A 96,597-nucleotide genomic window follows, 5' to 3' on the forward strand; every position below is an offset into this window, starting at 1 on the left:
TTCTTGCGCGGCTTTCGCCAACAATCGACCTTCATCTCACGTCAGGGGGCGGTGCATGAAGCACTCTTGGGTTGTCGGCGCATTTCTTTTCGCCCTGGGGCCCAATGCCTTCGCAGCGGAGCAGGTGTCGGCCCACGCTCGCAAGGTGCACGAGGATGCCCTCGTCCTGGACACGCACCTGGATACGCCCGCCAACCTCGTGCGGCCCGGCTGGAACATCGCTGACGACCATGCGCATGAAGGCGATATGTCGCAAGTCGACTTGCCGCGCATGAAGTCAGGCGGGCTGGATGGCGGCTTCTGGGTGATCTACACCGCGCAGGGTGCGAGAGACGAAGCCGGCAAGCGCACCGCGCGTAACCACGGTCTTGCGCGGCTGGTGGCCATTCGCGAGATGCTCGCGTCCCACCCTGATGCCATGGAGCTCGCATTGACGTCGGACGATGCGTTGCGCATCGCGAAGGCCGGCAAGCGCGTGTCATTCATCAGCATGGAGAATGCCGCACCGCTTGCCGCTGACCCGAGTTTGTTGGAGGTCTATCACCGCCTTGGCTTGCGCATGCTGGGCATCACGCATGTGTTGAACAACGATTTCGGCGACTCGTCCACGGATGCGAAGGGGCCTGAGTGGGGTGGTTTGAGTCCTGCCGGCAGAGCGCTGGTGGCCGAGGCCAATCGCCTGGGTATCGTCCTGGACGCATCCCACGCCAGCGACGCGGTGTTCGACCAGCTGCTCGAGGTGTCCCGTGCACCGATCGTGTTGTCGCATACCAGCGCGGACGCGGTATTCGATCATCCTCGCAACATCGACGACGACCGGATCCGACGCCTCGCCAAAAAGGGCGGTGTCATCCACGTGAACGCCTTCGGTGGCTATCTGGTCAGCATTCCCAAGGTACCCGAGCGCGAGGCTGCGCTCGATGCGCTGTCGGACAAATATGGACCGGAGAGCAGGCTGTCCGTCGAAGCCGCGCCTGCGTATCTGGCCGAGCGCCGGAAGATCGAAGCACGCTATCCGGTGAAGCGCGCGACGCTGGACGACTACATGGCGCACTTGCTGCACATCATCAAGGTGGCGGGCGTGGATCACGTCGGCGTTGGGGCTGACTGGGATGGTGGCGGTGGCGTGGAGGGAATGGAGGATGTCAGCGCGCTGCCGCTCGTCACGGCGCGTTTGCTTGCCGCGGGCTACGGTGAAGATGACGTCCGGAAGATATGGGGCGGTAACCTGCTCAGGGTGCTTCGCGAAACGCAGTCGGTGGCGGAGCCCAGCGCGACGCCCTGACCGCTGTTGGCGCCCTGAACGCCCGCCGATATCCAGCAGGACGCGCGTGCGTTCACTCGCGTAGAGGTGGCGCGCCTGTCGCTGGAACAGGAGGTTTTCCCATGGACGAATCGATCACGCCGCGCCGTTTCGTTGAGGCGTTTACGTACGACATCCCTAAGCACTGGTTGCCGGGAAACGAAGTGGTGTCCTCGCTGCTGAATGCCTACACCGTGCTGGTGCCTGCCAATGAGGCGTTCTACATCCGCACGTTGAATGCGTGCCTGCCGCGCATCACGGATGCATCGCTGCGCAAGCGGTGCCAAGCCTTCATCCGCCAGGAGGCCCAGCATGGCGTCGCGCACAAGCGCTACTGGGAGAATCTGGATGCACAAGGCTATGCCTACAGAGGCTTCGAGCGGATCGTGGACCGCGCCATCTTCAAGACGATGGATCGCTGGGCGCCCTTGTGGCTACGCGCGTCGCTGGTCAGCTGTGTCGAACACATCAATGCGTACCTGGGTTACGAGTTCCTGTCGCAGGCCATGCTCGAAGGAGCAGATCCGCGAGTGAAGGACCTGATGGAGTGGCATTTCGCGGAAGAGATCGAGCATCGCGCGGTCGCCTTCGACCTGCTGCAGGCGATTTCCCCGAGCTATCCGGTACGGCTCGCGGGTGCGGCGACGACGGCCGCGTTGTTCTACCTACTGATGACGGGCCTGGCGGTGGCGTTGCTGGTCCAGGATGGCGCGTTCTGGCGCAGGGCCACGCTCCGCCAGGCTGCCGCCCATCTCGGATCGAACCACCACATGGGCCGTCGCACGATCAGGCACTTGTGGAACTACCTCCGCCCCGGGTTCCATCCATCGCAGTTGGGCGGCGACGACCTCGCCGCTGCCGTCCTCGCGAGGCAGGTGGCCGCGCGCCCCCCTGTTGTTGTCGCGATGGCGGCAAAAGCTGAATGAACGCCTTCCGTCTTCAGGCTACTTCCAGGGCATCAAGAATCCGATCTGCAACCCATTGAAAGGCAATGGGAATTTTTGCGCCCCGCGGCCCCAGAGATTGTTGCACCGGTGGGACAAAGGGAACTTCCCATGTGGTTAGCAGTCGAACCCCCCGACTGCTAACATCCTTGCCCATGAACCAGATCACCTCCACCACCGCCCTGGTCCCCAACAATCTGCCGATCCCCAGCGCCCTGGGTTCGCTCGACGCCTACATCAGCGCCGTGCACCAGATCCCGGTGCTGTCGGTGGAAAACGAGCGTGAGCTCGCCAACCGCTACCGCGAGGACGAAGACCTCGACGCCGCGCGCGAACTGGTGCACTCGCACCTGCGCTTTGTCGTGCATGTGGCCCGTGGCTACAACGGCTACGGCCTGCCGCTCGGCGACCTGATCCAGGAAGGCAACATCGGCCTGATGAAGGCCGTGAAGCGCTTCGACCCCGATATGGGCGTCCGCCTGGTGAGCTTCGCCGTGCACTGGATCCGTGCCGAGATGCACGAGTTCATCCTGAAGAACTGGCGCATCGTGAAGGTCGCCACGACCAAGGCGCAGCGCAAGCTGTTCTTCAACCTGCGCAAGTCCAAGACCCGCCTGGGCTGGATGAATGCGGAAGAGGTCAGCGCGATCGCCAAGGACCTCAATGTGTCCGAGCGCGAAGTGCTTGAGATGGAGGCGCGTTTGTCGGGCCGCGACATCGGCTTCGATGCGCCGTCCGACGAAGACGACGATCATGCGCCGCCGTCGCCGGCCAGCTACCTGGTCGCGCGCGATGAGGATCCGTCGCAGGCCTACGAGCGCGCCGACAGCGAAGACAACCAGCTCGAGCTGCTGCGCGAGGGTCTGGCGAATCTCGACGACCGTTCGCGCGACATCATCAAGCGCCGCTGGCTGGATGGCGAAAGCAAGGTGACGCTGCAGGAACTTGCCGACGAGTACGGCATTTCCGCCGAGCGCGTGCGCCAGGTCGAAGCCAATGCGCTGAAGAAGATGAAGGCCTTGTTCGCCGCCTGACACAACCACCGCAGTGCAAAGATGAGAGGCTCCGCAAGGAGCCTCTTTGCGTTTTGGCGGATTCATCCGCTGCCGAAAGTGTGATCCACTACGCCGCAGTCCGTACCGGACGACGACATCACAGGAGCAGGGCATGCGGTGGGGGAAACAGGGGCGTTGGATCGTGGGGCTGGCTTGGCTCGTCGTGGGCACCTGCGCCATGGCGACGAACGATGTGTGGGCGCGAGGCGCTGATGGAGCGAAGGCGGCGGATGCGCAAGGCCGCATCACCTTCGGGATCGATCGCGAGGAATACGACGCGCAGGCCCGCGCCGCGATGCAGGTGGACCCGGTCGTGGCCAAGCACCTGGGTGCGATCCGCACGGTGTCGCTGGACGAACCTGCGAGCATGGACGAACCCGGCCCCGACGTCCTGGTGTTCGACGTGGTGGGCAGCCGAGGAAAAGGGCGCGTCACTGCACGCTTCATCACCGTCAGCCCGACCGAGGAAGTCCTGGGCCCCGGCACGCTGGTGATGGCGGATGGCACCACGCACGCCATCGACGGAAACGCTGATGCGCTCGCCGCAGAGGCCGAACACGACCACGCGCACGACGATGAAGCGGCGCTCGCGGAGGGCAAGGACATCTTCACCCGGCAGGCGCGCGAGGCCGCGCAGCGGTATCCGCTCGTGCAGGAACACATCGGCCGCATCGACACGTTCACGATGAATGAAGTGGGTACGGGCGCGGCGGCCGGCATGAACACGTTCGTGTTCGACCTCGTCGGCAGCAAGGGGCGCGGCACGCTGGAGGCCGATTTCATCACCGTCAGCGCCGACACCGAGCGCCTGGGCAAAGGCGTCCTGACCTTGCAAGACGGTCGCCGCCTGGCGTTCGAAGGCGAGCCGCGTGGCGCGGATGAGCCCGAGGACGATGAGGCGGACACGTCGCTGTTCGGCGACATGCAGGACAACATCTTCACCCGCCAGGCGCGCGCCGCGGCGCAGCGCTATCCGCTGGTGCAACAGCACATCGGCACGCTGTCGTCGTTCGAACTGGACCTGACGGCCAGCAGCGAAGCGGAAGGCGCGGATGAGTTCGTGTTCGCGCTCGCCGGCGACAAGGGACGCGGCCGCTTGCTGGCCGAGTTCATTACCGTGGATGCGGACACCGAACGTCTCGGCAAGGGCGTGCTGACCTTGGCGGACGGGCGCGAATTCGCGTTCGAAGGCGAGCCGCCGACAGCGGGCGAGCAGGCGTCGTCCCGCGCGGACACGGGGCGTGGCGACATTCCCGACACCTTCGCGCAACAGGACGGCATCTTCGTCCTGCAGGCCAACGCCGCCATGCAGGCGCATCCCGTGGTGAAGCGCCACATCGGCGACATCCGTGAAGCGGCCTTCGACCGTGAAGCGTCGTGGGCGGCGGAAGGCGAGCGCTACATCTTCGATCTGACAGGCAGCAAGGGTGCCGGCCGCCTGGAAGCCGAATTCATCACCGTGGACGCGGACAGCGAGCGGATCGGTGAGGGCGAACTGGTGATGGCGAACGGCAAGCGCTACCCCCTGGGCGGCGAGTAATTCGCGCAAGATCCGGATAGCCGGATCGCCGGTGCGACACGAACATGGCGTCACTTCCACAGGAGTGACGCCATGTCGTTCGTGATCCGGGGCTTGTCCCCCGCCCCTTTCCTGCCGCTGTTCGCGCTCGACGATGCCGCGCTGGCGGCGCGCAACATCCGTCGCGTCGTCGCGGATGCCGACCATGGGTTCCCGTGCCGCGTCACGCTGCAGGACGCGCGTCGGGGAGATGCCCTGTTGTTGCTTCCCTATCTCCACCATGACGTCGCCGGGCCGTATCGCGCCAGCGGTCCGATCTTCGTCAGCGAAGCGGCCCTGGAGGCGTCACCGGTGGAGTTCCGCGACGCGTTGCCGCCCACGTTTCCGCGGCGCCTGCTATCGCTGCGTGCTTACGACGAAGAGGGCGTGATGCGCGATGCCGAGGTGGTCGAAGGCATCGATGCACTTCGCCACCTTCAACGGCTGCTCGATCTGCCGGGCGTCGCCTACCTGCACGTCCACAACGCGCGTCGCGGCTGCTATGCCTGCCGCGTCGATCCGGTCTGATCTTCGTCCTTGCCGAGGATGATCCGCGCGCCGCGCTGGTAGCTCCAGTACGCCCAGAACCAGTTCAGCAGCACGACGAGCCGGTTGCGGAAGCCGATCAGGAAGAACACGTGCGCGGTAAGCCAGAACCACCAGGCAAGCAAGCCGGAGAACTTCAGCCGCCCGAAGTCGACGACCGCGGCCATGCGCCCGATGGTGGCGAGGTTGCCGAAGTCGCGGTAGCGGAAGGCGCCCGGTGACGGGCGTCCCGCCAGTCGTGCGCGCAGCACCTTCGCCACGTGCCCGCCCATCTGTTTCGCGGCGGGCGCGACCCCCGGCACCGGACGACCGTCAGTGCTGAGGGAGGCCAGGTCGCCGGCGACGAAGATGTCCGGGTGGCCGGGTACGCTCAGGTCGGGCTGCACCGCCACGCGTCCGGCACGGTCCAGCGGCACGCCGAGCGAGCGCGCCAACGGCGAAGCAGCGACACCGGCGGCCCATACGACCGTCTTTGCCGGCACGAAGGTGTCGCCGAGCCGGTAGCCGTTGTCGTCGATATGGCTGACCGGCGTTCCGGTCGCCACTTCAACGCCCAGCTTCACGAGTTGCCGGCGTGCCTGCTCCGACAAGGCCTCGGGAAACGATGCCAACACGCGCGGCCCGGCTTCCACCAGGCGCACGCGTGCCTGCGAGGGGTCGATGTGGCGGAACTCGTTCTTCAGCGTGTGCCGCGCGATCTCGGCCAGCGTGCCCGCCAGCTCGACGCCGGTCGGGCCACCGCCGACGATGGCGAAGCTGAGCCAGGCCGCGCGCTTCTCCGGGTCGCTTTCCGCTTCCGCGCGCTCGAAGGCGAGCAGCAGGTGGCGGCGCAGTTGGAGCGCGTCGTCGAGCGTCTTCAAGCCGGGTGCGTGCGCGGCCCATTCGTCGTGGCCGAAGTAGGCATGCGTGGCGCCGGTGGCCACGAGCAGGTAATCGAAGGCGAGGGCGCTGCCATCGGCGAACACCACCTGCTTGTCCTGCGGCGCGATCGACGCGACATCGGCCAACCGCACTTCGACGTTCTGCTGCTTGCGCAGGATGTGCCGCAGCGGCGCGGCGATGTCGGGTGCGGACAGGCCCGCAGTCGCCACCTGGTACAGCAGCGGCTGGAAAAGATGGTGGTTGTGCCGATCGATCAGGGTGATGCGGACGGGCGCCCCGGCCAGCGCGCGGGTGGCCCAGAGGCCACCAAAGCCGCCGCCGACGATGACGACGTGGGGAAGTGCTGCCTGCATGCGCTGTGCTCCTGTCACCGCAGGCGATTGTCGCATGCCGTCAGTGCGCGTCGCGGTCGATCAGCGAGGTGCGCCGGGTGTCGGGCATCCACAGGTACACCAGCAGCGAACAGGCGATGCAGGCAGTGACGTACCAGTAGAAGCCGGTTTCCATGCCGGCCTTCTTGAACCACAGCGCGACCATGTCGGCGGTGCCACCGAAGACCGCCACGGCGAGCGCATACGGCAGGCCCACGCCCAGTGCGCGGATCTCGACCGGGAACATTTCCGCCTTCACCACCGCGTTGATCGCGGTGTAGCCGCTCAGGATCACCAGCGCCGCCATCACCAGCCAGAACGCGTGGTTCGCGCTCTGCACGTTCTGCAACTGGCTGAGGATCGGCACGGTGAACAGCGTGCCGAGCACGCCAAAGGCGATCAGGATGCGGCGCCGGCCGATGCGGTCCGACAGCGCGCCGACGACCGGTTGCAGCAGCATGTAGAAGAACAGCGTGGACGCGTTGATCAGGCTGGCCGTCTCCGCCGCCATGCCGGCGCTGTTGACGAGGAATTTGTGCACGTAGGTCGTGTACGTATAGAACGCCAGCGTGCCGCCCATCGTCAGGCCGACCACGGCCAGCACCGCGCGCGGATGCTGCATCAACGCGCGCAGCGTGCCCTGTGACTGCTGGTGCGTGGCGCTCGCGTCGGATTCGCTGCGGGCGAACGATTCGGTTTCCACCATGTTCCGGCGCAACCACAACGCGACCAGCGCCGCCACCGCGCCGATCGCGAACGGAATGCGCCAGCCCCAGTCGCGTAGTTGCTCGTCGGTGAGGAAGACGCGCTGCAGCGCGATCAGCACGCCGAGTGCGACCAGGTGGCCCATCACCAGGGTGACGTACTGGAAGCTCGACCAGAAGCCGCGGTGCTCGCGGGTGGCCATTTCGCTCAGGTAGGTGGCCGACGCGCCGTATTCGCCGCCGACACTGAGCCCTTGCAGCAGGCGCGCCAGTACCAGCAGCACCGGCGCAGCGACGCCGATGCTCGCATAGCCCGGCGTGCAGGCGATGATGAGCGAGCCCGCGCACATCATCACCACCGACAGCATCAACGCGCGCTTGCGGCCATGGCGGTCGGCGTAGCGGCCAAGCAGCCAACCACCCAGTGGCCGCATCAGGAAACCGACCGCGAAGATCACGGCGGTCTTCAGTAACTGGCTGGTGCGGTCGCCGCCCGGAAAGAACACGTCGGCGAAGTACAGCGAGAACGCGGCGTAGACATACCAGTCGTACCACTCCACCAGATTGCCGACAGAGCCGCTGAAGATGCTGCGCAGGCGGCGGGCGGGCGTCATCGTGTCGGGCGGCGTGGGCGTCATCAGTAGAGGTCCATGGGGTCCACGTCGAGCGACCAACGCGTGCGGCGCGCTTCGGGCAGCGCGTGGATCTGCGGAAGGGCGAGGTCGAGCGTGCGATGCAGTGTGCGGCGTTCGGGCGAGGAGAGCAGCAACTGCACGCGATGCAGGCCCGCGCGCCGCGGCATCGGCGCAGGCAGCGGGCCGTGCAGTTCAAGCGTGGCGTCCTGCGCGCGCAGTGCCTGCTTGGCCGCCTGCAGGAACTGCTGGGCCGCATCCACATGCTGGGCTTCGGCGCGCAGCAGCGCGAGGTGTGCGAACGGCGGGAAGCCCGCCATGCGGCGTTGCTCCAGTTCGGCATCGGCGAAGGCGTGGTAACCACCGTTGATGAGCGTATCCAGCAACGGATGGTCCGGATGGTGTGTCTGCAGCCAGACATCGCCGCGCTTGCCGGCGCGTCCCGCGCGACCGGCGACCTGGATGAGCTGTTGCGCGAGTTTTTCGGTCGCGCGGAAATCGGTGGAGAACAGCCCTTCGTCCACGCCCACCACGGCCACGCGGGTGAGGTGCGGAAGATCGTGGCCCTTGGCGAGGATCTGCGTGCCGACCAGGATGCCCGGGGCCTCGCCCAGCTTCGCCAACTGTTGCGCCAGGCCGTCGCGTTTCTGCGTGGTGCTGCGGTCCACCCGCAGCACCGGCACGTCCTGGAAGGTCTCGGTGAGCAGTTCCTCGAGCCGCTCGGTGCCAATGCCCTGCGGCTGCAATGCAAGGCCACCGCAATCCGGGCAGGCCAGCGGCGCAGGCTGGCGCGCGCCGCAGTGATGGCACTGCAGCCGCTTGCCGGCGCCATGCACGGTCATGGACGCATCGCAGCGCTTGCAGTGCGCGCTCCAGCCGCAGTCGTGGCAGAGCAGCACGGGCGCGTAGCCGCGCCGGTTCTTGAACACCAATGCCTGGCCGCCGGCATCGACGGCCTGGCGCAGCGCCTGCAGCGTCTCCGTCAGCAACCCTGCCTGCTGCGGTCGCTTGCGCATGTCCAGCACGCGCACGCTGGGGGGCTGGGCTTCGCCCGCGCGCCGCGACAGACGCAGATGGATATAGCGGCCGCTGCGCGCGTTGTGCAGCGTCTCCAGCGAGGGCGTCGCACTGCCCAGCACCACCGGCACATCCAGCGCCTTGCCGCGCACGAGGGCGAAATCGCGGGCGTGATAGCGGATGCCGTCCTGCTGCTTGTAGCTGCCGTCGTGTTCCTCATCGACGACGATCACACCGGCGTCGGGCAGCGGCGTGAACACCGCCGAGCGCGTGCCGACCACCACCCGTGCCTCGCCGCGCAGGCACGCGGCCCAGGTGCGGGCGCGCTCGCCATCGTTGAGACCCGAATGCAGCGCATGCACCGGCACGCCCAGGCGGTCGCGGAAGCGCGACAGTGTCTGCGGCGTCAGGCCGATCTCGGGCACCAGGACCAGCGCCTGGCGCCCGCGTGCCAGGCAGTCGGCGATGGCCTGCAGGTAAACCTCGGTCTTGCCGCTGCCGGTCACGCCGTCCAGCAACAGTGCGCCGAAGCCGCGGGTGGCGACGATGGCATCGACGGCGGTGCGTTGCTGTTCGTTGAGCGGTGGACCTGCGCGGGGCACGGGCGTGGGTGCGGACACCGGTACGGCCACGCGTTCGGCCAGTCCCCGCTTGGCCAGGGTGCGCGCGGTCGCGCGGCCCTCGTCCAGGTGCAGGTCCAGTACGTCCTCGTCCAGCGGGGACATTGCCAACAGGTCCGCCAGCCGGCGCGGACGGCTGCCGGCGCGCAGGCGGTCGAACTGGGTTCGCCCGGCCTCGGTCAGTCGCCAGTGCCAGGCGTGGGTGTCGGGAAGGGGTTCGCCCTGGCGGAGGGCGGTCGGCAGCGCCGTGGCGAAGACCTCGCCCAGCGGGGCGTGGGTGTAGCGGGCCAGCCAGTGCAGGGAGTCCAGCAGTTCTCCGTGCACGAGCGGCGCGTCGTCCAGCACCGCCAAGGCCTCGCGCAACTCGGGCACGTCCTCGGCACGGGGCTCGACCGACGCCACGAGGCCCACCAGCTCGCGGCTTCCAAACGGCACGCGGACCCGCTTGCCGACGTCGGCGGGGGTCGGCGCATGGCCGGGGGGCGGCAGGTAGTCGAACGCCTGCGGCAGGGGCACGGGCAGGGCGATCCGCAGGACAGGGGAGGGTGGCATCGGCTGCAGTTTATCGGTCCGCCCGGACGAGGTCAGGTCTTGTGCAGTTGCACTGTTCTCCTGCCAATTTCTTGACGAAATTCACGCAAGTGCCCATCCCGTAAAGGGAAATGGGTTTATCCACATCTGCTGTGGATAAATCTGTGCATGGCGCTGATGCTTCACGGCGCGATGACGTTCCTGCAAGCATTCCAGTCAGGTTGGCGAAAAAAGCGCCACCCACATTATTCCTTTCAATATCAATGATTTGTGCGTGAAACCCAGCTGAAACATGGCGCCCTGCAAGGGGCCCGCAAGCACTCGTGACGGTTTGGTGACCGCTGTGCACAACGCATTTTCGTGGAAACCCTTGTGCCGCCTTGGAGAGCAGGTTCCGACGCGCTGTCAAGCGTCCATACGGCCCCGCAGGCTGTCTATGATCAGACCGTCGAACCCCGGTTTTCGCATGATCCCGAACCACCCGCCAGAACCCCCTCCCGCCGCCCTGGCCGCCTTCCTCCGTGGCTGTGAACGCCGGGGTGCGGTCTTCGCTGCACTCCAGTGTGGCGACGCCGAGCGCGGCGACGTGGCGCTGGCCGCGGCGCTCCGGGCGTTCCGGGCCCACGCGGCGGAGTTGCCGATGGCCGCGTGGCCGGCGCGATTCTGGAGCCTGCTGGTCGCGGCCCCGCCGTTGCGCGCCGAGTCGCCCGCGGCTGTGCGTGCGCCGGCGATGCAGGCGCTCGCCGATATCGCTGCGCCCGATCGCGCCGCCCTGCTGTTGCGGCTGGCGGGCGGGCTGCAGGAAGAAGAGGCGGCCGGCGTGCTGGGCCTCTCCCCCGACGACTACCGGGCCGCGTTGGCACGGGCTTGCCCGCGCGATGCCGCAGGGCGCCCTGACGCCGACGCCTGGCGTCGCTTGGCCGAGGCGGTCCAGACGCACCTGCGTGATCTGCCCCCCGAACGCCTGGCGCGCCTGGCCCGCTTGCGCGAGGAGGCGCTGGCGGGCACGCGGATGCCGCCTGCCGCCGCCGCTGCACCGACCCGTCCGGCAGCGCCCCTCAGGACGCCGCGCCGCTGGCCCTGGGTCGTGCTGGTCCTCGTGCTGATGGTCGCCGCCTTGGCCGCTACTTGGTGGCCCGGTGCGCCGTGGGCGACGCTGCTGCAGCCGGCGCCGGTGCCCGCATCCGATGCGGTCACCCTCACCGATCCGGACATCCGGCAGGAAGCGTTGCCGCCGGCCGAACCGCCCGCTGCGCGCTTCGATGCCGAGGAAGCCGCGCGCACCGATCGTGACGCACCGATGCGCGCGGATCCCGAAGCGGCCACGCTGGTACCAGAGGCCGATTTCCTCGCGTGGTACATCGTCCAGCGCGCGGCCACGGCGGTGGCGGATGTCGCGCCGGAATCCGCGTCGACACCCGCGCCGGCCGAACAAATCGCAGAAGCGCCGCCTGCGCCTGCGGCCGTGGCGCCAGAAGCGTTGCATCCCTGGGAAGCGCTTACCCGACAGCGCGCCGACTATGCGGCGTGGCAGGCGTTGGGCGACGTGGATCGCGCGCGCCTGCGCGTGGCGGCGGGGGATTTCGCGGCGCAGCCACTCGAAGCGCAGCAGGCATTGCGCATGCGCTTCGCCGCGCTCGACGCGATGGAGCATCGCGGTTGGCAGCTGGGCCCCACGCTGGGCGCGGTGTGGCCGCGCCTGCAACCAATGTTCGCCTACGTGCCGGCCGCCGAGCGCGAACCGCTGTTGGCGTTGCTGCGCCAGTTGGATGCCACCGCATTGGACGACCTGGCTGCGTTGTCGCAACGCATTCCGCCACCGGAGCGCGACCGCTTCCGCCACGAGTTGGTCCGGGTACCCGCGGGCGAACGCGCAGCATGGCTGCACGCGCGCCGCGAGCGCTGAGGTCTCAGGCGTTGACCCAGGTGGTCAGCGTCAGGAAGATGAGCGCCGTCACCAGCATCATGAAATACAGCGCGCCGAGCACCGAGAACTTGAGCAGCGTGACGATCCGGTGCTGTCGGTACACGCGCTGCTGCATTTTCAGCAGGTAGATCGGCATCCACACCAGGATCGCGGTCAGCACCGTCCAGTAGGGGATCTTCCACCAGTAACTGTCGGCCGTGACCAGGCTGCCGAACGCCTGGGTCAGGCAGAGCGCCAGGACGCACAGGCACAGGTAGGCGTGGCTGTACAACGCCACCACCAGGTGCTCCAGATACACGCGCCGCGTCTCGATGTAGGCCAGTTTCAGCAACAAGGCGAATACCGGCACCAGCACGAACAGGGCCGACGGCACCGAGCCGATCAGCCGGGTGACGAAGTACTCCGGATCCTGCGCCACGCGCGGGACATTCTCTTCCGCACGCGCCAGTTTCTTGTTGAACCAGCGATTGGCGAAGTCGGGCAGCCAGCCCACGCGCACGGGATTGGTCTCGGCATCGAACGGCTTGCCGTCGATGCTGATCAGGGCGCGCATGGGGATCTCGGGCAACGGTGCACCCGCCGGATAGCGGTCGGGCTGTGCAAGCAATGGATGATCCGGCTGGAGCTGGACGATCCGCTCGCGCGCCAGTCGCTGGGTGGCATAGATGTTCTCTTCGATGCGCTCGCGTACGAAGCCCAGTCCGCGAGGGACGCCCGCGCGCGCCGAAATCAGGCCTTCCAGCGTCTGGTCACGCTGTTTGATGACGCCCTCGACCGTCGTCTGCTTGGAGAAGTCGATGCCGGACTCATTCGGCTTGGCGACCAGGTTGGTGGTGCCGTCGGCCGTCGGCGGCGGTTCCGGAAGCGTCACCTCGCCGATATGCAGGGTCAGCTTCGCCACGAAGAACGTCAGCACGCTGACGATGACGAACAACCGCAACGGCGCCACGAACGGCGCGCGATGGCCGGCCAGGTAGGCGTTGGCCAGCTTGCCCGGCGAGAGCAGCGTACGCAGCGTGCGGAAGATGCGGCCGTCCAGGTGCCAGAACGATTCGAACACCTCTTCCACCGCATGCCCGAAGCTGCGCAGCGGGTTGTGCGCGTTCTGCCCGCACTGGTGGCAGAACCCGCCCTGCAGCGGCGTCTTGCAGTTGTCGCACGCGTTGGCGTGCACGGCGTCGGCTTCGTGCGATGAAGTCATGGGGCGTTCGGACGGTGCGGGTGGCGAGCGGGTAAGATACCGGCCTCCCGTGACCCGGTGCCAGCGCGCGACCGCGCGACCGTAGTCCGGCGGTTGCCCCTCATGTCCCTGCCTCTCTCCCCGACCCCGCGCTTCGGCCAGGAAGTGCGTGCGACGGCCTCCCTCGCCCTGCCGCTGGTGCTAGGCCATGTCTCCACCGGCCTGATCGGCTTCGTCGACAACGTCATCGCCGGCCACCACGCCACCCAGACGCTGGCGGCGGTCACCGTCGGCACGGCCCTGCTGTGGCTGCCGATGATGGTGCCGATCGGCACGCTGATCTCGCTGACGGCGTCGGTCTCGCAGCTGGACGGCGCGAACCGGCGCAGCGAGATCGCCCCGCTGTTCCGCCAGGCGCTGTGGCTCTCGCTGGGCCTGGGCCTGCTGATGTTCGCCTTCCTCAGCGTGGCGCCGTACGCGCTGGCGGCGTTCGGCATCGCGCCCGACATCATTCCCGGCGCGACCGCCTTCCTGCACGGGATCCGCTGGGGCGTGCCGGCGCTGACGTTCTATTTCTGCATGCGCTACCTCAGCGAGGGCACGCACTGGACGCTGCCGACGATGATCCTCGGCTTCGGCGGCCTGCTCGTGCTGGCGCCGGTAGGCTACGTACTGACCTTCGGCAAACTGGGTTTCCCCGAGATGGGCGCTGGCGGGCTGGGCATCGCCTCGGCGCTGACGATGTGGCTGCAGGCGATCGCGTTCGCGGTGTACCTGTCGCGCGCGCAGCGCTTCGCCGACCTGCACCTGTTCGCGCACTTCGATCCGCCGCGTCGCGAACCGATCCTGCAGCTGCTGCGCACCGGCCTGCCGATCGGCATCACCGTGCTGATGGAAGGCAGCCTCTTCATCGTCACCGCGCTGCTGATCGCGCGGCTCGGCGCGACGCCGGCCGCGGCGCACCAGATCGCCATCAACGTCTCGGCATTGTGTTTCATGGTGCCGATGGGCGTGGCCGAGGCCACCACGGTGCGCGTGGGCCATGCGGTGGGCTCGGGCGATGCGCTGGGCATCCGCCGCGCCGCGCATGCGGGTTACGTCATCGTGCTGGCCACGCAGGCGATGTCGGCGCTGTTCCTGCTGCTGGGCCACGACCTCGTGGTGGCGCTGTATACCGACGACCTGGCCGTGGCCGCGCTGGCGGGCACGCTGCTGCTGTTCGCGGCGGCGTTCCAGTTCCCGGATGGCATCCAGGTGCTGTCGGCCGGCGCACTGCGCGGGCTGAAGGACACCCGCGTGCCCATGTGGCTGGCCGTCGTCTCGTACTGGGGCCTGGGCATGCCGCTGGGCGCCGGGTTGGGGCTGGGCCTCGGCTGGGGCCCGCAGGGCATGTGGGCGGGCCTGATCGTGGGCCTGACCGCTGCCGCGGTGCTGCTGGGCTGGCGTTTCGAGCGCAGCAGCCGGCGCCATGAGGCCGCCGCGCAGGCCCCCTTGCCAGCGTCACGGTGACCAACGGGGCATGAAAGCCCCCCGGCCACACGCTACAGTGGCCCCAGTTTCCCGGAGTCTTCCATGAACCAAGTCGCACCTGCACCTCGCCGCAGCCCGGTCGCCACGTTCTTCGTGGGGCTGTGGGACGTGATGAACTTCACCCGCAAGCTGGTCCTCAACCTGATCTTCTTCGGGTTGCTGTTCCTGATCTTCATCTTCTTCATCATTGCCGCCGGCAGTGGCGGGGTGAAGCCGCTGATGGAACGCACGACCTTCGTGCTGGCGCCGGAAGGCCGCCTGGTGGAGCAGTTCACCGCCGACCCCGCCACGCGCGCGCTGGCCAAGGCGCTGGGCGACAAGAGCGGCGAGGAAGTGCAGCTGCGCGACCTGGTGCGCGCCATCGAGGCCGCGCAGAAGGACGAGAAGATCGAGCGCATGCTGCTGCGCGTGGACCAGCTGCAGCCGACCGGCTACGCCTCGCTGCGTGAAGTCGCCGCGGCGCTGGCCAAGTTCCGCGCCTCGGGCAAGCAGATCGTCGCCTTCGGCGAGAACCTCAGCCAGACCCAGTACCTGCTGGCCGCGCAGGCCAACGAGGTCTACATCGATCCGATGGGCAGCCTGGTGCTCGAGGGCCTGGGCCGCTATCGCCAGTACTACCGCCAGGGCCTGCAGGAGAAGCTCGGCGTGGACGTGCACCTGTTCAAGGTGGGCGAATACAAGTCGGCTGCCGAACCCTACGTGCTCGACGCCGCGTCGAAGGAAGCCAAGGAAGCCGACCTGTACTGGATGAACGACGTGTGGCAGCGCCTGCTCGCCGACATCGCCAAGGTGCGCAAGACCACGCCCGAAGCGCTGGCCGCGGGCATCGACACCCTGCCGGAAGGCGTCGCCGCCGCCGGTGGCGACCTGGCCAAGTACGCGCTGCAGCAGAAGCTCGTCGATGGCCTGAAGACGCAGGAAGAAGTCGAGAACCTGCTGATCGAACGCGGCGTGGCCGACGAGGATTCGGAGACCGGTTTCCGCGCCGTGGGCCTGGCCGGTTACCTGACCCAGATCGACGCGAAGAAGAACCCGCTCGACAGCCGCCCGCAGATCGCCGTGGTCGTGGCCGAAGGCGAAATCACCGACGGCGACCAGCCGGCCGGCCGCGTCGGTGGCCTGTCCACCTCGGCGTTGCTGCGCGAGGCGCGCGACGATGAAGACGTGAAGGCCGTGGTGCTGCGCGTGGATTCGCCCGGTGGCGGCGTGTTCGCGTCCGAACAGATCCGCCGCGAAGTGGCCGAGCTGAAGAAGGCTGGCAAGCCGGTGGTCGTCTCGATGGGCGACCTGGCCGCGTCGGGCGGTTACTGGATCAGCATGAATGCCGACCGCATCTACGCCGATCCGTCCACGATCACCGGTTCGATCGGCATCTTCGGCATGATCCCCACCGTGCCGCGCGCGCTGGAGAAGATCGGCGTGCATACCGATGGCGTGGGCACCACGCGCTTCGCCGGCGCGTTCGACATCACCCGTACGCTGGACCCGGCCGTCGGCCAGGTGATCCAGTCCGTGATCGACAAGGGTTATGCGGACTTCACCGGCAAGGTCGCCGATGCGCGCAAGAAATCCGTCGAGGACATCGACGCCGTCGCGCGCGGCCGCGTGTGGAGCGGTGCGCAGGCGAAGGAACGCGCGCTGGTCGACGAACTGGGCGGCATGGACGCGGCGCTGGCCGATGCGGCCAAGCGCGCCAAGCTCGGCGATGCCGATGCCTACCGCGTGCGCTACATCGAGAAGGCCGCCTCGCCGTTCTCGCAGTTCATGTCCGGCCTGGCCGGCACGCGCCTGGGGGCGGCATGGCTGAAGGATTCCGACTTCGCCCGTGCGCTGCTGGCCCGCAGCCTGCCGGAGATAGAAGCGCAGCTGCGCTTCGTCGACGAGGCCGTGAACGACCGCAATGGCGCGCCGGTGAAGACGCTGGCGTACTGCTTCTGCGGGTTCTGATCTCCCGCGACATCGCCTGATCCCACGGGCCGCCCGGGCAACCGGGCGGCCCGTTTCGTGTGTGCCGTGCGATGGCCGGCACGCGCGCAATCCCCGTTGTATGCGGCATCGATGCACGCGTGGGATGCAGATGAACCGTTGGATGAGCGCTGCCATGGCCATGAGCGCGCTGGCATGCGCGGGTGATGCCTGGGCGGTGGAGCCGTTGCTGCCTGACCTGCCGTCCTGCGTGCGTGGGGCGGCGCCGGATGACGCCGGCGTGGTGGCGACACCAGGTGGCTTCATGCTGGTGCATCCCCGCAATGCGGACCTGCCGGACGACTACACCGGCTGCAAGACGTTGTGGGTGATGGATGTCGATCCTGCGCCGTGGCGCTGGGCGACGCTGTGGTTTCGGGACGGGCGCCTCCAGCGCGTGGTGAGCACCATGAAGGACGCCCCTGCACCGCGCATTTGCGACATGCCCGGCGTTGCGCTGCCGGCCGGTTATGCGCCAGCCCCTGCGTGCGAAGGCCTGGACGACCATCCCTGGGTGTCGCTCCGCCTGCCGAGCTGGCCGCGCGCGTGCGCCGGCGATGCGCCGCCTGCGGTGTGCGAGAAGGAGCCGGAATGAAACGAACGATGCAGGCCTGCATCGTGTTGTTGCTGGTGTTCGCGTGCGGCATCGCTGCCGCGCAGCCCATGGATGCCGAGGCGGATTTCGGCGCTTTCCTGGCGCGCTGGCGAGCAGCCATCGTCGCGAATGACGCCGAGGCCATCGCGGGAATGACGCAGGTGCCGTTCCTGTTCGAAAGCGAACCTCATGACCGCGCCGACGTCGCGCGCATGGTGGTGCCGGCCTTGTTGACGGCCGACGTCCGTCGTTGCCTGCGCACGGCGCCGCCGTTGCGAGAAGACGACCGCTACGTGCTGTCGTGCGCGCCCTACCTGTTCTACTTCGGTCGCGTCGACGGGCAGTGGCGCTGGATGGAGTTCGCCGCCGACGGCGAGGGCTGACCCTCAGGGTGCGCTGGCGTCGCCGGTCGCGTCGGCTTCAGCGGCGTTCGTGCGATCGGCCGCGGCCTGCACCTGGGCTTCCACCGCCTCGGCCTTCTGGATCGGCGCCTGCACCGCATCGCGCAGTTCGGTTCCGCTGGGCGTCGTCGATGCGGTGGCCTGCGGTTCCGGCGGCTCGTCGGTGGGCGGCGGCTCGGGTGCGCGGCATGCCGCGGCCAGCAGGACAAGCGAGGCGAGCAGGGCGAAGCGGATCCCGGGCATGACGACGATCCTCGTGTGACGTGGCGCTATGCTACGCCCAACGAAGGAGGAGGCGCACGTGGCGGCGAACCGGTGGCGACTGGAAGGACAACTGGCGCTCGTGACCGGAGCCAGTGCAGGTATCGGGCTGGCGATCACGCGCGAGCTGCTGGGATTCGGCGCCGACGTGCTGATGGTCGCGCGGGATGCGGATGCGCTGCAGGATGCGCGCCAGGATCTTGCCGAAGAATTCCCCGAGCGTGAGATCAGCGTGCTGGCCGCCGACGTCGCCGATGACGAGGATCGCCGCGCCATCCTCGACTGGGCTGAAGACCATGCCGATGGCCTGAACATCCTGGTCAACAACGCCGGCGGCAACGTCACGCGCGCCGCGGTGGACTACACCGAAGACGAGTGGCGCGGCATCTTCGAGACCAACCTCTTCTCCGCCTTCGAGCTGTCGCGTTACGCGCATCCGCTGCTGACGCGGCACGCGGCATCCAGCATCGTCAACGTGGGCAGCGTGTCGGGCATCACCGCCGTGCGCAGTGGCGCACCCTACGGCATGACCAAGGCCGCGCTGCACCAGCTGACCCGCAGCCTGGCCGCCGAATGGGCCGAGGATGGCGTGCGCGTGAACGCGGTGGCGCCCTGGTACATCCGCACGCGCCGCACCTCCGGTCCGCTCTCGGACCCGGACTACTACGACGAAGTGATCGCACGCACGCCGATGCGCCGCATCGGCGAGCCGGAGGAAGTCGCGGCCGCCGTCGGCTTCCTGTGCCTGCCCGCCTCCAGCTACATCACCGGCGAATGCATCGCGGTGGATGGCGGTTTCCTGCGCTACGGGTTCTGAATTGACGTTCGTTTGATCCCGTTCCGTCATCGTCCGCTTCTCGTGGAGAAGAAGGTGCGGACATGCGGCGATGGCTATGGCGGATCGCGAAGTTGGGCGGCTTGTTGGCCTTGGTGGCGGGTATCGGCGCTTTCGCCTACGTGCATGCGCTGGACCTGGGCAGCCAGCCGCGCGCGGATGCGCGCAGCACGGTGGCCGACCTGGATTTCATGCGTGGCGCGACATCTCCCCCGCGAGGGCGGATCCTGGCCGTGGTCACCAGCACCTCCCACTTTCCCGGTGGCGAAAAGAAGGCCGGTTTCGAACTCACCGAACTGGCGCGCGCGTATTACGTGTTCCGGGCCAGTGGCTACGACGTGGACATCGCCAGTCCGCAGGGTGGCTCGCCGCCGATGCGACGCGATGACGAGGACATGGTGGCCACCGACTTCGCCTTCCTCAACGATGCCGACGCACAGAAGCGACTGGAGCGCAGCTTGCCACTGCGCGAAGTGGACCCTGCGCGGTACGTGGCGGTGTATTTCGTCGGCGGCAAGGGCACGATGTTCGATTTCCCGGGCAACACCGACATCCAGCGATTGGTGCGCGAGGTGTACCGGACCGGTGGCGTGATCGGTGCCGTCTGCCACGGGCCGGCCGCCCTGCTGGACGTGACACTGGAGGACGGCAGCCCGCTGCTGCGCGGGCGCCGCGTGGCGGGCTTCAGCAACGACGAGGAGCTGTTCCTGATGAAGGACGCCCGCGTGCGATTTCCCTACCTGCTGCAGGACCGGCTGGTGCAGAGGGGCGCGCGTTATGTGGAAGGTCCGATGTACCTGGACAACACGGTGATCGATGGTCGCATCATCACCGGGCAGAACCCATGGTCGACCTGGTCGACTGCGGAGGCGATGGTACGTGCGCTGGGTCACGAGCCTGCGATGCGAACGCCGGGCCGCGATGAGCAAGCGGTGAAGGTGCTGGCGGCCTACCGCCGGGACGGCATCGATGCCGCACGCCGGGTGCGCCATGCCCACCCGGATGCGGACAAGCATCTGCTGTTGATGCACGCGCTGGTCGCAGGCATGGGGGGACGCCTGGATGAAGCCGGGCACCTGCTGGCGTTGGCGCTGGGCTGACGGCGGGCGCTATTTCCCGCAGTCGCTTTCCGACAGGATGCGCGCGACGCGCTCGTACTCCGCGCGATTCTTCTCGGCGTTCTCGCGCCGTGCGAAGCGGTAGGCGACTTCGGTCTCGTCGCGGCGTTTCTTCCACGCATCGCACAGGCCGCCATCGGGCACGCGTGCGCAGGTATCGCGCACCACCTCGCAGGCCTGCCCCGCACCGGACCGCGGGTTGCCGTCGAGGCCGGTGGTACGTAGCGAAACGCACCGCGAGGCCGGTTCGCTCTCCTCGGTGACGTACGTGTCCTTGTCGTAGGTGGTGCACTGGAACAGCACCGGCGGCGGCAGGCGCGGCGCATCCGCCGCGCGCGCCGGCAACGCAGAGGCAGCGGGCGCAGCCTCCGGCTTCTTCCCGGGCGAGGATGCGGCAGGCGCCTGCGACGCCGCGCCCCCCGGCGCCATCGGCACCGTGTTGACGCCCTGCATCGTGCGCTGCTCCTGCTTCGTGCCCTTCGGGCAGGGTGCGTTCTGCAGCGTCAGCGCGCCGCTGGCGTCGGTGCAGCGGTAGATGACGACCTCGGCGGCCTGCGTGGCCGGCAGTGCGAGGGCGCAACAGGCCGCGAGCAGCAGGCGGTAGGCGACGGAACGTGCGGTAAGGCTCATGGATTCCTGCAATCGTTGGCGATGCGCGCGTCGATGTCGCGCTGTTCCAAGTCTAGCGTGCGGCGTTCGCTCGCCATCGCGCTGCCGTAACGACGCAGGATCTCGTAGCGCCGGTCCGACAGGCGCGCGCAGACCTCGGCCTGCGGCAATGCGTGGCAGGTGTCGCGGATCCAGACGCCGCCCGGCGCGTATCCCGCGCCACCGTGGCCCGGCCGCGGAGGACGAGGCGGCCTTGGATCGCCGCTCTGGAACGAAAGCGTGCCATTGCCGATCGATACGTTGCCCGAGACGCTGGCCGAACTCGTGTAGTCGTTGCGCGGCAGCACCGGATTGCCGGTCGACCAGTACGGCACCCAGCGCAGGTTCCCTTCGCCGTTGTCGCTGGTGTAGGTCTCGCCGTCGGGCGTCACGCATTCGTACATCGGGCGCGGCGGAGACAGATACACCACCTGCACGATGGTGTTGGATGCCGGCGCGGCGGATACGGCAGGCGTGGAGGCCGGGCGCGCGACAGGCGCAGGATCGCGCGGACGCTGCAGGGTGCGGACGTCCTGCTTCTCGCCCTTCAGGCACGGCGAATCCCGCAGTGTCAGGGCCCCACTGGCGTTGGTGCAGCGGTAGATCGTGACGTCCGCAGGGGCGGCCGACTTCGTCGCCTGCGCAAAGGATGGCGTCGGTATCAGGAAAACCGGCAGCAGGAGCAGGGCGAGGCGCGGCATGCCACCATCGTGCGCGCGTGGGAATCAGATGGAAAGCCGGGCGCCGTCGAGGGCGCCCCGTCATTCACGCAGCGCTTGGCCGCTCAGTGCGTCGCGGATCGCGGTGGGGCGGGCCAGGCCGCCCGTCTGTCCGGGCACGGCGGCGTCCACGCGGGCGAGCAGGGCCGGATCGAGTGCTTCGTAATCGCTGACGGCCGGCTTGCCGCTCAGGTTGGCGCTGGTGGACACCAGCGCGCCGCCATAGGCCTGGCACAGGCCCACCACGGTGGGATGGTCGCTGACGCGCACGGCGATGCCGCGGTGCTGGCCGGTGATCCAGCGCGGCGCCTGCGCGGTAGCAGGCATCACCCAGGTGTGCGGGCCGGGCCAGCTCGACAGCACCTCGGTGAGGCGGTCGGTCGGCACCGCGGCCACATCGATCAGCGGTTTGAGCTGTTCCAGCGTGGCGGCGATCAGGATCAGGCCCTTTTCCACCGGCCGCTGCTTGATTGCCAGCAGCCGGTGCACGGCGCCCTCATCGAACGGATCGCAGCCGAGGCCCCACACGGCTTCGGTGGGATAGGCGACGATCCCGCCACTGCGGATCACTTCCGCGGCTTCCTCGATGGTCCTTTCGATGGGCATGGCGTGCGGGCTGGCAGGGGATCAGAACGGTGCGTCGTCCCCGGCGGCGGCCTTGGCGACGGACTTCTTCGCCACTTTCTTGGTCGCTGCCTTCTTCGTCGCGGTCTTCTTGGTGGCCTTCTTCGCCGCCTTCTTGGCGGGCGCCTTCTTGGCCGCCGTCTTCTTCGGTGCCGCTTCCTTCTTGGTCGCTTCTTTCTTCACCGCCACTTTCTTGGCGGCGGCCTTCTTGGCGCCGAAGCCGCGGCGCGCAGGCTTGCCGGTTTCCTCCAGCAACTTCTGCACTTCCTCCAGCGTCAGCGAGGCGGGCTCGCGATCCTTCGGGATCTTGCCATTGAGCTTTCCGTCGCTGATGTAGGGGCCGAAACGGCCGTTCAGCACCTGGATGTCGCTGCCGTCGAATTCCTTGATGATGCGGTTGCGCGCGATCTCTTCCTTCTCTTCGATCAGGAACACCGCGCGAGCCAGGTCGATCGTGTACGGATCGTCTTCCTTCTTCAGCGAGGCGTAGGTGCTGCCGCGCTTGGCGAACGGACCGAAGCGGCCGATGCCGACGCTCACTTCCTCGTCCTTGTCCTGGCCCAGTTTGCGCGGCAGCTTGAACAGCTCCAGCGCGTCTTCCAGGGTGATGGTGTGCATCGACTGGCCGGGGCGCAGCGAGGCGAACTCCAGCTTTTCGTCGGTGTCCTTGTCGCCGATCTGCGCGTACGGTCCGTAGCGGCCGAGGCGGACGCTGACCGGCTTGCCGGACTTGGGATCGGTACCCAGCTCGCGCGCGCCGGTGGCTTCGCTGCGATCAACAGTCTCGGCCTTCTCGTCGACCAGTTCCTTGAACGGGCCCCAGAACTTTTCCATCAGCGGCACCCACTCTTCCTCGCCGCGGGAGACGGCATCGAGCTCGTCCTCCAGCTTGGCGGTGAAGTCGTAGTCCACGTACTGGGTGAAGTGCCCGGACAGGAACTTGCTGACCGCGCGGCCCACGTCGCTGGGCTTGAAGGCGCGGCCTTCCATTTCCACGTATTTGCGGAAGATCAGCGTCTGGATGATCGAGGCGTAGGTCGACGGACGGCCGATGCCGTATTCCTCGAGCGCCTTGACCAGCGCGGCTTCGGTAAAGCGCGGCGGCGGCTGGGTGAAGTGCTGGTCGGCATGGATGCGGTCCAGCGGGACCGTGTCGCCCGGCTTCATCGCCGGCAGCTTGCGGCCTTCGTCTTCGTCCTCGGCGTTCTTCTGGTCCTTGCCTTCCTCGTACACGGCCAGGAAGCCCGGATCGATCACGGTGGTGCCGCTGGCGCGAAAGCTGTGCTGGCTGCCGGCGGCCAAGTCGACGCTGACGGTGTTCAACGTGGCGGGCACCATCTGGCAGGCGACGGCGCGCTTCCAGATCAGGTCGTACAGCTTGCGCTCGTCGTCGCTCAGGTAGCGCGCCATCTGCGCCGGTGTGCGAAGCGCGCTGGTCGGGCGCACGGCCTCGTGCGCTTCCTGGGCGTTCTTGGCTTTCGTCTGGTAGACGTTCGGCTTGTCGGGCAACGCCTGGGTGCCGAAGTCGCGTGCGATGACGTCACGGATCTCGGTCAGCGCCTCGGCCGACAGGTTCACCGAGTCGGTACGCATGTAGCTGATCAGGCCGACGGTGCCTTCCTCGTCGCCGATGTTCACGCCTTCGTACAGCTTCTGCGCGACCTGCATGGTCTTGCGGGTGGTGAAGCCGAGCTTGCGCGAGGCTTCCTGCTGCAGCGTGGAGGTGGTGAACGGGGGGGCGGGCCGGCGCTTGCGCTCCTTGCTGGCCACGTCGGTGACGTGCAGCGAACCCTGTGCGGCCTGCTGGATGCGCAGGCGCGCGGCTTCGGCAGTGTCGCCGTCGGTGACGGTGAACTGTTCGAACTTCTGGCCGTCGAGTTTCGTCAGCTTGGCGGTGAAGGCCTGGCGCGGGTGCATGCACTCGGCCTCGATGCTCCAGTACTCGCGCGCGATGAAAGCTTCGATCTCTTCCTCGCGCTCGACGATCATGCGCAGCGCCGGCGACTGCACGCGGCCGGCGGACAGGCCGCGCTGCACCTTGCGCCACAGCACCGGGGACAGGTTGAAGCCCACCAGGTAGTCCAGCGCGCGGCGCGCCTGCTGGGCGTCGACCAGGTCGCCGGCGATCTGGCGCGGCTGGTTCATGGCTTCCTTGATCGCGCGCGGCGTGATCTCGGTGAACACCACGCGGTGCAGCGGCTTGTCTTTCAACAGGCCGCGCTCCTTCAGGATCTCCGCGATGTGCCAGCTGATCGCCTCGCCTTCGCGGTCCGGGTCGGTCGCCAGGAAGATGTCGTCGGCGCCCTTGGCCGCCTTGGCAATGGCCTCGACATGCTTTTCGTTCTTGTCGATCAGGTCGTACCGCATCGCGAACCCGTTGTCCGGGTCCACCGCACCTTCCTTCGGCACCAGGTCCCGGACATGGCCATAGGACGCCAGGACAGTGAAGTCCTTGCCGAGGTATTTGTTGATCGTCTTGGCCTTGGCGGGCGACTCGACGATGAGCAGGTGCTTGGGCATGTCAGGGATTCAGGGGGATTCGAGGGGCCGTCCGGGGCCGGCTAGGGTGGCCCAAATGCGGGCGCCAGAGAAGCGGACGCCCGGGGCGGGGGCCCCGGGCGTTCAGATTTCCTATTTATAGTGGAATCACGCCCGGGCCGGGCGTGTCAAGCCGTGCCGTCGGACGGAGGGCGGGTTCCGTGAACCGGGTCGCGCCCCGGAGCGGGCTCAGCGGCCCATCGACGCCAGTGCCGCGAAGCCCACCGCCATCAGGATGAAGGCGCCCACCAGCAGCACGCCGAAGATGATCAACACGACCAGGGCGACCGTGCCCAGTTCGTCGCGCTGGCGCTCCGGCTGCGAGGTGAAGGCCCACTTGTCGACGACCAGGGTGTCGCAGATCAGGTCGTGCAGGCCCTGCTTGCGGGAGGTGAAGGCGGCCATGATCAGGCCGATGGCCAGGAGCAGGCCGCTGAGCAGGTAGGCCCAGTAGCGGCCGAAGCCGCGCAGGAAGCTGATCCGTTCGCCGTCCGTCCGGACCACCTTGATCCCGATCGCCAATTTGCCAGGCGTGGCCGTCAGGCCTGCCGTGGAATGGAACCAGGCGTACGCGATGGCGGTGAGCAGATAGGACGTGATCGTCTCGCCGGGGTTGAGCACGTCGGCGGCTCCGGAAAGGCCGCCGGCGAACGAGCTGCCGAAGCCCAGCAGACCGCCAACGATGGCTGCCACGATGCCCACCGGAATACCGATGGCGAAGGCATCGATGACGCTGGCCGCCACCCGCTTCCAGAATCCTGCATAGACCACGTGGCCTTCGTACACCGGCCTGCCGGCGTATCCGCCGATGTCGGCGCGCGGCGCCGCATACGGCGAAGCGGTGGGCGCGCCGCTATCCGCCGTCGCCGCGGTGCGCGCGACAACGGGCTCGGACGGGCTGGCGTGCGGGGGCGTGTATTGGGTGTAGGTGGGTTCGCTAGCGGTGAACACCGCGCGTCCGGTGAGGGGGCGCTCAACGGGTGCTTCGGTTTCGACGGCCATGGGTGCTGGCGGGATCGCCGACGCGACGGGTGCGCTGGCGGGCGCCGGATCACCGATTCCCAGTTCCGCTGCGATGTCGCCCAGCGGCGTCCACTGCGACATGCCCTCGCGCCATGCGAGCGACGCGCGTGTCAGTGCACCGGAGCGATAGAGCTGGGCGATGGACTCCGCAGCGACGGGCCCTTGTCGCTGGTGTTGCGGATCGACGTAATACCACTGGGTCATGTGAGGTGCCTGCGGGGAGGATCCCGCGATCAAGGGGAGAGAGAAGGAAGCGGGCGGCGGGTGTTCACGAAGGCAGGTTGCCCAGCATCATGGCGCCCATCACGGCATACATGGCGATCGCGCCAACGATCACGACAGCCGCGAGGACCAGGATCACGATGGTTACCGTGCCCAGGTCTTCGCGCTGGCGCTCCGGATGGGCGGTAAACGCCCATTTGTCGACCACCAGCGTGTCGCACATCATGTCGTGCAGCGCCTGCTTGCGCTCGGTGAACGCGACCATCAGCGCCGAAATCAACACGCCCAGGCCGCAGGTGACGGCGCTGAACATCACATAGGCCAGCGCACGCAGGAAGTTGCGCCAGAATCCGGCGCGTTCGCCGCTGGTCCGCACCACTTTGATCCCCACGGCGAGCTTGCCCAGGCTTGCCTGCATCGACGAAGACTGCATCCAGCCGAAGTACACGCAGGGTGCCAGGATCAGGATCGGGTACATCGCCAGGATGGCCGCCACGCCGGCACCGGTCGCCATCGCGTTGTCGCCGCCGCCGGCGCCCATGACGCTCACACCGAGCAGCATCAGCGGGACGATCAACGCGTAGCTCATGACGGTGGTGACGATGTTGTCGATGAACGACGCGGCAAAGCGCTTCCACAAGCCCGCCTGCACGACACGACCGCCAGCGACGAAGCTGTGCGTCGAGGTGAGCTGGGCGCTGGGCGGCGCATACGGCACGTGCGCCGGATCGGGTGCCTCCTCGGCGACGGGTTCCATCGGTGGCAGCGCGGTAACGGGGACGTCCAGCTCGGAGGCGAAATTCCCGAAGGGCTGCCAATCGTCCAGGCCATCGCGCCAAACCAGCGACTCCGCGGTGAGGCGGCCGTTGCGCGCGTGCGCAGCGAGCTCATCGGCCGTGAAAGGCCCCTGCCGCTGCCCCCCGGCGTCGGCGTAGTACCAGTGCGTCATTCCCGTGTTCCCCTGTCATGTGCGCGGCCCGCGTCGCCGCGCTGACGTTGTCAGCCGCGGCAATCCATCGGCAACCACTTGTCTTCGACTTCAGACGAGCAGTGCCACTCTGCGTGGTCGCTACCCAGGTCCCACCACAGTTTGCGGCCGTCGATGTTGGTGTTGCCGAAATTGCCGAGCTCCAGTTCGAACCCGCAGGTGCCGTCTTCGAACTCACCGATGGTGGCGCGGGTGACGTACGTACTGGCATAGCTATCGGGTGTACCGAACGTGGCTTCCCCGTTGCGGGGGCACCGACCCTGGTTGATGTGGAACTCCTGCACGTCGACCTTCAGCGATTGACTCGCGCTGACCGCCTGCACGACCTTGGCGCGCAGCGTGTAGTCCTGGTAGGCCGGAAGCGCGATCGCGGCGAGGATGCCGGCAATGCCGATGCACGGCACCACCATGACGGCGGCGACGATCAAGGCGACCTTGCCGCCGGACATGCCTTGTTTCTGAGGCGGTGCCGGTATGGATCGAGGCGGGGCGGCCCGTGCTGGCGCGATGGCTGGCGGCACCGGTGGAGGCGCCGTAGACGTCGTTTCGTCGATGGCCGCATGCAGGCCGAGTTCGTCGGCGACATCGCGCAATGGCAGCCATTGTGGCAAGCCTTCGCGCCAGACGAGGCTGTCCAGCGTGATGCGACCGTAGCGGTAGTGCGTCCCCAATTCTTCCGCCGTCACCGGGCCGTGCTGTTCACGGCTCCGGTCGGCGTAATACCAACCCGACATGCTTCCCCCAGAAGCGGTACCGACGTCTCAGTGTACCGGTTCGGGCTCGTCGGCAAACATCTGGGTTTCCATCCAGGCGTAGGCGGCTTCCGAGCCGGGCTGGTTGAACAGCACCATGAGCACGACCCACTTCAGGTCGTCCAGGTCCAGTTCGTCCTGGTCGAGGGCCATCGCACGGTCGAGGACCAGTTCACGCTGGTCTGCGTCGAGCACACCGTGCTGCTCCAGGAAAAGCAGGAAGCCGCGGCATTCCACGTCCAGCTTTTCCAACTCAGGACCATGGAACACACGGGTCGGGCCGCCCACGCGCGGGTTCGCTGCACTGGGCCGTTGGTCGGCGAGTGCATCGAGCCAGTCGAAGGCCTTGCTGATCTCGGTGGGGCTGAAGCCGGCCTGGATCAGGCCGTTCTGGAGAGAGTCGCGGTCGCGGACCGGGTCCGCGTCTTCGGTGAAGTAGTGTTCGAACAGGTAAAGCAGTACGTCCAGGATGCTCTCTTTCATTGCCCCTCGGCCTGCGTCGACGACGCTGTGGAGGTGAAGAAACCGGTCTTTCTCTGGTATCGGCCGTGTTCCGCCGTTACTAAGCCATCCAGTTCCATGACCAGCAGCATGGAGGACAGTTCCGCGGCCGTCAATCGGGTACGTGAGACGAGCTGATCCATACCTGTTGGGTCATGACCAAGCGCTTCCCACAAGGTCTGGTAGTCCGGTGCCAACGCACGAGGTGCGTTCCCCGCGCTGGGCGGGGGTCCCCATTCAGTTTCGCCAAGGCGTTCACGCAGTGCATTGGCGAGATCAGCGGCCAGCGGTGCCAGCGCACTGAGGATGTCATCCGCGCCTTCGACCAAGGCCGCGCCCTCGCGGATCAGGCGGTGGCAGCCGCGCGCCATCGGGTTGTGGATGGAGCCGGGGACGGCGAAGACCTCCCGGCCCGCCTCGACTGCCAGGCGAGCCGTGATCAAGGCGCCCGAGCGCTCCGCGGCCTCCACCACCAGCGTGCCCAGCGCCAGGCCCGCGAGGATCCGGTTGCGGGCCGGGAAGTGGCTGCGCAGCGCCGGGGTGCCCGGCGGATGTTCGCTGACGACCGCGCCGTGGGCGGCGATGCGGTCGCGCAGGCCGGCGTGGTGCGGCGGATAGGCCAGGTCCGTGCCGGTGCCCACCACCGCGATGGTGGCGCCGTCGGTGGTGGCGAGCGTGGCTTCATGGGCGGCAGCGTCGATTCCCCGCGCCAAGCCGCTGGCGACAACGATGCCGGTCGAGGCGAGGGCGCGGGCGAAACGCTGTGCGTTCTCGCGCCCGCCTGCGGTCGGCGAGCGGCTGCCGACGACGGCCACGGAGGGTCGCCAAAGCAGGCCAGGATCGCCTTCGATGAAAAGCGCGAGCGGCGGGCTGGGGCCGCGACGGAGGGGCGCGGGGTAGTCGGCGTCGTGCCAACCGATCAGGTGATGCCCCGGGCGCTGGAGCCATGCGAGGGTGCCCGTCAGCACCTCGTCGTCCGGGTTGCGGAGGGCGTCGGCCTGCGTCGAAGCCAAGCCGGCGTCACGCCATGCGGCATGGCCGGCGCCGAGCGCCGCGGAGGGCGTGCCATGTGCCTCCAGTAGCCGGCGACGGGGTAATACGGGGCCGCCGGCCAGGACGAGCCGAGCCAGCGCGTTCACGTCTTCGTTGGGCATCCCGCGAGCGTAGGCAGGAAACGACGACGGCGCCCTCGGGCGCCGTCGCAGTGGTGCGTAGGAGTTGCCTGAAGCGGATCAGTAGGTCGCGTCAGGGTGCTTCAGCTCGTAACCCACGCGGGTCGCTTCCACGCCTTCCATGACCAGCGCGTAGCTGACCTTGTCGAAGGTGCGGAACACCATCGCGTGGCTGGCGTACTCGTCGGGCAAGGTGACGCGGCCTGCGCCCGACTTCGGCGATTCGCTGACGCGCGAGGATTCCGGATGCGCCATGCGGTTGGCCGCGTGGCTGCCGTTGCGCCAGATCGAGAACACGGTGCCATTGTCCACGCCGTCCAGGCGGCCGCCGGAAATGGCGATGACGTCGCGCGGGCCACCAGAGGTCAGTGCGTCGGCCACGGCAAGCACGCGCAGCTTGCCAGCCGGATCGGCCGCCGGCGGGTGCGGGAAGAAGTGCAGGTCGTACGGCTGGGCGTCCACCGGGATCAGACGATCGCCGACACGGACTTCCATGCCGCCGATGTCGACCAGCAGCGTGCTGACTTCGGTACCGGGCACTACGCCGCGGGTGAAGGTGGCCAGGTTGACCTTGGCCAGTTCGTAACCCAGCAACTCGCCCTTGCCGGTCTGCTCGGTGACTTCCTTCCACATGTCGACTTCGCCGCGAATCGTCTTGCCGCGGAAATCGAGGTCCTGCGAGCGCGGATTGTCGGTGAAGCGGGCGGTCGGGCGGACGATGGCGAAGCGCTGGCCGGGCTGGGCGCCGTCCAGGCCGCGCACATAGATGTTGTGGCCACCGGAGCTGCGCAGGCGATCTTCGTCCAGGCCGGCCACGTGCGGCAGGCCCTCGAAGCTGTCCACCACGCGGCGATCCTTCAGGAACGGCTCGATGTCGGACAGGGGAATGGCATTCAGTGGTGCGTCCTGGCGCGGACCCGGCTGCACGGCCACGCGATCCAGGTACGCCAGGCTGATGACGTCACCGGGATAGATCAGGTGCGGGTTCTGGATCTGCGGGTTGGCCTGCCAGATCTCCGGCCACAGCCACGGCTTCTTGAGGAAGCGGGCCGAGATGTCCCACAGGGTGTCACCCCGCTTGACCACGTAAGTGTCGGGATGGCTCCCCGCCATCTCGGCCGCGGTCGCGTAGGTGCCGACGGTCAGCACCGCAACGGCGAGAACCGTACGAAAATATTTAAACATGGCGGTATCTACCTGATTCCCCGACAGGTGGTCAGCACTATAGTCCAGAAAACCCGGCGCAACGCAAGCGCCCTTGTTAGAATTCGTGAGGCCTTGCCGGATTCCGCAGGCACCCCCATCTCGAGACGTACCATGGCACTGCTCTCCATCCTCGAATTCCCCGACCCCCGCTTGCGTACGAAGGCGGTACCGGTCGACGCCGGAAACGTGACGACGCCCGAATTCCAGCGCCTGCTCGACGACATGTTCGAGACCATGTACGACGCACCGGGCATCGGCCTGGCGGCCAGCCAGGTGGACGTGCACCAGCGCTTCATGGTCATCGACGTCAGCGAGGAGAAGAACCAGCCGCAGGTCTTCATCAATCCCGAGCTGAGCGAGCAGGCCGGCGAACAGGTCTACCAGGAAGGGTGCTTGTCCGTGCCCGGCATCTTCGCCGATGTCACCCGGGCCGATGAGATCACGGTGCGCTTCCTCGATCGCCAGGGCCAACCGCAGGAACTGCGTGCCGATGGTCTGCTCGCGGTCTGCATCCAGCACGAAATGGACCACCTCGACGGCAAGCTGTTCGTGGACTACCTCTCGCCGCTGAAGCGCGAGATGGTGCGCAAGAAGCTCGCCAAACAGCGCAAGCACGTCGCCTGAGGCGACCGCGGGGACGGGATGCGCGGGTCCGACCCCACCCGTCCCGCCAGCCCTTTACCGGAACCCGCCCCATGAGAATCGTCTTCGCCGGCACGCCGGCGTTCGCCGTGCCCAGCCTTCGCGCCGCGCATGCCCACCATGAAGTGGTGGCCGTCTACACCCAGCCCGATCGTCCCGCAGGCCGCGGACGCGGCCTCACGCCGTCGCCGGTGAAGCTGGAGGCGATCCAGCGTGGCATCCCCGTGCTGCAGCCGCTGTCGCTGAAGAAAAAGTCTACCCAGGACGCGCTGCGCGAGTTGCAGCCCGACGTGATGATCGTCGTGGCCTACGGTCTGATCCTGCCGCAGGCAGTGCTCGACATCCCGCAGTACGGTTGTTGGAACGTACACGCCTCGCTGCTGCCCCGCTGGCGCGGTGCCGCGCCGATCCAGCGCGCGATCGAAGCCGGCGATGACGAGACCGGCGTCTGCCTGATGCAGATGGAGGCCGGGCTGGATACCGGCCCGGTGTTGCTGGCGCAAAGCCTCGAGATCGGCGCGGAAGAGACCGGTGGGCAGCTGCACGATCGGCTGTCCGACCTGGGCGCCCAGGTACTGCGGGATGCGTTGGGCCTGCTGCGTGCTGGCGTCCGCCTGCCGCCGCATCCCCAGCCGGAGGAGGGTGTGACCTACGCGCACAAGCTGGACAAGGCCGAAGCGAAACTCGACTGGGCGCAGCCGGCGGAGGCGCTGGCGCGCAAGGTGCGCGCCTTCAATCCATGGCCGGTGGCCGAGGCGCATCTGGCAGGTGAACGGTTGCGCATTCACGGTGCCGTGGCCGTGGACGAAGCGCACGAGGCGGCGCCGGGCACCCTGCTGGGCGCGAGTCGCCAGGGGCTGGACGTCGCATGCGGCCATGGCGTGCTACGTCTGCGCGTCGTCCAGCGCGAAGGTGGGAAAGCGATCACCGCGGCCGACTACCTCAACGCGCGGCGCGACCTGGTGACGTCGTGACTGGGCAAGCCGGCGTGGCGGTGCGGGTGCTGGCGACACGCGTGGTCGATGCCGTGATGCATCGCGGCCGATCGCTCAAGGCCGAGTTGGCCAACACCCTGCCCGGTATCGAAGACGTGCGCGACCGCGCGCTGCTGGAAGCCATCTGTTTCGCCGTGCTGCGCGCGCGGACGCGGAGCGATGCCGCACTGGCGCAATGGATGCCCCGGCCCCTCGGTCCTCGTGACAACGAACTCAAGGCCCTGCTGCACGTAGGCTTCGCGCAACTGGTCGTGCTGGGACTGCCGGCGCATGCCGCGGTCTCGGCGACCGTGGAAGCGGTACGCGTGCTTGGACGCCCCCATCAGGACAAGCTGGTGAATGCGCTGCTGCGGCGTGCCCAGCGCGACGGCCTGCCCGCGTCGACGCCCGAGTCGGCGTGGCCGACCTGGCTGCGCGCTCAGGTGCGGAAGGATTGGCCGGCCGAGGCTGACACGCTGTTCGCCGAGAGCATGCGCGAAGCGCCGTTGTGGCTGCGGGTCAACCGGCAGCATGGCAGTCGCGACGCATACCGTCAGCGGCTTGTTGAGGCCGGGCTGTCGACCGAAGCGCCGGACGACATGCCGGATGCGTTGCTGTTGCGAGAGCCGGTGGCGCCCACGACGTTGCCCGGCTTCGCGCAGGGGGATGTGTCCGTGCAGGACGGTGCAGCGCAACGCGTTGCCGATCTCGTGGAAGGACTTCCGTCGGGGGCACGCGTGCTCGATATGTGCGCAGCGCCGGGCGGCAAGTCGGCGCACCTGCTGGAGCGTGACCCGACCCGTCGCTTGCTCGCGATGGACGTGGATGCGCGTCGGCTGCAGCGCGTCCAGGAGACGCTGCAGCGGGTAGGCCTGCGCGCCGAGATGAAGGCCGCCGACGCGACCGATCCGGCCGCATGGTGGGACGGCGAGCCCTTCGATGCCGTTTTGCTCGATGCTCCCTGCTCGGCTACCGGCATCGTGCGCCGCCAGCCGGATGTCCTGCTGCACCGGCGCGCGGAGGATCTCGACGCGCTGACGCGCCTGCAAGCGCGTTTGCTGGACGCCGCCTGGCACGTACTGCGGCCGGGCGGCCGCTTGGTGTACACCACCTGTTCGGTCCTGCGTGCCGAGAATGCGCAACAGGTGGATGCTTTCCGCGGACGCCATCCCGAGGCCGTGATCGAGCCGCTCGGTGCTATTTGGGGGCGCGAGGATGCCGGCGGTCGCCAGTGCCTGCCCGGTGAGCGCGATATGGACGGCTTCTTCTACGCCACCCTCCGAAAAGCGTGAACGCGATTGCAGGATGCAGCCGCGGTCGCGCGGTTGTGACCACGCGCGGCATGCCAGCGGGCTATTTCGGCGATACTGCGAGCTGATGCAGTGTCACCATGACGTCACCCAGGCTTGACGCCTGAGCGGGATGGAAGGAGCAGACTCAGGTTCCCATCCCGTCCGGTCGCTGCACCTTTGAACGTGCCGTCGCACTACGCAGAACCCGAGGTCATGCAGGTCAGGAGCCATCGTCGACAGGATGTCGCACGCGCACTCGCGTGGCTGGCGGGCTTCAGCGCCGTCGCCCTGCTGGTCGTGCCCAAGGGACTTTCGATCTTCGCCGCCCTGATGCTGGTCGCGACGTGCGTTGCGTTGCCCGAGGCCTGGCGGTCTGCGCGCGAGCGGCTTCCGCGCGCCGTGTTGGGCCTGATGCTCGCCGTGCTCGCCGTGCTGGCGATGTCGGCATTCTCGGCGTGGGCCAGTGGCGCGAATCTCTCCGCTCTCGACAACGTCTCGCGATGCCTGTTGCTGCCATGGTGCGCATGGCTGGCCTGGGTGACCCGCATCCGCACCTCATGCCTTTGGTACGGTGCGCTGGCCGGCCTGCTGGTCGCCTTCGTCCTGTCGATCATGGAAACGTGGTCGGGTGCGCCGCGGGCCGGCGGCGAAGCCAACCCCATCGTGTTCGCCAACGCGGTACTGGTCCTGCTGGTGGTCGCCGTATTCGCCCGACCCGCTCGGACCGGCTTTTCGATGCAACTGCTGCTGGCCCTCATCGTGGCGCTGGCCGTGGTGGCGATCACCCTGAGCGGTAGCCGGGGCGCGTTGCCGGGGCTGGTCCTGGTCCTGCTGATGCTCTTCGTCGGCGGCGCTCCCCAGCATCGGTGGCGACGGCTGGCGATGGTGTCGGGCCTCTTCGCGGCGCTGTTCGTTGCGCTGTGGACGGTGCCCTGGCTGTCCACGCAGTTCCGGCTGGATCAAGTGCACGCGGACGTCTCCGGCTACTCGAACGACCAGGTCGACCAGCCCATCAGTGCGCGCATGGGGCTGCTGACGGTCGCCTGGGGCGCCTTCAGATCGGCGCCGCTGACGGGCGTGGGCGTGGGGAGCTTCGCCCAGCGCGTGGACGACAGCCGCTACTGCCAGCAGGCGCCGCGACACTTCTGCGGCCTCGAACATGCGCACAACGATCTCGCACAGTGGGGTGCGACGATGGGGATCGGCGGCATCGCCGCCCTGCTGCTGCTCTATGGCGCGCCCCTGATGATCGCGGCGGGCCAGGTCCGCCGGCTCAAGCCGGACGTGCCCGTCGGTGCTGCCTGGACCGCGGGCATGCTGGTCGCGGTTTATCTGGTATCAGGGTTGACGCAGTCGATGTTCTCGCATGCGCTGAGCACCAGTGCCTACGTTGTCATCGTCGGCCTGCTGCTGGGCTGCGCGTTATCGCCGTTGCCAGCGCCGGACAGGCCAGACGGGCGTAGCTGAAGTTTCGTTTCACATTTCTAAATGTCGGTGGAACGCCTTTGTAGACCGCGCGTTCTCTCACATTTGAGTCATCAAGCGATTCCTACACTCTGCGCTCCCCCCTGCAGTGCCCCCCTATGCGCCACGTCAACCTGATCGGTTGGGACAACGGTGTCGGCTTGAGCCGTGACTTGCGCCTGATCGAGCAGGCGTTGCGCGATGCAGGATTCCAGGTCGCCATCCAGCCGGCCCGCGGGCGCGGCAAGCTGCGCAAATGGTTGGGTCCCTGGTTCCAGCGCGCGGCGATCGCGGGCCGGCGCTTGGCCCGGCGCAAGCGCTTCGACCTGAATCTGATGCTCGAACACATCACCCCGGAGTTCTTTGGGGCGGCCGAGCGAAATGCCTTCATTCCGAACCCCGAATGGTGCCTGCCGCGCGACGTGCGCCGCCTGCCGCGGGTCGACCGCGTGCTCACCAAGACCTCGCACGCCACGGGCATCTTCCACCGCCACGGCTGTGAGGTCGCGCCCGTCGGGTTCACCAGCACGGACCGCCACCTGGACAGCGTGCCGCGTCAGCGAAGCTTCCTGCACCTGGCTGGGCGCAGCAGCGCCAAGCGCACGCGGTTGGTGCTGGAGACCTGGGCACGTCACCCCGAGTGGCCGGTGCTGACCGTGGTGCAACATCCGCGCATGGCGGACTTCCGCCCGCAGGCGGCCAATATCGTCCACCGGGTGGACTACCTGGATGACGCCGAACTGCGCGAAATCCAGAACGCCAACCTGTTCCACCTGTGTCCTTCCGAGACCGAAGGCTTCGGCCACTACATCGTCGAGGCATTGAGTGCCGGGGCGATCGTGCTTACGACCGATGCCGAACCGATGAACGAACTGGTGACCGCCGAGCGCGGCGTGCTGATCCCGTTCTCGCAGACCGGCCAACAGCAACTGGCTACGCGCTACCTGGTCGAAGCGGAGGCGCTGGAGTGCGCGGTGACGGCGGCGCTGACGCTGGATGAGGCGCAGATCAAGGCCAAGCAGGCCGCGGCCCGCGACTTCTATCTGCAGAACGATCGGGCCTTCCGCGAGCGCTTGGCCGCGGCCGTGGCGGCGATGATCGATGGTGCCGGCACGGTCAACGCGACACGACGGCTGCCCGCGGCCCCGGGTGAGGCGTACGTCCCGCTGCCTGCAGCGCAGGCGTAGCGCCCAGCGCGCCTTGCCGACCCTGTAGCGCGCGGGCGTAGCCGTCGCTGCGGGTAGAATCGTGGCATGTCTCTCCTGCCCGTCTCCCTCGTCGTCATCACCCACAACGAGGCGTCCAACATCGCGCGTTGCCTGGATAGCGTGCCGTTCGCCGCGGACAAGCTGATCGTGGACAGCGGCAGCACCGACGCCACTGTCGCCATCGCCCAGGCCCATGGCGCGCGCGTCGTCCACCAGGATTGGCTCGGCTTCGGCCCGCAGCGGAATGTCGCCAGCACGCACGCGACCCACGATTGGATCCTGGTGCTGGACGCGGACGAGTTCCTTTCGCCCGAGCTGGCCGCCGACCTGCAGCGTGCGCTGCCCGCTCTGATCGCCTCCGACAAGGCCGGCGCCTGGTTGCGTCGGAGCACCTGGCTGATGGGCGCGCCGATGCGCTGGTACCGGCCGATGGTCGGCGAGCGGATGGCGCGGTTCTACCATCGCGGACGCGCGCGCTGGACCGATGCGCGCGTGCACGAATCCTTGCGTTTCGACGGCGAGGCGGCCGAGTTCAAGGCGCCGTTCAACCATGCCGACAATCCCAGCCTGGCGCACAAGCAGCTGAAGGTCCTGCGCTACAGCGAACTCAAGGCGCTCGACTGGCGCGACAAGCGGCGCCCGGTGCGGATGTGGCTCACGCCGCTGGTCTACCTGTCCACGTTCTTCAAGGACTACGTGCTGCGCCTGGCCTGCCTGGATGGCTGGCGCGGCTTCATCATCGCGCAGACGGCGGCGAGCTACGCCGTCTACAAGCGCATGCGCTATTACGAAATGCAGCGGAACCCGGCCTCCATCGACGCCGCGCACGCCAAGCTCGCCCAACACGGACTGGAACACTGATGGCCAAGCACTACCTCCTCTACGGCTCCGAGCGCTATGCGCTGGCGATCCTGCGGCCCGTGCAGGAGGCCATCCGTGCGCGCGGCGGCGAGGCGGCCTGGTTCTTCGACGGCCCCGGCGCCGAGGACCTGCATCCCGACGAGAAGCTACTGACGACGACCGAGGAGGTCCGTCGCTGGAACGCGATCGCCGTGATCACCGGCAGCAATGCGGTGCCGCACTTCTTCCCCGGCGTGAAAGTGGAAACCTTCCACGGCTTCGACGCGGGCAAGCCGCGCCACATCTACATCCGTGGGTTCTTCGATCTCTACTGCACTACCGGGCCACGCGACACGGCGCAGTTCAAGGCAATCGCCGACAAGGTGGGCCATTTCCGCGTCGTCGAGACCGGCTGGCCGAAGATCGACCCCTTCATGCAGGAAATCGCCGGTGGCGTGCCACCCGTGCGCCAGCCGCCGGTCATCCTCTACCACTCGACGTTCTCGCCGTCGTGGAGCGCTGCAGAAACGCTGTACGAGGAAGTGAAGCGGCTTTCGCGCACCGGCGAATGGAAGTGGATCGTCACCTTCCACCCCAAGATGGATCCGTCCACCGTGGCGAAGTTCCGCGCGCTGGAGAACGAACACCTGCGCTTCGCGGACGACGACAACATCCTGGAATTGTTCCCACAGGTGGACATGATGTGCTCGGACACCTCGTCCGCGCTCAACGAGTTCCTGCTGACCCACAAGCCGGTGGTGACGTTCAAGAACCGCCGTCCGGGCCCGCAGCTGATCGATATCGACGATCCTGCGCAATTCGAGCCGGCGATCCGCCGCGCACTGTCGCGGCCGCCCGAGCTGATGGAAGCGATCGCGGCTTACGCCGACAGCATCCATCCCTACCGCGATGGTCGTTCCAGCGAGCGCGTCCTCGATGCCATCGATGCCTTCATCGCGGCGGGCGCACGCAACCCGAAGCCCAAGCCGATGAATTTCTGGCGGAAGCTCAAGATCCGCAAGCGCATCGGGTACTGGGGCCCGGCCTGAGCGCTGCCAAGGGCGGCGAGCCTCACCAGCGGAGACGGCGGCGGGACAATGCGCTGGAAAGGCGCTCGAAGGTGGCGTGCGCCTCAGCTTCCGGAACGAACCTCAGCGCCAACGGTGCGGCGATGCCATTCGCGCCGGCGGTGTCCAGCCACAACGACGCCGTGCCGCAGGCATGGTCCAGCGGTGAGCGGGACAGGCGCAGGGCCTGCAGCTTGTCGATCTCGGCGAAGCGCCAGTAGCGCGACCACCAGCCGCCGCGGACCGCAACGAGATGTTCGTCCAGCGACCAGCCCATCCGGGACGACTGCCGGTGCGCCGCGTAGGCGGCCACAGGGAGCCATGCGAGCGCGCACCAGGCCCACGGCCCCAGGTGCCAGGCGGCCAGGGCGGTGACGGGCAGCAGCCAGGCCACGGTCGGCAGCAGTAAGCGCCAGCGCGCGGACGCGGCGACAGGCTGCCAGTCTTCGCGCGGCCACGCTCCCTGCGCGAGCAGGTGACCCAGCAGGGCATCGCAGGCCTCGGGCGTGGCGATCGGCGCGAGGTCCTTCAATGCACGCTGGTCCTGTTGACCGGCCTTCTCGGCCACCGCGGTATCGATGCGCAACGAACGACGTCCGAACCATCGGTGCAGCACGCCCTCCTGCAGCGTCCATGCCTGGATGCGCCGACGCGCCACGCTGGTGCGCAGGCGCGCGAGCAGCCCGCGCTCCACCATCAAGCGGCGCGCATCTTCGGTCAGCCGGAAACCATGGAACTGCAGCAGCGCCAGCACTACCGAGAGCAGGCGGACCAGGCCAAGGGCGAGCAGCACGAGCGCCGCGACGCCGGCTGCGCCGGCCAGCCATCCCAGGTGCAGTTGTTCGGCATAACCGAAGGCCTGCTTGGCGCCCTGGCGGAAGAACTGCTCGATCATGCGCTCCGGCAGGATCTGCCAGGCCGCACCGAAGGCCGCCGCCACCACGATCATGCCGCGGTTGGAAATCAGGCCCAGCCGGATCACTTCCGCGGTCGACAACGACAGCAGGGTCGGATCGGCCTCCCGTGTTTCGGCGTCCGGCGATGCCGCAAGCCCGGGTGCGGGACCGCGGACCTGATGGCGCACCAGGTCCTCCAGCGCGAGTGCGTCGCGCAGGCCGAGCACGCGCATCTGCGCTTCCGGCTTCTGCCCGCCGGCGGATTCCAGCCTCACTTCCGCGACGCCGAACACCCGGTGCAGCAGCGACTGGTGCACGACCACGTTGTGGATCCGCGAAAACGGGATCTCGCGCCGTGAGCGGTGCAACAGGCCCTCACGCACGGTCAGGCCGTCACGGCCGATCACGTAGCGGTAGGTGAAGTACTGCAGGATCGCCAGCGTCACCAGCACGACGATGCCGATGAAGGGCGCCAGCGAGATCCACAGGTCGTCGTCGCCCTTGCGCGCGCCGAACACGAGCAGCGCCGCCAGCGGAAAGATGAACTGCTTGAGTTGTTGCAACAGCACGAACAGCCACGACCACGGATGCAGGCGGCGTTCGGGCGAGGTGGTGTCCAGGGCGACGTCGTCCATCACAGCGCGTCGTCGTGGTCCAACTGGGTCGCCAGGCGCTCGCGCAGGCGCTCGGCATCATCGACATCCAGCCCGGAGATCGAGACCGCCGCCATGCGGGTGCCTGCGGTGTGCACCACCAGCGTCGAGAGGCGCGCGCTGCGCTCCAAGGGGCCGCGCTTCAGGTCCAGGTGCTGCACGCGCGAGATCGGCACGTGCGTTTCGCTCTGCCACCAGTTGCCGCGGCGCACGGCCAGGCCTTGATCGTCCAGTCGCCAGCGCGTCCGGCGATGGCGCTTCACCGCGACCCAGGCGCCCAGCAGGGCGCCCACGCCAGCAGCCAACGGCACCGCCACCCAAGGCGAGACCAGGTCGCTGGTGCGCGAGATGAAGAAGGCGGGGAACCCCAGCGGGAACAGCAACGCAGCGCCGCCCAGCGCGGCCAGCCAAGCGCCGCGCGACGGCAGCGCCTGCCAGGAAGACGGAGCCGGCGGTGCGGCGGTGTCGTGATCGGTCTGCATCAAAGCCTGCTCGCTCTCATTTCGTCGATGGCGCGATAGTCCAGCACGTAGTCGCGCCCGCTGCGGTACTTGCCCAGTCGCGCCTTCATGCGCTTCTGGATCGGGCCGCGCCTCTCCTTGGAAACGTCCGCATCTGCGGTCATCTTCTCGATCGCGAGCGCCTGGAACTGCACGGCCTGGGTGAAATCACCGTTCGCCGCCAACGCAGAGGCCACCGTATCCAGTTCGTGCCAGCCGAGTTCGTCCTTGCGCTGGATCATGAACTGCGCCAGTTCCAGTGCGCGGGCGGCCTCGCGCTGACCCGGAACGGGGCAGGTGGCGAGGATCCACACGCGCTCGTTGCGCGCCTGCTTCGCCCCGGCCTCTTCCGCGCGCGCGGCCCATTCCTCGGCCTGGTGGCAATCGCGGGCCATGCCGGCCAGGCCGTCATGGTGGTACTGGGCCATGGCCAGCAGCGCTTCGGGGTCGACGCCCTGTGCGGCGGCACGCTTGAGGTGGGGAAGCGCGCGCTGCATGGCGTCGTCGGAATACTTCCCTTCTTCGGTGATCGCCATCGAGGCCAGCCACGCGGCCTTCGCTTGGCCGCCCTCGCTGGCTTTTTCCAGCCAGGCGAGGCCTTCCGTCGTGTTCTTCGGGACCATCTGCGGCAAGCCCCCGCTGTATTGCAGCGCGCCGTAGGCGAACTGGGCGAAGGCGTCGCCGGCCTCGGCCTTGCTGCGAACGGCACGCAGGCGCGAGCGGAACGGTGCGGCATAGTCCGGCCAGCTTTCGTTGAGGCGCGTGCGCATGGCCGCATCGTCCATCGGCGTGCGGTCCAGCAGGGCCATGCTCGGGGCCTCGTCTTCCAGCAGGCCCGCCAGCGCCAGCTCCATGGTGCGGACCTCGCCGAGCCCGGCCTGTTTGAACGCCTGGTCCATGTAGACCGATACGTCGGGTATCAGCGATTCGTACCGGTAGCGCCATTGCCCATCCTCGCGGACCAGGATGGGGCCGAACTGGAACTGGCTCTCCGTCGGTGGTGCGACCTCACCCACGGCCAGGTCATCGACCACGGTGACGTTGGACAGCGAGAGGATGGGCCGGTCTTCGTTACCCTCTTCCACGCCGGACCAGCCTTCGGTCATGCACAGGCGGGCCACGGCACGGTTGTCCATCGCCTTGAGCGCGTCGGGTTGTTGGGTGGCGCGCAGCAGGTAGACCGTGATGCGGTCGCCGCTGGGTAGCCGTCGGACCTGTTCCGGCGAGGCGTAGAGCGCCATGTCGCGCAGGAAGCCGAAGTGGACCAGGCTGGAGGCGGCCAGCAGGTCGACGCTCTCCGCCTTGTTCTGGCTACTCAACTCGGCATAGCGGTCCCATGCCTGCGACACCTGATTCAACGCGGCCGGGTCTTGCGCGGCCACCGCGGGGACCACAAGCCATCCCGCCAACCATCCTGTCAGCCACCTACGCGTGCGCATCGCATCCCCCGTGTGTTGTCCCCTTCAGCGGTAGGGATTGTCCTCGCCGCTGCCCTCCGGCCGCAGGGTATAGCGTTTGTACGTCCACTGGTACTGCGCGGGATCGCGTCGCGCGATGCGCTCGACGACCTGGTTGAGCACCGTCACGGCCGCGACCGGATCCGCATCCGCGATGCCGGTGGGCGCTGGCTCCACGTGCAGTGCGAAGTCGGGGCCGGGCCCGATCCGCTCGCACCAGGCGAACAGGACGGTCGCCCCGGTGCGTTCGGCCAGGCGCGAGACCAGCGTCATCGTCAGCGCCTGCGTGCCGAAGAAGGGGGCGAACTCACCGTCGCCGGCTTTCGGTTGCTGGTCAGGCAGGATGCCGACGGCGCCGCCCTCCTTGAGCACCTTCCACAGCTGGCGCACGGCAGGGCCTTCAGCCCGCACCTGGCGGATGTTGTCCGCGCCGCGCACGCGCAGCAGGAAGGCATCGCCGACGGCCGATTCAGGCGGTCGGTAGACGATCGCGATGGGGCCACGCGAGGCCAGCCACTGGTTGAGCAGCTCCCAGTTGCCGAAGTGCGGGGCCGCCACGATCACGCCCTTGCCACTGGCCAGCGCCGCGTCATAGAGCGCTTCGCCGTGGCGCTCGCGCAGCAGTGCCAGGTTTTCGGCCGGGGGGCGGGTCCAGAAGCGGAGCGTTTCCAGGGCCTGCCGGGAGGTGGTGCGCAGGATGGCCTCGTGCAGCGCCTCCCGCTGGCCGGGCAACAGATCCGGGAAGGCGATCTCCAGGTTGCGGCGCGCGACCCGGCTTTCGCGGGCGTCGGATCGGCGCCAGGCCCAGGCCATGGCATCGCCCAAGGTGCGCAGCCAGGGCCAGGGCAGGCGACCGAGCAGGGCGGCGGCGTGGTAAGCGAGCGAGGCGAGCGTGGCCGGTTTCATCCGGGGAGTGTAGCCAACCGGGGCGGCGCACCCGAGGCAGGAAGGCGGTCCGATGCTGCGGCTATCCTGTCGCTCCCGTTCGAGGAGCCCACCCATGCTGTCCCTAATCCAGCGCGTTGCTTCGGCCACGGTCACGGTGGACGGCGAGGTCGTCGGCGCCATCGACGACGGTCTGCTGGCGTTGGTGGGCGTGGAGCCGGGCGATGGCGAATCGCAGATCGCACGGATGGCGGAGCGACTGTTGGGCTATCGCGTGTTCGCGGACGAGGCGGGACGGATGAACCGGTCCTTGGCCGATACGGGCGGCGGACTGTTGCTGGTGAGCCAGTTCACCCTGGCCGCCGACACCCGCTCGGGAATGCGGCCCAGCTTCACCACCGCCGCTCCCCCGGCCGAGGCTGAACAGGGCTTCAACCGGCTCGTCGCGTTATGCAGGGAAAAGCATGTCGGGAGGGTGGAAACCGGGCGTTTCGGTGCCCATATGGTGGTCAGCCTCGTCAATGACGGGCCCGTGACCTTCCTGCTTCGGCCATGACGTTCTCCCCTTGTCGGTGGCCGGGGTTCAGGAGCCCAACCCGGTCCGGGCTGGTATAATACGGGGTTCTCCCTTCCTCACTTCCCGGTGGCGCAACCTCCATGGCCAACGAACGTCCTGCCCAGCAGTCCGACATCAAGCTCTTGATCAGCAAGGGCCTGGAGCAGGGCTATCTGACTTACGCCGAAGTCAACGATCACCTGCCCGACGACCTGGTCGACCCGGAGCAGATCGAAGACATCATCGGCATGATCAATGGCATGGGCATCGATGTCCATGAAGTCGCGCCCGATGCCGAAACCCTGCTGCTCGCCGACGGCAACACCGGCAACCGCGAAGTCGACGAGACCGCCGCGGAAGAAGCCGCTGCCGCGCTGACGTCGCTGGATACCGAAGGTGGCCGCACCACCGACCCGGTGCGCATGTACATGCGCGAGATGGGTACCGTCGAGTTGCTGACCCGCGAGGGCGAAATCGCCATCGCCAAGCGCATCGAGGAAGGCCTGGCCCAGGTCCAGGCGTCGCTGGGCAACTTCCCGTGGTCCATCGAGCTGCTGCTGGAAGACTACGAACTGCACAAGGCCGGCAAGAAGCGCCTGGCCGAAGTCGTGGTCGGTTTCAACGACGTCGAAGAACCCGTCGAGAGCGCCCCGGTGGCCGAAGAGGCCGCCGACGCGAGCGAGGACGAGGACGAAGACGAGGACAGCGGCGACGACGTGGCCGAAGAAGCCGCGCCGACCGGTCCCGATCCGGAAGAGGTCGCGCGCCGCATGCAGGTGCTGGCCGACGGCTACGCCAAGTTCAAGAAGTCGTACGCCAAGAACGGCCCGGAGAACAAGGCTGTCGCCAAGCTGCGCAGCGAACTGGCCGAGACCTTCGTCACCCTGAAGCTGCCGCTGCCGCTGACCGACACGCTGGTCCGCAAGCTGCGCGAAGTGATGGCGCAGATCAAGGACCACGAGCGTCGCGTGCTGCACCTGTGCGCGAACGTCGCCAAGATGCCGCGCAAGGAGTTCCTGCGTGCCTGGGAAGGCAACCAGACCAACCTGGGCTGGGTGGACGAAGTCCTGAAGCGCAAGCAGAAGTGGTCCTCGGGCCTGCGCGACGTCAAGGACCAGATCGTCTCCGAGCAGGAAGCCACCATCGCGGTCGAGCAGGCGATGCACCTGACGCTCGCCGACATCAAGGAAATCAGCCGTGCGATGGCCTATGGCGAAGCCAAGGCGCGCAAGGCGAAGAAGGAGATGGTCGAGGCCAACCTGCGCCTGGTGATCTCCATCGCCAAGAAGTACACCAACCGCGGCCTGCAGTTCCTCGACCTGATCCAGGAAGGCAACATCGGCCTGATGAAGGCGGTCGACAAGTTCGAATACCGCCGCGGCTACAAGTTCTCGACCTACGCCACCTGGTGGATCCGCCAGGCGATCACCCGCTCGATCGCCGACCAGGCGCGCACCATCCGCATCCCGGTGCACATGATCGAGACGATCAACAAGCTCAACCGCATTTCCCGCCAGATGCTCCAGCAGTACGGCCGCGAGGCCACGCCGGAAGAGCTGGCGAAAGAAATGGACATGCCGGAAGACAAGATCCGCAAGGTGATGAAGATCGCGAAGGAACCGATCTCCATGGAGACCCCGATCGGCGACGACGAGGATTCCCACCTGGGCGATTTCATCGAGGACACCAACGTGGAGTCCCCGATCGAGAACACCACCAACATCAACCTGCAGGAAACCGTCCGCGACGTGCTGGCCGGCCTGACCCCGCGGGAAGCCAAGGTGCTGCGCATGCGCTTCGGCATCGACATGAATACCGACCACACGCTGGAAGAGGTCGGCAAGCAGTTCGACGTCACCCGCGAGCGCATCCGCCAGATCGAGGCCAAGGCGCTGCGCAAGCTGCGTCACCCGTCGCGGTCGGAACAGCTGCGCAGCTTCCTCGATATCGACTGACGCAACGCGCGGTGATGCACCATCCAGGCGCGGCCCTTCGGGGTCGCGCTTTTTTTTGGTGCAATGTCGGCGGCGCGCGCATCGCCGCCTTGCCATGACCGTCACATCACGCTCTCTACACTGACGCCATCACCACGGTCAGAGAACCGCGTGCAACGACGAGACGCACTCAAGAGCGCGCTCGCCATCGCACTGCTGGGCGGCGTGCCCCGCGTGCTGGCGCAGGCAACGACAACGGCGAATGCCGCCGCACCTTCGACACGCTTCACGATGGAAACGGTTCCAGACTTGGCCCGCGCGCTGGCCGGGCAGCCGTACCGTGCGCCGGACGAAACGCTGCCCGCGGCGCTGGATACCGGCTACGACGCCTACCGCGACCTGCGCTTCGATCCGCAACAGGCGATCTGGCGCAAGGAAGGCCTGCCGTTCCAGGTGCAGATGTTCCATCGCGGCTTCCTGTTCAAGCAGCGTGTCGAGCTGTACCGCGTGGAAGGCGATAGCGCGACGCCGATCGCATACACGACCGAGCTGTTCTCGTTTCCGCCGGGCACGAAGCCCGAACTCGGCAGCGATCTCGGCTTCGCCGGCTTCCGCGTGCATACGCCGCTCAATGCGCCGGACGTTTACGACGAACTGATCGCCTTCCTCGGTGCGAGTTATTTTCGTGCGCTGGGCAAGGGGCATGCATACGGCCTGTCTGCGCGTGGACTCGCGTTGGGAAGCGGCGATGCGGGAGCGGAGGAGTTCCCGGTCTTCCGCGCGTTCTGGATCGAACAGCCCGCGCCTGGCGCCGATCATCTGGTCGTGCATGCGCTGCTCGACAGCCCGAGCGTGGCCGGCGCGTTCCGCTTCGACATGAAGCCTGGTGCCGAGACCGTTATCGATGTGCAGTCGCGTCTGTATCCGCGCGTCGACCTGGCGCGTGCCGGCATCGCGCCGCTGACCAGCATGTTCGAGTTCGATGCGGGCGATCGCGTGGGCACCGACGACTACCGGCCCGCGGTGCACGATTCCGATGGACTGGCGATCTTCAACGGTAATGGCGACCAGATCTGGCGGCCGTTGAGCAATCCGCCGCGCGTGCAGAGCAGCGCCTTCATGGACACGCATCCGCGAGGCTTCGGCCTGATGCAGCGCAAGCGCGGCTTCGGAGACTACGCCGACATCGAAGCGCGCTACCACCAGCGCCCCAGCCTGTGGATCGAGCCGCGCAGCCGGTGGGGCAAGGGCGCGGTGACGCTGGTGGAAATCCCGACCGGCGACGAATACCACGACAACATCGTGGCGTTCTGGCGTCCGGACAAGCCGTTGCGCGCGGGTCGCGAGCATCGCTTCGACTACCGCATGCACTGGTGCGACATGCATGCATGGCAGTCGGCACTGGCCGTGGTCAGCGACACGCGCATCGGCGCGGCACCGGATCCGGCGCGTCGGCTGGTGGTGATCGACCTGGAGGGTGGGCGCCTGGCCTCGATGCCGCGCGACGCGAAGCTGACGCCGGATGTCTGGGCAGCGCGCGGCGAGGTGAGCGGTGCGGTCGTGTATCCGAATCCGGAAACGCAGGGCTGGCGCCTGAGCTTCGAGTTCCGTCCGAACACCGACAGCGCCGACGGGCGTGACGTCGAACTGCATGCGCGCGTGTTGGAGGGGCACGCGCCGCTGTCCGAAACCTGGCTGTACCGCTGGAGCACTTGAGCATGAACAGAACCCCCGACCACGATTCCACTACGCAGACGTGGCTGCCGCCGGAAGCACCGCTCGACATGCCCGTACAGGACCTGTCGACGGGGCGGCTTGCGTCGCGCCGTTTGCCAACGTCGCCCTCCGACATGCCGTGGCGCCGTGCGGTCGTGATGGGCGGGGCAACGATGCTCACCTTGCTGGCGACCTACCAGGTGTGGTGGGTGCTGCGTGGCGACGGCATCGACATGCTGGAAGGCGTGGTGCTCGGGTTGTTCGTGGCGCTGTTCGCATGGATCGCGCTGGCGTTCTCGAGCGCGCTGGCCGGCTTCGTCCAACTGGTGTCGCATCGGTCGATGCCGCTGGGCATCGATCCCGATGCGCCGCTGCCCGAGCTCGCGACGCGCACGGCATTGCTGCTGCCGACCTACAACGAAGAGCCCGACCGTCTGCTGGCGGGCCTGCAGGCGATGCATGAATCCCTGGCGGAAACGGGACAGCTCGACCGATTCGACTTCTTCGTGCTCAGCGACACCACCAAACCCGAGGTCGCCCGGGAGGAGGTGCGCGCCTTCGCGCAGTTGGTGCGGCGCCTTGGCCCGGCAGCGCGCGTGTATTACCGGCGCCGCGACAAGAACACCGAGCGCAAGGCCGGCAATATCGCCGAGTGGGTGCGCACGTTCGGCGCGGCTTACCCGCACATGCTGATCCTGGACGCCGACAGCCTGATGACCGGCGATACGCTGGTGAGGTTGTCGTCGGCGATGGAACGTAATCCACGGCTCGCGCTGGTGCAGACGTTGCCGATGATCGTCAACGGACGCACCTTCTTCGCGCGGATGCAGCAGTTCGCCGGGCGCGTCTATGGGCCGGTTCTCGCGCAGGGCGTCGCGTGGTGGCACGGCGCGGAGGGCAACTACTGGGGCCACAACGCGCTGATCCGTACCTCCGCCTTCGCCGCGCATGCCGGGCTGCCGCACCTGGGCGGCGGCAAGCCGTTCGCTGGCGCGGTGCTGAGCCATGACTTCGTCGAAGCCGCGTTGCTGCGCCGTGGCGGCTGGGCGGTGCACATGGCGCCGGCTTTGTCGGGCAGCTATGAGGAAGGTCCGCCGTCGCTGACCGACATGCTGGTGCGTGACCGCCGCTGGTGCCAGGGCAACCTGCAGCATGGCGCGGTGCTGCCCACACGTGGCCTGCATTGGCTCAGTCGCATGCACCTGCTGGTCGGCATCGGCCACTACTTCACCGCGCCGATGTGGGCGATGCTGATGCTGGCGGGCTTGGCGATCCCGCTGCAGCAGGCGGGCTTCTCGCTCGACCAGCCGCACCTGGAGGGATTCACGCCCGCCCTGTACTGGCGCGGCGGCGACCCGGAGCGTTTCCTGTGGGTGTTCTACTTCACGATGGCCGTGTTGCTCGCGCCGAAGGTGATGGGATGCGTGGCAACGCTGCTGCAACCGGAGCTGCGTCGACAGTGCGGCGGTGCGATCCGCATCATCGGCAGTGCTGTGCTGGAAACGGTGCTGGCGGCGTTGATGGCGCCGGTCACCATGTACGTGCAATCGCGCGGCGTGGCGGAAGTGCTGGCCGGCCGCGATTCGGGATGGGAAACCCAACGCCGCGACGACGGCAGCGTCCCGCTTGGCAGCCTGGTGCGTCGTTACGCGGGACTCACCGTGTTCGGTGCGCTGAGCGCCGTGCTGGCTTACCTCGTATCGCCCGCGCTCGCCGCATGGATGGCGCCGGTGGTGCTGGGCATGGTGCTGTCGGTGCCGATCAACGTGCTCACGTCGTCTCCGGCCGTGGGACAGTACTTGCGCGAACGTGGGTGGCTGCGTATCCCAGAGGAGTCCGCTCCGCCGGACGTCCTCGCGCGCGCGCTGAACTTGCGCGGCACGCCCGGCGCCGCAGCTTCGGAACAGGCCCCGTCCGGTACAATCCCGGCCCAGCGGGCCTATAGCTCAATGGTTAGAGCAGAGGACTCATAATCCTTTGGTTCCAGGTTCGAGTCCTGGTGGGCCCACCAAATAAGCGTCCAAGGTTGTCCGGAACAATCCAGAGAACGGCACAAAACCCCGCTAATTGTGGGGTTTTTTGTGCGTCACCGTCCAAGCGTGTCCAGTTGAATCCGAGAAAAAAGTGAGTCAGGCTGTGAGTCAGAGGGCGGCCGCAGGGGCGTCTGACTCACAAATGGTTGACTCACATGCTCACCGACACGAAGTTGCGCACGCTTAAGTCGCGCGAAAGCGCGTACCGCATCGCAGACACCAATGGCCTATGCATAGAGGTGCGCCCCACTGGCGCAAAGGTCTGGCGCTATCGATATCGCCATGCCGGCAAGGCGAGCATCATCACGATGGCTGAGTACCCGGTCATGGGCTTGTCAGAGGCGCGCGCCGAACGAGACCGCCTTCGTGCGTTGGTAAGGGGCGGGGGCAACCCTGCGCACGCCGCGAGGATCGAGCGAGCCGCGAAGCTCGAGCGTTCCGAGGCAACGTTCGGTGCCATCGCTGCAGAGCTCTTAGTCAAGCGTGCGAAGGAAGGTCTGAGCCCCGGGTCCGTGAAGCGCGAGCGCCGGCTGATCGAGAAGGACATGGCGGCCATCAGTGACATTCCGATCACCGATGTGACTGCGCCGCTTTTGCTGGCGTCGCTGCGGAAGATGGAGAGGCGAGGCGTGGTTGAGACGGCACACCGCTCTCGGTCTTTAGCTGGCCGTGTATTCCGATACGCCATTGCGACGGGGCGCGCTCAGAGCAACCCCGCGGATGATCTTGCGGGAGCGCTTGAGCAACCGCAGACCAAGCACTTCGCGAGCATCACGGATCCCACGAAGATTGGTGACTTACTACGAGCCATGTACTCCTACCGAGGGTCTCCTGTGACTTTGGCGGCGCTGAAGCTGGCCCCGTTGCTTTTTGTCCGCCCTGGAGAACTTCGAAAGGCGCGTTGGGCAGACATTGATCTCCGCGCATCGGAGTGGCGTTTCACCGCCAGCAAAACCGGGACGCCGCACATCGTCCCGTTGTCATCTCAGGCTAAAGAAATTCTGGAAGAACTGCGCCCGCTTACAAGTCGGCGTGAATTCGTCTTTCCAGGGGTGAGGAGCGCGAAGCGACCCATGAGCGAGAATACGGTCAACGCCGCACTGCGCTATCTGGGCTACAGCGGTGACATCATCACCGGACATGGGTTCAGGGCGATGGCTCGAACCGTCCTCGATGAGGTATTGGGTTTCCGCCCTGATTACATTGAGCACCAACTGGCACATGCGGTGCGGGATCCCCTAGGCAGGGCCTACAACCGAACGGTCCATTTGGCGGAACGCAGGAAGATGATGCAGGCCTGGGCCGATTATCTCGACCAGCTTCGAGAAAGCGAAGGGAAGGTCGTTTCGATTAGGCGAAAGGCTGGTTAGCGGAGAGGCAGCTTCCGGGCACATCGGAACTGGTTTTGACACTGGCATGCCATCGACCCACTGGCTGGCCGGATTCTGTGTGCCGGAGTTTTACTGGTGGTAAAATCTTCAGTAGGCCGGGATCTGGCCTGTCGCGGTCGGTGAGAAAGCGAAGGTTATGAATGTCGGACGGGCGATCCGGTTGTGCCGTACCAAGCGGGGAGCCTCGCAAGGCGCTGTTGCACGCCAGGCAAGTTGCTCGGTCTCGTACTTGTCGATGCTCGAGAACAACAAGCGCGACCCGACACTTTCTACGCTTATCAGGGTCGCACAGGCGCTCCAGGTTCCAGTTGGCTTGTTATTCTTCCTAGCATCGGAGCAGGAGGATCTCGGGCCGATAGATGAGAAGACTGCCGGCAAGCTGATGCAATCCGTCCTGGCATCACTGGCTAAGCCGACCAATGCAACCACGCAACCGGGTGAGCAACATGGCTAGTGCCGAACAACTCAAGGCGTTGGTGAAGTCCTACATCGACCGGGATGAGCGCCAGTTCTACTCGGTTGCCATGCAGGTCGCGGCGCATGAGGCCAAACTCGGCCATGGCAGGCTGGCCGAGGAACTGCGCGACATGATCGACGCCGCAAAGTCGCGGACCGCGGCTGGCGAGCAGTCAGGCAAGCTGGTTCCCCTCGCTCGTCCGCGCGGAGAGCTTGCCAGCCTGCTGACGGTTGCTTATCCGAAGAGCAGGCTGGTCGATATGGTGCTCGATTCGCATGTGTCCGCGCAGATCGAGCGCATTCTGAAGGAGCAACGGCTGCTTTCGCGCATCCGCGAGTACGGCTTGTCGCCTCGACGTAAGCTGCTACTGGTTGGCCCGCCCGGGACGGGTAAGACGATGACCGCATCGGTGCTGGCAGCTGAGCTCGGCATACCACTGTTCACGGTGAGGTTCGACGCGCTTATCACCAAGTTCATGGGTGAAACCGCGGCCAAGTTGCGCCAGATCTTCGATGCAGTGACCGAGGTTCGTGGTGTGTACTTCTTCGACGAGTTCGACGCGATCGGTTCTCAGCGGGGGCTTGCTAACGATGTCGGCGAGATCAGGCGCGTACTGAACAGCTTCTTGCAGATGATCGAGAACGACCAGTCCAACAGTCTGATCGTCGCCGCTACCAATCATGCAGAGATCCTCGATTACGCGCTCTTTCGCCGATTCGACGATGTCATCGAGTACCACTTGCCTACGGCGGATCAGGCGGCGAAGCTGATCCAATCGCGATTGGGGAAATTCGTGCCAAAGCCGTTCCCGCTCAAGAGGGTCGCGTCGAAAGCGGACGGATTGAGCTATGCGGAGATCCGGCGTGCGGTCGACGAGGCCATCAAAGAGGCAGTCATGCATGACGAGTCGCGGGTGAGCGGAGAGATATTGAACCGCGCGCTGGAAGATCGTCGGAAACTGAGCTTAAGAACGGACAAGAAGAAGGCAGCCTCGAACCATGCCGGATCAGCCAGCCGATAAGCGGCCGCACCTAGTTCTGCAAGACACTTCCAAGGCGGTTGGCTTCACGGCGCACTCTGCCGGGGGAGGCGGTTCCGGCGTTGTTCCGGATTTGCCTCGGCAGCAGCATGGACAAGTCCTGCGTGCACAGATTGACGCATTGAAACCGGTCTCCACCGAAGCAGTCCGTGCCCAGGCGCAGCAGGGGCTGGAAAGCGGCCTCGGTGTGCAAATTCAGTTTGCCAGCCAACCGGATGTCGAGCTGGCCTTCGAGAGCTTGGCGAACGAGACCCAGAAGATCGAACTGCTTAGTGTGCGCCGAGAAGGGGATTGCACGTACGCCAACGTATTCGTACCTGACGGCAAGCTGGCGCATTTCGAAAAGTACGTCACCGAGTACCTGGAGGAAAAGAAGGACAAAAACGGCAATGCTCGTGACCATCGGGCGCTGCTGAATACGATCGCCTCGATCCGCGCAGCCGAGTTGCGGGCCTTGTGGACCGATGATCCGGCCCTTTTGCCAGACGATGTTGCCGTTCCATTCTGGTGGGAAGTGTGGCTTCCTGTCCGCGGCCAGCGTCAGGCCGTCGTGGAGGACTTCAAGACACTGGCGAAACTGGCCGAATGCGTTGTCAGCGACAAGCAGGTCGACTTCCCGGAGCGAACCGTACTACTGATGTACGGCTCGCAGCAGCAGTTCTCCCGCTCGGTGATGACTTTAAACTGCGTCGCGGAACTTCGTTGTGCGAAGGAAACCGCCGAGTTCTTCGACGGGATGACGGTTTCCGAACAGCAGGAGTGGGCAGATGAGCTATTGCAGCGCGTTCAGTTGCCAGAAGGTAATGCTCCGCGGATCTGTTTCTTGGACACCGGCGTCAACCGGGGGCATCCGCTGCTAGTGCCTTTGATGGATGCGGCGGATCTGCACACGGTCGAACCGACGTGGGGAGTCGACGATACTGTCAATCATGGCACCGGCCTTGCCGGACTCGCAGCATATGGCGACCTGACGGATGCGTTGGCTTCGACTGGGCTAATTGAGATTGCGCATCGCCTCGAGTCCGTCAAGTTGGTGCCCTTGGATGGCGGAAACAATGGGGACGCGCGGCATCACGCCTATCTCTTTACAGAAGGCGTTGCTCGCCCCGAAGTGGCCGCTCCGGATAGGGCGCGGGTTTTCACGTCGGCGGTGAGCGCGTCGGACTACCGCGATCGCGGGCGCCCCTCGTCTTGGTCCTCAGCAGTGGACAAGCTGGCGGCCGATACCGATGGGGCAGGCCAGTACCCGCGGCTATTTGTGCTTTCCGCCGGAAATATCCGCGATCCGAACGCCTGGGCTGCGTACCCCGCCAGCCTTTCCACCAATCTCGTGCATGATCCGGGTCAGGCATGGAATGCCATCACGGTCGGCGCGTTTGCGCACACTACTGATACGGACGGACACGCCTCGCTGAAGGCGATCGCGGCCGAGGGCGGTCCGAGTCCGTTCACCACGACATCGAGGACGTGGGATGGGGCTTGGCCGCTGAAACCCGAGGTGATGTTCGACGGGGGTAACGCGGCCAAGGACGATTTCGGTGCCGTCGGCATGGCAAGTCTGAACCTTTTGACCACTCACAACGAGCCCGTCGATCGCCTGTTCACGACCACGAACGCAACTAGTGCCGCGTCCGCGCTGTGCGCACGCATGGCTGCACAGATCATGGCGGCATATCCGGGCCTGCGGCCGGAGACTGTCCGTGCGCTCATCGTTCATTCGGCTGAGTGGACAGAAGCCATGCGTGCGATGTACCTGCCGAACGGGCAGGCGCCCAACAAGAACGATTACGTTCATCTAATCCGTCATTGCGGCTGGGGGGTTCCCGACCTTGAGCGGGCGCTGTGGAGTGCAGGGAATTCCCTGACGCTCGTCGTGGAAGACGTGGTGCATCCCTACGCGAAGGTGAAGGGAAAAGGGGTCATCACCCGCGACATGAATCTGCATGCGCTGCCGTGGCCAAGGGAAGAGCTGGAGGCCCTGCAGAATGCGCAGGTCGAGTTGCGCGTGACGCTCTCCTATTTCGTCGAACCCAACCCATCGGCCCGAGGCACCACGTCGAAGTTCTACTACCCATCTCACCGTCTGCGGTTCGATGTTCAGCGTCCGCTGGATAGTTCTACCGACGATTTTGTGGCCCGGATCAATGCTGCGGCCCAGCGCGAGGAAGAAGGCGATCCGGTCAATCCGAAAGATCCCAACTGGTACTTGGGGGAACGGCAGCGGCATCGCGGATCGTTGCATCAAGATGTGTGGACGGGTACGGCCGCAGAGTTGGCCAGTAGAGGATTTATCGCCGTCTACCCATCGGCCGGTTGGTGGCGCACTCGCCAGGCACTGGAGAGGTACGACTTGCCTGCGCGATATAGCCTTATCGTCTCGATCCGGACACAGGAAACTGAGGTCGACCTGTACAACGCAATTGCGCAGAAGATACCGGTCGCTCAGCCGATTATTGTTGAAGCGTGATATCGCGTTGGCCTGTTCGTTGGATGCCAGCTGCCTTCGGACGTAGCGAATAGTTCAGGTTTGCTAACTCTCACTGGGAGAAGCATACGTTTATGCCTTGCAACTCAGTACTAGACGCTGATCCTGCCTATAGCAGTGCTCCTGGCGGAAGTTCGCTTGGCTTATGCACCGCCAGAATGAAGTCTGGGGGGAGCTGCCTGCTGGTATCGATCGCCGCCCTGTACGCTTGAACAAGGTACTTGGACACCGGAAGGCGAACTTCGAAGGCCCGGGCAAGGGTGCCAGCCATGTACTCATCGCGAACCAGTTGGACTTGGGCAGCACTCAGGTGAGGGTGCGGAACCAAACGAAGCGTTATCAGCGTGTCCCACGCCCGGTCTTCTTCTGCTGCCGGCAGCAGCGAATGCACTGGATCGTCTACTCGGCTTATCCGGCCGAGGTTGAAGTCACGAAACCCCTTGGCTCTGTCGCAGTACGCGCGCACGTGCCAACGCGGTCCGGCCTGGATGAAAGCGTGGGGCCGGATCGTACGCTCGTGTGTTTCTGGATTGTTGAGCGATCGATACTCGATCTGGATCTGCTTGCTCTCGCGAATCGCCGCGTGGATTCGAGAGAACGGCCCGTGCTGGATATGCGTGGCGTGCTGTTGGGCCGAGACGAGCTCGACGCCCGCGCGTAGTCCACGCAGGGCGAGTGTGCCGACTAAGGCTTCGTACTCGCTGAATTGACCCTTGGTGAGTTGCGCGCGCGCGTACGGCGTAACGACGTAGCCCCGGGCACCGGTGTCGTACTGGCAGTTGTCGGGCGCCAAATCGGCGTAGGCGGCCATGTCGCGGCTCAGGACCGACCCATGCACGTCGAAGAGCTCGCCGAGCCGCGGGCGGGACACGCGACCCTCCCACAAGAGCAGGATCTCAACCGCTTTGAGGCGTTCTTGGTGGCCGCTGGGGGTCTTTGCCATGGTGCCGGGTTGGGCGGGAGTATCGGTAGCATAAAAGTACCGGTCGTTTTATGCTACCAGCGCCATGGCTGGGGTGCCCGAGGCTCCAATTGGATCACGAAGCAGTTACGCCACTGTTTGATCGCCTGCCGGAGGCCATCTTCCGGCCCCTGGCCGTTGCCAATAGCCGCCACTACTGGGATGTCTTGTCACGGGTGATGTCGACGCTCTGGGGCGACGACGGCCGTGCCCCGGGCGAGGAAGTGGCTAAGACTGTGGTGGTCCGCGTCATCGAGTCGTGCATCGTGGCCGACGATCCATGGGACGGCGAGCTGCAGACCCCAGTGGGTGTGCTTAGCCACATGGTCTTCAAGACGCTTTCTGAGGCGGGATGGTTCTCAGTGCGGCGCCGCGGCCTGGTCGACATGGTTACCGTGAAGCCGCGGATCGGCATGCTGTTCACGATGCTCAACGAGTTCGCGCGGCAGGAGCCCGAGTACATCGGTGGCCAGGTGCGATCGATCCTGCTGAATCTACGCTCGGTCACCGAAGACAGCACTGATCCCAACGCCTGCAGCGCTTACCAGACCGCTGCCAAGCAGGCCCGGCAATGCATGGCGCACATCGTCAACACCGGGTGCCGGGTGCAGGACCTGATGGACGGCCTGGTGGAACTGGAGTCCGCACGCGACTTCGTCCATGGCTTCTTCACCGACTTCGTTGAGCGGGTGTACATCGCCGATTACAGCGAGCTACGGACCCGTAACCATCCCCTGCAGTACCGCGGCCAGATCATCGAGAAGACCTACGCGCTGCAGGACGACGAGGCCTCGCGTGAGCGACTGGTCAGCTGGTACGTCGAGCACATCGGCAAGGGCGATCGGGAGCGCGGGGAGGCAGCCTACCGACGTGACACCCATCAGTTGCTGCGCCTGAACAACATCGAGGACCACCTCGCTCGGCTGGACGAAGAGATCAACATCGCCAATCAGCGGGCGCTGGCTCTGATCGAATACAAGCTGCGCGCCCCGAAACACTTGGACAAGCTCATCAGCCGGGCGTGCACCGCGTTGGCGGGAATGGAAGAGGATCACCCCGCGCTGCCTGGCGACGCCGGTGGCGTGCACTGGTCGGCGCTCGCGCTGGCCAAGCCCCGCAAGCCGTCCAGGGAGCAGGTGGCTACCGCAGTCGAGGCGATTGAACTGTCGGATGAGGAACTGGCGATGGAATGGCTGCGCCGGCGCATGGTGGAGAACCGCAAGGTCACCTCTGTGCAACTCGCCAACTACGTCGCGCGGATGCTTGACGGCAAGCTGCACGTCGACTCGGACGCGCTCGAGGTCGAGTCTATCAACGACCTGTGCTGCTACCAGCGCCTACTGCTGATCGCCTCGCGCGATGATTCGCCCCTGCAGTTGCGACGGCACGATCCCATGCTGCAAATGCTGCGCGGGATCCGGGTGCGGTTTGAGGACGAGCGCACGACCAACAACGAGTACATGACCCATCGACGCTTTGTCGTCGAACGCGAGGGAGCGTGATGATCAACTGGGAGCGTCTGGCGGCACAGAGCAACGGGCTCTACGAGGAGCAGGATTATCAGCAAGCGGCTTATCGCCTGATGATGGAGCAGGTGATCTATGCCGGCGACCGCGGCGGACGCGTGCCCTACGAGTTGGTGACCCGTCACTTGGGAGCTTTCCGGGACGTGTTCGAACAATTCGGGATGACGATTACCCACAACACGCACCATGGCTACCTCGTGGCCATCCCACGCCACGCCTTCGGTGCCCGCATGCGGTTGGAGGAAACGCGGTTGGCGTTGCTGCTGCGCCGGGTCTACGACGACCGGATCAACGCGGTCGATATCGTGGACGGGGAGGCTTTTGTCACCTTGGAGGAGCTGGAGCAGCTCTACAAGGACCTGCTGGGCCGGCAGTTACCTGATCGCGGTGAAATGCGCGAACTGGTGCGCTCGCTCAAGCGCAACGGCATGGCCCGCGAGATCGAGGCGGCAGACGACCAGCCGTTCCAGATCGCGATCCGCCCAGCGATCACCGACATCCTTGGTCAGACTGCGCTGCTGCAGCTGGCGGCCTATGGCGTCGACCTTGAAGTCGTCGAAGGGGAGGCTGACGATGAAGCAGCTTGAGTCGATCGGCCTGATCCAATACTTCCTCTACACCCGGCAGGATCTTGATGTCGGTTGGAACACGGCCTTCCTAGGGCCAAACGGTACCGGTAAGACGGCGCTGCTCGATGCGCTGCAGATCGTACTGCTCGGAGCCGATCGGAACCGGATCCACTTCAACGCATCGAGTGAAGGCAAGCGCCGGGCCCGCAGCCTGCGTGACTACTGCCTCGGCGTGTACGGACAGCGGCCAAGCGACGTGTGCCGGGAGTCGGCGAACACTTACATCAATCTGGTGTTCCGCGATCCCGACACCGGCATGGCGGTGACCGCCGGCGCCGCCCTGTCAGCGACCGTGGACAGTCAGGAACACGTCTTCCACAGCCTCTACATCCTCCCCGGGGTCGCGCTGCGGACCGAGCAGATGATCGAGGTGCAGGGCGGGCAGGAGATGGTGCTGCCATGGCGACGGATGCAGCACGAGCTCGCCGATCGCTGCAGGGCGGTTGGCACGACGGCGGTGTTCACCATCAACGGCGAGGAGTTCTCTCGCCAGTTGTTCGGCGCGCATCTGGCCGAGCGTGGCGAGTCACCGAACCATCGGGCGATCCGCAGCGCATTTGCGCGATCGCTCAAGCTCAACCGGGACGTCGACGATCTCAACGAGACCCTGCGTAGCCACTTGATCGAGGCGCGACCGACCAACATCACCCAGTTCCGGGCCAGGCTAGATCAGTTTAGGGAGATCCAGCGGACCATTCAGGAGTTGGCCGAACGTCTGGCCGAGGCCGAGGCCGTCGAGAAGCAATACCGCACGGTCAGGCAGCACTTCGTCAAGGCGGCCAACTACGGTTACCTGAAGGCCGTGTACTTGTCCGAACGGCTCGGCGAACAGGTAGGCGAAGCCGGGGACATGATCGAACATCTCACGCAGCAGGAGACTTCGGCGAAAGCGACGCTGAGCAAGGCTGAGGCCGATGCCGCGGCGGCACACAAGCGACTGGTGACGGCGGAGGTCGCGCTGAACCAGGATCCGGAGTACCTGAGTCAGTTGGGCAGCAGGAAGGAACTGGACAATAGTCGAGAGGATCTGGGTGGGTTGCGGGTCGGGTTCAAGGACGAACTGGCTCGGCTGGGCGGCACAGTGCGCCGCTTGGTGGGCAACAAGGACCTAGCCGATACGCAAGGTAACGGTGCGAAGGCGCTTGAGTACCTGTCTGCGCTGACCCAACACGTCGGGCGTGAAGAGGAGATCCAACCAGAGGACACTCTGGTGTTGGCCAACGCCATCGATGCACTGCATAAAGCTGTCGACGATGTGCGGATTGAGCTCGCCCAACAGTCGGTCGAGGCGAACCAGGCAATCGCCTTGGCCAAGGGCGACATCGCTCGGGCTGGCTCCGGTCGCGCACCGCTTAGGCGCGAAGTAGCAGGTCTGCAGGCCCTGCTTGAGGAGGCCGACATCCGCACCACGCCCGTGTGCGATCTGGTCGAAGTCAAGGATCCAGAATGGCAGCCGGCCATCGAGGCCTACCTTGGGCGGAATGTCGACGCTTTGTTGGTTCACGATCCGGCGCAGGAAACGACCGCGGTCGACCTCTACCGGCGCAATCGTCGGGACATCTACGGCGCGAAACTCGCTCTGAGCACGCGTACCCGCCCGTGGCAGGCCCCCGGTGGGGGCAAATATGCTGCCCAGCTGATCGCCGGCGACGACAAGGGCGCCGTGCGCTTCCTGCAGGGCGAGCTGGGCAAGGTAGCGCTGGTGGACAGCAGTGAGCAGCTGCGCGTGGGCCATAAGGCGCTCTCGCGTGATGGCATGGTCAGCTCCGGCGGCGGCATCGATCGCCTGCGCCTGTTGACGAAGGTCGGCCTGCGCATCGGTGGGATCAGCAATGATGAGCAATTGCGGGCGGCTCGCGAGGCGCTACGGAAGGCAGATGAGCATTACGAGGCGGTCAAGCATCGGCTGCAGTTGGTGACGGACATCGGTCAGGCGCTCGCGTCGGCAGGCGACAGCGACACCATCCAGAAGCGTCTCCAGGCGACCGTCAGCCAGATCGTGAACCGGCAAGCCGCGATTACCCAGGTGGAAACAATCATCGAAGCGGGCGCCTCTGGCGGCGTCGCTGCGCTTAAGGCTGCGGCAGCGGACGCAGCGAAGGATCACGAGGCGAAGGACACGGCCAAGATCGCTGCCTCGAACGAATTGACGCGGATTGGATCGGCCCTGGGTGGCATGCGCGGACAGCTCGAGCGGCTTGAGCGCGAACAAATTGATGCCCAGGTGGCTGAGTCGGTCGCACGCCAGAACCCACTGTGCGACCTCAATGCGGCCGAGGAGCTTCGGCAGGCAGTGGACGCTAAGACCGAGGAAGATGCGGCGGCGGCGATCGCCGAGTGCGACAAACAGCACGAGGACAGCGCCCGACACGGCAACACCGCCAACATCAAGGCGTGGGGCCTCATGACCACGTACTTGGCTAACTACCAGCTCGAGAACCACGAGATCCGCGACCAGGACTGGCGGCAGGCCCAGGTCATGATCCAAGGCGAGATCAAGCGGATGTCCGAACTGGAGCTCGTCGAGAAGAAGGACGAGGCCGATCGCGCGTACGCCGCCGCGGTCGATGTCTTCCGGTCGGACGTTGCGCATACCCTGCTCAACGGCTTCGATGCGATCGAGGAACAGATCAAGGGATTGAACCGAATCCTCGACAAGGCGCCGGAGTTCACCAATGGCGAGCGCTACCAGTTCAAGGCCACCAAGGTCGACCAGCACCGCAAGCTCTACGATTTCCTGCAGCGCGTGCGCGATATGGGCGAGAGCGAGGCCACGCTGTTCGGAGGTTCAGGCCCCATCCCGGAGGAGTTCCGGCTGCTGGTAGAAGGTGACGGCAAGGGCTCGCCGCTGCAGCTGGAGAACAGTCCACTCAACGACCATCGTCTGTTCTTCAGCTATGACGTCGACATCTACGCCGGCGGCGAGCTGAAGGGGAGGCTCAGCAAGCGGTTCGGGCCCGGCTCCGGTGGCGAACACCGCACGCCGCTCTACGTCATCTTCGGCGCTGCGTTGGCCGCAGCGTTCGGCAAACCGGCGGGCACGTCCGGGTGTGGTGGGTTGATCATGCTGGATGAGGCGTTCGAGAAGATGGATGCGCAGAACGTGCGTGCAACCGCCGAGTACCTCAATGCCCTCGGACTGCAGATGATCATTGCCGGCCCGGAATCCGATCAGGCCAAGATGTCGTCGTTCCTCGATGTGTACTGGGATATGGCGCGGTTCGGGTCGAAGCGGATCCAGTTGTTCCGTAATGAGGTCAAGCCGGCGGCTAGGGAGCTATTGGCCAGTGACATCGTCGCCGTGCATCCGGAGTTGATGGACGAGGCCTTGGCCGAGGTCACGGAGCGCGCCGGTGGCTGAACGCCGCAATCTGGCACTGTGTCCGTGGGTCGAGACCGTTCTGCGCGAGCAGCTGCAGCGCGGCGAACGAAAGCGGGTGACCGGATCCACGGCCGCTGTGCAGAAGACGAACCTCAAGCCGACCAGCTCGATCTACTGGCGGCAGGACTTCGACGAACGCATGCGTGGCCACATGCAGATAGGTGACGCGATCAGGCGCGGCGCGGTGGTGGCCGGATGGGGCGACCAGGGCGGAGAGGATCGACCGCTGGAATGGGTGCGGGTACTTGACGTGGACGCGCTGGCCAGTCTGCTCGGCGTGAGCACAAATGTGGATCAGCTGGGGGAGGCGATGGAGGGGTTGGCTCCTTGGCTGAGGCGCTGCTCACAGCTGGAGGAGGTGCTGCAAGCATGGGCGGCGCTGCGCCGTCCGCGTGCCTTGGGCCCGGATTCCTGGCATTCGTGGCGGGATGCCCTGCGGGTGCTCGATGCGTTGGCAACCAAACCCGGGGAGGATCAGGTCATCCGTGTCCTAAGTGGGCACTTGTTCTCGGATACGAAACGGATCGAGAGGTTACTGCCGCAGCTCGACGTCCTGTCAGGGGAGGGGCTGGCAAGCCGACCACGTGGCAAGTGGGAAGTGCTTAGGACGCTCGGCTTGGTCAAGCAGCCGCTGCCGCTAATGGTCGCCGGGACGGGCTCGATCCTGATGCAGGAAGGGCCCGATTGCACGATCGTGCAGCCTTACGTCGGCGTGGCACCAAAGAACGTGCGTGGCCTGGCCGCTACGCCGGCGTGGGTACTGACGATCGAAAACCTGACGACGTTCCACTTGGCTGCTGAAGTGATGACGGGCAGGGCGGATGGAATGGTGGTGTTCACCGGTGGCATGCCCTCGCCGGCTTGGGTTGCAGGGTTCCGACAGTTGACTGCAGATCTTCCGCCGTCGACGGTGTTCTATCACTGGGGAGATATTGACGTCGGAGGCTTCCGGATTGCGGCTCGATTGCAGGAGGTCGCCGTGCCGACGGGTGTGTTGCTGCAGCCTTGGCTCATGAATGCAACAACACAAGGCTGTGGGAAAAAGGTGTCCGATTCGGTACGCGATGCCATGAGAGCAGCCGCAATGCGTGCTGGATGGTCAATGCTTCTGGAAATGCCCGCATTGACATTGGAGCAAGAGCGGGTCGCAGTGAAGTTGCCTGGTAAATCACAACCCGACGAGGAAGGGCTGTCCGGCGATGGGTACCACAAGCAAGCAAGGAACGTCACCTGATGGCGAGTAAATTCACCTGGATTCCCGTGTTCAAGGCAGTGGCTAGCTGGTTGGTCGACTACGAGAATCGACAGCCAGAGTTGGTCGGAATCCTCAAGGAAGTCGGCATTGATGCAGGCCTCGACGACAAAGACGAGACAGGGAATACGATCCTGTTGCAGGAGATCGACCCGTTCACCTTCTTCTGCATGTTTACGAAGTACGGGATCGAGAAGCGGAAGCAGCTGTTCGCCAAGCTTGTTCAAGTGGCCGAACTGAGCGTGCCGCCTCCGTCCGACTTTGATGGCGTCCCGAGCGCCAATGCCATGAAGGTCTGGATGTTTCCGTTCAAAGCCAGTCGCCAGGACTGGATGATTCCCACACTCTGGAAGCTCTTCAAGCAAAGCAAGGGAGAACTCGACCCGGATACGTTTTCGCGCGCACTACAAGTCCCAGGAACCGGGTTCGCGAAGTTGACCGAGGCGTTGTTCTATGTGGATCCTGATCGCTTTTTTCCGATTGATGCCCAGACCCGGCCCTGGCTTGAGGAGGTCGATGTTTCCATTCCAACAAAGTCGCTAATTGCGTATCAGAGTGCTTTGGTCGATGTGCGCAAACATTCAAGTAAACCGTTCGCAGAGCTGTCCCTCGACGCGTGGGCAAAGAATCAAAAGAAGACGTTCGATACGAAGATGGCCAGAGGCTACCTCGAAGATCGGTATCCGGATGTATGCAGTAGCACCAAGTACATCGCTGCATTCCAAACACAGGAAGGTCGTCAACTTGCGCTATCGGCGAACTTGAAGACCGAAGTGAAGCTGTTTATCGATTCCAGGCCACCACAGATTCCGGGTGCGCGCGTCGAGGACTATCCGCCAGGAAGATCGCGTAACAGCAATCTTGACATTGCTGCGCAGAAATTGGGCGTCGGTCATCAAGCGTATTACGTTCAACTCGCATCGATGGATGAACTGGTCCAGCTCTGCGACTGGTACGAGTCCAAGTCTGCGGAGCAGTCCCTCCCTTCGTTGAAGCCATTGCCTGTTATGACGAATCAGCCGCTCAATCAGATCCTGTATGGCCCGCCCGGCACTGGCAAGACCTTCGCCACGATCGACAAAGCGCTGGCGATACTTGTCCCTGATTTTGCCCGAGAGCATGCGGGCAATCGTGCCGCTTTGAAGGCGCGGTATGACGAGCTGGTGGCCGAGCACCGCATCCGCTTCGTTACCTTCCATCAAAGCTTCAGCTACGAAGATTTCGTCGAAGGACTGCGCGCCGACAGCGAAGGCGGTACCTTGCAGTACCGAGTGGAGCCTGGCGTTTTTCGGAGCATTTGCGATGACGCCCGCGGTTCTGCTCAGGTCGCCTCCGACATCGGTGTTCGAGAGGATGCGCGCATCTGGAAGATTTCCATTGATGGAACGGTAGTCCCGAGTCAGACGCGCAACTACTGTTTCGCCAATGGCGAGGCACGGATCGGTTGGAGCGCGGTGGGCGACCTGAAGAGTGAGCACCTGGTCGAGGGAGCTGCATACGCCAGTCTTGGTACCAATGACCGTAGCTCCTTGCGGGATTTCTCGCAGGAGATCGAGCCAGGCGATGTCCTGCTGTGCATTGGATCGGAGGACCAGTTCCAAGCCGTCGGCGTCGTCCAGGGCGGGTATGAATATCAGGCGGCGCCGCCAGTTGGCGTGCGCCCCGACTACGTCAACGTATTGCCGGTCCACTGGCTGGCCAAGGACCTCTCGCTGGACATTCGCCCGATCAACGGCGGGCGCAAGTTCACATTGAAGACCGTGTATGAGCTTGGGCGTTTCGGCTGGCCGGAGCTTGCCGATTACTTGGAGGCTTCTGCCGTCAAGCTGGACGGTGCCGCGCCAGTCCAGCAGCCCAAGGGGCTGCCGCACGTGCTCATCATCGACGAGATCAACCGCGGCAATATTTCGCGCGTCTTCGGTGAGTTGATCACACTGATAGAGCCTTCCAAGCGGAAGGGTACAAGCGAGGCACTTGAAGTCGTGCTTCCGTACTCCAAGAAGAAGTTTAGCGTCCCAAACAACGTCTATCTGGTTGGCACCATGAATACCGCCGATCGGTCCCTGGCTGGCTTAGATATCGCCCTGAGACGCCGCTTCAAGTTCGAGGAGATGCCGCCACAGCCGAAGGCATTGGCAAGCAGGAACATTGACGGCATCGATCTGCAGGTGCTGCTCACTACCATGAATCGTCGCATCGAGGTTCTGCTGGGACGGGACTATCTTCTGGGGCACGCGTACTTCCTGGAGATTCAGGATCTCGCCGGGTTGGCTGACGTGTTCCGCCGGCAGGTGCTGCCTCTTCTGCAGGAGTACTTCTTTGAGGACTGGCAACGCATCGCTTGGGTATTGAACGACCAGGCCAAACCAGACGACGACCACAAGTTCCTGATCAAGGAAGTCGCCAGCCTCGGCCATGTCTTTGGTCCGGGCGTGGACCTTCCGCAAGGTAATGACTTGTGGCGCATCAATGACAACGCTTTCGACAAGCCTGAAAGCTACGCCGGCATCCTCAACGCAGGCTGATTATTCGGATGCAGGCTGTTACCGTCCGCGAATACGCCCGGGTCACAACCGAGCCGATGACCGGCACCAATGGGCTGGATCAGGCGACGGTGTCCGAAACAGCTTTCGATTGGCTGTGCAAGGAAAGCGAGCGCTTGCGCAAAGCCGGCGCCGGACTGGTCCAGCTGGAGGGGCGACGCTGGTTGCGCTTGGACAATTACGTTGGCGTGCTCGAGGCGCCCGACGGGACCCGCATCGAGATACTGCCCAAGACCTTTGACGAAAGTGATGACGCCCCCCAGGCAAGATGCCTGCTGCAAAGGATGCTTCAGCGCTGCCTCCATCTGGAGCCGCGCATCAGCGCGCCGACGGGCCTGCAGGTTTTTGACGGTCCCCTGACCGAATGGGTGATTCAGCAGTTCCTGACTGTCTTGGACACGCTGATCAAGCGTGGCCTGCGTTTCGAGTATCACGCCATTGAGGAGGAGCGTCGGTTTCTTCGTGGCCGCTTGCTCGTTGGGCGGCAACTGCGGCAGCCACCGGGGCGTGCTCACTATTTCCAGGTGGAGCATGAAGTCTTCGACGCCGATCGTCCGGAGAATCGCCTTCTCCGCTCGGCACTGGACAAGGTGTGTAAGCGAGCTAGGGAGGCAGGCAACAAGCGGCTCGCTTACGAACTGGCCCATCAGCTGCATGAGATCCCGCCAAGCCAGGATTTCGCGAAAGACTTTGCCCAGTGGCGAAGCGATCGCTTGACAGCGCACTACCAGCCAGTGCGCCCATGGTGCTCGCTCATTCTCAATGAGAAGAACCCGCTGACCGTCCTAGGTGACTGGACGGGCAATAGCTTGCTGTTCCCGATGGAACGGGTATTCGAGTCCTATGTCGAGGCTTGCCTCCGTCGCGAACTGCGTCCTGGGCAAACGCTTAAGGCGCAGGCAGCCAGTGAATATCTGGCGACCCATGACGAACAGCCATGGTTCCTGCTTAGACCGGACTTTCTGTTTCGCGAAGGCAGCACTACAACGGTGCTGGATGCCAAGTGGAAGCGTATTGATGCCAGCAAGGGCAATTCGGAGGACAAGTACGGGCTGTCGCAGGCAGACTTCTACCAGCTTTATGCATATGGTCAGAAGTACCTCGGCGGCAGCGGGCGGCTTGTACTGCTCTATCCACAGACTGCAATTTTCCGTGAGTCGTTGTCGCCGTTCTTCTTCAATGATCAGCTGCGGCTGGATGTTGTGCCGTTTGACTTGACCTCGGGGCAGTTGGTCGGTGGGATGCCTAACGCTAGCTAGTGGACAGCCTTATTGCCGTCTCATTGCCCACAGTCAGACGCGCGAGCGAGATTGAAAGGAATTTCAAACCTATAACACCTCCTTGAAGCCGGTGGATTCTGGCTTCGCGTCCAGGCGCTCCGCGTTGAAGCGCCTGCCAGAGGTGTACTGATGTGAGCAGAGGCAAGATCGACGCGATCTACTGTGTCTTGGTGGTTTCAGCCGCGATATTGGTCGGCATTGTCAAATGCACGACCTGCGGCGGCCCGAGAGTTCCCTGATCCAGCCCACAACTGGCACCCGCACAAGGCCCGGCATCGTCCGGGCCTTGTGCGTTTGTGCCGCCCATAAAAGAGGTAACGAAAATGCACTTGGTTGAAACAATGGCTTACACGGGGGAGCGCCCATGGCACGGCCTGGGTAACAAGCTGGCCTCACAGCAGCCCATTGAGGTCTGGAAGAAGCAGGCCGGTATGGACTGGGCGATCGAGGAGTCCGAGGTTCGTTACATCACCGGCAGCAACAACGTGGGCGTGATCAATGCCTTCCCCGAGCAGAAGGTGCTGTATCGCTCGGATACCAAGGCGCCCTTGTCCGTGGTGTCCAAGCGATTCCAGGTGGTGCAGCCGGGCGAGATCCTGGAGTTCTACCGCGATCTGACCGCTTGCAATGGCTTCGAGCTGGAGACGGCAGGCGTGCTGCGTGAAGGGCGCAAGTTCTGGGCGCTGGCCCGTACCGGCCAGAGCGCGACGCTGAAGGGGCGGGACAAGGTGGACGGCTACCTGCTGCTGGCGACCGCCTGCGACGGTACGTTGGCAACCACGGCGCAGTTCACTTCAGTGCGGGTGGTCTGCAATAACACCCTATCGATCGCGCTGGGCAACGCCAGTGGCGCCATCAAGGTGCCGCACCGCAGCCAGTTCGACCCGGATGTCGTGAAGCGCCAGTTGGGCATCACCGTGTCCTCGTGGGATGGCTTCGTGGCGCGCATGAAGGCGCTTGTGGAGCGCCCGGTCGATCCGGATTCGGTGGAAGGGCTGCTTCGCCGTGTGTTGACCTACCAAGGGCAGGACAACAAGACCACGGTGGTCAACGAACAAGCGCTGGCCAATGTCCGCTCGTTGTACGAGGGTGGCGGCCGGGGCGCACTGATGGCTTCCAGCCGTGGCACGGCTTGGGGCCTGCTCAACAGCGTGACCGAGTACGTCGACCACCACCGCCGTGCGCGCAGCGACGATCATCGTCGGGATGCTGCCTGGTTCGGGCAGGGCGCCCAGATCAAGCAGCGGGCGTGGGATGAGGTGATGAAGCTGGTGGCCTAGTCGGCAGGTGACGGCGGTTGCGGCCTTGAAGCATCCGGACAACGGATGCTTCAGGCGTCTTCGCCTTTGCCCTTGGGCTCTGGCAACAATCCCAGCAGGGCTTGGGTGACGCGTTCCTGCTCTTGCTTCGGAAGTTGTAGCACCTTGATCAGGGCTTTGGTCAGTGCCGGTGTCACCGTCAGCCCTTTGACTGCCAAGGCCAAGTTCGCCTGCTGGCGTTGGCTGGCTTTGGACAACTCAAGAATGGCGTCGGCCATTGCGGCGTTGTCTGCCAGCAGGTATGCAATTGGTACGTCCAGCACCTCCGCTAGCTTGTCCAGGTTGTCGAAGCCGATGGCCGTGACCTGGTGCTCGTAGCGGTTGATGCGTGAAGACCCCTTGTCCTTACCCAGGCCCATGCGATCCCCCAGCGCTCGCTGACTGAGGCCACGGAGTTGCCGCGCCTGAACCAGGCGAGCGGCGAACAGGGCGCGGGCGGAGGATTCGGGCACCAAAGAGGGGCGAGGTGGGGATGGCCCGAATCATGACGAAACCCCTAGCTGCGTGGCAGACTCTATCTTTCAGATAGAGGTGCGGTTCCGTCAAGTCGGCCTTCTGAAAAGGAGCCGGGGACTTCCGTCAGATCGACGAGCCGGAACGGGGTTATGTATCCGACAAGGGGCATCGCGAAATTTCTGGGCCCGAACGTCAAGGGACGGAGAGATCGAACTGACTTACAAGAGCGAGACGCGGTCAGCGCCGCTTAGGCCATGTAGCAACAAGCCAATCACACAAAGGAGTTCGCATGAAAGTTGGATCCGCCGCTTTGGCGTTGACTGCAATAATTCTCACTGGCTGCAGCGGCCAAGCGCTTGACTTTCGGAATGCCGAGATATCAAACAGCCGAATCTACGACGGATCTTCCGATAAGCCGTTTAGCGGTACGGTGACTAACGTACCCATTTCGCGCATCCGGACGCCGGATATCGGTGAGCTATTGAAGTTTGTCGGAGATGCGACACATGACCGCTCTCACTCCAGCCTGATGCTGGGAGCTGCATTAGGCCAGATCATGGGCGGAAACTCTCCGGCGTTGTGCGATGTCGACGTGGAGGATGGTTACCTGGATGGTACGGCAGTCTGCAGTGTGGCCGGAAGCGCCAGCACAAGGGTCTTTGAGTTCCATTACGCTAACAATGTCCCCACTGGCGACATCCGGCTTTTCAGTCCTAAGCAAGGTGGCAAGTTACTCGCTGAGGCTGCACTCGATTCCAATGGAAAGCTCTCGGGAGAGTCCACGATCTACTACCCACAGAGCGGCAAGCCTGCAGGACGTGCCACTTGGGTGGATGGTAAGGCGGCAGGTGCGATTGAGGCATACGACGCTGAGACGGGCAATGTGATCCTGAAAGGAACGACCGAGAATGGCGTGATGGTCGGCGAGGAGGTCAGGTATGCCCCCGATGGGAAAACCGTCATCAAGAGAGCCAACTACATAGCCGGAAGGCTCAATGGTCCGTACGAGGAATATGACCAGTCAGGCAAGCTGCTGAAGAAAACCATCTACGAAGCGGGCGTTGATGTCCAGGAGCGTGATCGTTTGGAGGCTGCTTATCTGTCCGAGGCGAAAGAGCTAGTTGCGGCCGGAGTCTATCCAGGTTCGGATATCGAGCAGGTCGTCGTTGAAGTTCGCAGTTCCCGTGAGTGCCTTGCAAAGGCTGTAGCCAACTCGGGGAATGCCACCCCTTCTGAATATGTCATCGAAGGCTGCCGTGTCTGGACGCCAGAGCGGATCGCTGAGATGCAAGAGATGATTGCGAAGTATGGCGTGCAAAGTGAGGTCGGTAGCCAAGAAGCTGGGGCCAAGGAGGAAGCTGGTGGTGCCCTAGATTCAGGCGCCTCGTCGGCCGAGTAGTCCGTCAAACAGCAAAAAAGTAATGCGCATCAAGGGCCGCCCAGTGCGGCCCTTTTTTATTGTCTGGAGAACGCCGATGCCCAGAATCCTTGTGGCCGTCCACACGGATGGCGCGCCGGGTCGTCGGCAAGACCAATGGATCGAGGTCGATGACGCCGCGGATGTCCGTCGGACGATCACCATGCTGCTGCGAGCGGCATCCTCGAATGGTCGCTTGGCGCCTGGAACAGCCGACGCCAAAGAATGGGGCGTGCTGGCCTACGACGGCTTGCCCGATTTCGGGCCCCACCCGGACTTGGACGAACTGCTGGCTTATTTAGATGCCGCGGATGACTACGGCGAGCCTTTCGAAAAATTGTGGGCCAGCCAGCGTTTCGGCAGCAAGCTCCAGGCTGCAGACCTGTTCGCCGATACCTGCCAGGGAAGCTACGTCGATGCTGGCGCTTGGGCGCGTCATTACCTGGCCCTGATTGGTAAGACGACTGGGCCTAATTTCGATTTCGATGCTTACGGCCACGCGGCAGCATCCAAGGGCGATGTGTGGTTCATCGCCGCAGACGATGGAGGCATCCATGCGTTCTGGGCCAACTGACTTGAGAGACAACTGAATCAACTCTTGCACAAAGGCCGCCCGTCAGGGCGGCCTTTTCATTTTGGAGAAAGAAGATGGGAAGGCGTGCGGCGTTGCGCTTGGCGGATACAAGGGAGCTCGATCGCGATCAGTGGCTGGAAGTGCGAAAGAGCGGCATTGGCAGTTCTGACGCGGCAGCCGCAGTGGGACTGAGCCCCTACAAGAGCCAGCTGGAGCTGTGGATGGAGAAAACCGGGCGTGCATCCGCCCATGAAGCGGTGAACAGCATGGACTCGCCGATGTACTGGGGGACGTTGCTTGAACCGTACGTCGCAGTGGCCTACATGCAGAAGACGGATCGCAAGGTACGAAAGGTCAATTCCGTCCTCCAACACCCGACCTTCCCGTTCATGCTAGCCAACATCGATCGGGAGGTGATAGGCAGCCCCGACGTGCAGATCCTGGAGTGCAAGACGGCCGGAGAGTTCGGCTCGCGGCTGTGGCGTGACGGCGTTCCCGAATACGTCCAGCTCCAAGTGCAGCACCAGCTGGCGGTGACGGGTAAACAAGCGGCAGACGTGGCCGTGCTGCTATGTGGGCAAGAGTTGGAGATCCACCGCATCGATCGGGACGAGGATGTGATCGCGCGTCTGATCGTGCTGGAAGCCCGGTTCTGGGATTACGTCGAAACCGATATCCCACCGCCTGCCGATGGCAGCGAATCTGCCGCCAAGGCCTTGCGTGAGCTCTATCCGGGCAATAGCGCCATGCTGGATTTCAGCGAGGACAGATCGCTCTCGGGCACCTTCGCCGAACTGGTGGCGCTCAGAAATGAGTTGGACGAGAAAGAAAGGCGGGCTGAAGCCCTCAAGCAGGCACTGCAGCAGGCCATGGGCGATGCATCGCAGGCTGTCTTTGCGGGTGGGGAGGTGACCTACCGGCGATCGAAGGATGGCACCCGCCTAGATACCCAGCGACTGGCGGCCAATCACCCCGACCTCGTCGCGGCCTACACCGTTCCCAAGCCCGGCACACGACGGTTCGTGATCGTGGATTGATCCAGTCCATCAATAGGAGTTCGACATGTTGAAAGGCTTAGCGATTACGCCGCCCGTGATTGGGCGGATTTCCATTGGCCGCGTGGTTGAGCGCAACGGCAAGCGGCTGCCGGAAAAGGACGATCAGTTCACGCTGACCAGCCAGGTGCAGAACCGCGACGGCTGGCTGCTCCATCCGCTGGACGATGTGCTCAAGAAGGATGCCGGTGGGAAGCTGCGAACGATTCCAGTACATGTTTTGTTCAACGACCCGGCGCTGAACCTGCGGGCTGAGTACTCGCTGTTCGACCGCAGCACAGGTAGGCCGGTGTGCGTGGGCAACGGTGACACCTGCCGGCGATCCGGCAACGACGGCATTGAGGCGCTGCCCTGCGCCGGTCCGGACGCCTGCAAATTTGCGGACGGCGAATGCAAGGCCTACGCCCGCTTCAACGTATTGATAGGCGATGGCGAGGACGACGCACTGGGCAGCTTCGTGCTGCGCACGACCTCGTTCAACACTATCCGCACTCTGGCGGCGAGGTTGCAGTACTTCAGCGCCGTCTCTGGCGGGCGACTGGCCTGCATGCCGCTGGAGCTAAAGCTGCGCGGCAAGTCCACGACGATGAGTCATCGGTCCGCAATCTACTACGTCGATCTGGTGGTACGGGCTGGCCTGACGGTGGAGCAGGCGATCGAGGAGGCGCGGGAGAGGGATATGCGACGGAAAGAGAGCGGTTTCGACCAAGCTGCGCTGGACGTGGCGGCGCGGCAGGGATTCGCCAACGGCGCTTTCGAGGAACTGGAAGAAGACGTGCCCGCGGTGGTCGAGGAGTTTTACCCCGAGGCAGGCACGGGATTGGAGATGGAGGCAACGAAGGAGCGACCAGCCCGGCTCAGTGATCGGCTGCAAGACAAGGTGGCCCGAATCGGCAGTGGATGATCAACAACGAGGAGACAAACAATGTTCAAGCTGATTGGTGGGGTCGTCGTGTGCGGTTTCGCGTTGTACGGGTTGGTGACCTACCTGAGCCGACCGAAGCGGGAAGCGGCAATCAAGCCGGGTGATTCCCGACAAGCGGGTGCCGTCGATGCAGGCGCAGCGGATACCAGCGGGCAGACATGCGTGGGCGACGCTAATGCCGCACACGCTACCGCGTGATCGTGCGGCGCGGGACAGTGTCGGAGGGACGCGCAAGCGTCTCTCCGGTGTGCACGCAAGAGGAGCAATGATCATGCAATCAACACCGGCGTTGTACGTGCGCAGCCGGACCCGGCGCTATGAACAGGCCAAGCCAGAGCAGGTGCTAGAGGCCGCGCAACTGATCGTGGATGCACGTATGCAACGCGGCGTATCGTTCAGCGATCCAAACACGGCCTGCGCCTTTTTCCGGGACAAGTTGGGCAGTCGGGAACGCGAGGTGTTCGTCGCGACCATGCTGGACACACGGCATCGGCTGATCGAGTGCGTCGAACTCTTCTTCGGCACCGTGGATGGAGCAGAAGTTCATCCGCGGGAAGTGGTCAAGCAAGCGCTGCGTCTGAACGCGGCGTCCGTGATCGTCGCCCACAACCACCCTTCAGGCGAGATCGAAGCATCCGCGGCGGACCGGGCAGTGACCGCCCGGCTGAAGCAGGCCTTGGCGCTGGTCGATATCCATCTGCTGGACCATGTCATTGTGGGTGGGCACCAGAGCCTCAGCATGGCCGCGAGAGGCTGGATCTAGATCATGGTCCTGCCAATATTGGCGTAATGCCCGGGCTATCGTTGAATGACGATGGCAGGATGACAGTGTGACTGAAGGGATTGAGAGGCCCTGTCTGGGTGAGCGCTTCGGTGCTCACTCGGACAGGCGATTGTCCGTATTTTTTGGTCCCATGCATGTAGACCACGCTATTCGTGCCATTAATGGCACGAATAGCAACAAATGCAGACGGGCACGGTAGGTCAAACGCGGGTCAGAAGGGAGGCTCGACCCCTTCGGGGCCGGGGATCCAGGTATGTCCTTCTTAGCGCTAGGAGCCGTCACTCGGTTCAATGTTCAGCGCGTTGCTTCTCGACGTAGGATGCCCGTTCTTCCATCGTCATTTTTCGGATCCTCGCCGGCCCCAGGTACCGTTCCGGTGTTCGGTTGATGCCGCGTTCCCGGAGCGTCCGGTGGTCGACCCGCAGATCATGTCCGTGCTTGGCTAGGGCGGCATTGATCTCGTCGGCTGCGGCCTTTCGTTGCGAAGTCACATGACTGTGTAGCGCCTGACGTGTCTTTCCACCACTGTCCTTGCGGCAGCCGCCCTTCTCGGGATGCGTCCGGTTGTAACGCTTGAACATCTGCTCCGGAGAACGTTCGATACCGTCCGGCAGACGATCGCAAATCACGATATGGACGTGTGGGTGGAGTTCGCCCCGCAGAGAGGACCGCGGCATGTGCAGCGCGAACTGGAAAGGCTTTGGGCCGGCAAGGCGTCGTGCTTCCTGCCATGCGAGGTCTGTCAGTTGCTCGGTGGTCAGGACTTTTGGCAGGGACACCGTGAAGGATCGGAAGGTTGATCCGTTCTTGCGCTCGTTTCGGTCGGAGGCCTGCCAGAGCAGCATGGGCTGCGCCTGGGCAAAGGGCGGCATGTTGCCGTGGCCCGTTGCCACCAGATCGTTGCGGACCGCGTAGGAGCCTTCGCGGGTGATGTAGTTCAGGTGGTCAGTCGCAGCACCGCGCTTGCCGCTGCGGATGCCAAAGTGCAGGGATTCCATGGGTTGATTCTCTCTTGGCAATAAAAAAGCCAGCGAGGTTGGCCTCGCTGGCTCTGTGTGGTTTAGCGATGTCTATGGGAAACGGTTAGTGCACGTCGGCTTTGCCCCTATTGCCTTCACTGGCAAAAAGCATCTGCCGTGCATTCAGTTCAACTAATCCTGTTTCCCATAACCTACCGTTAAACCAGTATTTTTTTACTAGGACTAACTTCAGGCCACTCGCTGGTAGTGACCATCTCGCAGCTCTTATCCAGCTCCTGCCTCAGCAGTCACCCCTAATCAAGCAACCCCGAGTTGGGTGTTGGCCGCCGCCAAGAATGGGCGAGGGCGGGATAGGGGTGCTACAAGTCCGATGGTTTGACTTGGCCGTTCATCAGCAGGGGAAGGAGCCAATCACGGAGTTGGGTGAGTTCGCGGTTCTCGCACAACCCATTCTGCTTTCGCTGATCCAAAGAACGGCATAGCTCGTGGAAACGGTTCGCTAGTGCATCTGGGGGCACAGGTGCGTGATGGCTGCTCACAAACGAATCGAATTGCAGATTCTTGATGCCGCTAGTTTTCCCTTCCCATCCGAAGAAGATACCTGCGATGTAGAGCGCATTCCATTGTTGGAAGAATTGATGGGCTTGCACGGGATCTTTCAAGGTCAATGCCTTGCAGAAGTTCGAGCACACTAAAGGAGCATCGAATCGCTCGATTACTTCGGGACCGACAAGTGCGGCGCGGCCCGTGGATTGTGTTGGGCTTCCACCGGAGATCTCGACAACCATGTCATAGGGTGCGAGATGCTTTTCCTTCTTGGATGGCGGTACGTAACGTGTAGGAGCGTTTAGTTCACCGCGGCCATTCAATGCGCTGATGTCTGCGCCGCGGATGCACGTCACTTGTGCATCGCTGTCGCCGGTAGCTCTGTCTGTGCCCCATTCACCGCTTTTTTGCTTCGCAATCCATGATGACAGCGGTCGGACTTCCCACCCCGTCGGAATTTCCCGCTTCAGCGTCTCGTTCCAGGCCATCTTGCCGCCGCTGGCCTTGTAGGGGCGGCCCTTGGCATCAGGGAAGTCGAACTGCACGAACCAGTAATCGTAGATTGTCTTCGCCAGTGCATCCAGCTCGGTGTTGATGCGGTTGTTGAGATCGATCTTGGTGCTCAGCAGATGCAGGAACTCACCAATAGATGTCTGCGTATCGAAATCCGGAAGTAGCAACTTCAGGTAAGAAAAGATCTGCTCGTTCAAACTGGCGCGCAACACCATCACGGCATTGTTGGTCATGGTCTTCCGGAACAACGGACTGCGCAGATAGAACGCCATGAACCTCGGATCGGTCTGCCCAGCCGCCGTCGGGCGAAGCCGCTTGAGGAAGCCGCTGTATGTCGCGCTTGGATAGTCCTTGAGCGAAACGCTGCTCATGCCAAGCTCATCAACCGTTTCGCTTGTCCTCGTGAGGAAGATGTCCCCTTCCCTGACGGAATAGGCTTCCTGCTCGGACTCTGACGTATTCATCAGGTCCGGCAACACATCGGGCAAGAAATAGTTGTTGAAAACCGTAGAGAAGGATAGGAATGGAGCGCCGTGGCCAGCTTGTGCCGGGGTGCTGGAGATTCCTGAACTCATCTCGTAGAGATCGGAAAATGCGTGCTCGCGAAGCTCAGGCATGGACCAGCCCCCGCAGCTTGTCCAGGATGGATAGTTCCAACTCTCGTGACTGCTCGAACATCCCGGCCAGATTCGACTGGTAAACCGCTACCTTCGCCGAAAACTCCGCTGGCGTCAGGTCGGTGTACTCGATCTTCACCTCGAAGTACTGTCCAGCACTGAGTGAGTAGTTCTTCGCCGCAATCGCGTCGTAGTCCACCACCACCGAGAAATCCTCCACCGCCTCGCGCGCGTTGAAGGTCTCCACGATGCGCTGTTCCTCGGCGCCACTCAGCAGGGTCTTCTGGTTCTTGCCCTCCTTCACCTTCTCGCCTAGCGCGGAAGCGTCGATCAGCACCGCGCTGTCGTGCGCGCCCTTGTCCAGGAATAGGATGGAGACACTCGTGCCGGTGGTGGCAAAGATGTTGCTGGGCATGGACACCACGCCGGCGATCATCTTCTCGTTCACCAGCTTCTGGCGGATGCGCAACTCGATGCCGCTGGCGGCGGTGATGAAGCCGGTGGGTACCACGATCGCCGCCTTACCGCCGGGCTTGAGGCTGGCGATGATGTGCTGGATGAACAGCAGGTAGATTGCCATGCCGTCCTTCTTCTTCTTCGGCACGTTGGGGATGCCGGCGAAGAAGCGAGTGGCGTTGGCGTCGCTGTACAGGTCGTCGCGGAAATCGCTGAAATCCATCTTGAACGGTGGATTGGAGACGATGTAGTCGAACGTCTTCAACGCCTTCCCGTCCTTGTGCACCGGATGCAGGATGGTGTTGCCCTGAGTGACGTTGGGGATGGAGTGCACCAGCTTGTTCAGTACCAGGTTCAGGCGCAGCAGGCTGGACGACTTCTGCGAGATGTCCTGCGACCAGATGCTGCAGCGGCTCTCGCCGACGGCATGGGCCAACGCCATCAGCAGCGTGCCGGAGCCGCTAGCCGGGTCATAGCAGATGACGTTCTTCACCTTGCCGCGCAGGTCCTGCGGCACCAGGATATCGGCCATGATCGTGGCCACCGCGTGCGGGGTGTAGTACTCGGCGTACTTGCCGCCGTTGTCCTTGTTGTAGTCCTTGATCAGGTATTCGAACAGGGCGGCGTAGAAATCGTACTTCTGCTCGAACAGGCGCTCGAAGCTGACCCCGACCAGCTTGTTGAACATCGCGCGGCAGAACTGGTCGCGCTTGTCGGCGCTGCCGGTGACGTACTCGCTGAGGCGGTCGAACAGTGGCACGTTCTCGCCGTCGTCGGTCTTCACGGCAAAGATGTCGCTGTTGGCGGCGGCGATGGCGATCAGGGTGTCGTCGAACAGCTTGGCGAAACCGGGCTCGCCCTGGCGGTTGAACAGGCTGGGGATTAGCTGGTCAGCGGTCAGGCGCGGCGTTTCCGCCGGCAGTCCGTCTTCCAGATCCTGCTGCTTGCCCTTGGACAGCTTCTGCCAGGCGGTGATCCAGTCGGCGGCGTCGGTCAGCTTCGGGTCCAGCTGCTTCATCTCGTGCGCGAACTTGTCGCACAGCAATTTGTACAGGAAGGTCTGGACGATGATCTTGTATTCGTTGCCGTCGTTGCCCAGGCCGTTGCTGGCGCACACGGCCTTGAGGCCGTCGATCAGATCGCGGGTCTGTTGCTGGTAACTGGTGTGCTTCATGGACTAATAACGCTCAGAAGGGCAGACGGCCCTGGGATTCGTTGAGGTATTCGCCGACCAGCAACTGCTGGATCAGGCGGCGGGTGTCGGCATCCGGCTCGGGCGGGCTGTCGCGGAAGTGGCGCATCACCAGCGGCATGACGCTGCGCTCGAAGAAGGCCTGATTTCCCAACAGTTCGCGGTTTCCGAGCAGGGCGTCGTCCACGTCGTGTTTGATGCCGCTCAGTGCTGCATGCAACCGGGTCTGGCTTTCGCCAAGTCGGCGCGACTCGAACAGCCGCTTGTGCACGCGCATCAGCTTGGCGTCGCCGCCGTAGCGGGCGGCCAGGTTGACGTTGGCATTGTTCAGGTCGCGCGTGCGCTGCTCGATGCCGCGCAGCGCGGTGATGTTGGTCTGCATCTCCTGCTGGCCCACTTCGCTCAGCTTCTTGGTCTTGAACAGGCGCTCCAGCTCTTGCTTGAGCGCGATCCATGCTGGGTCCTGCGGGTCCTGCGTGGAAGCGAGCGCCTCGCGGGTACGGCGCAGGATGTCCTTCAGCTCGTCGGCCAGCTTCAGTTCGGCTTCGCCGATCTTCTCGAACCGGAAGATCACTTCCTCCAAGGCCTGGTTGAGCAAGGCGGAGGTGTCGTGAGCGTCGTCCAGTTGCTGCTTGAGGTTGAGCGCGGCCAGCGCATTCTGCGCTTCGATGTGAAGCACGCGCAGTTTGCGGAAATCGAGCAATTCGGCCAGTTCCGCGTGGCCACCAAGGCGGATCAGGTTGTACAGTTCGCGCGCAAGTCCAAGCGCTTTGACGATGCCTAGCAACGTGTCGCGATTCTCGATGACGCCGACCTGCTGCGAGAACAGTTCGGCATCGTCCAGCGAATAGGCGAACAGCGCTTCGCGGATGGCCTCGATGTCGGCGCGGATCTCGGCCTCGGTCTTGAACAGGCTGCTGTAGTGCTGCATCTCGTCGCCGAGTTCGGCGGTGAGTTCATCGTAGTAGTCGCGGTTGGCCTGGTCGAACTCGCGCTGGATGTCGGCGAAGTCGACCACGTAACCGTAGCGGAACTTGCGGTAGCGGCGGTTGACCCGGGTTAGCGCCTGCAGCAGGTTGTGGTCCTTGATGACGCGGCCGAAGTAGAGCTTCTTGAGCCGCGGGGCGTCGAAGCCGGTGAGTAGCATGTTGTAGACGAACAGCAGGTCGATCTGGCCCCGCTTGAATGCCTTGACCTCGTCCTCGCGGGATTGCTTGTCGCCTTCGTCGTGCAGGATCAGCGCGGCGCTGAGTGGTTTGGCGTAGCCAAGGCGCGGTTCGGCGACGCGCCGATGTCGATATTCGTCGTCGTTGGCCGGTTCGGCGACTGCCTCTGGTGCAGGTGGCGCGATCCGTTGTAGGAATTGGCGGTATAGCTCACGCGCCTGCTCGGCGCTATCACAGATCACCATGCCGCCGATGCTGGCATCGCCAAAGGTGACGCGCGATTGCGTAAAGTCGTCGAGAATGTAGTCCAGCATCGCGCCGGCAAAACGCGGGTGCGCGTACAGGGTCTTCTTTTCGATGCCGCCCTGCTGCACTTCGATGTCCGCCAGCGCCTGCTGCAACTGCATCTTGTAGCGGGTGGCGATTTCCTCGCGGATCAGGCGCAAGGTGTAGCCGTCGGCGATGGAGGCGTTGTAGTAGTACTTGTGGAAATAGTCGCCGAACAAGGCCTTGGACTGCAGTTGCTCGCCGATCAGCGGCGTGCCGGTGAGGCCGATCTTGATGGCGTTGCGGTCGGACTGTTCGAGGTTGGCGAGGAAGCTTCCCTTCGGGTTGTAGCTGCGATGCACCTCATCGAGGAAATACACGCGCTGGACGTTCAGGGCGTAGTCCCCAGCGGCAGTGAGCTCCGGGTCGTCCTTGAACTTCTGGATGTTGACTACGGTGATTTCCGGCTCGCCGCGGTCGTTGTCCAACGCCACAGCCTTCTTGATGTCGCGGGCGAAGGCTTCCCGGCTTTCGATGACGTTGACGCTGAGGCCGCGCATGCGGAATTCGTCGCGCGCCTGCCTGAGCAGGTCGAGGCGGTCGACGATGAAATAGAAGCGCGCGACTTCGCCGCGCTGCTGGAACCAGTCGGTGAGGAAGCGCACGTTGTAGTAGGCCAGCGCGGTCTTGCCGCTGCCCTGGGTGTGCCAGACGATGCCCTTGCGCGCGCCCGCGTCCAGTCGATCCGCGATGGCTCGAGTCGCGAACAGCTGCGGGTAGCGCATTACGTGCTTTTCAACGCCGTGCTCGGTTGTCAGCCAAGCGAAGGCATAGCGCAGAGCGAAAGCAAGACGCTGCCGGCTGAACAGCGAGGTAAGCAGGCGGTTTGTCGGAGTGTCCGCCGACTTGTTGCGCTCGAACTCCGGTGTGTTCTTGATGGCGACGAGGTTGGTGTCAGCCAGGACGAAATTCTCGACGTCCTCATCCGGTGTACTGATATCACCGGCGAGTTCGCCGGCGCGCTCTTCGCGGAAGTAGTTGAAATGCGCCTCGCCATAGGTGGAGGCGGCATAGAACGCGCCCTGGACCGGTTCGAACTGACCGTCGTCGTACTCCATGTTGTTGGAGAACGCCATCAGCTGCACTAGGTTGAAGAAGTGCCGAAATTTCGGGTTGGCATGGCGACGATCCATCCGGCTGCGTTCTTCCAGCACGCTGCCGGGGTTCATGCGCTTTTTTACCTCGACAAACGCGAGCGGCAGGCCGTTGACCAGCAGGGTGATATCCGGGCGGAAGTTGTCCTCGCCGTTCTCGAACGGCAGTTCGGTAACAACATGCCAGCTGTTGTTGTCGAGGTTGTCGAAGTCGACCAAGCGCACGCCCGCGCGGGCGGTGAGGCGCTGATGGAAGCTGCGACCAATGTCGTCGCCCGCGAGCTTCAGGTGAAGTTCGTCAAGTAGGGCTGGCACGTCCTCGCGACGCAGCTCGGGGTTGATGCGCAGGACGGCCTCCTCGAAAAGATCGGGGAAGATGTTGTTGCGTGCGTCCCAGTGCGAGTGCTTCAACGAGATGTAGGTGTAGCCAAGCCGGGTGAGGTGCAGAAGCGCCGGGATCTTGACTCGGGAATCTTCGTTGAACGGCGTCACTTGGAGCCATCCCACATGGCAAAGCCATCGGTGGCGGGAATGGCTGAGGCCGACTCCGACTTGGCCTTGGCAGGGAGGAGGGTGGCGTTGGCGCTCATTCCGCCCCCTCGTTCTCAGCGCTGCTCGTCTTGCCGATGCGACCTGCTATCCAGTGATCCAGATCGCCGCGTCGGAAGCGCCACGAGCCTCCGACCTTGAACGCAGGAATGCCCTCAGAGGCCGCGAGCCGGTAAATGGTGCGCTCGGTGACCTGCAGGTAAAGGGCGACTTGCTTGATGGTCAGGATTTCGGCCTCTCCAGTCGATGTCGTTTGTGTCATCGGCCCCCTCCGCCCCAGTGGGAGAATAGTACAAAATTTTCAAAGCCGAGTCGGCAATTCTCGAGGGACAAAAAAAACCGCCGGTCCTGGCGGGCCGGCGGGCTGGATGTCGACTTGAAGGGTCAACAGATCGGGCAAGAGTTGAAGTATTGCTGGTTGAGGAGAATAACTTCCGTGCGCTTTTTTGCCCCCTCTTCATACACGACCGAGATGGCCTGGCGTGCGGCCAAGATACGGAGGGCGCTATGGAGTCGGCTGGTGTTGCGTACGCCGCAATACTGGCGCACCTGGTTTTTCGGCACTTTCCCCTCACCCAGGAAGTAGACGCTCCTGTACAGATAGGAGTAGACCTTGTCCGCATCCACCTCCTCGGGAGGGCGCTGCATCGGCGTGGAGAAGATCTGCTTGTACTCATGCAGGTGCCATGCGGCGATCTGCTCCGCGCGAGCGAGCGTGTCTGCGGAGATCTGGCCGATCGCCTTGATGCGCGTTTGCGGATCATCCGGAAGGCTGGAGGAGGCAATGTCGAAGCAGTGCAGGAGACATGCGATGCGGCCGACGATGTCCATGTACTTGTTGCCAAAGTCACTGATGTCGTGGAGGAACTGGCCAGGCCGAAAATCGACCTCGACATTGCTCGCGATCTGAAGCCACAGCGTCTTTGCCTGCTCGTCGAATTCAAGAACGTCTCGACGTACCCGCCCCGACTCCAGCATCTGCTTGTAGGCCGCGAGCAATTCGCGAAGGCGCGCATGGAAGGGCAAGATGTGCTCAAGAGGCGGACTCAGTCTCGGCTGCCGCCCCCCTTGGATCGAAGGGGATCTTGAGAACAGGAAGCGGGCGCAGAAGCCCGAGGCCTGCACGGACTTGCCGCGCTTGGCGAAGAAATTCGCCAGAACGTCCGGCTGGACCATGAAACTGATGGTCAGGCGTGGATCTCGTGCGATGAAGATTTCACGCTCTGCGCGGTCAAACGGCATCAACGGCTTGCCATCCCACAGATTGTTGAGAAAGCCGTAGTGCTGTATCACGGTACTGGAAAGCAAGGTTTGGCCCTCATCCGTCAGCAGGGCCATGGCCTTTCCATTGCCCTCCAGTGCTTCGAACATGGAACGCTTGGTGACGTCAGAGTAAATGAGGCGATGCGCTATGGCCTCGCGCGGTTCCTGAGCCTCGACAGCCGAGAGGTGTGCCTCGGCCACTTCGGTATCTCCCGCGTCCAACGAGTCGCCGTATCGTTTGAGAGCCCGATTGTAGGCGACGGTCCAACGCGCCCTTGCTCTTTTGTGCGCCTTCTTTTGCTCTTCGTTCGCAACGATGGCTTCCATATCGTGTTCGACCAGCGGGGCGGAAAGGGTCGACTCGGCCGAGGACTTACGGTCACCGGAATTAGCTGCAATGGCTTGGTAGAGAAGGCAAGGACGGACCTTCCCTGACAGCGGATGCCGCCAGTCGAACAGCGGGCTCAACACTATCGACAGGACGGTCAAACAAGAGGTGCTGGCGATGATGTCCGTGACCTGGGAATGCTCGGCCAGCTCTTTCGCAGCGCGATAGATGCGCGGCGGAAAGGCATGGGTGGGATAGGGATTCTGGCTGAAGATGTGCATGGCGGTTACTCGGAATGGGTGGTCGCGTCGGCGGGAGTGGTCACGGCTGCTTGAACCTTCTGCGGCGCCTTCAGAGGCTGGCCACAGGCGGTACAGCAAATGGGATTGCCAGCCGCGTCACGGCGGGCGCGTTCGTGATCGAGCATGTCGTTGAACTTGCGGGCACAGACCTTGGCCTGCGTCAGCTCGTTGAAGGCCACTAAAACGTCCTTAAGCAGCTTGCCGCTCGCGAGATAGGACTCGAGCCTCGGGTAGAGGTCACGGAACTGCTGCAGCGTCATCTCTCGCTTGGTAGGCTTGGCCTTCGCCATCAGGCGATCCAACTTCTCGTGGAGCGCCTGCAGGACCTTGGTGTCGGCGCGAGACTGGGAATCCCGGTGCCCTTCGGGCGCCGAGTGGAAGTTTTCGGGAGTCATGTTCTTTCCTTAATTGGGCGTGCGCGTCTGGCCGCAGGATTCGAGGAAAGCAATCACGTCGCCATGCCACCACGCCGAAGGCGCGCGTTCGCTGTTGCCGAGCTTGAAGGGCTTCGGCATCTTCGGGTCGTAAAAGGGGGACGCGGGATTCAGCCGGCTGTACAGGGTGCTTTTGCAGATGCCCAGGATGCTCAAGACTTCCGGCAGACGGATGGCGCGGCGGCTCGCATCAGGTTCGATCCGCGGCCTGTCCAGCCGGCGAACGTGCTCGAAGATTTCTTCAAGGCGCTCGAGAACACGGACTTCGATCAGCGAGCGGAGGAACTCAAATGCGGGCCCAAGCTCGTAGGGGCTGCTATCGCGTGGCGGGAGGGGCACGCAGACACTCGAGCGGCGGGGGGACTTGTTCCCGCGAGGGGCGTGGTCACGGGGATCTTGCTTGGTATGACGACTCAACATTTCAGACTCCTTGATTAGTTCGCAGCTGCAACGCCCTAGTGCGTTGCAGTGCGAAGGAGTCTTGTCTGGTCCAGCTATTCGGGCACGAGGGTCTGCATGCAGAGGGGGAATCGGTGGATGGGCCCAACTGCCGCCCTTTGGGCGCTTGCTCGTGTTGGTATCTATGCGTCCTCGTTCCTCGAAACCTTCACGGTCAAGACAGTCCCGTCGTCCCAGAAATTGATGAGTCTGAGATAGAAATCTGACTCGTCGATCGGTACGTTCTCACTCGTGGCCCTAGGATTGAAGGCTTCCGCATGCGGTGGCGTGCGCTTTCGCTTGCTGAAGTGCGAAAACGCCTCCGCAATATCGGGATAAGGCCCGCTCGGTAGGGACCAGTTGTCGAGCATGTTCCGTATGCGAACGAAGACGTCATTCTTCTGTTTGGCCACAGTCCGGCCTTTGGTCTTTTCGGGCACCAAGGTATCGAACTCGTTCAACCAGTGCTTTATCTGGTCGTGCTTCTCGCGCATCAGTTCGACGACTTGATCCTTCGCGCTTTCCATGCTGCGCGCTGATCCATCTCTCCTAACCTTGTCCAGCGCGCCGAGAACCAGAGCTCTCACTTTTTCTGTCCTCGCGGCGTGCATTACTTTTGCTGCTCGCGACGTGTTCTGACGCGTCGACAGGCCAGTGTTCAGACCCAAGTGGTAATAGGCAAGCGCAATGAGGTGCCATGCCCTTTCCGGGTTTCCTTGTGCACAGAGCCGTCTTGCCTCTTGGAAGTAGATCGCCGAAATCAAGAGTCCTTTGTACGGGTAGGCTTTGCGGCTATCCCACTGTGCAGGGATGAAGGCTCCGGTCGTAATTTGGTACCGCACCCATTCCGCCCAAGAGTACATCGGAGTGTCCCCATGATCCTCGACGATTTCCTTGGCGAGATCCCAAAGATAGCTATTGTCGTAGGCCTCGTCGGTATAGATGTGCTCGTGCCAGAGCGTGACCCCATTTTCAATCAGCAACAAAGGCTCTACTGCACGCTCGCCTTGCCACTCGTAAAAGAAATGTGTAAGCGGCTCGCCGCTGGTCAAGCTGTCCTGGAAGGAAATGCCTTCTTTGCTCTTTGTGTCCACCATCAAATTTTTGCCTTGCGAACTCGTGAAACGAAGTATGGTCAATTGCAGCAGGGATCGGTCTCGATCGCGGGAGGTCTTCCTGCGGTTGCGTATCGTCCTTACAGCTGCGGCGGGGAGGGGGCAGCAACGGCAGGACGCATTCTGTCCGCTTCTCAGATTGGCAGCTGACGGTCGACGGAATCACGCTTGCGCTCGATCCGCGGCTTATGTCGTCCAATGTTGTCCGGCTTCAGTCAATCAAAAAGTGAGTCAGATTGTGAGTCGTTCTGCGGTTGCGTTTGCGTTGTAGTGCATCTATATCAATAACTTAGCGCGGTTATTCGGTTGATGGTGGGCCACCAATTGCTTCAATCACTTAGGTGGGTGTTACCGGCGGCATACGTTGGAACATTCTTTCAACTTGCCATGAAAAAAAGGCAATAGTTGCTCGGAAGTCCCAGCGGCCGGTGATGGACAGCGGCACGGATACGCGGCGGCTGGTACTGATCGCCGCCAGGTCCGGCCCGGCGATCGCGGACTCGTCGTCGGAGAGATCCTCGATTTAGTTCACGCCTGCGGTGAACCTCATGCTGAAGCGCCCGGTGAAAGGCATATGCAAACCGGCCTCTAGCGCGCTGCTCAGCGCCCGGTCCTTCTCGCAGAACGGCGCATTCGGAATCGTGATCGCGGCGTCGGGAATCTCGATGGTGGCCCGGATGACATCGGTTTCGGTCGCACCGTAGGCAGGTGCGGTACGCAAGGGCGGTGTTTGCGGATTCAACGAAACGCCGGACGTACGCGCGCTCTCAGAGATCCTCACGCCATGCCCACGTTGCTGTACGCGCTCGCCGTTAGTCGGCGCTAACACGGCTCGGTCCGGCTGTCGCAACTGCTGGAACGGGCTCTGTGGCCCGTGGGTTACGGTCTCTGGTCCGAGTTGCACGTCTGCTTCTCCCGTCTTAGGATCGGCCGGCCACATGTGCCGGGAGCCTTCCCGCCTTGTCGCGTCGGCTCTCGATACGGCCTCGCTGAAGGAGCACTCGCATGACAGCGTTCCCACGTGTTGTTGCGTTCTTCGGGCTGTTCATCACCTCTTGCGCCTGGGCCCAGTCGAGAGCGACCTCGGACGAGAACGCTGATCGTTGGAGCTTCCGCCTGGCACCCTATGTCTGGGGCTCGTCGACTGACGGCACGTTCGCGCACGAACGACTGCCGGTGACGTTGCATACGTCCAAGAGTTTCAGCGAGTCGTTGGAGGAACTCGACGCCGGCGCCATGGGTGCGTTCGAGGCGAGCAAGGGTCGGCACGGCCTGCTGCTGGATGGGCAATTCGCCAAGCTCTCCACCACGGTGTACGCCCCCATCGCCGGTACTGCATTACCGGTACGGTTGAAGACGCGTACCACCAGCGGGCTGGTGGCATGGCGTTATGGCCTGGTCGAGCGCAATGCCACGCATCTCGATCTGGTGGCCGGCGTGCGTGTGTGGTCTGCACGCGTGCGCATGGCGTACGCCGTCCCCGTGCCCACACCGCCGCCGATTCCGCAGCAATACGCCGGTGAGCAGTCGCATCGCTGGGTGGACGCGCAGGTGGGCCTGAAGGGGCGGCACGGATTCGGCAACGGCGTGTTCGTCGGCGGCTGGGTGCTGGCCGGTGCGGGCGAATCCGACCTGTCCACCGACGTCATGCTGCTGGTCGGCTACGACGTCAACGAGCGCCTCGCGCTGATCGCCGGCTACCGACGGTTGTCGACCGACTTCGAGACGTCGGGGGGCTTCCGCTTCGACACCACGATGCAGGGTCCCGGCCTGGGCGTCGAATACCGTTTCTGACCGCCATCACCGCGCCGCGCTTGCGGCCAGAGGAGTGACGCCATGGGGATCGCACGTACCGCGCTTTGCACCGCCATGTGGCTGATGGGCGCCGCCGGCGTCGCAGCGCCGGCGACCGCTGCGCCGGCCGATGCCGCACTGCGCAGCGCCGCCACGAAGGAACAACCGGCGGTGATCGACACGCTGCGAGAGCTCGTGACGACGGAATCCGGCTCCACCGACCACGAAGGCGTCGCCACGCTGATGACCTACCTGGACCAGCGGCTACGCGCGCTGGACGCCAAAGTCGATCGTGTGGCGTCGGCCACCGATGGTCCTGACTTGGTGCGCGGTGTCTTCACCGGCAATGGCGCGCTGAAGGTGATGTTGATCGCCCACGCCGACACGGTGTACGACCGCGGCACGCTGGCGAAGGAGCCCTACCATCAGAAAGGCAACCTGCTGTACGGTCCCGGCATCGCCGACGACAAAGGCGGTATCGCGGTGATCCTTCATGCCATGGCGCTGCTGAGGGCGCGCGGATGGAACGATTACGCGACGGTGACGGTGCTGTTCAATCCCGACGAGGAGATCGGCTCGCCGGGCTCCGGCGAGGCCATCGCCACGCTGGCGGCGGAGCACGACGTGGTGCTGTCGTTCGAACCGTCGCCGGCCAAGGCGGTGATCGAGCACGAAGGCGTGCTTCTGAGTGCGGCCGGTACGTCGCAAGTGCGGATGACGGTGCAGGGCTTGTCCGCACATGCCGGCGCGGCACCAGAGCAGGGCCGCAACGCGCTGGTCGAACTCGCGCACCGGGTAGTGCAGACGAAGGACGTGGCGGCCGGCGTGCCCGGCGCGCAACTCAACTGGACCACGGCCAGTGCCGGCACCGCGCGCAACCAGATCCCCGAGCGCGCCGAAGCCGGCGGCGACGTACGCGTGATGCAGGCCGACAGCAACGACAACCTGCTGGCCGCGCTGCAGGCAAAGGTGAAGGAAAACCCGCTGGTCCCGGATACGACCACGACGGTAACCCTGGAGCCTTTGCGACCCATCTATGTCGCCGGCGAACGTGGTCGTGCATTGGCGGACCTGGCACGCGACATCTATGCCGAACTCGACGGCCGGCAACTGCTGATGCATCCGACCACCAACGGCGGTACCGATGCGGGTTTCGCCGGACGCTCCGGCAAGGCCGCGGTGTTGGAAGGTCTTGGCTTGGCCGGTTGGGGCTATCACGCGCGCAACGAGTACATCGAGATCGATTCCATCCCGCCGCGCCTGTACCTGGCGTCACGGATGCTGATCGAGTTGGGCAAGCGTGCTCCTTCATCAACCCGATGAGCGCACGGCGCGACCTCTGGCCGCTCGCATTCGTGCGGGCGAACGCTTTCGCGGCGGCGACCCGCGTGCCAGCGCCATTCTTCGTACACGCATCGCAGCCGCCCCGCCAACGTGGTTTGTGGCCGACCCGATGAGATGCTGTCTCCAGGGGCGGCGTCAGGAGATCGGCCGTTTGAGAAATGTTTGATGCTTGCCTGGTATCCGTATGTCGCACGTGGATGTTGGAACTCCGCCGAAGGACGAGATATGACGGTGGCCAAGGGGCAGGGGACATCAAGAGCGATGATCACCCGACTGAAGTATGCGGCCGCAGTGGTCGCAATCCCGGGTTGCGCTGCCGCGAACGCTCAGCAGTTGCACCTATACAGCAAGCAGGAACAGGCCGGCATGTCGCACGATGGCAGTATCGCGACGATGACGACGCCATCCGAGATACGCGAACTGTTCGAGAATGCAGGGAAGACGCCCAAGCCGACGGGACACGTTGCCTACTGCAACGCGGTGGTGAAAACAGCCCTTGACGGAAAGTGCGTACGATCCGAAATGATCGTGTTCAGATGCGATAGCGCGCAGCGCCCGTGATGCATGAGTACTTCGCACGTACCGCCTTTGGGGATGGGAGGGAAGCTGCTTGCGACCCTGTGCCTGGCCGTCGTGGGTCTGATCGTCCCTTTCCTTGAGATCAGCGACACGCATCTGTTCAATGAAGCCTGGCATCCGCATGCGCGGCTGCACGAAGCATGGCAGTTGGCCCCAATACCGCCCTCTCGCTGCTTGCGATGGGCCTGGTCTGGTGCAACCGGGGCGTGCTGGCCTGCGTCATCGGGATGCTGGTGAACGGAGGCTTTCTACTGGCTTGGATGACCCAAGGCCTCTACGGGGGATCGATGGCGGGAACCTCAACCGCGGGCGCGATGGTGGCCGGGATGGACGCCGCTGTACTGGTCGTCGGACTCAGCTTCCTGGTCCTTAGTCTGCTTTGCATGATCGGAACGTGTCGTCGGCACGATGTCTTCCCATGATGTGCGCGCCCGCGACGAAGCACGCTCAGCCCTTCGGGGCTCGGTTCACTCAGGAGTGGCTGCATGAGAAGCATGGAAGGTGTGGTGATGGACTTGGAGGCGGAGCTGCTCGCGCCGGGAACACGGGCTAGCGCGGAGCGACTGGCTGCGCTTGTTGCGGAGGACTTCCTGGAAGTGGGGGCCACTGGCCAGTCCTTTGGCAAGGCTGAGATTCTGGCTCGGCTGCCTCACGAAAGTGGAGTGAGCTTCACCGCCGGTTCCATGCGAGCCCACGCGCTCGCCCCCACGGTGGTACTCGTTACCTACTCAGTCCAGCGGATCCACAAGGGCCGCTCTGCATCGTCAAAACGCAGTTCGCTTTGGGTCAAAGGATCTGATGGGTGGCAGGTGCGCTACCACCAAGGCACCTCTACCGAGTCGTCGCCGTTCGACGGCTGATCCGATCTGGAATTGCTCGGCGCATCGACTCAGTGCGGGCGGGCGCGATACGAAGCGTGCCCTCTACACGAGGCATCACGTGGGGTTGATGGACCGCACCTACTCGTGGGTCGGATGGGGCGCGGAGGACGGTTCGGCGTCGCACCTGCCCTATCGCGTCGCCCCACAAGTTCATGGGTTTACCTACGCTTGTCGGTCTCGCAAGCCGCTCACACGCGTATTCATATACATGAATCACATCACATTTGTGACCGATGTCTTGACCATGTGTGATTCGAATTACACAATGCGCCCCGTTGTCGGGGTATGCGACTGTGCTTTGCCGGACGCATAAAGGTTGATCGACGCACTGCTTTTCGCGACTACAGGCGCCTCGTAGGCCCGGGTCGAAAAGCTGGCATCGCGAACGCGATGGGTGCGGTACCAGGGGAAATTCAAAGTGATGAAGCAGTCTGGCCCGGCGGCAGGTGTCGCCGCGCGCGTATGTGCGGAATTTGAATTACCCCTGCGACACGTTCTGCAATGGCAGGCACCGAAGCGCTCGTCCTGGCGACGACTGGCCTTCCTGGCGCTGTGCTGCCTGACGCCTGCTGCCTGGGGCGCGGACCTGCAGATCAGCAACCTGTCCGATACCGGCTACGACCCGACCCCGGTCGGCGGCCCGGTCGTCTATCACGTGGTGGTGGAGAACGGCGACATCGATACGGTGTCGGATGCCGTTGCGTTGTTCGACCTGCCGGTGGGCGCCACGCCCGCCACGCTGCCCGCGTTCTGTGCAAGCCTCGGCGGTTCGCCTGTGCGGATCCGGTGCGACATCCCGACCTTGACGCAAGCCGCGTCGTCGGCCGCCTTCGACATCCAGATGAACACCGCCGGGATGGCGGCCGGCACCGTCCAGATCCATGGCGCAGTGGGCTTCTCTGGCACGCTGCCCGGCGCCGGTGAATCGCTCAACACGTTGCCGCCCACGCATCCCTTCTATGGCAGCGACAGCGACACCGACAACAACCACCTGAGCCAGGGCACCACCCTGCAGCAGTCCGGTGATCTGCGGCTGACGAAGTCGGCGACGCCGTCGCCCGTCATCGGCGGTGGTGAAGTGACCTATACGCTGCAGGTCTTCAACGATGGCCCTGACGCTTCGGCGGGCTTCAATGTCGTGGATACGCTGCCGGCCGGCGTCAGCCTGGTGGCGGGCAGCTTCGCGGGGCCTGGCTGGACCTTCAACGCGGGCACGATGACGGCGACGCACGCCGGTTCGCTCGCCAGCGGCACCAGCAGCTCCTTCACCTTCCGTGCGAAGGTCAACGTCGGCAGCGGCAACATCACCAACGCTGCGGTGGTCAACGCCGGCGCGATGCCCGATCCGAACGTGGGCAACAACACGGCGGATGTGACCACGCCGGTGACCCCCGGAGCGGACCTGATGATCAGCAAGAGCGCCAATCCAGCGCCGGCGATCGCGGGCGAGCCCATCACCTTCAACATCCAGGTGACTAACTTGGGCCCCAGCGCGGCCACGAATCCGCGCTGGACCGATTCCCTGCCCGCTGGCTTCACCATCACCGGCGGCAACCAGCCCGCGGGCTGGACGTGCACGACGTCGGCAGGCGATACCGTGCGCGGCTGCACGCATGCCGGCGATCTGGCCGTCGGCGCGATCGTCAACTTCACCATCCAGGCGATGGTGCCGTCCAACGGCGCCAACAGCAGCGGCAACGTGACCAACACGGCCACCGTGGCGTCTGACACGGCGGACCCCGTGTCCACGAACAACACCGGCAGCACCACCTTCAGCGTGGTGCCCGACGGCGCCGACCTGGGCCTGGCGAAGAACAAGGCCCCCGCACTGGTCGCGATCTGGCCGGGCACCGGCGACGACAGCGACAGCCGGATGACGTCCACCATCGCCGTGCACAACTACGGCCCGCGCGCGGCCACCGGCAACGTGCGCGTCGTGGACACGCTGGCCGCGGGTGAGGAATACGTCAGCGGCGGCAATGCCGGCGAATGGAGCTGCTCGGTGGCACCGCCCGTCTGGAATTCGGGCGGCCCGACCCAGGTGGTCACCTGCGATCTGGATGCCTCGCGCTATCCGCTGGCGCGGAACCAGGATGCGCCCGACCTGCGCATCATCACGCGTGCGCGCACCGCCGACATCGCCCTGACGAACAACGCCTGCACCGGTGGTTCCGGTGGTTCGCTGGAACCGCTCACCGGCAGCATCGACGAAGACCGCAACACCACCAACGACTGCGCGGGCGATGGCACGCGCACCACCAACGATCGCGTCGACCTGCAGATCGAGAAGTGGACCAACGCGCCCGGCGCGGGCGACAACACCATCGCCGTTGGCACCGACAGCTTCACCTACACGCTGCGCGTGACCAACCTGGCGATCACCGACGCGGTCCCCGCCACCGGCATCGTGGTCAACGACACGCTGCCCGGCTTCGTACCGGCGTCGAACGGTCTGCCCAGTACGGGCATCTCCGTCAATGCACCGGCCGGCTGGACGTGTCCCATCAACGGCGCGTCGATCGTCTGCCGGTCGAACACTGCCGGACTGAATCCGGGTGCGTTCGCCGATATCGTCATCACCGTCTCGCGGCCGCTGTTCGACAGCGTCGGCCAGAGCCCGGGCAGCTGCGGCGCGGGTGCGCCGGCGTCGGGCGCGTTCTGCAACACCGCCGGCGTGGCGGTGGATCCGGCCGTCGCGGATTCGGTGGGCGAGGTCAATGGCGCCAACAATCAGGCCAGCGACTGGGTGCGCATCGAGCGCGAAGCGAACATCCGCACGACCGCCAAGAACATCACCACCGGCAACGTCGGCCGCGCCGGCGTGAACAGCCAGTACGTGATGTCGTATCTCAACGAAGGCACCGCGGCCGTGCCCGGCGTGGTCTTCCGCGACACCTTCACGATTCCGGCCAACGACGCCGGGTTCGTGCTGGTCTCGGCGACGCGGACGCCCGGCACCGTGGCGTGCACCGCGACGGCGGCGGGCGGCCTGACCGCCACCAACACGGCCGGTGGCATGTCGTATGCCAACCCGACCGGTGCGCCGCTGCAACTGGCGATCGACTGCCCTGCGCTGAACATGGCGCACCGGCAGAGCGAAGACATGCGGGTGACCATCCGCCCGAACGTCAATAGCGGCAACAACCCGACCGGTCGCCAGTTCGACAACACCGCAGCCTTCAACATCACCGGCGGCGCGACCGGTAGCGATGCCAACGGCGCCTTCAACTACAACACCGATACCTCGGTGGGGGACGACCAGAAGACCGCGTCGCTGACCTTCCAGCAGGGCGTGGCGGACCTGATCGTCAACAAGACCGACCTCGGATTCACCGGCGGCGTCGATCCGCTGGGCTACGACGCCCTGAATCCCGCCAACAACCTGATCACGTACCGCATCTCGGTGCGGAACGTGGGCCCGTCGGTCGCGACAAATGTCCGAATCCAGGACACCTACCGCGTGCCCAACGGGCGCCAGGTGCGCTTCATGGGCATCGCGCCGGGTCCGATCGGCGGTCCGTCTTCCGGCTTCAGCGCCGCGGGCTGTACGGTCACCTCGGCCAACCCCTTCACCGGCACCGGCACGACGCCGGGCGACACGGGATTGAGCATCGAATGCGACGTGCCCGGCGCGGGCTTCGGTGCCAGCGACACCGCCGGCATCCTCGGTGTGAATGAGACCAGCTACATCTATGTGCAGTACCGCTACGAAACGCCGCCCGGCGCGAGCGGCGATACCGCGCGCAACTACGTCACCGTGGCCGGCGCCGAACTCGATCTCAACACGGCCGACAACAGCGTCGACGAGCAGACCTCGATCCGTGCGCGCGCCGACGTAGGCGTGACCAAGCATGTGTTCACCGACCTCCCGAACAGTGATCCCGATGTCGCGTTGCCGGCATCGCCGGCGACCACGGTCGCGTTGCGCCAGCCGTTCTACTGGGTGATCGAAGGCGCGAACAACGGTCCCGGCGCCAGCCTGTCCCGCGACCGCAGCGGCACCAGTCCGTTGAACGGCACCGGTACCGTGATCACCGATACCTTGCCTGCGGGCCTGGAAATCCTCGGCAGTGCGACGTGGCAGAAGAAGGGACCCTTGCCGGGCGGCGATGAGCAGCCCAACGGTACGGGCCAATGCACGGCCGCAGGCCTGGCACTGACCTGCCGCCTCGGCGACATGACGGTGACCGGCAAGGTGCGCGTGATCATTCCCGTGCGCTGGACGACGTATCCGGGTGCCACGGCGCAGATCAACACCACCAGCATCACTACCGAACAGGTGGACCCCAATACCGGCAACAACACGAGCACGGAAGACATCCTCGTCACCCGTTCGTCGCTGGCGGGCGTGGTGTTCCAGGATCGCAATCGCGCGGGCGCCAACGGCGGCACGCACCAGGGCACCGCGACCGAGCCCGGCATCGGCGGCGTGACCATCACCCTGACCGGTACCGACGCCTACGGCAACGTAGTCAACCGCACCACGACCACCGACGCCAACGGCGCTTACAGCTTCGCCAACCTGTCGCCGGCCGACGCGACCGGCTACACGCTGACGCAGACGCAGCCTGCGGGCTACGTCAACGGTCCGATCGATCCGCCGGCCGCCGGCGGCAGCGCGCCATCGCTGGGCGGAACCTACGCGGCAGGCGCACCGAACTCGACGATCAGCACGATCGCCGTCGGCGCGAACCAGGCCGGCGTGCGCTACAACTTCCCGGAAGTCCGCCGTCCTACGCTGTCCGGCTTCGTCTACGTCGATGGCAACTTCAACAACGTGCGCGACGGCGGCGATGGCGCCATCGCCAACGCCACGGTCGAACTGCTCAACGCAGCGACCGGCGTGGTCATCACCACCACGCAGACCAACGCGAGCGGCGCGTACAGCTTCCCCAACCTGGATCCGCTGGTCGTCTACACGCTGCGCGAAGTCCTGCCGGCGGGGACCTACCAGAACCGTCCGACCGCGGTGAACGCCGGCCTGATCGGCGGCGCCGCGTGCGCCACCGGCTGTACGCCGGGTACGGGCGTGGCCGGCGATGCCGCCACCACCGACCGCATCAGCACCATCGATCTCGGCGCGGGCACCGACGGCACGGTGTTCAACTTCGGCGAAGACGCCGTGGCCGGCATCAGCGGCAGCGTCTACGTCGATCGCAACGGCAACGGCGACTTCGATGCGGGCGACGCCGGCACGACGAACTCGCGTCCGAACGGCGGCCTGCAGGGCGTGACCGTCACGCTGACCGGCGCGGGCGCCGACGGCATCTTCGGCAACGGCGACGATCCGGCACCGGTGGTGCTGCAGACCGATGCCACCGGTGCCTATCAGTTCACCGGCCTGGTGGTCGGGCAGAACTACCGCGTCACCGAGACGCAGCCGGACGGCTACGGCAACGGCACCGAGCACCCGACCAACGTCATCGACGTCACCGCACTGCCGCCGACGGGCGTGTCCGGCCGCGATTTCGGCGAAACATTGGGTTCGCTGGCGGGCGCGGTGTTCGAGGATTTCTCGACCACGGCGGCCAACAACGACAACGGCAGCTTCGACGGTGGCGAGAATCTGATCTACAACGCGACGCTCACGCTGACCGGCACCGACCTGCTGGGCAACCCGATCAACGTCAGTGTGCAGACGAATGCGAGCGGCGCCTACGTGTTCCGCGATCTGTTGCCGCCGCAGGCCGGCACCACCTACACGATCACGGAAACGCAACCCCCCGGCTACATCGATGGCCGGCACACGCCGGGCAATGCGGCCACGCCGGGCACGGCGACCACCGCGAACGTCATCGACGGCATCGCGATCAACGCGGGCCAGGCGGCCACCGGCTACCTGTTCGGCGAACTCGCCAACGCCATCATCAGTGGCACGGTCTACCTGGACCGCGACGATGACGGCAACCAGGATGCGGGTGAACCGGGTCTTCCTGGCGTGACCGTGGTGATCGAAGGCGCAGGTCCCGACGGGCTGTTCGGCACGCCGGACGACCTGCCGCCGGTCACGCTGACGACCGATGCGAACGGCGGCTACAGCTATGGCGGTGCGATCACCGGGCAGAACTACCGCATCGTCGAAACGCAGCCCACCGGCCTGGCGAACGGCCAGGAAAACCCGACCAACACTATCACCGTCACCAACCTGCCGGCGAGCGGTTCCAGCGGCAACGACTTCGGCGAACGCGCCGCGGCGCTGTCGGGCAGCGTGTGGCTGGATGCCGACAACGACGGCGTGCGCGATGCGGGCGAGAACGGTATCGCCGGCGTCAGCGTCTCGCTGCCGGCCGGTACCGTGGATGCGCTGGGCAATGCGGTGACCGCCATCGTCACCGACGCCAACGGCAATTACCGCTTCGATGACCTGCTGGCGGGCACCTACACCGTCAGCGAACAGGCGGCCCAGCCCGTGGTCGGCGGCTTGACCACGATCAACGGCACCACCGTGGCCGGTACCGTCGGCGGCAGCGCCAGCGGCACCGCCACGCCGGTCGCGACCGTGCCCAGCGCGGTGACAGGCATCGTGCTGCCCGCAGGTGGCGCATCGATCAACAACAACTTCGGCGAAACGCTCGGCGTGGCACTGTCGGGCCGCGTGTTCTTCGACGCGAACAACGACGGCCTGCAATCCGGCGCCGCCGAAACGGGCATCGATGGCGTGACCATCACGCTGACCGGCACCGACGACACCGGCGCGAGCGTCTCGCTCACCATCACCACCGACGCCAACGGCGACTATGCGTTCGAAGGACTGCGTCCGGGCACCTACACGGTGACCGAACCGACGCAGCCGACCGGTACCAGCAACGGCCAGACCGTCGCCGGCACGATCGGCGGCACGCCGTCCGGCACTGCCACCCCGATCACCACGGTGCCCAGCGCGATCAACGCGATCGACCTGAACACGCCCGGCGCGAGCTCGATCGGCAACAACTTCGGCGAGATCCCGCTCAACAGTTCGATCGGCGGCCGCGTGTGGCGCGACACCGACAACGATGGCGTTGTCGATCCGTCGGAAGAGGGCATCGGCAACGTCGTCGTGCGCCTGACCGGCACCGATCTGGCCGGCAACACCATCACGCGCGAAGTGACCACGCAGCCCGACGGCACCTACGCTTTCACCGAGCTGCCGCCGGGCACGTACACCATCACCGAGCCCGAGCAGCCCGCGGGCACGCTCAACGGCATCACCAACGCCGGCACCGGTGGTGGCACCGCGACGCTGCCGACTTCCACCCCGTCCGTCATCAGCGACATCACGTTGGGCGTGGGCGAGGACGTCACCGGCAACGACTTCGGCGAAGTGCCGGCCGGCGCGATCAGCGGCCGCGTCTACAACGACGGCAACAACAACGGCGCCATCGACACGGGCGAGGGTGGCTACACGAACGTGCAGGTGGTGCTGACCGGCACCGACGACCTGGGCCAGGCGGTCAACGTCACCGTCACCACCGATGCCGATGGCCGTTACCGCTTCGACGACCTGCGCCCGGGCACGTACACCGTGACCGAACCGACGCAGCCGCCGGAAACGCTCAACGGCATCACCCGCGCCGGCACCATCGACGGCACGGCCGTCGGCACCGCGACGCCGGTGACGACCACGCCGTCGGCGATCAGCGGCATCGTGCTGCCACCGGGTGGCGAGTCGATCGACAACAACTTCGGCGAGATCGGCGACTCCCCCGACCTGGTGGTCAGCAAGACCGCCACGCCGGCGATCTTCACTGTCAACAACACCGCGACCTACACGCTGCGCGTGCGCAACATCGGGCAGCAGCCCAGCGCGGGCGAGTACGTGGTGGAAGACCGCCTGCCGGCGGGCCTGACGCTGGCGGCGACGCCGGTGGGCACGGGCTGGACCTGCACGGGCGCGCTTGGCGACAACCGCTTCCGCTGCGCGAGCAGCACGGTGATCGGGGCTGGCGTGACCTCGGCCGACACGATCATCGCGTCGGTGCGCGTCGCCGCGACGGCCGCGACCGGTACGCCGGTGAACAACGCGGTGATCGTCGAGGGCGGTGGCGAGAACGAGTTCCGCACGCCGACCCCGGACGAGCGCGCCGACTTCGAAGGCAACCCCGGCGACCTGCCGGTGTGCGATCCGGCGATCACGCAGAACGCCTGCCGCTTGCCCACGCCGGTGCAGTTGTCGGCATCCGTCTCGGGCACGGTGTGGTTCGACCAGGGCAGCGATTTCGGCCGCATCGACGGCGGCGACCGCCGCCTGTCCGGGTGGGTCGTCGAAGTCGTCAACGGCAGCGGCCAGGTCGTCGGCACGACGACCACCGGCGCCGACGGCTCGTACTCGATCGCCGACCAGGTGCCGGGCATCCCGCTGAGCATCCGCTTCCGTGATCCGGCGACGGGCGTGGTGTGGGGCCTGCCGGTGAGCGGCGAAACGGTCGCTGGTCCGCCGGCGCCGTGCGATGCCGCCACCGCGATCGCCAATGGCACCGCGAGCTCGTGCCGCAGCAGCGATGGCGGAAGCACGCACCTGTCGGTGGTGCTGGCGCCGGGCGCGAACCTGCCACAGCAGAGCCTGCCGCTGAATCCGGGCGGCGTGGTCTACGACGCGACGACGCGTACGCCGGTTCCGGGTTCGCGCGTCACCCTGACGCCGATCGGCACCTGCGCGGGCTACTCGCCCGAGCAGCACGTGTTGAACGCCGCGCTGGGCGGTTACACCGTGCAGGGCACGTCGGTATCGATGACGGTC

General features: G+C 64.9%; 75 protein-coding genes, 1 tRNA gene and 1 pseudogene. 46 read left to right on the forward strand and 31 right to left on the reverse strand.

Features of this window, described 5'->3' with window-relative positions; translation table 11 throughout:
* Positions 1 to 55 precede the first annotated feature (55 nt).
* From ACSION_RS18245 to ACSION_RS18265, 5 genes are all read left to right on the forward strand, one after another.
* Positions 56 to 1,285, forward strand: coding sequence for a dipeptidase (locus ACSION_RS18245; protein WP_435307185.1), 1,230 nt, complete (start codon positions 56 to 58; stop codon positions 1,283 to 1,285).
* A 101-nt stretch (positions 1,286 to 1,386) separates the two neighbouring features.
* The gene (locus tag ACSION_RS18250; protein ID WP_435307186.1) at positions 1,387 to 2,229 is read left to right on the forward strand and encodes a metal-dependent hydrolase; all 843 of its coding nucleotides are present in this window, start codon (positions 1,387 to 1,389) and stop codon (positions 2,227 to 2,229) included.
* A gap of 173 nt (positions 2,230 to 2,402) precedes the next feature.
* Complete coding sequence (rpoH, locus tag ACSION_RS18255; RefSeq protein WP_435307187.1) at positions 2,403 to 3,281, forward strand: RNA polymerase sigma factor RpoH; 879 nt, start codon at positions 2,403 to 2,405, stop codon at positions 3,279 to 3,281.
* 133 nt (positions 3,282 to 3,414) lie between these two features.
* Positions 3,415 to 4,842, forward strand: a complete 1,428-nt coding sequence (locus ACSION_RS18260; protein WP_435307188.1) for a hypothetical protein — start codon at positions 3,415 to 3,417, stop codon at positions 4,840 to 4,842.
* Positions 4,843 to 4,914: 72 nt separating this feature from the next.
* Complete coding sequence (locus ACSION_RS18265; protein WP_435307189.1) at positions 4,915 to 5,388, forward strand: DUF1203 domain-containing protein; 474 nt, start codon at positions 4,915 to 4,917, stop codon at positions 5,386 to 5,388.
* Here the strand turns inward: ACSION_RS18265 and ACSION_RS18270 are convergent.
* From ACSION_RS18270 to ACSION_RS18280, 3 genes are read right to left on the reverse strand one after another with little or no spacing between them, the layout of a single operon-like run.
* On the reverse strand, positions 5,361 to 6,641 hold the full coding sequence (locus ACSION_RS18270; protein WP_435307190.1) for an NAD(P)/FAD-dependent oxidoreductase: 1,281 nt from the start codon (positions 6,639 to 6,641) through the stop codon (positions 5,361 to 5,363). The two genes, ACSION_RS18265 and ACSION_RS18270, sit on opposite strands and share 28 nt — an antisense overlap.
* 40 nt (positions 6,642 to 6,681) lie before the next feature.
* Positions 6,682 to 8,001 (reverse strand): MFS transporter, encoded by a 1,320-nt coding sequence (locus tag ACSION_RS18275; protein WP_435307191.1) that lies wholly within the window; start codon positions 7,999 to 8,001, stop codon positions 6,682 to 6,684.
* Positions 8,001 to 10,184 carry a primosomal protein N' gene (locus tag ACSION_RS18280; protein WP_435307192.1) on the reverse strand — a complete coding sequence of 728 codons (2,184 nt, stop codon included), beginning with the start codon at positions 10,182 to 10,184 and terminating at the stop codon, positions 8,001 to 8,003. Before ACSION_RS18280 ends, ACSION_RS18275 begins: the two co-directional genes overlap by 1 nt.
* 445 nt (positions 10,185 to 10,629) lie before the next feature.
* Here ACSION_RS18280 and ACSION_RS18285 point away from each other — a divergent pair, with 445 nt between their 5' ends.
* Positions 10,630 to 12,069, forward strand: coding sequence for a hypothetical protein (locus tag ACSION_RS18285; RefSeq protein WP_435307193.1), 1,440 nt, complete (start codon positions 10,630 to 10,632; stop codon positions 12,067 to 12,069).
* Between the two features lie 4 nt (positions 12,070 to 12,073).
* Here ACSION_RS18285 and ACSION_RS18290 read toward each other — a convergent pair whose 3' ends face one another.
* On the reverse strand, positions 12,074 to 13,291 hold the full coding sequence (locus ACSION_RS18290; protein WP_435307194.1) for a DUF3667 domain-containing protein: 1,218 nt from the start codon (positions 13,289 to 13,291) through the stop codon (positions 12,074 to 12,076).
* Between the two features lie 102 nt (positions 13,292 to 13,393).
* Between ACSION_RS18290 and ACSION_RS18295 the strand changes: the two genes are divergently transcribed.
* From ACSION_RS18295 to ACSION_RS18310, 4 genes are all read left to right on the forward strand, one after another.
* Positions 13,394 to 14,779: an MATE family efflux transporter gene (locus ACSION_RS18295; protein WP_435307195.1), complete on the forward strand. Its 1,386-nt coding sequence runs from the start codon at positions 13,394 to 13,396 to the stop codon at positions 14,777 to 14,779.
* Positions 14,780 to 14,842: 63 nt separating this feature from the next.
* On the forward strand, positions 14,843 to 16,747 hold the full coding sequence (gene sppA / locus ACSION_RS18300; protein ID WP_435307196.1) for a signal peptide peptidase SppA: 1,905 nt from the start codon (positions 14,843 to 14,845) through the stop codon (positions 16,745 to 16,747).
* 142 nt (positions 16,748 to 16,889) lie between these two features.
* On the forward strand, positions 16,890 to 17,360 hold the full coding sequence (locus ACSION_RS18305; RefSeq protein WP_435307197.1) for a hypothetical protein: 471 nt from the start codon (positions 16,890 to 16,892) through the stop codon (positions 17,358 to 17,360).
* Positions 17,357 to 17,743 (forward strand): hypothetical protein, encoded by a 387-nt coding sequence (locus ACSION_RS18310; protein WP_435307198.1) that lies wholly within the window; start codon positions 17,357 to 17,359, stop codon positions 17,741 to 17,743. Before ACSION_RS18305 ends, ACSION_RS18310 begins: the two co-directional genes overlap by 4 nt.
* Positions 17,744 to 17,746: 3 nt before the next feature.
* Here the strand turns inward: ACSION_RS18310 and ACSION_RS18315 are convergent, their stop codons facing one another.
* On the reverse strand, positions 17,747 to 18,004 hold the full coding sequence (locus tag ACSION_RS18315; RefSeq protein ID WP_435307199.1) for a hypothetical protein: 258 nt from the start codon (positions 18,002 to 18,004) through the stop codon (positions 17,747 to 17,749).
* Positions 18,005 to 18,062: 58 nt separating this feature from the next.
* On the opposite strand from ACSION_RS18315, the gene ACSION_RS18320 reads away from it, so the two are divergent.
* Complete coding sequence (locus tag ACSION_RS18320) at positions 18,063 to 18,839, forward strand: SDR family oxidoreductase (RefSeq protein WP_435307200.1); 777 nt, start codon at positions 18,063 to 18,065, stop codon at positions 18,837 to 18,839.
* A gap of 62 nt (positions 18,840 to 18,901) precedes the next feature.
* Complete coding sequence (locus ACSION_RS18325; RefSeq protein ID WP_435307201.1) at positions 18,902 to 19,957, forward strand: type 1 glutamine amidotransferase domain-containing protein; 1,056 nt, start codon at positions 18,902 to 18,904, stop codon at positions 19,955 to 19,957.
* A gap of 9 nt (positions 19,958 to 19,966) precedes the next feature.
* Here the strand turns inward: ACSION_RS18325 and ACSION_RS18330 are convergent, their stop codons facing one another.
* The 10 genes from ACSION_RS18330 to ACSION_RS18375 all read right to left on the reverse strand — a co-directional run bounded on the left by ACSION_RS18330 (position 19,967) and on the right by ACSION_RS18375 (position 30,347).
* Positions 19,967 to 20,605, reverse strand: a complete 639-nt coding sequence (locus ACSION_RS18330; protein ID WP_435307202.1) for a DUF4124 domain-containing protein — start codon at positions 20,603 to 20,605, stop codon at positions 19,967 to 19,969.
* Positions 20,602 to 21,324 (reverse strand): DUF4124 domain-containing protein, encoded by a 723-nt coding sequence (locus tag ACSION_RS18335; RefSeq protein WP_435307203.1) that lies wholly within the window; start codon positions 21,322 to 21,324, stop codon positions 20,602 to 20,604. Before ACSION_RS18335 ends, ACSION_RS18330 begins: the two co-directional genes overlap by 4 nt.
* A gap of 60 nt (positions 21,325 to 21,384) precedes the next feature.
* On the reverse strand, positions 21,385 to 21,948 hold the full coding sequence (locus ACSION_RS18340) for an L-threonylcarbamoyladenylate synthase (RefSeq protein ID WP_435307204.1): 564 nt from the start codon (positions 21,946 to 21,948) through the stop codon (positions 21,385 to 21,387).
* 21 nt (positions 21,949 to 21,969) lie between these two features.
* Positions 21,970 to 24,486, reverse strand: coding sequence for a DNA topoisomerase I (locus ACSION_RS18345; protein WP_435307205.1), 2,517 nt, complete (start codon positions 24,484 to 24,486; stop codon positions 21,970 to 21,972).
* A gap of 207 nt (positions 24,487 to 24,693) precedes the next feature.
* A complete protein-coding gene (locus tag ACSION_RS18350; RefSeq protein ID WP_435307206.1) occupies positions 24,694 to 25,731 on the reverse strand; it encodes an RDD family protein in 1,038 nt (345 codons plus the stop codon).
* Between the two features lie 64 nt (positions 25,732 to 25,795).
* Complete coding sequence (locus ACSION_RS18355) at positions 25,796 to 26,698, reverse strand: RDD family protein (protein WP_435307207.1); 903 nt, start codon at positions 26,696 to 26,698, stop codon at positions 25,796 to 25,798.
* A gap of 50 nt (positions 26,699 to 26,748) precedes the next feature.
* Positions 26,749 to 27,471, reverse strand: coding sequence for a GYF domain-containing protein (locus ACSION_RS18360; RefSeq protein ID WP_435307208.1), 723 nt, complete (start codon positions 27,469 to 27,471; stop codon positions 26,749 to 26,751).
* Between the two features lie 27 nt (positions 27,472 to 27,498).
* Entirely contained in the window at positions 27,499 to 27,972 is a 474-nt protein-coding gene (locus tag ACSION_RS18365) for a DUF494 family protein (RefSeq protein ID WP_093488439.1), read from the reverse strand.
* Positions 27,969 to 29,144, reverse strand: a complete 1,176-nt coding sequence (gene dprA, locus ACSION_RS18370; RefSeq protein ID WP_435307209.1) for a DNA-processing protein DprA — start codon at positions 29,142 to 29,144, stop codon at positions 27,969 to 27,971. The genes ACSION_RS18365 and dprA overlap by 4 nt, the downstream gene beginning before the upstream one ends.
* Before the next feature lie 78 nt (positions 29,145 to 29,222).
* The gene (locus ACSION_RS18375) at positions 29,223 to 30,347 is read right to left on the reverse strand and encodes a LysM peptidoglycan-binding domain-containing protein (protein ID WP_435307210.1); all 1,125 of its coding nucleotides are present in this window, start codon (positions 30,345 to 30,347) and stop codon (positions 29,223 to 29,225) included.
* 132 nt (positions 30,348 to 30,479) lie between these two features.
* Between ACSION_RS18375 and def the strand changes: the two genes are divergently transcribed.
* From def to ACSION_RS18410, 7 genes are all read left to right on the forward strand, one after another.
* Positions 30,480 to 30,992 (forward strand): peptide deformylase, encoded by a 513-nt coding sequence (gene def, locus ACSION_RS18380; RefSeq protein ID WP_093488435.1) that lies wholly within the window; start codon positions 30,480 to 30,482, stop codon positions 30,990 to 30,992.
* Between the two features lie 71 nt (positions 30,993 to 31,063).
* Positions 31,064 to 31,984 carry a methionyl-tRNA formyltransferase gene (gene fmt / locus ACSION_RS18385; RefSeq protein ID WP_435307211.1) on the forward strand — a complete coding sequence of 307 codons (921 nt, stop codon included), beginning with the start codon at positions 31,064 to 31,066 and terminating at the stop codon, positions 31,982 to 31,984.
* A complete protein-coding gene (gene rsmB / locus ACSION_RS18390) occupies positions 31,981 to 33,276 on the forward strand; it encodes a 16S rRNA (cytosine(967)-C(5))-methyltransferase RsmB (protein ID WP_435307212.1) in 1,296 nt (431 codons plus the stop codon). The genes fmt and rsmB overlap by 4 nt, the downstream gene beginning before the upstream one ends.
* 213 nt (positions 33,277 to 33,489) lie before the next feature.
* Positions 33,490 to 34,743 carry an O-antigen ligase family protein gene (locus ACSION_RS18395; RefSeq protein WP_435307213.1) on the forward strand — a complete coding sequence of 418 codons (1,254 nt, stop codon included), beginning with the start codon at positions 33,490 to 33,492 and terminating at the stop codon, positions 34,741 to 34,743.
* Positions 34,744 to 34,859: 116 nt separating this feature from the next.
* Positions 34,860 to 35,927: a glycosyltransferase gene (locus tag ACSION_RS18400; RefSeq protein ID WP_435307214.1), complete on the forward strand. Its 1,068-nt coding sequence runs from the start codon at positions 34,860 to 34,862 to the stop codon at positions 35,925 to 35,927.
* Between the two features lie 66 nt (positions 35,928 to 35,993).
* Entirely contained in the window at positions 35,994 to 36,809 is an 816-nt protein-coding gene (locus tag ACSION_RS18405) for a glycosyltransferase family 2 protein (RefSeq protein ID WP_435307215.1), read from the forward strand.
* Positions 36,809 to 37,837, forward strand: coding sequence for a CDP-glycerol glycerophosphotransferase family protein (locus ACSION_RS18410; protein WP_435307216.1), 1,029 nt, complete (start codon positions 36,809 to 36,811; stop codon positions 37,835 to 37,837). The genes ACSION_RS18405 and ACSION_RS18410 overlap by 1 nt, the downstream gene beginning before the upstream one ends.
* A gap of 22 nt (positions 37,838 to 37,859) precedes the next feature.
* Here ACSION_RS18410 and ACSION_RS18415 read toward each other — a convergent pair whose 3' ends face one another.
* From ACSION_RS18415 to ACSION_RS18430, 4 genes are read right to left on the reverse strand one after another with little or no spacing between them, the layout of a single operon-like run.
* Positions 37,860 to 39,386, reverse strand: a complete 1,527-nt coding sequence (locus ACSION_RS18415) for a PH domain-containing protein (protein ID WP_435307217.1) — start codon at positions 39,384 to 39,386, stop codon at positions 37,860 to 37,862.
* Positions 39,386 to 39,886, reverse strand: coding sequence for a PH domain-containing protein (locus ACSION_RS18420; protein ID WP_435307218.1), 501 nt, complete (start codon positions 39,884 to 39,886; stop codon positions 39,386 to 39,388). The genes ACSION_RS18415 and ACSION_RS18420 overlap by 1 nt, the downstream gene beginning before the upstream one ends.
* Positions 39,886 to 41,313, reverse strand: coding sequence for a hypothetical protein (locus tag ACSION_RS18425; RefSeq protein ID WP_435307219.1), 1,428 nt, complete (start codon positions 41,311 to 41,313; stop codon positions 39,886 to 39,888). Before ACSION_RS18425 ends, ACSION_RS18420 begins: the two co-directional genes overlap by 1 nt.
* A 54-nt stretch (positions 41,314 to 41,367) precedes the next feature.
* Positions 41,368 to 42,267 carry a lauroyl acyltransferase gene (locus ACSION_RS18430; RefSeq protein WP_435307220.1) on the reverse strand — a complete coding sequence of 300 codons (900 nt, stop codon included), beginning with the start codon at positions 42,265 to 42,267 and terminating at the stop codon, positions 41,368 to 41,370.
* 94 nt (positions 42,268 to 42,361) lie between these two features.
* Between ACSION_RS18430 and dtd the strand changes: the two genes are divergently transcribed.
* The 9 genes from dtd (at position 42,362) to ACSION_RS18475 (ending at position 53,839) form a co-directional block, all read left to right on the forward strand.
* Positions 42,362 to 42,802 (forward strand): D-aminoacyl-tRNA deacylase, encoded by a 441-nt coding sequence (gene dtd, locus ACSION_RS18435; RefSeq protein ID WP_435307221.1) that lies wholly within the window; start codon positions 42,362 to 42,364, stop codon positions 42,800 to 42,802.
* A gap of 101 nt (positions 42,803 to 42,903) precedes the next feature.
* Positions 42,904 to 44,757 carry an RNA polymerase sigma factor RpoD gene (rpoD, locus tag ACSION_RS18440; RefSeq protein WP_435307222.1) on the forward strand — a complete coding sequence of 618 codons (1,854 nt, stop codon included), beginning with the start codon at positions 42,904 to 42,906 and terminating at the stop codon, positions 44,755 to 44,757.
* A gap of 150 nt (positions 44,758 to 44,907) precedes the next feature.
* Entirely contained in the window at positions 44,908 to 46,452 is a 1,545-nt protein-coding gene (locus ACSION_RS18445) for a glucan biosynthesis protein (RefSeq protein ID WP_435307223.1), read from the forward strand.
* Positions 46,453 to 46,454: 2 nt separating this feature from the next.
* Positions 46,455 to 48,425 carry a glucans biosynthesis glucosyltransferase MdoH gene (gene mdoH / locus ACSION_RS18450; protein WP_435307256.1) on the forward strand — a complete coding sequence of 657 codons (1,971 nt, stop codon included), beginning with the start codon at positions 46,455 to 46,457 and terminating at the stop codon, positions 48,423 to 48,425.
* A tRNA-Ile gene (locus tag ACSION_RS18455) sits at positions 48,388 to 48,463 on the forward strand. Before mdoH ends, ACSION_RS18455 begins: the two co-directional genes overlap by 38 nt.
* 177 nt (positions 48,464 to 48,640) lie before the next feature.
* Positions 48,641 to 49,855: a tyrosine-type recombinase/integrase gene (locus ACSION_RS18460; RefSeq protein WP_435307224.1), complete on the forward strand. Its 1,215-nt coding sequence runs from the start codon at positions 48,641 to 48,643 to the stop codon at positions 49,853 to 49,855.
* Positions 49,856 to 50,012: 157 nt separating this feature from the next.
* Positions 50,013 to 50,330, forward strand: a complete 318-nt coding sequence (locus tag ACSION_RS18465) for a helix-turn-helix domain-containing protein (protein WP_435307225.1) — start codon at positions 50,013 to 50,015, stop codon at positions 50,328 to 50,330.
* A 22-nt stretch (positions 50,331 to 50,352) separates the two neighbouring features.
* Positions 50,353 to 51,354 carry an AAA family ATPase gene (locus tag ACSION_RS18470; protein WP_435307226.1) on the forward strand — a complete coding sequence of 334 codons (1,002 nt, stop codon included), beginning with the start codon at positions 50,353 to 50,355 and terminating at the stop codon, positions 51,352 to 51,354.
* Positions 51,332 to 53,839, forward strand: a complete 2,508-nt coding sequence (locus tag ACSION_RS18475; RefSeq protein WP_435307227.1) for a S8 family peptidase — start codon at positions 51,332 to 51,334, stop codon at positions 53,837 to 53,839. Before ACSION_RS18470 ends, ACSION_RS18475 begins: the two co-directional genes overlap by 23 nt.
* Before the next feature lie 127 nt (positions 53,840 to 53,966).
* Here ACSION_RS18475 and ACSION_RS18480 read toward each other — a convergent pair whose 3' ends face one another.
* The gene (locus tag ACSION_RS18480) at positions 53,967 to 54,800 is read right to left on the reverse strand and encodes a helix-turn-helix transcriptional regulator (protein WP_435307228.1); all 834 of its coding nucleotides are present in this window, start codon (positions 54,798 to 54,800) and stop codon (positions 53,967 to 53,969) included.
* A gap of 89 nt (positions 54,801 to 54,889) precedes the next feature.
* On the opposite strand from ACSION_RS18480, the gene ACSION_RS18485 reads away from it, so the two are divergent.
* From ACSION_RS18485 to ACSION_RS18515, 7 genes and pseudogenes are all read left to right on the forward strand, one after another.
* Positions 54,890 to 56,320 (forward strand): Wadjet anti-phage system protein JetA family protein, encoded by a 1,431-nt coding sequence (locus tag ACSION_RS18485; protein ID WP_435307229.1) that lies wholly within the window; start codon positions 54,890 to 54,892, stop codon positions 56,318 to 56,320.
* Positions 56,320 to 56,931, forward strand: coding sequence for a DUF4194 domain-containing protein (locus ACSION_RS18490; RefSeq protein WP_435307257.1), 612 nt, complete (start codon positions 56,320 to 56,322; stop codon positions 56,929 to 56,931). Before ACSION_RS18485 ends, ACSION_RS18490 begins: the two co-directional genes overlap by 1 nt.
* Entirely contained in the window at positions 56,918 to 60,334 is a 3,417-nt protein-coding gene (locus ACSION_RS18495) for an SbcC/MukB-like Walker B domain-containing protein (RefSeq protein ID WP_435307230.1), read from the forward strand. Before ACSION_RS18490 ends, ACSION_RS18495 begins: the two co-directional genes overlap by 14 nt.
* Entirely contained in the window at positions 60,327 to 61,589 is a 1,263-nt protein-coding gene (locus ACSION_RS18500) for a Wadjet anti-phage system protein JetD domain-containing protein (RefSeq protein ID WP_435307231.1), read from the forward strand. The genes ACSION_RS18495 and ACSION_RS18500 overlap by 8 nt, the downstream gene beginning before the upstream one ends.
* 1,025 nt (positions 61,590 to 62,614) lie before the next feature.
* A pseudogene (locus ACSION_RS18505) lies at positions 62,615 to 63,694 on the forward strand (AAA family ATPase); the annotation flags it as partial.
* Between the two features lie 446 nt (positions 63,695 to 64,140).
* Positions 64,141 to 65,409, forward strand: a complete 1,269-nt coding sequence (locus ACSION_RS18510; protein ID WP_435307232.1) for an McrC family protein — start codon at positions 64,141 to 64,143, stop codon at positions 65,407 to 65,409.
* 344 nt (positions 65,410 to 65,753) lie between these two features.
* On the forward strand, positions 65,754 to 66,710 hold the full coding sequence (locus tag ACSION_RS18515; protein ID WP_435307233.1) for a DUF932 domain-containing protein: 957 nt from the start codon (positions 65,754 to 65,756) through the stop codon (positions 66,708 to 66,710).
* Between the two features lie 50 nt (positions 66,711 to 66,760).
* Here the strand turns inward: ACSION_RS18515 and ACSION_RS18520 are convergent, their stop codons facing one another.
* Positions 66,761 to 67,108, reverse strand: a complete 348-nt coding sequence (locus ACSION_RS18520) for a helix-turn-helix domain-containing protein (RefSeq protein WP_435307234.1) — start codon at positions 67,106 to 67,108, stop codon at positions 66,761 to 66,763.
* Positions 67,109 to 67,494: 386 nt separating this feature from the next.
* Here ACSION_RS18520 and ACSION_RS18525 point away from each other — a divergent pair, with 386 nt between their 5' ends.
* The 6 genes from ACSION_RS18525 to radC all read left to right on the forward strand — a co-directional run bounded on the left by ACSION_RS18525 (position 67,495) and on the right by radC (position 71,939).
* Entirely contained in the window at positions 67,495 to 68,604 is a 1,110-nt protein-coding gene (locus ACSION_RS18525; RefSeq protein ID WP_435307235.1) for a toxin-antitoxin system YwqK family antitoxin, read from the forward strand.
* 22 nt (positions 68,605 to 68,626) lie between these two features.
* Positions 68,627 to 69,196: a hypothetical protein gene (locus ACSION_RS18530; RefSeq protein ID WP_435307236.1), complete on the forward strand. Its 570-nt coding sequence runs from the start codon at positions 68,627 to 68,629 to the stop codon at positions 69,194 to 69,196.
* 74 nt (positions 69,197 to 69,270) lie between these two features.
* On the forward strand, positions 69,271 to 70,233 hold the full coding sequence (locus tag ACSION_RS18535) for a YqaJ viral recombinase family protein (RefSeq protein ID WP_435307237.1): 963 nt from the start codon (positions 69,271 to 69,273) through the stop codon (positions 70,231 to 70,233).
* 25 nt (positions 70,234 to 70,258) lie between these two features.
* Positions 70,259 to 71,155, forward strand: coding sequence for a recombination directionality factor (locus ACSION_RS18540; RefSeq protein WP_435307238.1), 897 nt, complete (start codon positions 70,259 to 70,261; stop codon positions 71,153 to 71,155).
* 21 nt (positions 71,156 to 71,176) lie between these two features.
* Positions 71,177 to 71,374, forward strand: coding sequence for a hypothetical protein (locus ACSION_RS18545; protein WP_435307239.1), 198 nt, complete (start codon positions 71,177 to 71,179; stop codon positions 71,372 to 71,374).
* Between the two features lie 73 nt (positions 71,375 to 71,447).
* Entirely contained in the window at positions 71,448 to 71,939 is a 492-nt protein-coding gene (radC, locus tag ACSION_RS18550) for a RadC family protein (protein ID WP_435307240.1), read from the forward strand.
* Positions 71,940 to 72,247: 308 nt separating this feature from the next.
* On the opposite strand, the gene ACSION_RS18555 is transcribed toward radC, so the two are convergent.
* From ACSION_RS18555 to ACSION_RS18600, 10 genes are all read right to left on the reverse strand, one after another.
* Positions 72,248 to 72,958 carry a MobA/MobL family protein gene (locus ACSION_RS18555; RefSeq protein WP_435307241.1) on the reverse strand — a complete coding sequence of 237 codons (711 nt, stop codon included), beginning with the start codon at positions 72,956 to 72,958 and terminating at the stop codon, positions 72,248 to 72,250.
* 341 nt (positions 72,959 to 73,299) lie between these two features.
* Positions 73,300 to 74,616 (reverse strand): restriction endonuclease subunit S, encoded by a 1,317-nt coding sequence (locus tag ACSION_RS18560; RefSeq protein ID WP_435307242.1) that lies wholly within the window; start codon positions 74,614 to 74,616, stop codon positions 73,300 to 73,302.
* Positions 74,609 to 76,246, reverse strand: coding sequence for an HsdM family class I SAM-dependent methyltransferase (locus ACSION_RS18565; protein WP_435307243.1), 1,638 nt, complete (start codon positions 76,244 to 76,246; stop codon positions 74,609 to 74,611). The genes ACSION_RS18560 and ACSION_RS18565 overlap by 8 nt, the downstream gene beginning before the upstream one ends.
* A 13-nt stretch (positions 76,247 to 76,259) precedes the next feature.
* Positions 76,260 to 79,343 (reverse strand): type I restriction endonuclease subunit R, encoded by a 3,084-nt coding sequence (locus tag ACSION_RS18570; RefSeq protein WP_435307244.1) that lies wholly within the window; start codon positions 79,341 to 79,343, stop codon positions 76,260 to 76,262.
* A 94-nt stretch (positions 79,344 to 79,437) separates the two neighbouring features.
* Positions 79,438 to 79,662, reverse strand: a complete 225-nt coding sequence (locus ACSION_RS18575) for a helix-turn-helix domain-containing protein (protein ID WP_435307245.1) — start codon at positions 79,660 to 79,662, stop codon at positions 79,438 to 79,440.
* 122 nt (positions 79,663 to 79,784) lie between these two features.
* Positions 79,785 to 81,272, reverse strand: coding sequence for a YfjI family protein (locus tag ACSION_RS18580; RefSeq protein WP_435307246.1), 1,488 nt, complete (start codon positions 81,270 to 81,272; stop codon positions 79,785 to 79,787).
* Between the two features lie 5 nt (positions 81,273 to 81,277).
* Positions 81,278 to 81,688 (reverse strand): hypothetical protein, encoded by a 411-nt coding sequence (locus ACSION_RS18585; RefSeq protein ID WP_435307247.1) that lies wholly within the window; start codon positions 81,686 to 81,688, stop codon positions 81,278 to 81,280.
* Positions 81,689 to 81,697: 9 nt separating this feature from the next.
* Positions 81,698 to 82,066 carry a helix-turn-helix transcriptional regulator gene (locus tag ACSION_RS18590; RefSeq protein WP_435307248.1) on the reverse strand — a complete coding sequence of 123 codons (369 nt, stop codon included), beginning with the start codon at positions 82,064 to 82,066 and terminating at the stop codon, positions 81,698 to 81,700.
* Between the two features lie 242 nt (positions 82,067 to 82,308).
* Positions 82,309 to 83,262 (reverse strand): hypothetical protein, encoded by a 954-nt coding sequence (locus ACSION_RS18595; RefSeq protein ID WP_435307249.1) that lies wholly within the window; start codon positions 83,260 to 83,262, stop codon positions 82,309 to 82,311.
* 541 nt (positions 83,263 to 83,803) lie between these two features.
* The gene (locus ACSION_RS18600; protein ID WP_435307250.1) at positions 83,804 to 84,001 is read right to left on the reverse strand and encodes a hypothetical protein; all 198 of its coding nucleotides are present in this window, start codon (positions 83,999 to 84,001) and stop codon (positions 83,804 to 83,806) included.
* 284 nt (positions 84,002 to 84,285) lie between these two features.
* Here ACSION_RS18600 and ACSION_RS18605 point away from each other — a divergent pair, with 284 nt between their 5' ends.
* The 5 genes from ACSION_RS18605 to ACSION_RS18625 form a co-directional block, all read left to right on the forward strand.
* On the forward strand, positions 84,286 to 85,074 hold the full coding sequence (locus ACSION_RS18605; RefSeq protein WP_435307251.1) for a hypothetical protein: 789 nt from the start codon (positions 84,286 to 84,288) through the stop codon (positions 85,072 to 85,074).
* A gap of 42 nt (positions 85,075 to 85,116) precedes the next feature.
* Complete coding sequence (locus ACSION_RS18610) at positions 85,117 to 86,397, forward strand: glutamate carboxypeptidase (protein WP_435307252.1); 1,281 nt, start codon at positions 85,117 to 85,119, stop codon at positions 86,395 to 86,397.
* Positions 86,398 to 86,643: 246 nt separating this feature from the next.
* Positions 86,644 to 86,979 (forward strand): hypothetical protein, encoded by a 336-nt coding sequence (locus ACSION_RS18615; RefSeq protein WP_435307253.1) that lies wholly within the window; start codon positions 86,644 to 86,646, stop codon positions 86,977 to 86,979.
* 503 nt (positions 86,980 to 87,482) lie between these two features.
* Positions 87,483 to 87,857, forward strand: a complete 375-nt coding sequence (locus ACSION_RS18620) for a DUF4440 domain-containing protein (protein ID WP_435307254.1) — start codon at positions 87,483 to 87,485, stop codon at positions 87,855 to 87,857.
* A gap of 442 nt (positions 87,858 to 88,299) precedes the next feature.
* Positions 88,300 to 96,597: SdrD B-like domain-containing protein (locus ACSION_RS18625; RefSeq protein WP_435307255.1), on the forward strand; the 8,298-nt coding region annotated here is incomplete at its 3' end.

This window comes from Pseudoxanthomonas sp. LjRoot125 (assembly GCF_964252705.1).
Classification (GTDB): Bacteria; Pseudomonadota; Gammaproteobacteria; order Xanthomonadales; family Xanthomonadaceae; genus Pseudoxanthomonas_A.

What these genes read in the sequence shown, in the direction of transcription:
- ACSION_RS18290 (WP_435307194.1), bottom strand. Translation starts at nt 13,291, where the DNA reads ATGACTTCATCGCACGAAGCCGACGCCGTGCACGCCAACGCGTGCGAC.
- fmt (WP_435307211.1), top strand. Translation starts at nt 31,064, where the DNA reads ATGAGAATCGTCTTCGCCGGCACGCCGGCGTTCGCCGTGCCCAGCCTT.
- ACSION_RS18325 (WP_435307201.1), top strand. Translation starts at nt 18,902, where the DNA reads ATGCGGCGATGGCTATGGCGGATCGCGAAGTTGGGCGGCTTGTTGGCC.
- ACSION_RS18555 (WP_435307241.1), bottom strand. Translation starts at nt 72,958, where the DNA reads ATGGAATCCCTGCACTTTGGCATCCGCAGCGGCAAGCGCGGTGCTGCG.
- ACSION_RS18270 (WP_435307190.1), bottom strand. Translation starts at nt 6,641, where the DNA reads ATGCAGGCAGCACTTCCCCACGTCGTCATCGTCGGCGGCGGCTTTGGT.
- ACSION_RS18345 (WP_435307205.1), bottom strand. Translation starts at nt 24,486, where the DNA reads ATGCCCAAGCACCTGCTCATCGTCGAGTCGCCCGCCAAGGCCAAGACG.
- ACSION_RS18365 (WP_093488439.1), bottom strand. Translation starts at nt 27,972, where the DNA reads ATGAAAGAGAGCATCCTGGACGTACTGCTTTACCTGTTCGAACACTAC.
- ACSION_RS18415 (WP_435307217.1), bottom strand. Translation starts at nt 39,386, where the DNA reads ATGGACGACGTCGCCCTGGACACCACCTCGCCCGAACGCCGCCTGCAT.
- ACSION_RS18610 (WP_435307252.1), top strand. Translation starts at nt 85,117, where the DNA reads ATGGGGATCGCACGTACCGCGCTTTGCACCGCCATGTGGCTGATGGGC.
- ACSION_RS18465 (WP_435307225.1), top strand. Translation starts at nt 50,013, where the DNA reads ATGAATGTCGGACGGGCGATCCGGTTGTGCCGTACCAAGCGGGGAGCC.
- ACSION_RS18275 (WP_435307191.1), bottom strand. Translation starts at nt 8,001, where the DNA reads ATGACGCCCACGCCGCCCGACACGATGACGCCCGCCCGCCGCCTGCGC.
- ACSION_RS18250 (WP_435307186.1), top strand. Translation starts at nt 1,387, where the DNA reads ATGGACGAATCGATCACGCCGCGCCGTTTCGTTGAGGCGTTTACGTAC.
- ACSION_RS18400 (WP_435307214.1), top strand. Translation starts at nt 34,860, where the DNA reads ATGCGCCACGTCAACCTGATCGGTTGGGACAACGGTGTCGGCTTGAGC.
- ACSION_RS18460 (WP_435307224.1), top strand. Translation starts at nt 48,641, where the DNA reads ATGCTCACCGACACGAAGTTGCGCACGCTTAAGTCGCGCGAAAGCGCG.
- ACSION_RS18405 (WP_435307215.1), top strand. Translation starts at nt 35,994, where the DNA reads ATGTCTCTCCTGCCCGTCTCCCTCGTCGTCATCACCCACAACGAGGCG.
- ACSION_RS18620 (WP_435307254.1), top strand. Translation starts at nt 87,483, where the DNA reads ATGAGAAGCATGGAAGGTGTGGTGATGGACTTGGAGGCGGAGCTGCTC.
- ACSION_RS18595 (WP_435307249.1), bottom strand. Translation starts at nt 83,262, where the DNA reads ATGGTGGACACAAAGAGCAAAGAAGGCATTTCCTTCCAGGACAGCTTG.
- ACSION_RS18515 (WP_435307233.1), top strand. Translation starts at nt 65,754, where the DNA reads ATGCACTTGGTTGAAACAATGGCTTACACGGGGGAGCGCCCATGGCAC.
- ACSION_RS18260 (WP_435307188.1), top strand. Translation starts at nt 3,415, where the DNA reads ATGCGGTGGGGGAAACAGGGGCGTTGGATCGTGGGGCTGGCTTGGCTC.
- ACSION_RS18355 (WP_435307207.1), bottom strand. Translation starts at nt 26,698, where the DNA reads ATGACGCACTGGTACTACGCCGACGCCGGGGGGCAGCGGCAGGGGCCT.
- dprA (WP_435307209.1), bottom strand. Translation starts at nt 29,144, where the DNA reads ATGCCCAACGAAGACGTGAACGCGCTGGCTCGGCTCGTCCTGGCCGGC.
- ACSION_RS18575 (WP_435307245.1), bottom strand. Translation starts at nt 79,662, where the DNA reads ATGACACAAACGACATCGACTGGAGAGGCCGAAATCCTGACCATCAAG.
- sppA (WP_435307196.1), top strand. Translation starts at nt 14,843, where the DNA reads ATGAACCAAGTCGCACCTGCACCTCGCCGCAGCCCGGTCGCCACGTTC.
- ACSION_RS18530 (WP_435307236.1), top strand. Translation starts at nt 68,627, where the DNA reads ATGCGCATCAAGGGCCGCCCAGTGCGGCCCTTTTTTATTGTCTGGAGA.
- ACSION_RS18615 (WP_435307253.1), top strand. Translation starts at nt 86,644, where the DNA reads ATGACGGTGGCCAAGGGGCAGGGGACATCAAGAGCGATGATCACCCGA.
- ACSION_RS18360 (WP_435307208.1), bottom strand. Translation starts at nt 27,471, where the DNA reads ATGTCGGGTTGGTATTACGCCGACCGGAGCCGTGAACAGCACGGCCCG.
- rpoH (WP_435307187.1), top strand. Translation starts at nt 2,403, where the DNA reads ATGAACCAGATCACCTCCACCACCGCCCTGGTCCCCAACAATCTGCCG.
- ACSION_RS18585 (WP_435307247.1), bottom strand. Translation starts at nt 81,688, where the DNA reads ATGACTCCCGAAAACTTCCACTCGGCGCCCGAAGGGCACCGGGATTCC.
- ACSION_RS18540 (WP_435307238.1), top strand. Translation starts at nt 70,259, where the DNA reads ATGTTGAAAGGCTTAGCGATTACGCCGCCCGTGATTGGGCGGATTTCC.
- ACSION_RS18580 (WP_435307246.1), bottom strand. Translation starts at nt 81,272, where the DNA reads ATGCACATCTTCAGCCAGAATCCCTATCCCACCCATGCCTTTCCGCCG.
- ACSION_RS18535 (WP_435307237.1), top strand. Translation starts at nt 69,271, where the DNA reads ATGGGAAGGCGTGCGGCGTTGCGCTTGGCGGATACAAGGGAGCTCGAT.
- ACSION_RS18495 (WP_435307230.1), top strand. Translation starts at nt 56,918, where the DNA reads ATGAAGCAGCTTGAGTCGATCGGCCTGATCCAATACTTCCTCTACACC.
- ACSION_RS18335 (WP_435307203.1), bottom strand. Translation starts at nt 21,324, where the DNA reads ATGCCGCGCCTCGCCCTGCTCCTGCTGCCGGTTTTCCTGATACCGACG.
- radC (WP_435307240.1), top strand. Translation starts at nt 71,448, where the DNA reads ATGCAATCAACACCGGCGTTGTACGTGCGCAGCCGGACCCGGCGCTAT.
- ACSION_RS18410 (WP_435307216.1), top strand. Translation starts at nt 36,809, where the DNA reads ATGGCCAAGCACTACCTCCTCTACGGCTCCGAGCGCTATGCGCTGGCG.
- ACSION_RS18420 (WP_435307218.1), bottom strand. Translation starts at nt 39,886, where the DNA reads ATGCAGACCGATCACGACACCGCCGCACCGCCGGCTCCGTCTTCCTGG.
- ACSION_RS18520 (WP_435307234.1), bottom strand. Translation starts at nt 67,108, where the DNA reads ATGGGCCTGGGTAAGGACAAGGGGTCTTCACGCATCAACCGCTACGAG.
- ACSION_RS18395 (WP_435307213.1), top strand. Translation starts at nt 33,490, where the DNA reads ATGCAGGTCAGGAGCCATCGTCGACAGGATGTCGCACGCGCACTCGCG.
- ACSION_RS18560 (WP_435307242.1), bottom strand. Translation starts at nt 74,616, where the DNA reads ATGCCTGAGCTTCGCGAGCACGCATTTTCCGATCTCTACGAGATGAGT.
- ACSION_RS18565 (WP_435307243.1), bottom strand. Translation starts at nt 76,246, where the DNA reads ATGAAGCACACCAGTTACCAGCAACAGACCCGCGATCTGATCGACGGC.
- ACSION_RS18330 (WP_435307202.1), bottom strand. Translation starts at nt 20,605, where the DNA reads ATGAGCCTTACCGCACGTTCCGTCGCCTACCGCCTGCTGCTCGCGGCC.
- ACSION_RS18510 (WP_435307232.1), top strand. Translation starts at nt 64,141, where the DNA reads ATGCAGGCTGTTACCGTCCGCGAATACGCCCGGGTCACAACCGAGCCG.
- ACSION_RS18430 (WP_435307220.1), bottom strand. Translation starts at nt 42,267, where the DNA reads ATGAAACCGGCCACGCTCGCCTCGCTCGCTTACCACGCCGCCGCCCTG.
- ACSION_RS18350 (WP_435307206.1), bottom strand. Translation starts at nt 25,731, where the DNA reads ATGACCCAGTGGTATTACGTCGATCCGCAACACCAGCGACAAGGGCCC.
- ACSION_RS18305 (WP_435307197.1), top strand. Translation starts at nt 16,890, where the DNA reads ATGAGCGCTGCCATGGCCATGAGCGCGCTGGCATGCGCGGGTGATGCC.
- ACSION_RS18375 (WP_435307210.1), bottom strand. Translation starts at nt 30,347, where the DNA reads ATGTTTAAATATTTTCGTACGGTTCTCGCCGTTGCGGTGCTGACCGTC.
- dtd (WP_435307221.1), top strand. Translation starts at nt 42,362, where the DNA reads ATGCTGTCCCTAATCCAGCGCGTTGCTTCGGCCACGGTCACGGTGGAC.
- ACSION_RS18280 (WP_435307192.1), bottom strand. Translation starts at nt 10,184, where the DNA reads ATGCCACCCTCCCCTGTCCTGCGGATCGCCCTGCCCGTGCCCCTGCCG.
- ACSION_RS18310 (WP_435307198.1), top strand. Translation starts at nt 17,357, where the DNA reads ATGAAACGAACGATGCAGGCCTGCATCGTGTTGTTGCTGGTGTTCGCG.
- ACSION_RS18340 (WP_435307204.1), bottom strand. Translation starts at nt 21,948, where the DNA reads ATGCCCATCGAAAGGACCATCGAGGAAGCCGCGGAAGTGATCCGCAGT.
- ACSION_RS18525 (WP_435307235.1), top strand. Translation starts at nt 67,495, where the DNA reads ATGAAAGTTGGATCCGCCGCTTTGGCGTTGACTGCAATAATTCTCACT.
- ACSION_RS18315 (WP_435307199.1), bottom strand. Translation starts at nt 18,004, where the DNA reads ATGCCCGGGATCCGCTTCGCCCTGCTCGCCTCGCTTGTCCTGCTGGCC.
- def (WP_093488435.1), top strand. Translation starts at nt 30,480, where the DNA reads ATGGCACTGCTCTCCATCCTCGAATTCCCCGACCCCCGCTTGCGTACG.
- ACSION_RS18265 (WP_435307189.1), top strand. Translation starts at nt 4,915, where the DNA reads ATGTCGTTCGTGATCCGGGGCTTGTCCCCCGCCCCTTTCCTGCCGCTG.
- ACSION_RS18545 (WP_435307239.1), top strand. Translation starts at nt 71,177, where the DNA reads ATGTTCAAGCTGATTGGTGGGGTCGTCGTGTGCGGTTTCGCGTTGTAC.
- ACSION_RS18245 (WP_435307185.1), top strand. Translation starts at nt 56, where the DNA reads ATGAAGCACTCTTGGGTTGTCGGCGCATTTCTTTTCGCCCTGGGGCCC.
- ACSION_RS18490 (WP_435307257.1), top strand. Translation starts at nt 56,320, where the DNA reads ATGATCAACTGGGAGCGTCTGGCGGCACAGAGCAACGGGCTCTACGAG.
- ACSION_RS18475 (WP_435307227.1), top strand. Translation starts at nt 51,332, where the DNA reads ATGCCGGATCAGCCAGCCGATAAGCGGCCGCACCTAGTTCTGCAAGAC.
- ACSION_RS18285 (WP_435307193.1), top strand. Translation starts at nt 10,630, where the DNA reads ATGATCCCGAACCACCCGCCAGAACCCCCTCCCGCCGCCCTGGCCGCC.
- ACSION_RS18480 (WP_435307228.1), bottom strand. Translation starts at nt 54,800, where the DNA reads ATGGCAAAGACCCCCAGCGGCCACCAAGAACGCCTCAAAGCGGTTGAG.
- rpoD (WP_435307222.1), top strand. Translation starts at nt 42,904, where the DNA reads ATGGCCAACGAACGTCCTGCCCAGCAGTCCGACATCAAGCTCTTGATC.
- mdoH (WP_435307256.1), top strand. Translation starts at nt 46,455, where the DNA reads ATGAACAGAACCCCCGACCACGATTCCACTACGCAGACGTGGCTGCCG.
- ACSION_RS18295 (WP_435307195.1), top strand. Translation starts at nt 13,394, where the DNA reads ATGTCCCTGCCTCTCTCCCCGACCCCGCGCTTCGGCCAGGAAGTGCGT.
- ACSION_RS18605 (WP_435307251.1), top strand. Translation starts at nt 84,286, where the DNA reads ATGACAGCGTTCCCACGTGTTGTTGCGTTCTTCGGGCTGTTCATCACC.